Raw genomic sequence first — 112,294 nt, 5'->3', positions numbered from 1 at the left:
GGAACCGATTTTCGGAAAGCGTCATGCGCAGTTTCAACGTTTCTGAGCGCTCGCCGGGCATCTTTCCCCGGTGCGTGACGCTCTCCTCAAAAAGCCTAATCTGATTTGGCGGATGCGACCAACACATATTCTCGTTATCGCCGGTGCATGGCGCGTCTCAGACACGGTGATAGGGATGTCCGGAAAGGATGGTCACGGCGCGATAGAGCTGTTCGGCGATCAGAATGCGCACCAGCTGATGCGGCCAGGTCATCTTGCCGAGATTGAGCACGGCGTCGGCGCGCGAATGAAGGCCAGGGTCGAGCCCGTCGGCGCCGCCGATCGCGATCATCAGGTCGCGTTTGCCGCTATCGCGAAAACTGCCGAGCAGCGATGCGAAGCCTTCGGAATCGAGCGCCTTGCCGCGTTCGTCAAGCAGCACCAGCAGACTGCCGTCAGTGAGCGCTTTTTCAAGCTGGGCTGCCTCCTCCCGCTTGCGCGTATCGGAGTTGGAGGCGCGGCTTTCGTTGACTTCGACCACGCGGGAAAGCTCGAGACCGATCGCCGGACCGGCCTTGGCAAAACGATCGAGATAGCGGGCCGCAAGATCCTTTTCCGGCCCCGCCTTGAGGCGGCCGACTGCGAAAAGTCCGATACGCATGACCCAATCCGTCTCCGCCTGCGCTGGACCGCACTGCTGCACACCTCCTGAAACCGGGGTCGATTCAAGGAGAAGGTCATGCAGCGCACTAAAGCGTTACAGCGGCATTTGCACGTCATGCCAGACGCGGCGCTGCAAGCTACGATCAGTCGCAACAATTATCCTGGCTGCGAACGCCGCTTCGGCGATGACAGCCACATTCCCAATATGTATGATCGCAATACGGTGCGTGCGGCGGCTCAGACGCCCGACGAACCGTGCGATCTCAATGCAGCGTGCCGTCCTCGATCTCCGGTGTCGCCCACATCTTCTCGATGTTGTAGAACTCCCGGATTTCCGGCCTGAAGATGTGAATGATCACATCGCCGGTATCGATCAGCACCCAGTCACCCGTTTCCAGACCTTCGACGCGGGCGTTGCCGAAGCCCTCGTCCTTCAGGTCCGTGGTCAGATGGTCGGCAATCGCCGCCACATGCCTGCTCGATCGCCCGGAGACAACGACCATGAAGTCCCCCAGCGCCGACTTGCCGGCAATGTTGATGGTAACGATATCTTCTGCCTTCGAGTCCTCTAGGCTTTCGAGGACCAGTTGAAGCGCACGGACAGCGGCTTCGTCGCTAGATCCCGTGCTGCGTGGGAACGCGGAGGCCGCATATCCCTTGGCGTGTGCTGTTGTCAGGGTTTTTCCTTTCCAGGTGAACAGAACAGGCACTTCCGATTCGACTGTTTCGCTCGAACCGTCAGTAAATGTAGGCATCAAACCAGAACGGTTTCAAGACACGAGAAATGAATCATTCGATTTCACGCCGTTCTGGCGGATCGAAGTGCCGTCGAACTCATCGAGGAGCGCGGCCCGTGTATGAAGGTCCAGGCGGGTGCCGGGTGAAAAGCAAGGCGCCGGGCATCGTCTTCGTCGATGCGGGCATAGTCGAAAGTCTTGGCCATGCGCGAGGAGAGATAGGCAAGCGTCGAGCCCGGCCGATCGATGACGGCGATCGGAAACGTGCGGGCGATTTTCTGCCAATTCTGCCAGCGGTGAAAGCTGCGCAGGTTGTCGGCCCCCATGATCCAGACGAAGCGGATATCGCGGTTGCGGGCCTTTACCATCTCGAGCGTGCGAGCGGTATAGCTCTGCCCCAGCGCCTTTTCGAAGGCGGTCACCTTGATGCGCGGATTCGGGGCGATCTTCTCGCTGAGCGCGATGCGATCGGCAAGCGGCGCCAGATTATTGTGGTTCTTCAGCGGGTTTCCGGGGGTGACCATCCACCAGAGTTGGTTGAGGCCGAGGCGCTGGATCGCCGTTTCGGCGACCAGCACATGCCCCTGATGCGGCGGATTGAACGAGCCGCCGAACAGGCCGACCACCATGCCGCTTTCGACATGGGGCATGCGCAGATAGCGGCCGTTCACTTCGCTGGACGTCACGTCAGGGCCTGACCTGTCCGGCGCCGCGCACGCGATACTTGAACGATGTCAGCTGCTCGACGCCAACGGGGCCGCGGGCGTGCATCTTGCCGGTGGCAATGCCGATCTCGCCGCCCATGCCGAATTCGCCGCCATCGGCAAACTGGGTGGAGGCATTGTGCAGCAGGATGGCGGAATCGATTTCGGCGAAGAAGCGCTCGACGACATCGGCATCCTCGGCGATTACCGCCTCGGTATGCGCCGAGGACCAGGTGTTGATATGTTCGATCGCGCCGGAAATCCCGTCCACCAGTCGGACAGAGATGATCGCGTCGAGATATTCCGTCGACCAATCCGCGTCCGTCGCCGGCCGCAAGCCATCGATGGTTCCGGCAAGCTCTTCGGACACCCGCACTTCGCAGCCGGCTGCGAGCAGCGCCTGAAGTAGCGGCCTTGCCAGCTTGTCCGCAGCATTGCTGTCGATCAGCAGTGTCTCGGCGGCACCGCAGATACCAGTGCGGCGCATCTTGGCATTGACGACGATCTTTTCGGCCATGGCGAGATCAGCGGATGCGTCGACATAGATGTGGCAGAGGCCTTCGAGGTGGGCGAACACCGGCACGCGCGCCTCGTTCTGGACCCGTGCGACGAGGCTTTTTCCGCCGCGCGGAACGATGACGTCGATCGTGCCACCGAGGCCCGAGAGCATGGCGCCGACGGCAGCGCGATCGGCAACCGGCACCATCTGGATCGCATGCTCGGGCAGGCCAGCAGCCTTCAGGCCTTCGACGAGGCAGGCATGGATGGCGCGCGAGGAATGGAAGCTGTCGGAGCCGCCCCGCAGGATGACGGCATTGCCCGCCTTCAGGCACAGTGCACCGGCATCTGCCGTCACGTTCGGGCGGCTTTCGTAGATCACGCCGATGACGCCGAGCGGCGTACGCACGCGCTCGATGTGCAGGCCATTGGGGCGATCCCACTCGGCAATGACGTCGCCAACCGGATCCTTGAGGTCGGCAATCGCGCGAATGCCGTTGGCCATGTCGCGGATCCGGCTCTCCGTCAGCGTCAGGCGGTCGATGAAGGACGCGGCGATGCCGGACTGGCGGGCGTTTTCAAGATCGATCGCGTTGGCGGCAAGAATCTCGTCGCGGCGATTGACGATGATCTCGGCCATGGCAACGAGGGCCGCATGCTTGCGTTCGGCGGTGGCGACGGCAAGCGGCCGGCTTGCCGCCTTCGCCTGGCGGCCGATCTCCAGCATGACGCCTTCGACGTCATCCTTATTCCTGACTTCATCAAGCATGGACTTCATCCCTCCGGCCGTCCTTCTCGTCGGCGCGCTTGCCGGTCATCACCAGATCGTCGCGATGCACCATGGCGGCGCGGCCGGCATAGCCGAGGATCGCCGCGATCTCTGCGGATTTCTTGCCGGCGATCTGGCGAGCCTCGTCGGCGTCATAGCCGGCAAGACCACGGGCGATTTCGCGGCCCGCTGCGCCGAGAATGGCAATGGTGTCGCCGCGGCTGAAGGTGCCCTTCACTTCGCGCACGCCGGCAGGCAGCAGGCTCTTGCCGGAGCGCAGCGCCTCCTCGGCGCCGGCATCGATGGCGAGCGTGCCGGCCGGCAGCAGCTGCCCGGCAATCCAGGTCTTGCGTGCGGTCACCGGTGAGCCCGATGGTGCAAACCAGGACGAGCGAGCGCCTTCCTCGATGGCCGCCAGCGGATGGTTGGGTTTGCCCGAGGCGATGATCATGGAGCAGCCGGCGGTGGTTGCGATCTTGCCGGCATCAATCTTGGTGCGCATGCCGCCGCGCGACAGCTCGGAGGCAGCCCCCCCTGCCATCGCCTCGATCTCGGGCGTGATCTCCGCGATCGTGTCGAGGAAACGGGCATCGGGGTCGAGATGCGGCGGCGCCGTATAGAGGCCGTCGATGTCGGAAAGCAGCACCAGGAGGTCAGCGCCGACCATGGTGGCGACGCGGGCGGCCAGGCGGTCGTTGTCGCCATAGCGGATTTCGGTGGTCGCCACCGTATCGTTCTCGTTGATGATCGGCACGGCGCCGAGCTTCAGCAGCTGGTTGATCGTGGCGCGGGCATTCAAATAGCGTCGACGCTCCTCGGTGTCGCCGAGCGTCAGTAGCACCTGGCCGGCGACGATCGCGTCTGTCGAAAGACTTTCCGACCAGGCGCGGGCAAGCGCGATCTGGCCGACGGCCGCGGCCGCCTGGCTTTCCTCGAGTTTTAGCGCGCCAGAAGGGAGTTTCAGTACGGTGCGGCCGAGCGCGATGGCGCCGGAGGAGACGACGAGCACGTCGACGCCCTTGGCCCTGAGGGCGGCGATGTCGGCACACATGGCGTCGAGCCAGGCCTTTTTCAGCCCGGTCGCGCGATCGACCAACAGGGCCGACCCGATCTTGATGACGACCCGGCGATACTTCTGAAGCGGCTTGCGGGTCTTCGTCATGTCAGGCGGTCTCTTCTCCGGACTTTGCCGCGACAATGACGGTGCGTAGCGCCCGCAATGCCTCGGTCATGCCCTTGCTGGTGGCGGCCGAAAGCAGGAGAGGCTGCTCGCCGCAGGCCTTTGCCAGCGCCTTGGCCTTCACCTTCAATTCGTCCTCGTCGAGCACGTCGATCTGCGACAGCGCGACGATCTCGGGTTTGTCTTCGAGCCCGCCGCCATAGGCTACGAGTTCGTGTTTCACGGTCTTGTAGGCCTTGGCGACGTCTTCTTCCTGGGCCGAGACGAGGTGAAGCAGCACGCGCGTGCGCTCGACATGGCCGAGGAAACGGTCCCCGATACCAACGCCTTCATGCGCGCCTTCGATCAGGCCGGGAATGTCGGCGATGATGAACTCGTTGCCGTCGATGGTGGCGACGCCGAGGTTCGGGTGCAGCGTGGTGAAGGGGTAATTGGCGATCTTCGGCCGCGCCCGGGTGCAGGCGGCAAGGAAGGTCGATTTGCCGGCATTGGGCAGGCCGACGAGGCCGGCATCGGCGATCAGCTTCAGCCGCAGCCAGATGGTTTTTTCTTCGCCTTCGAGGCCGGGGTTGGCCCAGCTTGGCGCCTGGTTGGTGGCGGACTTGAAATGGGCATTGCCGAAGCCGCCATTGCCGCCGGCGGCAAGCCGGTAGCGCTGGCCTTCGGCGACCATGTCGACGATCAGCGTCTCGCTGTCTTCCTCGAAGATCTGGGTGCCGACCGGAACCTTCAGCGTCACGTCGGCGCCGCCGGCGCCCGTGCGGTTGCGGCCCATGCCGTGCGTGCCGGTCTTGGCCTTGAAGTGCTGCTGGTAGCGGAAGTCGATCAGGGTATTGAGGCCGTTGACCGCCTCGACCCAGACGTCGCCGCCGCGGCCGCCGTCGCCGCCATCAGGTCCACCGAATTCGATGAATTTTTCACGACGGAACGACACGGCGCCTGCGCCGCCGTCGCCGGAGCGTATGTAGACTTTCGTTTCGTCTAGAAATTTCATTGGACTGCCATCTGTTCGGTGTATTTGCGCGGTCGTATTTTGCCGCCATCGATATAGGCGGTTCATCCGGAGGTCAAAGAATATCGTGCGTTTTGCCAGCTACAACATCCAATACGGCATCGGTCTTGACGGCCAGTTTGAACCCGAGCGCATTGCTGCGTCGCTTGGCGGCGCCGACATCATCGCGCTGCAGGAAGTGACACGCGGTTTTCACCGCAACGGCCACGTCGATCTGGTTGCCCGTTTCGAAGCGCTCTTCCCCGGTCATTTCTCAGCCTTTCATGCCCCTTGCGACATCGATATCGGCTCTTCGATCGAGGGCGGCCGCGCCGTCAACCGGCGCTTCCAGTTCGGCAACATGATCCTGTCGCGCTGGCCGATCCTGTCGACCCGGTTGATATCGCTGCCGCGCACCCGGACCATCAGCCCGATGAACCTGCAGCGCGGCGCCACCGAAGCGCTGGTCGCCACGCCGGGCGGGCCGCTGCGCGTCTATTCCGTGCATCTCGACCATGTGCTTCCCGCCGAGCGCATCGCCCAGATCCGCTTCCTCAAGGAGCGGCTGCTCGGCTATCCGCTTGAGGGCGGCGGCATTACCGGGGCTGCCGATTTCGGTCTTGCTGAGCCGCCGCATCCGGAGGATTTCGTCGTCATGGGCGACTTCAACATGGAGCCGGAGACGCCGGAATATTGCGCGATGGCCGGCTCGCGCGACGCTTATTACGGACGCTCGCTTCGGCTCGAAAATCCGGTCGACGTGCTCGCCCATCTCAACCGGCTGACGCCGGAAAGCTATAGCTGGGTTCATCCCGACAATCCTCAAAAGCGCATGCATCTCGACTATGGCTTCATCAGCACCGGCCTGGTGCCGCAGCTGAAGGACGCCTGGACCGATTACGACGCCAAGGGGTCCGATCATCTTCCTGTTGGTTTTGAACTCGCTTGACGAATATCCCCGCAAAGGCATGGCTTCGCGGGGATTGTTTCTTCAGTGTGGCCGGCGCAGATCTGCCGCGCTCAGCCGGGTCTCGATATGGGCGACCATGGCATTGCGGGCGAGCGCATAGATCTGGCTGCAGCCGGTGATCTGGAAGCCGAGCTTTTCCTGGACCTTGAGCGACCCCGGATTGTCGGCGAAGACGCCGGAATGCAGGGTCGTTTCCGGCATGCGCCGGAAGAAGCGCTCGATCGCCGCATAGGCTGCTTCGCTCGCCAGGCCCTTGCCCCAGTAGAACCGGTTCAGCCAGTAGCCGACATGCCATTGGCCGTGCCTGAGCTCGATGCCGATGCAACCGATATGCACGTCGTCGCCGGTGGTGATCGCCAGCGTCCAGTCGGGGGTGAGTCCCGAGGTCTGGCTTGCCAGCCAATCGAGCGCATCCTGCTGGTCGTAAGGTGCAGGCACACGCGAGAGCATGCGCGCCACCTGGAAATCGCCCAGCGACTGAGCGATCGCCTCGGCATCGCTTCGGCTGTGGGGCCTCAGCACCAGCCGCCTGGTTTCGATGACCGGGCAGGGCCCGGGGCCGGGACGGATCGCGGTGCGCGAGCGTTCGGAGGTGAGCGCGTTCATCGCATGCCTCCCCAGCTTCTGAGCGAAACCCAGGTCTTGCGGTCGAGCCGATACCATTCGACAGAGATCGAGCCGCCGAGCGCCAGGCTGCCGACCATGCCGCTGCCCTGGAACTGGAAGCCGCACTTCTGGATGACCCGGCGCGAGGCGAGGTTCATGACCCGGCAGCGCGCATCGATCTGGTCGATGTCACGGGTGCGAAAGGCCATGTCGGTGAGCGCCTGGGCAGCCTCTGTGGCATAGCCTTGGTTCCAATAGGGTTCGCCCAGCCAGTAGCCGAGTTCCGCCGTCTTGCCATCGGGGTGCGGCTCGATACCGCAACAACCGAGGAATGCGCCATTATCCGCTTTGGTAATCGCGTAGACGCACTTGCCAATCGTGCCGGCTTTGGCGCGTCGCACGAAATCGGCGGCATCGGCCGTCGTATACGGGTGCGGCATGCGCGAGACCATGGTGGCGACATTGGCATTGTTGGCAAGATGGGCAAGGGCGTCGATATCGTCTTCATGGGGCGCGCGCAGAACGAGCCGGGGTGACAACAATATCGGGCAATCGGTCCTTGACCGTTGGGGCCTCAGCCTTTGTTCGGGAGACCGTGATTGGTCTTCCCTCAGTAGCTCGGTTTGCATGGTTCGTCCTCCAGAAACGAAAAAAAGGGGAGTTGGGTATTGCCCCATCTCCCCTTTTTAGGTCTGGCTTGGAACCGTTAGGTGCGTCAGCCGGGTCGATGAGACGCCGGCTGTTTTAGAGCGCTACCGGCTTATTCCGCTGCTTCCGCTTTCGGCATTACAGACACGTACACGCGGCCATTGGCCTTCGTACGGAAGTCCACGTTACCTGCCGTAAGCGCAAAAATCGTATGGTCCTTGCCGAGGCCGACATTGGCGCCCGGATGCCACTTGGTGCCGCGCTGACGCAGAATAATGTTGCCGGCGATGACCTTCTCGCCGCCGAACTTCTTCACGCCAAGGCGCTTGGACTCGGAATCGCGACCGTTGCGCGACGAACCGCCAGCTTTTTTGTGTGCCATTGGTGTTCTCCTTTAAACCTTCGATCCCAAAACTCAGTTTGCAGCTTCAGCGGCGGCTTCAGACTTCTTGGAAGCCTTCTTTGCCTTGCCACCGGCAGCAGCGATGTCCAGGATGCGGACGGTCGTCTGGTGCTGGCGGTGACCGCGCGAGCGCTTGGAGTTCTGGCGGCGACGCTTCTTGAAGGCGATGACCTTCTTGGCGCGGCCCTGTTCAACGACTTCGGCGCTGACAACGGCACCTTCGACAAACGGAGCGCCGATGGTTGCATCGGCGCCGACGCCGACCATCAGGATCTCGGTGAATTCAATCTTGTCGCCTGCTACGCCTTCCAGCTTTTCGATGGTTACGACGTCGTTGGCTGCCACGCGGTACTGCTTACCGCCGGTCTTGATGACTGCGAACATTCTTTATCCTTTCATGTTCGGGCCGGCTCTTTACCCCAGGGGCAAGGCCGTCTTTTTGTCAGTCGACATTTTTAGCAGAACTCCGGGATCATTCCCGAAGCCCTGCCGGTGAATGGGCGCAAATCACACCCGCTGCGGTGAGGGCAAGCCACACCACTTCATTGCGCGAATTACGGGAAACGCGCTCCTCTGTCAAGAAGAAGGCACTCGCCGCATTGGATAATCTTCACCGAGGCCCTTGCCAGCACCCGAATCTGCCGCTATGAACCCGACCGCGCCGAACAAGCGCCGACCGACTATGCGGAGAGGTGGCAGAGTGGTCGAATGCACCGCACTCGAAATGCGGCATACCTGCAAGGGTATCGTGGGTTCAAATCCCACCCTCTCCGCCATCGGGACTTCAATCCTGCTTTAGCCCGAATTCCTCCCAGCTCGCCAGAGTAGCTTCAGGCGACGAAGCGGGCATTGCCGGCGCAGCGTCAGGCGATTTTCAGCGCGGCCGATATTTCCGATAGGGTCGCTTTCTCCGCTTCGCTGACGGCGACACCGCCGAAACCCAGGAATCCACCTTCCTTGGCGGCTTCCGCTACGCGCTGGCTGATCTGATACAGCCATGCGGCGAAGGCGCTGGCATCATCCGGAGCCTTGGTTTCGACGACCGTTCGCGCCTGCTGCAACGTTTCGATGCATCTGGCCTTCATGTCCTCAGGCTTGGAGCCTTTCAGTTTCGCCTGCAGGCCGTCGCGTGCCGTCGTTCGTCCTACCGAGGTTTCGAAGTCGGCGACGAGCGCTTTGACGAGCGGATTGGCCGCGGCATCGTTTTTGCCTGCAGCAGGGCGCGGCTGTTGGCGAGGCCCTCCTTGAGCATGCCCCACAGGCCGCTCGGCTCCGCCGCGGTCACGGCTATGCCCGCCATCATCACGCTCTCCAGAAGCAACGTCCATTCCTCCGGGGTGAATGCCGATTTGTCAGCCATGGCTGACCCTCCTTCGTTCGATTTCGTGTTCATGACAGTCGTTGCCGATCCACGCGGCGCGCCGAGTGCCGACGGTTTCTCGAAACATCAGGTCGACAGGGCCGTCAGCTTCGTCTTCAATGCATCGATAGTGGGTTTCAGAATGTCCGAAACGCCGGGGATGGCCAAAACCTTGTCGAACAGCCCATTGAGCGTGGGCATCATCGGCGTGATCAGGGCCGTGAGGGCTGCCTTCTGCCCGGCTGAGAGTTGCCCGGCCACACCGCTGACCTTGTCGAGCTGGCTCGAGACATCCTCCAGCTTCGGCAAGGCCGCCGTGGCGGAGGCCGCATCGGTAACGCCCGTCAGCGCTGTCTGCAGGCTGGCCATGCCGTCCTTGACCTGCTGGCCGACATCGACCCCGCCGACCGTCAAGCTCTGCTCAGGCGTGCCGGCCTGGGGTGCGACCGGTTCCTTTGGCCTGCCGAACAGGTAGAAAAGCACGCCGGCAATCACCAGGGCGGCAATCACCCAATAAAGCCAGTTGCGCGACGAGGCTGGCGCGGCGGCCGCTGCTGCCGCTGCGCGTTGGCCGGCACCACCGACTGCGGAGGCCGAAGCGGCAGCGCTGCGGGTCGCTTGGCTGGCAGAGGCTGCAGCGGTTTGTGCCGGAGCGCCGAGCGAGCCGAGCAGGCCGGTGCCGCCGAGCAGGTCTCTGACGCCGGATGGCAATGCGGCGGCGATATTGTCCTTCTGGCTGGCGAGCAGACCGGCGATGCCGTTGGCGCTCAGGTCGCCTCCGCTCTGCTGGGCGAGGCCGCCCATGACCAGCGGAGCAAGCGTTGCCAGCAGCGAGCCGCTCGCCCTTTGATCCATGCCGGAAACCCCGCCTATGGCCGTTGCCAGCGCACTGCCGTCCTTGGCGCCAAACAGCGATGAGATGATCTGTGAGCCGTTTTGGGCAAGCGAAACCTGGTCGCCACCCGCCAGCATTCCCATGAGATTGTCGAGCGAGCCGCTCTGTTGTTTGGCGCTGTCGGCGATCTTTTGCGCGCCGCCCGGCTGCGCGGCGACGCCGGTCAGGCCCGCCAGAATTGCCGGTACGGCAGCGGCGACGGCGCTCTGCACCTTGCTGCTATCCAGGCCAAGCACTGAAGCGATGCGCGCGATCATGTCAGGGGTAAGCATCTGCGCGATGTAGGAAACAAGATTGCTGGCCATTGGCTTTTCCTCCACGTTGATGTCGTCGAACAACGACTCTGGTCATCGAGCGGGGCTCGACGGCGCGGCAATTGGCTGCAAGCAATTCGCGTTTAACTGATTATCGACTGCGAGATTTGTTCGCCAGGAACTCTACAGCGCCGCGCGTCTTGTTAGATGCGCAAAGGTCGCTGCAACACTTTGAATTGCTGCATGTTTTTAACCTTAAATCGAATTCGATTTAAGGAAACATGCAGTAGGCGCAGAAATACTAGCACCTGTAGGTGTATTGCGCCAGTTCGCAACAACCTTCGGAAATAAGCGTGTTGTGTCGCTTGTCGCCCACCCGGGCCTTGCCTCGCCTCTCCCGTTTGTCCGTCTTCTCCTTCTCTTAGAGGGCGGCCCGGACGATGCGCCGGAACATTTCTGTGCCGGATTCAGGCGTGATGACCGCCGCCTATGGACGGCATGTGCGAACGTTCCGGGAACTGAAACGCGCTGCTCAAGCGAGCCTCGACGGCCGGGAGTGATCTCGTGTCTACTGCATGTTTCCTTAAATCGAATTCGATTTAAGGAAACATGCAGTAATTCAGAGTGCTACAGCGACATTTGCGCGTGTAATAAAGACGCGCGGCGCTGTAGTCCAGGGATACCGCTGCGATGACGATGTCACTCTTCATGCGTGCGCAGCCACGCCTCCAGCCCGGCAATCACCGCGAGCCTCAGGCTTGCGTTCTTGGCAAGCGCTCGGGCAAGGGACTGTCCATCGGACAAAAAACCCATCTCGTGCATGACGTCGTCGGGCTTCAGGCGTTGCTTTGCCATGATCGCCTTGATCCGGGTGATCGTGGAGGGAAGCAGGTAACGTCCGCTGGCGATGGGGGCACCTGCGGGTATGGGAGAAGGCACGGCGGCCGTGGGCGGAACTGGAGTGGCAACAGGCAACACGCCTGATATCGCCAGCCAGGTCAGGAAGCCGTCGCGCTCGCCAGGGGTGGCCTTTGCCCACGAATTCTTGAGTTTCTCAAGGCGGGTCCGCTGCGGCTTCAGGCCGGCGATGACGAGAGCCTTGCGAAGCGAGGAGATCCTGCCGGTGAGCACATCACTGTGGATGTCCGGGAACTCGGCCTTCAACCGCTGCTCATAATGGGCGTTATCGCGCTTCGGCTTTTTCGACATTTTCAGTTCCGACGTTCATCTCCTGCGTCCTCTAGCGCGCCGCGCGGGCGAGGGCGAGTAAAAAGGCGATGCCGCCAAGCCGCGTATATCGGGCCACTTGTTTCGAGAGGCCGAGCCCGATGCCAAGCCGCGACCAGAGCGTCATGCAAAGCTCTGCCCGTCAAGCTTTGCACAAGTCGGGCTTTATACCATCGCGCCAAGAGCCGGGATGTGACACGGCGAACAAAGGACGATGATATGTCAAGCGATATCGAGCATTATACCGATCCGCAGGATTCGGCCGTTGCCCTCTACCTCACGAACAATGACGGCGAAGAGCTAACCAATGTGCTGGTCGCAGCACTCGAGGATGCGTTCCGCATCCTTCGCGACGAGGTTTCCGGCGAAACGATGCACTGAGGCGAGACGGCGAGGCCCAGTTCGCTATGCAAGCACAGGCGTGGGCTTTGCAACTGGCCGCCAACTGCAAAGCCGTTCGGTTCGCTGGCCAGGCTTCATATATACGATACGGGCGCCCTCGCGTGAGCGCCCTCAACTGATTATGTGCCGGGGTTTGGTTCGGGTCGAACCGGACGCATCACCTTTCCCGTAACAGCGCCTCGACCGAGGCCGCTACCGCCAGCAGCGTCCCGTCCGTTCCGTTCCTGCCCACCAACATCAGGCCAGCCGGGCGGGTCGGCCCCGGCATCGGCAAGGTTATGGCCGTGAGATCGAACTGGTTTGCGACCTGGCAGTTGCGCAAGAGCAAGCCCTCGACGCGATCATATTCTGCCTCATTCGCCTCCACGGAGGCGATCGGCACTGCGGCGATCGGCGTCGTCGGCAAGACGATGAGATCGTAGGCGGAGAGCCGATCGTCCATGGCACTTGCTAGGCCTGCTCTCGTTTCCAACAGCGCATCTAGTGCTGCCTGCGGCGTCAGCAAACGACGTCGAAGCGTCGATGAAACCCTGATGTCGACCGGTGCGTCGTGATCCGAAAGCCAGTCGGCATGCAGACGGCTCGCCTCGAGGCCGGCGATCGAGCCGATTGCGGTCGCCTTCTTCAACCGGTCGATAAGGTCGTCGATACCGCAATCGACAAGGTCGGCGCCCGCAGCAGTGAGGCGGTCGAGACATGCCGTAAAGTGTGTGGCTATTTCGGTTGAGAGCGCGGCCAGGAGCTGGCCGCGTGGCACGCCGATCCGCAGGCCGGCAATCGGCTGGGGAACAAGCGCTGTTACCGGCTCGCCGGCCATGACGGCATCGACAGCTGCGCAGTCGCTGACCGTGTGGGCGAGCGGCCCGATAGAATCGAGACTCGGGGCAAGCGGGAAGGCGCCGTCGAGGGACACGCGGCTGGCGGTCGGTTTGAAACCGACGAGGCCGTTCAGCGCCGCCGGGATGCGCACGGAACCGCCGGTGTCGGAGCCGATGGCGATATCGCAGGTGCCTTCCGCCGCCGACACGGCCGCGCCCGAGGACGAGCCGCCGGGGATCAGGCTTTCATCGGTCGCGTTGCCGGGAACCGGATAATGGGGATTGAGGCCGACCGCGGTGAAGGCGAATTCGGTCATATGGGTCTTGCCGACGATCACGGCGCCGGCGGCGCGCAATCTCCTGACCACGACGGCGTCCTGTTGCGGCACGGCTGCCGTGCGCTTGATGATCGAGCCGGCGAGCGTCGGTTCTCCGGCAACGTCGAAAAGATCCTTGATCGAAACGATCTTGCCGTCGAGCGGTCCGAGCGTGGCGCCGGCCTGAAGGCGGCGGTCGGCGGCATCGGCCTCGATGCGGGCGCTGTCGGCATAGAGCTTGACATAGGTCTTCTCGTTCTCCCGACGGGCATCGAGCCGGCTCAGGATCTGTTCGAGGTGATCACGCACGGGAGTGTTCGAATGGGACACGATAAGGAACCTGCCGATATCTGACGTCGCCGGGCGGCGAGCTGAAGCGTTTCGTCCGTAGCGCAGCAAGGGGGGCCGCGGCCGCGGACGAGATTCTTCATAGCAGGGCTTGCGGCAAATGCCATGAGGTTGCACCCGCCGCACCGCCTCCATGCAAGTGGATATTCAGCAGGGTTTATGCGCGCAGAGAATGAACCGACGATAGACGAAAGTGCGCAGGCAGTTTCGCAGGTTTGCAGATTTGCGCTGTGCGGCGGCGATCGATTGGTGCGAGGCGCGTTCGATGGTCTCGAAGCCGGCAGCCTTCGATCCCTGGCGGATCGCCCAGGTCGAGAAACGTCCGACTGCCTTCGGCCCGGCCCAGTCGCCGTCGAAGACGAGCCACCTTCGAAGGCCCTGTATTCACCGAATTGTCGCGAAACCGTTCAAATAGTTTCACGCCACTGTTAAGTCGCTGACATACGAACAGCTAAAGGTCCGGCACGCGAAATCCGCTTTCGCAGGGCTCGAACCGGAGGCTTGTTTGGCCGAAATCCTCACCACGCTGTCCCGCCGTTCCTTCCTTCTGTCTGCCGGTGCTGCCGGCCTCGTTGCGTCCTCCGGTCTTGCAACACCGTTCTATGCCCGCGGCTACGGCCGTCCGGAATTCATCCACGGGGTGCAGTCGGGCGATGTCGACACGAGTTCCGGCATGGTGTGGACGCGGGTCGACAGGCCGTCGCGGGTGACGCTCGACTATTCGACGACCGAAAGCTTTTCCAATCCGGTTCGTCTCGCCGAACTCACCGCAACACCGCAGACGGATTGTGCGGTCAAATGCGCGCTGGAGGATCTGCTTCCGGACCAGGACATCTTCTATCGGTTCACCGCGACCGATCTTTACGACATCAACCGGGTGTCCGAGCCGGTCGTCGGGCGGTTTCGCACCGCGCCGTTGCGCAAGCGCTCGGTCCGCTTCGTCTGGTCCGGCGACACGGCCGGCCAGGGTTGGGGCATCGACGATGTCGGCATGAAGACCTATTCGACCATGCGCCTGCACGAGCCGGACTTCTTCATCCATTCCGGCGACACGATCTACGCCGACAATCCCATTCCCGACGAGATAGCCTTGCGCGACGGCGGCATCTGGAAGAACCGGGTGGTGACGCATGAGAAGCGCGATGTGGCGCGCACGCTCGAGGAATATCGCGGCCAGTGGAAGTATAATCTGCTCGACAACCATGTGCGTGAACTCAACGCCGTCTGCCCGACCTTCTATCAGTGGGACGATCACGAGGTCCTGAACAACTGGTCGGCCTCGACAGACCTCAGCGACGATCCGCGCTATCCGGAAAAGGACGTTGCGGTCTACGCCGCGCGCGCGGGGCGCGCTTTTAACGAGATGACGCCGGTCCGCACGCCGCCGACGCAGCCCGGCCGCATCTTCCGCAAGATTGCCTACGGTCCGCTGCTCGATGTCTTCTTCGTCGACCTTCGGTCCTATCGCGGCCCCAACCAGGGGGAGGGTGATGGTGGCCTGTTCGGCTGGCGCCAGGCGGACTGGCTGAAGCGGGAGCTTGCCGCGTCGCGCGCCGTCTGGAAGGTGATCGCCTGCGATATGCCTGTTGGTCTCGTCGTCTGGGACGATTATGCCAACCGGCGTGGTTCCGATGCAATCGCCAATGGCGACAATGGTCCACCGACGGGTCGCGAAACCGAGTTTGCCGAGCTGCTCCGCTTCATCAGGGACAATGCCATCGACAACCTCGTGTGGCTGACGGCGGATGTGCATTATACGGCCGCGCATCACTACGATCCGTCGCGGGCGGCCTTCAAGGATTTCCTGCCATTCTGGGAGTTCGTTTCCGGTCCCTTGCATTCCGGTACCTATGGTCCGAAGGAGCTGGACATGACGTTCGGCCCGGACGTGCGCTTCATCAAGGCGTCCGGTGGAGGTGTGGACAGCAACCTGCCTCCATCAGCCGGGCTGCAGTTCTTCGGCATCGTCGATATCAACGGCCAGACCAAGCAGATGACCGTGCGGCTGATGGATCGGCAGGACCAGGAATTGTGGCGCGTGACGCTCGACCCGGCCGCCGTCGCATGAGCGTTTTGGCTTTGGTTGAACCCTTTCCAAACCCGGTTGGCGCGACCCTTTCCGGTTGCAAACCCATGGCCTGTCGGGACTTCGGAGCCGGGCTCTTGCGCGCGCCCCCCTTTCGCAATCGCAAAAAAACCTGTATGAGCCCGACCATTGAAAAAGCGGCGTGGCCCATTGGGGCGTGCCCTAAACCTTCCGAGACGAAAAATGAGCATTCGTAACATCGCGATTATCGCGCACGTCGACCATGGGAAAACGACCCTTGTCGACGAGCTTCTGAAGCAGTCGGGCTCGTTCCGCGAAAACCAGCGCGTTGCCGAACGCGTCATGGACTCCAACGACATCGAAAAAGAGCGCGGCATCACCATTCTTGCCAAGGCGACGTCGGTCGAGTGGAAGGGTGTGCGCATCAACATCGTCGACACCCCCGGCCACGCCGACTTCGGCGGTGAAGTCGAACGCATCCTGTCGATGGTGGACGGCGCCATCGTTCTCGTCGACGCCTCCGAAGGCCCGATGCCGCAGACGAAGTTCGTCGTCGGCAAGGCGCTGAAGGTCGGCCTGAAGCCGATCGTCGCGATCAACAAGATCGACCGTCCTGATGGACGCCACGAAGAAGTCATCAACGAAGTCTTCGACCTCTTTGCGAACCTCGACGCCACCGACGAGCAGCTCGACTTCCCGATCCTCTACGGTTCGGGTCGTGAAGGCTGGATGAACGTCGCGCCTGAAGGCCCGAAGGACCAGGGCATGGCACCGCTTCTCGACCTCGTGCTCAAGCACGTTCCCGAGCCGACGGTCGGCGAGGGCCCGTTCCGCATGATCGGCACGATCCTGGAAGCAAACCCCTTCCTCGGCCGTATCATCACCGGCCGCATCCATTCGGGTTCGCTGAAGCCGAACCAGCCGGTCAAGGTTCTCGGCCAGGACGGCAAGCTGCTTGAAAACGGCCGTATCTCGAAGATCCTCGCATTCCGCGGCATCGAGCGTCAGCCGATCGAAGAAGCCCATGCAGGCGACATCGTCGCGATCGCCGGCCTGACCAAGGGCACCGTCGCCGACACCTTCTGCGACCCGTCGGTCTCCGAAGCGCTGACCGCACAGCCGATCGACCCGCCAACCGTCACCATGTCCTTCATCGTCAACGACAGCCCGCTTGCCGGCACCGAAGGCGACAAGGTGACGAGCCGCGTCATCCGCGACCGTCTGTTCAAGGAAGCCGAAGGCAACGTCGCGCTGAAGATCGAGGAATCCTCCGAGAAGGATTCGTTCTTCGTCTCCGGTCGTGGCGAATTGCAGCTCGCGGTTCTGATCGAAACCATGCGCCGCGAAGGTTTCGAACTCGCCGTCTCGCGTCCGCGCGTCGTCATGCACAAGGATGAGAACGGCCAGCTGCTCGAGCCGATCGAAGAAGTGGTCATCGACGTCGACGAAGAGCATTCCGGCGTCGTCGTTCAGAAGATGTCCGAACGCAAGGCCGAGATGGTCGAGCTTCGTCCGTCCGGCGGCAATCGCGTCCGGCTGGTGTTCTTCGCACCGACCCGTGGCCTGATCGGCTACCAGTCGGAACTGCTGACGGATACGCGCGGCACAGCGGTCATGAACCGTCTGTTCCACGCCTACCAGCAGTACAAGGGTGAGATCGGCGGCCGCGTCAACGGCGTGCTGCTCTCCAACGACGCCGGCGAATCGGTCGCCTACGCCATGTTCAACCTGGAAGACCGCGGCCCGATGATCATCGAAGCCGGCGAGAAGGTCTATGCCGGCATGATCATCGGCATCCACACGCGCGACAACGACCTCGAAGTCAACGTGTTGAAGGGCAAGAAGCTCACCAACATGCGTGCATCCGGCAAGGACGAAGCCGTCAAGCTGACGCCGCCGATCCGCATGACGCTCGAGCGCGCGCTGTCCTGGATCCAGGACGACGAGCTGGTCGAAGTCACGCCGAAGTCGATCCGTCTGCGCAAGATGTACCTCGACTCGAACGACCGTAAGCGCTTCGAGAAGTCGCGTACGGCTGGCGCCGCTTAAGCGCCCACCGACAAAAGCGAGCGATTAGCGAAACCCCGGAGCAATCCGGGGTTTTTTGCTGTGTGTGCCAGCGGGGGGCGGCTTGCGGATAAAGTTAAAAAGGCGTTAACCTTCCATGGGATGCCGTTAAAGTTGCCTGTGGGTTAACGCGACGCGGCCCCCGGGTGGGATTCCTGTTCGCCCTGTGTGCGTTTAGAGTCGTGAGTCATGAAGACTGTTTCGATCGAGGTCAGGCCTGGAGAACCGCAAGAGGCGTCGGCGATTGCCGACGTGCATCGCGTTTCGTGGCTACAAGCCTATGGCGGCATCATTCCGCACCGCCCCCTGGTCCAGATGGTCAATCGTCGAGACGAGGTCTGGTGGCGCAAGGCGACGCGGGGTCCGGCGACCTTGCTGGTCGTCGACGTGGCCGGAACGATTGCCGGCTATGCGACCCTCGGCCTCAGCCGCGCCAAGGCGCTGCCGCAGGAAGGCGAAATCTACGAGATCTACCTGCGGCCGGAATATCAGGGCATCGGCCTTGGACGGGTTCTCTTCGGCGAAGCCAAGAGCCTGCTGCGGTCGCTCGGCTGCAGGGGACTGGTCGTCTGGTGCCTCGAAGACAGCGATAACGCCTATCAGTTCTTCCAGGGGGCTGGCGGCAGCGATATCGCCGAGGGCATGGAAGATTTCGGCGACAAGCACCTCAAGAAGATCGGCTTTGCCTGGAACTGACGCCTGCTTGCGTCTGACCTCGATGTCACCTCCTGCATAATTCCTTAAATCGGATCCGATTTAAGGACAAAATTATGCAGCAAATTTAAAGCGCTACAGCGTCCTTTGCGCCTCCTATTTGACGCGCGGCGCGGTAGGCAATTGGTGACGCGACCCGCTCGCCTTCTCACCGCGCTTGCCATGGTAGGCTGCTTCGTCGATACCGCACCGGAACCCCGGGGCAATGTCGTCGGCGATCTTGCGGGCGAGCGTGTTCGGATCCGGATTGGCGAGTGCATCGACATAGCCGGCGACGCAGCCGATCCCGTCTTCCTTCTGCGCAACCTTTGAGATCACCAGGACCTGGCCGTCATAGGCCGAGTTGCCTTCGCCGGTTTTCGGATCGCCGTTCTCGATCACCCAGCGCAGGATGGCCGATACCGGCACCTTGTCCTTGTTCAGGCGCCACTCCACCATCGTGCCGGCGTGGTTGAAGGGGCCGAAGGTTTCGAAACCTTCCTTCAGGTATCGCGCATTCAGATGCCCGAAGAAGAAGCTTTGCCGGATATTGGATTCCTTGAAGTGGGCGGGGTAGCCGTCAGGGCCAGGACAGGTCATCGACATGAAGATGCCTTCGACTTCCTCCACAATAGTGCACTTGTCGCGGCTGACATCCGAATAGACGCTGTCGTTGGCCAGAACCGGCGTGGCGGCAAGTGCTGCAGCAAGGAAACATGCGGCCTTTGCGGTCATCCAAAATCCCTCCTTACGAGAAATCCTCTGATGCAATCAACTTCAGGTCACGGCGGGTTGGCAAGGTGAATCTGCACTCCGGACGAAAGTTATGTTGCATCGCGGCATGTTTCCCTTTATCCGACGGGCAAATTTCTCAACCGACCCTGGGAGTATTCCATGCGTATCGATGCGATTTCCATCGGAAAGAATCCACCGGAAGATGTCAACGTCATCGTTGAAGTTCCTGTTGGCGGCCATCCGATCAAGTACGAGATGGACAAGGAAGCCGGCACGCTCGTCGTCGACCGTTTCCTCTACACGCCGATGACCTATCCGGGGAACTACGGCTTCGTGCCGCACACGCTTTCCGATGATGGCGATCCGATCGACGTTCTGATCTGCAACACCCGTCCGCTCGTTCCGGGCTGCGTCATCAACGTCCGCCCGATCGGCGTGATGATGATGGAAGACAATTCCGGCCAGGACGAAAAGATCATCGCGGTTCCGTCGGGTCACCTGACGCAGCGCTACGACAAGGTGCATGAATACACCGACCTGCCGGAAATCACGCTCAAGCAGATCGAGCACTTCTTCGAGCACTACAAAGATCTGGAGCCCGGCAAGTGGGTCAAGATTTTCGGCTGGAAGGATGCCTCCGTCGCCAAGCAGCTGATCAAGGAAGCGGTCGAGCGCGCCAAGGGCGAAAAGAAGTAAGCATCTGGCTATTTGCCGACCAGTTCGGCAAGCCGTTTCAAAACATCCTCCGGGTCGGCGTCGATCCGGAGGATTTTTTTGCGCTGCGTTTCGCCTGAGATGAAGGAAATGCGGTTCTTGGCGACGCCGATCTCTTTGGCGAGGACGGCGATCAGGGCCTGGTTGGCCTTGCCCTTTTCCGGAATGGCGCGCACGCGGACCTTGAGATGGTCCTGCCCGTCGGCGCCGCTCTCCACCCCATCGATCCCGTCGCGTCCGCCGTTCGGTGTCAGTCGAACGGTGACGCGCACGTGATCTCCGTGGGCGGTGAACGCTTGCTGCGTCAATGGATCAGCGCAGGAGCGCCGGCGCGATCGTCGTGTTCAGGAAAAGCTGGATGAAATAGAGGATCACCAGCACGACCAGCGGCGAAAGGTCGACGCCGCCCATATTGGGCAGGACCCGGCGGATCGGACGATAGAGCGGCTCGGTCAGCTGGTAGAGCGAGCGGCCGATCATGTTGATCGCCTGGTTGTTCACGTTGATGACGTTGAACGCATAGAGCCACGAAAAGATGGCTGACGCGATGATCAGAAACCACGCGATGTTGATAATAAAGTTCAAGGTGCCGATGACAGCAATCATGCCGGTCTCCAAATCGTTATTGACAGACATGTAGACATTGAGACCTAAACGAGCAAGTACGCCGATTTACCGTGCGCGATCATGTTTAATGCGGATCGGACAAAGATCGGTACCATCGAGGAGCGTTTCCCCTATGTCTGCCGTTCATACCACCCACCGTTTTGCCGCCTTCCGGCATGTCGGTTATCGCCGCTATTTCTTCTCGCGCTTCCTTGCCTACTTTGCCATTCAGATCATTTCAGTCGCGGTCGGTTGGCAGATCTACGACCTGACGCGCGATCCGTTCGACCTCGGGCTTATCGGGCTCTTCCAGTTCCTGCCGTCGCTGGTGCTGATTCTGGTCACGGGGTCAGTTGCCGATCGCTATAACCGGCGCATGATCATGGGCATCTGCATGGCCGTCAGCACGCTGTGTGCCGTGGCGCTGCTCACGTTGACGGTCACGGGGCTTTTCTCGCCCTGGCCTGTTTATGCGATCCTGGTCGTCTTCGGCATCGAGCGGGCGTTTCTCGCCCCCGCCTCGCAGTCGCTGGCACCCAATCTCGTCCCGCCCGAAGATCTACCCAATGCGATCGCCTGGAATTCGACCTCGTGGCAGACGGCGATGATCGTCGGTCCGGTTGCAGGCGGCCTGATCTATGGCTTCGGCTCCGTTGCGCCCTATGCCGTCGGCGTCTGCTTCTTCGCCGCCGCGGCGCTGATGGTGTTTGCCATCCCCAAGCCGGCGGCGCGCTCCAAGGCACCGGTGCAGAGCTGGGAAACGATCACAGCCGGTTTCCGCTATATCAAGGCGGAGAAGGTGGTGCTCGGTGCGATCTCGCTCGATCTGTTCGCGGTGCTGCTCGGCGGCGCTGTCGCGCTGATGCCGGTCTTTGCCCGCGATATCCTTGATCTTGGCCCATGGGGCCTAGGCTTGCTGCGCGCCGCCCCCGGCGTTGGCGCCGTCGGCATGGCGGTGTGGCTTGCCGCCCACCCCATTCGCCACCGCGCCGGCTTTTACATGTTCACCGGCGTCGCGCTCTTCGGCCTCGGCACCGTCGTCTTCGGCCTGTCGGCAACGCCATGGATATCGATCGCTGCACTGGTGGTCATGGGCGCTGCCGACATGATTTCGGTCTATGTACGCGAGATCCTGATCACGCTGTGGACGCCGGACGAGCTGCGCGGCCGCGTCAATGCCGTCAACATGGTGTTCGTCGGCGCCTCCAACGAGCTCGGCGAGTTCCGGGCCGGCATGATGGCATCCGGCTTTGGCGCAATCTTTGCCGTCGCTTTCGGCGGCGCAGGCACGTTGCTGGTGTCAGCGCTCTGGGCGCTCGGCTTCCCGCAGTTGCGCAAGATCGACACGCTCGACGTGCCGGAGCATCATCGTTAGAGCCTTTCCAGGAAATGCGCGGGTTCGAGCTGCAAAGCTTGGCGTCAGGCCGCCTGCCTGGAGCCCGCCTGCACGAAAATGAGATCGAGGAAATTTTCCATCCAGGTGCGCAACGGCGCATCGTGCTGCATGCGCCCGTCGAGATGGGCCTTGCCCATCTGGGCGCCGGGCAGTTCGAAGCGGTGCGCGCCGTGCACCACCCATCGATGCATCATCGCGCGTGTCAGCTCGCCATGGAACTGGATGCCCCAGGCGTTTTCGCCATAGCGGAAGGCCTGGTTCGGATAGGTTTCGCCGGTTGCCAGCAACTCGGCACCTGCAGGCAGATCGAACCCCTCGCGATGGAAGTGATAGACCATGTCAGGCCAGTCCATCAGTGCCCGCCCGGCGTCGGTGGCGACCAGCGGGTACCAGCCGATTTCCGTCATGCCTTCATGATGCGGCGCGACCTTGCCGCCAAGGTTGCGCGCCAGCATCTGCGCGCCCAGGCAGATGCCGAGATAGGGCTTGTTTTCCTTGAGCGGCACCGATAGCCAGTCGATCTCGCGGCGGACGAAATCCTCCTCGTCATTGGCGCTCATCGGCCCGCCGAAGATGATCGTGCCGCCGTGGTGCTCGAGCGTCGGTGGCAGCTCGTCGCCAAGCGCCGGACGACGGATGTCGAGGGAAAAACCCTTCTGCGCGAGGATCTGGCCAACACGGCCGGCGCTCGATCGCTCCTGGTGCAGGACGATGAGGATGGGCTTCCTGTCGGTCTCGGCGGCTATCGGCATTTCAGCTTTCCTGTTGCGGTTCGCCTTCTTCCGCCGCATCGATCCTGGCCGCGACCTCCCGTCGCTTCAAAACCCGGTCCCGCCCGGAGACGCCGAGAAGATCGGCGATCCGCCAGATCACGTGATCTTCCATCTCGCTGCGCTCGCCATCGGCGTAGACGACCTCCCAGAGCATGCCGATCAATTCGATGCGCTGCTCCTCGGAGAGGTGGCGTTTCACTTCGGCGGTGAACTGATAGAAGTCGATCGCCTCGCTTTCGGCGGACTTGCCGGCCTCGACCAGCGCGTCGAGTGCTGCATCGTCGAGTTCATAGTGCTGCTTGATGATGGCGCGCATCTTGCGCTGCTCGGAGGCGAGGATCTTGCCGTCCGCCTCCATCACCTGAATGCAGAGCGCGATGACCGCCACGCGCGGATCACCCCTCTCGATCCGCGTCGTCGGGCCGGTCAGGCCCTCAAGAAACGTCCGGAAGCGTTCAAACATGTTTTCGCCCACAGCCCCTCAAAACTCAGAACAATCGGAAAGTGGTCTTTTCCGACACTTTTTTGCCGACAGCCGGTTCCCGCACGCCGGGATCATCCGGAGGACGGCCGAAGAACGGGTCGGCAACCGGCTCGCCATTGGAGGCGCCGTCCTTCTCGCGTGTCTTCTCGACGATCGGGGCAGGTCTTTTCGCTTCCGCCACCTTGATCGGCTCCGTGCGCTCGCGCGGCGTCTCGGCTGCGGCTTCGATGATCACGGGCGTATCGACGACCGGTTTGGCCGGAGCCGTGCCGTGGGCTACGGGATGGTGCTCGGCCATGACAGGAGGCAGGCTGCGGATCGCTTCATCGGCGCTCAGGTGGCCATCCTCGACCTGTGTGGCCAGTTGCAGGGCCGGTGCCTTCCATTCGAAGGCGTCGAGCCGGCCGCTCACCGGCGAGACCGGCAGCCAGGTCGGCGAAGTGACGCCGTCGGCCGTCCAGGCCGGATCGCGCGGGCTCTTCAGGGCCTGGGCCATCCAGTGGCGGATGCGGCCCTCGTCCCCGGTGTCGGCCTCCTCGATATCTGCAAGCAGCAGGAAGATGCTTTCGGTCGGCTCCAGCCGGGCCGCGGCCTCCGCCTTGGTGCGGGCAAGCAGAAGCTCTCGCGCCTCGAGTGCTGCCTCGGCGACGGCTGCCATGGCCACCGCGTTGTTCGGGCGCAGCGATTCGAGTTTTCTCGCCCGCTTCAGCCGGTCGACCGCCGTGTCGCCGCCGCGTGCCCGCACGTAAAGTCGGGCGACATCGGGATGCGGCTCATGTTTCCAGGCCTTTTCGAGGATCGATGCTCCTTTGCGCAGGTTGTCCTCGCGAAACAGCGCCTTTGCCGCCACCTGCGCGGCGGGCACCAGATTTTCGTCGAGCTTGAGCGCGGCAAGCGCGTCGTCGCGGGCCGCCTTGGCATCGCCGTCGAGGCGCGTCATGGCGCGGGCGGTCAGAAGCACGGCCTTCTTGCGGTCGGCCTCCTTGCGCTCAAGCACATGGGCTGTCCTGCTCTGGTCGAGCAAGCGCAGTGCCTCATCCCATTGTCCGGCCTGGCTCTGGCTGTCGAGCGTTGCCAGTGTCGCCCAGGGCAGGTGCGGCGCTTTTTCGGCTGCCCGCTCGGCATATTGACGCGCCGCCTCGTGTGCGCCGAGGCGCTTGGCTTCGAGATAGAGACCGCGCAGGCCGAGTTCGCGCGTTTCCGGATCGTCGGCCATCAGTTCGAACTTCTTGCGCGCGTCGTCGTATTTGCCTTCGATCAGAAACGTCTGGGCTTCGAGCAGGTGGATCAGCGGTTCCTGGTCGGCGCTGATCAGGCCGCGGGTGCGGGCGGTCATCTTGCGCGCCTGGTTGGCGTCGCCGGCGCCGGCGGCGATCAGGCCAGTCGACAGTGCCTGGTAGCCCCTGTCGCGCTTTCGGGCGCGGAAATAGCGGGTGACGGTGTGTGGTGACAGCCAGATGGTGCGCACCAGCCAGATGGCGATCAGCACGGCGGCGACCAGCGAGATCAGCAGCGATGCCGCGCGCATCAGGCTCATTTCGATGAGCTGGCCCTGCCAGACGAGCGACAGTTCGCCCGGCCGATCCGCGAGCCACGCGAAGCCGAGGCCGAGACCCAGAACGATCAGGATGAAGATCAAAATGCGGATCATGTCTGTCTTCCTCAGCCCTGGGTGGTGGACTTGTTCATCGTTGCCGCGACCGCCGCATCGATGATGCCTTCGACCCGGAGACGCTGGTCAAGCTTGACCTTGAACGGTTCACCGGCGGTCTTGGCCGCAGCCGGAAGACCGTCCCATTCCAATGCCGCGCCCTTAAGATCGCCGTTGTTCAGCTTGTCCTCGATGCGGGCGACGACGGCCTCCGGCGTGTCGCCTTCGACGCTGCCGACGGGACGCACGCGAATGCCCGACATGGCGCTGGAGACGAGGCGATCGAAGATGCCCTCGTTCGGGTCCGGCTGATTAAGCGCGTCGAGCATGGTATTGGATGTGGTTGCAAAATCCCGGCGAAGGTCGGCGCGCGTTGCCACGCCCGTCGTCGCATCCTGAGCGAGGGCGGTGACGGCCGTTTCATCAGGGGCGATGCTGCGAAGCGCATCGAGTTCAGCCAGGAACGGCCCGCCACGATCGATCGCGGTCTTAAGCGCGGTGACGGCGACGGCCTTGGCAACCTGGATATCGTTGGCGGGTTCGTTGAGTTTCTGTTCGGCGGAATCGATGCGGCTTGCCAGTTCGGCTCTGGCCGTCGTTGCCGATTGCTGCGCTTCGGCAAGGCCTGATTTCAGCGCGGCGATCTCCTTGGTGAGGTTCGTCACTTCGGCCTTGAGTGCCGTCATCTCGCCGGTCGCCACTCCGCCGGCGCCCGGTTGTGCTGCCGTCTGTTCCAATGCGGCGAGGCGGTTCTCGAGCGGTGCAATGTCGACGGTTGTGGTTGGCGCCTGTATGCCGGCCACCTGATCGCGCAGGGCCTGGATCTCGCTCGAAAGCGTCAGCTCTGTGGAAGACGTGCCGCGGTCGGGGCCGAGCCCCGGCACATAGCCGGCATATTGCAGTACGCCGAAGCCGAGCAGCGTCACCAGGCCGCCGAGGATCCCGGCTGCCAGTGAACCGGAATTGGACGGCGGTTTTTGCACGGGGCTTGCTTCAGGCTCACGGCTTAAATGCGGCGGCTCCTCGTTGAAGGCGGCGGCTGCCGCATCGGCGCGCTGTTCCTCGATTTCCTCTTCGACGCGGGCTTCCGCTGCGCCATCGGCTTCGGGGATTTCGGTCGGTTCATCGGCGGTTGCCGCGGGGTTTGCCGTCGTTTCGGCATTTTCCGTCACGGTCTTTTCCGCTTCAAGGTCGATCGTCAGCGGCTCTTTCTCGGCTTTCGAGCGGCGCGGCGGGTTTTCCGATACCATGGTGACCTCTTACCGTTGTTGCCTGTCGGTTCTTGCAACAAACCTAGTCAGGCTGGCCGGTGAGGGAAAGCCCCTTTGGTTCCGTTTTTGATCGAAATTGCATTAGAGAAGGCTGAAAAGGCTTTCTTCGTCGGGTCTTGCTGCGACCTCGACCGGTGCGCCATCCGGCAGCGCTCCGGCAACGGCGGCGCTGAGGCAGAGATAGCGCGGAGAGAAAGCGGCGGTCTTGAGGCCGGCTTCGACAAGCAGCGCGGCGAAGCGTCGCGCGGTGTCGTGGGAATAGAGCAGCACCGCGTCCGGCCGGCCGGCCGATATCAGGCGCGCCAATATGTTGGGCGGATGGGCGATCGGCTGCATCCGGTAGCATTCGACCGTGACATGCTCGATGCGAAGCTGCCGTAGCGTGGCTTCAAGTCCGTCGGAGCGGGGGGAGCCTGCGAGATAGAGGAGGGGCGCCCGCGATGCAGTAAGCGTGGCGGCGATCATTTCGGCAAGGCTCCTGCCGGTTCCCTCTCCCGTGTGGAGCGAGGTAAAGCCGAGATCGCGCGCCGCCCGGGCCGTCGCTTCGCCGACGCAGAAGCAGGGTTCCGCTTTATAGGGCTCCAGATCGGCGCCAAGTTCGGCCAACGCCCGTACGGCTTCGGCACTGGTCAGCGCGACTGCGGCATGTGGTAGTTCGAGTGCTTTCCGTGCCGCCTCTGGCAAATGTTCCGCCCGCGCCAGCGGCAACAGCAGCGGCTGATGACCCATGACTTCCAACCGGCGGGCCGTAGCCTCGGCGGCGGGCTGCGGCCGGGTCACGAGCAGCCGCATGGCTCAGGTCCAGCTCGAGAAGAAGCCCGGTCCCGCCAACGCGCGGATATCTTCGCCGGCCTTTTGCCCGAGGGCTTCGGCATCGGCAGCCTTGCCTTCGACCGTGATGCGGTGATGGGTGCTGCCATCCGGCGTCAGGATCATGCCGGAGAAACGCAGATGCGTGCCATCCGAGACCGCCAGGCCGGCGATAGGCGTTCGACAGGAGCCGTCGAGCGTCGCAAGGAAGCCGCGTTCGCAGGCGACCGCCTCATGGGTTCTGCTATCGTCGATGGCGGCGAGCAGGTCGTTGACGCGTTTGTCGCCGATCCTGCTCTCGATACAGATCGCGCCCTGCGCCGGTGCCGGCGGAAACTCTTCCGGGTCGAGCAGTTCTGTCGGCACGTCGGCCATGCCGAGCCGCTTCAGGCCGGCATAGGCAAGCAGCGTCGCATCGACCTGGCCTTCGGCGAGCTTGCGCAGCCGCGTCTCGACCTGGCCGCGATAGGTGATGACGTTGATGTCGGGCCTGAGCCTCCGGATCAGCGCCTGCCGGCGCAGCGACGACGAGCCGACAGTCGCGCCTTCGGGCAATTCCAGGAGCCTGGGTGCGGTGCGGCCGATGAAGGCGTCGCGAATGTCCTCGCGCGGCAGGAAGGCGGAAAGAAACAGGCCATCTGGAAGCTTGGTCGGCATGTCCTTCGAGGAATGCACGGCGAAATCGAGTTCGCCCGACAGGAGCTGCTGCTCGATTTCCTCGGTGAACAGGCCCTTGCCGCCGATCTCGGCCAGCGACCGATCGGTGATGCGGTCGCCCTTGGTGGAAAGGATGACAACCTCGAACATTTCCGGCGACAGACCATGCACGGCCGCGAGGCGATCGCGCGTTTCATGGGCTTGAGCGAGCGCCAGCGGGCTGCCACGCGTGCCGATCCGGAAAGGTTTTGTTTGCATCAAAGGCTATCCATTGTTACCGGAGTTCCGTGTACCCACCTTTCGGTGCGACCGCAATCTTTGAGTAGTTCCTGATGTCTCCGCCCATGCGCATCCTCGGCATAGAAACAAGCTGCGACGAAACCGCGGCTTCCGTCGTGCTACGCGACGAAAACGGCAGGGGAAGCATCCTCGGCGACGTCGTCTTGAGCCAGCTGGAAGAGCATAGCGCCTATGGCGGCGTGGTTCCGGAGATTGCCGCGCGCGCCCATGTCGAAGCGCTCGACACCCTGATCGAGGAGGCGCTGCTGCGCGCCGGAGTGACGCTCAACGACATCGATGCGATTGCTGCGACAAGTGGTCCCGGTCTTATTGGCGGCCTCATCGTCGGACTGATGACGGGCAAGGCGATCGCGCGGGCGACCGGCAAGCCGCTCTATGCCGTCAATCACCTGGAAGGTCACGCGCTGACCGCGCGGCTCACCGATGGTCTGAGTTTTCCCTATCTGATGTTGCTGGTCTCGGGCGGTCACACGCAACTGATCCTGGTCAAGGGTGTCGGCGACTACGCGCGCTGGGGCACGACGATCGACGATGCGCTCGGCGAGGCCTTCGACAAGACGGCCAAGCTGCTCGGTCTTCCCTATCCCGGCGGCCCGGCCGTCGAGCGCGCCGCGCGGAGCGGCAATGCCGAGCGCTTCGAGTTTCCCCGCCCGCTGGTCGGCGATGCCAGGCTCGATTTCTCGTTTTCGGGGCTGAAGACGGCGGTGCGCCAGGCGGCGCAATCGCTGGAGCCGGTGACGGACCAGGATATTGCCGACATCTGCGCCTCCTTCCAGCGCGCGATCTCGCGCACGCTCAAGGATCGGATCGGGCGCGGGTTGAAGCGGTTCAAGACGGATCACGCGTCCGTCGAAAAGCCGGCGCTGGTCGTTGCCGGCGGGGTTGCCGCCAACCAGGTGCTCAGGGCAACGCTCCAGGAGCTCTGCGACAAGAACGGCTTCGATTTCATCGCGCCGCCGCTTGAGCTTTGCACCGACAATGCCGCAATGATCGCCTGGGCGGGGGCCGAACGGTTTGCCGCCGGTTTGCCGGCGGATGGTCTCGATGTCGCGCCGCGCTCGCGCTGGCCGCTCGACCAACAGGCGCAGACCTTGCTTGGTTCGGGCAAGCGCGGCGCCAAGGCATGACGGAAAGCAGCCAGGGCATGATGGACAGGATATGAACACCAACCCGAAGATCGTGGTGGTCGGAGCGGGTGCCTTCGGCACGGCGCTTGCCGCTGTCGCCGCATCCGCCAACGGCAGCGATGTGACCCTTCTCGCCCGGCGCGAGGAAACCGCGGATGAATGCCGGCGGACCGGCCGTAACGAACGGGCCCTTCCGGGCATCGACCTGCCGGCAGGGCTCAAGCACAGCGCCGATGCTGCGGTGCTTGGCGACGCTGAGATCGTGCTGTTCGTCATGCCATCGCAGGCACACCGCGAAGCGGCGCGGCAATACGGTCCGTCGATCAATGCCGCGGCGACGATCGTCACCTGCGCCAAGGGCATGGAGCAGGCAACGGGGCGTCTTTTGACCGATGTGCTGGCGGAAGAATTGCCGGGCCACGGCATCGGCGTGCTCTCCGGCCCCGGCTTTGCAGCTGACATTGCCAAGGGGCTGCCGACGGCGATGGTGGTCGCTGCCGCCGACAACGACACGGCGACGCTACTTGCGGAGGCTCTGTCAGGCCCGACCTTCCGTCTCTACCCTTCAGAAGACCGCATCGGCGTGCAGCTTGGCGGCGCGCTGAAGAACGTGCTTGCCATCGCCTGCGGCATCGTCGAAGGCGCAGGTTTGGGCGATAGCGCCCGGGCGGCACTGATATCCCGCGGCCTTGCGGAGATGTCCCGCTTCGTCGTCGCCGAAGGCGGGGATGCCGATACCGTTCGCGGCCTCTCGGGGCTCGGCGATCTCGTGCTGACGGCAACCAGCCACCAGTCGCGCAACCTGCGCTTCGGTATTGCGCGCGGCAAGGATGGCCGCGGTAGCGGACGCCAGGGCGAACTCGTCGAGGGGGCCTTTGCAGCCTCGGTCGCCGCCCGCGTCGCCCGCGATCTTGGCGTCGAGATGCCGATTACCGAGGCGGTCGCCGCCATCATCGACGGCAAGCTCGATGTGCGCACCGCCCTTGAACAATTGATGTCCCGTCCGATCACCCAGGAATGAACTGGTCGTCGGGATGAGGAAAAGTGCTAAGCGGTTTTCCGCCCGCATCCCGCGCCAAACGAAAACTCAGGAGGAAGCATGCTCTTCGCACTTCAATGCACCGACAAATCAGGCGCGCTGCAGCTTCGGCTGGACACGCGTCCGGATCACGTCGCCTATCTCAACGACCTCAATGCCAAGGGCATTCTGAAGATGGCCGGCCCCTTCCTCGGCGACGACGGCAAGCCGACCGGAAGCCTGGTGATCGTCAAGACCGAGACGATCGACGATGCGCGCGCCATCGCCGAAGCCGATCCCTACGCCAAGGCCGGCCTGTTCTCCAACGTCGAAATCAAGGCCTTCAACTGGGTCTTCAACAACCCGGAGGCTTGAGGCGCGATGGCATTCTGGCTTTACAAATCCGAGCCCTTCAAGTGGTCCTGGCAGATGCAGAAGGATGCCGGCGCGAAGGGCACCGAATGGACCGGCGTGCGCAACTACCTCGCACGCAACAACATGCGGGCGATGCAGATCGGCGACAAGGGCTTCTTCTACCACTCGAACGAAGGGCTTGAAATCGTCGGCATCACCGAGGTCTGCGCGCTTTCGCATCCGGATTCGACCGCCGAGGGCGATGCCCGCTGGGACTGCGTCGACATTCGCGCTGTTCGCGACGTGCCGCGCCCGGTGACGCTGAAGGAGATCAAGGATAACCCCAAGCTCGCCAACATGGCGCTGGTCACCAGCATGCGCCTTTCAGTCCAGCCGGTCACCGAGGACGAATGGATCGAGGTCTGCCGCATGGCCGGGTTCGACAGTCCGCCACGGTAGCTTTGTTTTTCCGCGTGATTTATCCGAAAACCGGCTCCCGCATTTCGGATCACGCTCGGAGTGTTTCTTGAAGACCGATCCCGAAAGCTTCATCCGCGCCAACACCGACGTTCTGTCGCCGCCGCATGTGCCGGAAATCCGGCTGCATCTGGCGACGGAAGCGCATGAGCTCTGGCTGAAAACCGAGGAGGAGCTGGAGGAAATCGGTCTGCCGCCGCCGTTCTGGGCCTTTGCCTGGGCCGGCGGGCAGGGGCTCGCGCGTTATATCATCGATCATCCGGAGGTCGTTCGCGGCCGACGCGTCGTCGACTTTGCCTCGGGCTCCGGGCTGGTCGCCATCGCCGCGATGAAGGCGGGGGCGGCTTCTGTTCTTGCGGCCGATATCGATCCCTGGGCCGAGACGGCGGTGCGGCTCAATGCCGAACTGAACGGCGTCGATATTGCCTACACCGCAGAGGAAATTACCGGCCGCGATCTGGCCGCCGACCTCTGCCTTGCCGGCGACGTCTTCTACGACAAGTCCTTTGCCGAGCGCCTGCTGCCCTGGTTTACGGCGCTCAGCTCCGGCGGCGCGACCGTCATCGTCGGCGATCCCGGCCGCTCCTATTGTCCGCGCGACAGGATGACGGCGCTGGCGACCTACGAAGTGCCGGTCACAAGGGCGCTTGAAGACAGCGAGGTCAAGCGCACGACGGTCTGGCAGTTCGGCGCATCAACGGCTCCTTCCGTGCCCGATTGACAGCGGCAACGCATTCGCTTCCAACTTCCTAAAAACGATAAGGGGATGAGGGGAACGAAGATGGCTTTTGCGGGCATGAACTATCTGGCGGTGCTGATTGCCGCCATTGCGGCCTTCGTCATTGGCGCCGGCTATTACGGCGTTCTCGGCAAACCCTGGATGAAGGCGGCGCGCATCGACCCCGCGACGGCGCAGATGTCGCCGGTTCTTTTCGCGATTTCCTTTGTCTCGGAACTAGTGATGGCGACGATGGTCGCCGGTGTCGTCGGCCATCTCGGCCCGGGCCAGGTCACCGCTTTTAACGGCATTGTCTCCGCGTTCTTCCTGTGGCTCGGTTTCGTCGCAACCAGCATGGTCGTCAATCACCGCTACCAGGGATTCGGCTGGAGCCTGTCGCTGATCGACGGCGTGCACTGGCTGCTGGTGCTGTCGGCGATGGGCGCCATCATCGGCGCCATGGGCGTGTGACCGCGCGCAGGCCCGGTGGCTCCTCGGTGGGAGCCGTCACCGCTATCGCCGGATCACGCAGACGCCGTGCTCCCAGGCGCAGGCGCGATTGAACGTTTTCGGCGACATCACGATGATCTTTGCGCGCTTCACCTGCGGCGGCGGCGTAAACTGGCCGTCGTCATAGTAGCTGTAGTTGCCCTCCTGGCTGAAGTAGATGCCGTTGCCGGGATCCCTATAGGCCGAAATGCCGCCGGCATAGGTGCCGATGCTACCGATCGTGTCCGGGAAGCCATCGCCGCCGTAGATATCAAGCCGTTCACCGCCGTAGCTATCCGGGCGATGATCATAGCGGTCGCCTGATGTCCAGATGTTACGCACTGCCTGGTCCCGCCCCCAGCCGTCGCGATAGCGCAGGCGTTCGCTATATTGCCTGTCGTAAGGACGATACCGGGGAAAGCGGATATGCCGGGTCCGGGTCTCGACTTCTGGCGGTCCGTTCTCGGCGGCCCACTGGTTGCGTGGCAGGCGATTGCGGCTGTACGTTGTGCCGTAGCCCATGCGGTCGAACTCGTGGCGACTGAAGGAACGATGCGAATACAGCCTGATGTGTCGGGTGCGCGTCTGCACTTCCCGTGGCCCGCCCCAGTCTCCCGCCCGCACCGGCAGGCAGGCAGTCGCGACAAGCAGGCCCGCAAGTGCTAGAACTTTGGTCGCATGGAATGCCCGCAACAGAGTCATTCTGTCCGTCCTCCGCAAAACGCTTAACAAATCGTTAACCGCACTCTGGGGCAATTCCGCTGGAAAGTCACGGATTTGGTTATGGTTTTCGCCCGTATCGTTAACTGGGCGCCACGTCTCGGTCGGACCTGAAAATGCCGCTTTTCGTCTAATCGATTAAATTGATTTTGCACTGCAAACACACTTGTCGTTAAGCAATATGGTGATTAAAGGTCCGAAGGACTGAATTGCGCACAATCAGGTGCGATACCGGACTAAAATCGTCCACTTTTTGGGCGTGAATCCGGGCATTTCCGTGAGGTTCCGATGACGGATGTCACAAGAAGCCGGCCGCTGTCGCCGCATCTTCAAATCTATAAGCCTATCCCGACAATGGTGATGTCCATTGTGCACCGCATTACCGGCGGCGCGCTCTACTTCGGCACCATCCTCGTTGCCTGGTGGCTGATCGCCGCCGCGTCCGGCGAAGCGTACTACGACTGGGTCAGCTGGCTGTTCGGCACGCTTCTCGGCAAGCTGGTGCTCTTCGGCTACACTTGGGCGCTGGTGCACCATATGCTCGGCGGCCTGCGCCACTTCATGTGGGACCTCGGCTACGGCTACGAGAAGCACTTCGCCACCAAGCTGGCCAAGGCAACGATCGTCGGGTCGGTAGCGCTTACCGTGCTGATCTGGGTGGTCGGCTATCTCGTGCGGTACTGAGGGGACAGGACCATGAACATGCGCACACCTCTCAGCAAGGTCCGCGGCTACGGCTCCGCCAAGGAAGGCACTGACCACTTCTGGCGCCAGCGCGTCACGGCAGTCGCCAACGTTCCGCTCTTGATCTTCTTCGTCATCTTCCTCGTTCGTTATGCCGGCGCTCCCCATGCGGAGGTCGTTTCGGCCCTTTCGAACCCCTTCGTCGCCGTGGTCATGGGCCTGGTCCTGCTTTCGGGACTGATCCACATGAAGCTCGGCATGCAGGTGATCATCGAGGATTACGTGCACGGTGAAGGCGCGAAGATCGCCCTTCTCATGCTCAACACATTTTTCGCGATCGTGGTTGGCGGGCTCTGTCTTTTCGCCATCCTGAAGATCGCTTTTGCAGGGTAATTTCGTCATGGCATCGAACAGTTCACCCGCTGCAAACGGCAAGGCCTACCAGTATGTCGACCACGCCTTCGACGTCGTCGTCGTTGGCGCCGGCGGCGCCGGCCTGCGCGCCACGCTGGGCATGGCGGAGCAGGGCCTGAAGACGGCCTGCATCACCAAGGTCTTCCCGACACGCTCGCACACGGTTGCCGCCCAGGGCGGCATCGCCGCCTCGCTGCAGAACATGACGCCGGACAGCTGGCAGTGGCACCTCTACGACACCGTCAAGGGCTCCGACTGGCTCGGCGACGTCGACGCCATGCAGTATCTCGCCATGGAAGCGCCGAAGGCGGTCTATGAGCTCGAGCACTACGGTGTGCCCTTCTCGCGCAACGAGGAAGGCAAGATCTACCAGCGGCCGTTCGGCGGCCACATGCAGAACTATGGCGAAGGCCCGCCGGTGCAGCGCACCTGCGCTGCCGCCGACCGCACCGGTCACGCCATCCTGCACACGCTCTATGGCCAGGCGCTGCGCAACAACGCCGAGTTCTTCATCGAGTATTTTGCGCTCGACCTGATCATGTCGGACGACGGCCGCTGCACCGGCGTCGTCGCCTGGAACCTCGACGACGGCACCATCCACCGCTTCTCCGCCAAGATGGTGGTGCTTGCGACCGGTGGTTACGGCCGCGCCTACTTCTCGGCAACCTCCGCTCATACCTGCACCGGTGACGGCGGCGGCATGATCGCACGCGCCGGCCTGCCGCTGCAGGACATGGAATTCGTCCAGTTCCACCCGACCGGCATCTACGGCGCAGGCTGCCTGATCACCGAGGGTGCGCGCGGCGAAGGCGGCTATCTCGTCAACTCCGAAGGCGAGCGCTTCATGGAGCGCTATGCGCCGTCGGCCAAGGACCTTGCTTCGCGCGACGTCGTTTCGCGCTGCATGACGATGGAAATCCGTGAAGGCCGCGGCGTCGGCAAGAACAAGGATCACATCTTCCTGCATCTCGACCATCTCGATCCGGCCGTGCTGCACGAACGCCTTCCGGGCATCTCGGAATCGGCAAAGATCTTCGCCGGCGTCGATGTGACCCGCGAGCCGATCCCGGTCCTGCCGACCGTGCATTACAACATGGGCGGCGTGCCGACCAACTACTGGGGCGAAGTCTTGAACGCCGACAGCCAGAACCCGGAGCGCATCGCGCCCGGCCTGATGGCCGTGGGCGAGGCCGGCTGCGCCTCGGTGCACGGTGCCAACCGTCTCGGCTCCAACTCGCTGATCGACCTGGTGGTCTTCGGCCGCGCCGCCGCCATCCGCGCCGGCCAGGTCATCGACCGCAACGAAGCGATCCCGGCGATCAACGTTGCCGCCTGCGACAAGATCATGGCCCGCTTCGACGCCCAGCGTTTCGCCAACGGCTCGACGCCGACGGCGGTGCTGCGCGAAAAGATGCAGCGCGCCATGCAGGAAGATGCGGCCGTGTTCCGCACGCAGGAATCGCTGGAATCGGGCTGCAAGCGCATCTCGGCGATCTGGAAGGAACTGCCCGACGTCAAGGTCACGGACCGGTCGATGATCTGGAACTCCGATCTCGTCGAGACGCTGGAACTGCAGAACCTGATGGCCAACGCCATCGCCACGATCTACGGCGCCGAAGCGCGCAAGGAGAGCCGTGGCTCGCACGCCCGCGAAGACTATACCGGCGGGGCGCTTGGCGGCCGTGACGACGTCAACTGGCGCAAGCACACGCTCGCTTGGGTCAACGAGGCCGGCGACGTCAAGCTCGACTATCGCCCTGTTCATACCGACCTGATCGCCGAAGGCATCGATCCGAAAAAGATCGAGCCCAAGGCTCGCGTCTACTGATCTTGAGGAATTAGGCACATGGTTGAACTCGCTCTCCCCAAGAACTCGCAGATGACCGAAGGCAAGGTCTGGCCGAAGCCGGAAGGCGCGACCAATGTTCGCGAATACCGCATCTACCGCTGGAACCCGGATGACGGCGCCAATCCGCGCATCGATACCTTCTATATCGATATCGACGATTGCGGCCCGATGGTGCTCGACGGTCTGCTCTACATCAAGAACAAGATCGATCCGACACTGACGCTGCGCCGCTCCTGCCGCGAAGGCATCTGCGGCTCCTGCGCGATGAACATCGACGGCACCAACACGCTTGCCTGCACCAAGGGCATGGATGAGGTCAACGGCACGGTGAAGGTCTATCCGCTGCCGCATATGCCCGTGGTCAAGGACCTGGTGCCGGATCTCACCCACTTCTATGCCCAGCACCGCTCGATCGAGCCCTGGCTGAAGACGGTCACGCCGACGCCGGCCAAGGAATGGAAGCAGAGCCATGAGGACCGTCTGAAGCTCGACGGCCTCTACGAATGTATCCTGTGCGCCTGCTGCTCGACCTCCTGTCCGAGCTATTGGTGGAACGGCGACCGTTACCTCGGTCCGGCTGTTCTGCTGCAGGCCTATCGCTGGCTGATCGACAGCCGCGATGAAGCGACCGGCGAGCGCCTCGACAATCTCGAGGATCCGTTCCGCCTCTATCGCTGCCACACGATCATGAACTGCGCGCAGGCCTGTCCGAAGGGTCTCAACCCGGCCAAGGCGATCGGCGAGATCAAGAAGATGCTGGTCGAGCGTCGGGTCTGATCCGAGGTAATCGACGCGCTATCGCATATTGCGGCGGGCCCTGTGCCCGCCGTTTGCGTTTTCTCTTCGCCGGGTGAAGGAGCTTCCTCGAACGGCCTTGTTTGTCCGTCCGGCAATCGTTGATTGTGCCGGCGCAAGACAGTCATTTCGGTCACCTGAAGCAACATGCTGCCGGGCCAGAAGTCGTCATTGTCCCGTTCGCGCAGACGTTTCAATCCTGCAACAGGTAGACATGAATCGTCGTCCCTTGATTTGACAGGTGGATTTGCTGTATTTCGGCCTATATTATCGCGTTGCATCATGGTTCGCGGAACACATCGGGAGTAAAGATATGCGGGTTATTCATGCGGCGGCGGGGCTGGCGGTTGTGCTTGCGCTGACCGGATGCCAGCGGACATCCATGGGTGGCTTCAGCTCCCAGGATTCTTCACCTGCTCCCCTCCAGGCCCAGCCCGTACCGTCGGTCTCGTCGAACCAACTCCCTGATCCCACCGGCAACACGTCACAATTCCCGGCTGCACCGACGGCGGGAACGGCAATGGCCGGTGCCGCTCAACCTGGTACCCAGGTAGCAGCAGCCACCAACGCGCTCGATGTGACCAAGGAATCGATGGTCGGCAACTGGCGCGTTTCGAGCGCCGGCAGCTCCTGCGACATGTTCCTGACGCTGACCAACCTCGGCAGCGGTTCGCGCGGCGGCACGCGTGGTTGCGCCGGCGAGCTGACGGCTATGGGTTCCTGGGAAGTGGCCGGCAAGCAGGTCGTCCTCAAGGACCGCACCGGCAACGCCATCGCTCGCCTTTACAAGACGGCCGATGCGCGCTTCGACGGCTCCACCAATGGCGGCCAGCCGGTCAGCCTCAGCCGCTAATGACCTGGTCCAGCCCGGCTAATCGCCGGGCTTCTTGTTTTCCGGTCCACCTCGGGTGAGACGTGCTCAATCCTGACGACAGCATCTACCGCAAGCTCGAAACACTCGTTCAGAGCGGCGAGCGAAAACGCGATCCGGCCCAGTTCGCGATCGCCCGGCGATTCGATCATCTTTCGGCCGAGCTCCTGGCAAGCAGGCCGTCGCGCAAGACCAATGCGCTCGGCTGGCTCTTTGCCTCGCGCAAGAAGGATCATCCCCCGGTCAAGGGGCTCTACATCCATGGCGGTGTCGGTCGCGGCAAGACCATGCTGATGGACATGTTCTTCCAGGCGGTGCCGATCCAGCGCAAGCGCCGGGCGCATTTTCACGAGTTCATGGCCGACGTGCATGAGCGGATCTACAGGCACCGCCAGAAGCTGAAGAACGGCGAGACGAAGCAGGCCGATCCCATTCCGCCGGTTGCCTCCGACCTCTTCGGCGAGGCGCGGCTCCTCTGCTTCGACGAATTCACGGTGACAGACATTGCCGATGCGATGATCCTCGCCCGGCTTTTCAGCGAACTCTTCGCCAAGGGCTGCGTGTTGATCGCAACCTCCAATGTGGCGCCTGACAATCTCTACCGCGACGGTCTCAATCGCGGGCTCTTCCTGCCGTTCATCGATCTCCTGAAGGCGAATGCCGAGATCATCTCGCTCGACACCGATACCGACTACCGCCTGATGAAGACGGACGGCAGCCCGGTGTGGATCTCACCGCTCGGACCCGAGGCCGACGCGGCGATGGCGCAGGCCTGGAACAGGCAAACGGCAGGGGCCGCCGTCGCGCCCGCCGAGGTGCCGCGCAAGGGCCGCAAGATTCCGGTGCCGGCAGCAGCCGGAAAGGCGGCCCGTTTCAGCTTCACCGACCTTTGCCAGCAGCCGCTCGGTGCTGCCGACTATCTTGCGATCCTCGAGCGCTATTCCACCCTCTTCGTCGATCACGTGCCGCATCTCGGGCCGCATGTGCGCAACGAAACCAAGCGCTTCATCCTGCTGGTCGACACGCTCTACGACAACGGCGCCCGCCTCTTTGCCTCGGCCGCTGCCGAACCGCAGAACCTTTTGACGCTGAAGAAGGGCACGGAAGGCTTCGAGTTCGACCGGACCGTTTCGCGGCTGATCGAGATGCAGAGCGCGGAATATGCGGCAGAACATCCTGAAAATATTGCGGTTTCGTGACGCGCGAATGACGATAATTCTTACGTTTACGTAAGAATTTTATGATCTAACCGATTGAAATTGTTCCATCCAAAAGTATCGATTGATATTTCAACGATTGCCGTTTAATGGCTTCCGGCGAAGGTTTGGCGTTTGCGGCGTTTCAGGCCTCGATCAGTTTGGGATCACAAAGGAAGCACTTTCATGGCGCGCAACAAGATCGCACTTATCGGTTCAGGGATGATTGGTGGCACGCTGGCGCATCTCGCCGGCCTGAAGGAACTGGGCGACATCGTCCTCTTCGACATTGCCGACGGCATCCCCCAGGGCAAGGGCCTCGACATCGGCCAGTCCTCCCCGGTCGAAGGCTTCGACGTGAACCTGACGGGTGCCAGCGACTATTCCGCCATCGAAGGCGCCGATGTCTGCATCGTCACCGCCGGTGTCGCCCGCAAGCCGGGCATGAGCCGCGACGATCTGATCGGCATCAACCTCAAGGTCATGGAACAGGTTGGCGCGGGCATCAAGAAGTACGCCCCGAACGCCTTCGTGATCTGCATCACCAACCCGCTCGACGCCATGGTCTGGGCGCTGCAGAAGTTCTCCGGCCTGCCGAAGAACAAGGTCGTCGGCATGGCCGGCGTTCTCGATAGCGCCCGCTTCCGCCTGTTCCTCGCCCAGGAATTCAACGTTTCGGTTCAGGACGTCACCGCCTTCGTTCTCGGCGGCCACGGCGACACCATGGTGCCGCTCGCCCGCTATTCGACCGTTGCCGGCATTCCCTTGACCGACCTCATCCAGATGGGCTGGGTCACCAAGGAACGCCTCGAAGAAATCATCCAGCGCACCCGTGACGGCGGCGCCGAAATCGTCGGCCTGCTCAAGACCGGCTCTGCCTACTACGCACCGGCCGCCTCCGCGATCGAAATGGCTGAAGCCTACCTCAAGGACAAGAAGCGCGTTCTGCCTTGCGCGGCACACCTGACCGGTCAGTACGGCGTCAAGGACATGTATGTCGGCGTTCCCACCGTCATCGGTGCCGGCGGCGTCGAGCGCATCATCGAGATCGACCTCAACAAGGCCGAGAAGGAAGCTTTCGACAAGTCGGTCGCTTCGGTCGCCGGCCTTTGCGAAGCCTGCATCGGCATTGCGCCGAGCCTGAAGCAGTAATCGCGTCCCGTTGAGCGGATGCCTGCATTCGCTCGACCTTTTGTTTTTGCCGCATTTTCGCGGGCGGGTATTTCCCCCGCCTGCAAAATGCTCCAGACAGGAAAAACACCATGAACATTCATGAATATCAGGCCAAGGCTCTCCTGAAGAGCTACGGCGCGCCGGTCGCGGAAGGTGTCGCGATCTTCTCCGCCGACGAAGCAGAAGCGGCTGCCAAGAAGCTCCCGGGCCCGCTCTACGTCGTCAAGAGCCAGATCCATGCCGGCGGTCGCGGCAAAGGCAAGTTCAAGGAACTCTCCGCCGACGCCAAGGGCGGCGTTCGTCTTGCTTTCTCGATCGATGAAGCCAAGGCTCATGCCAAGGACATGCTCGGCAATACGCTCGTCACGGCGCAGACCGGCCCTGCCGGCAAGCAGGTGAACCGCCTCTACATCGAGGACGGCGCCGACATCGATCGCGAACTCTATCTTTCGCTGCTCGTTGACCGCTCGGTCGGCCAGGTTGCCTTCGTCGTTTCGACGGAAGGCGGCATGGACATCGAGGCTGTTGCGCACGACACGCCGGAAAAGATCGTCAACGTCGCGATCAATCCGGAAGCTGGCGTCACCGCCGCTGATCTCGCCAAGCTCACCTCGGCCCTGAAGCTCGAAGGCGAAGCCAAGGCCGACGCCGAAAAGCTCTTCCCGATCCTCTACAAGGCCTTTGTCGAGAAGGACATGAGCCTGCTTGAGATCAACCCGCTGATCGTCATGAAGAACGGCCGCGTGCGCGTTCTCGATGCCAAGGTCTCGTTCGACGGCAACGCCCTGTTCCGCCACGACGACATCAAGGCGCTGCGCGACGAAACCGAAGAAGACGCCAAGGAAATCGAGGCCTCCAAGTGGGACCTCGCCTATGTGGCGCTCGACGGCAACATCGGCTGCATGGTCAACGGCGCGGGTCTTGCCATGGCGACGATGGACATCATCAAGCTCTACGGCAAGGAGCCGGCGAACTTCTGCGACGTCGGCGGCGGCGCCGGCAAGGAGAAGGTCGCGGCAGCCTTCAAGATCATCACGGCCGACCCGAAGGTCGAGGGTATCCTCGTCAACATCTTCGGCGGCATCATGAAGTGCGATGTCATCGCTGAAGGTGTCGTTGCGGCCGTGCAGGAAGTCGGCCTCAAGGTTCCGCTGGTCGTGCGTCTCGAAGGCACCAATGTCGAGCTTGGCAAGAAGATCCTGAACGAATCCGGCCTGGCGATCACCGCCGCCGACGATCTGGACGACGCTGCCAAGAAGATCGTTGCCGCGATCAACGGCTAACTGAAGGACCAGACCTCATGTCGATTCTCGTTAACAAGAACACCAAGGTCCTCGTTCAGGGCCTGACCGGCAAGACCGGCACCTTCCATACCGAACAGGCGCTTGCCTACTATGGCACGCAGATGGTCGGCGGCATTCACCCGAAGAAGGGTGGCGAAACCTGGACCGGTTCCAAGGGCGAAACCCTGCCGATCTTCGCGTCGGTTGCCGAAGGCCGTGAGAAGACCGGTGCGGACGCATCCGTGATCTATGTTCCGCCGGCAGGCGCCGCGGACGCGATCATCGAGGCGATCGATGCGGAAATCCCGTTCATCACCTGCATTACCGAAGGCATCCCGGTTGCCGACATGGTGCGCGTCAAGGCTCGTCTCGACCGCTCCAAGTCGCGCCTGCTCGGCCCGAACTGCCCCGGTATCCTGACGCCGGAAGAATGCAAGATCGGCATCATGCCGGGCTCGATCTTCCGCAAGGGTTCGGTTGGCATCGTCTCGCGCTCCGGTACGCTGACCTATGAAGCCGTGTTCCAGACCTCCAACGAAGGCCTCGGCCAGACGACGGCCGTCGGCATCGGCGGCGACCCGGTCAAGGGCACCGAGTTCATCGACGTGCTCGAGATGTTCCTCGCCGACGAGGCCACGACCTCGATCATCATGATCGGCGAAATCGGCGGCTCGGCCGAAGAGGATGCGGCGCAGTTCCTCATCGACGAGGCCAAGAAGGGTCGCAAGAAGCCGATGGCCGGCTTCATCGCGGGCCGTACCGCGCCGAAGGGCCGCACCATGGGTCACGCCGGTGCCGTCGTTTCCGGCGGCAAGGGCGATGCGGAATCCAAGATCGCTGCGATGGAATCGGCAGGCATCCGCGTGTCGCCATCGCCGGCTCGCCTCGGCAAGACGCTGGTCGAAGTCCTCAAGGGCTGACCTCAGAATTGCGTCATCGGGGCCGGCCATCAAAGCCGGCCCCGATGACCGCACTGCCTGCACAAGTCCTTCGGTCGGCATCGATTTAAGGACAAGATCATGCAGCAGGTTGAAAGTGTTACAGCGCCCTTCGCGCGTCCTGATCGACGCACGGCGCTGCAAGGACCCAAAAGCAGGGCGCACTGGATGCGTCTGACAATGATGAACGACCGGGAAAACCCGGCATCCCAACTTAAGTCAGGAGGCGGACCAAAACGTCCGCGAGAACCCATGGCAAGGCAAGAGGCCAACGAGCAATTCCAGCTCACATCGTTTCTGGACGGCGCGAACGCCGCCTATATCGAGCAGCTCTATGCACGCTACGAAACGGATCCGTCGTCCGTCTCGGCTGAATGGCAGGCCTTCTTCAAGGCGCTGGCCGACAAGCCGGAAGACGTGGTGAAGGCCGCCAAGGGCGCCTCCTGGAAGAAGCCCAACTGGCCGATCGTCGCTAATGGCGAACTCGTCTCGGCGCTCGATGGCGACTGGGGTAGGGTCGAAAAGGTCATCGAGAAGAAGGTCAAGGCGAAGGCGGAAGAAGCCGCTGCCGTCACCGGCACCGCCGTGAGCGCGGCAGATATCCATCAGGCGACGCGCGATTCCGTTCGCGCCATCATGATGATCCGCGCCTATCGTGCGCGTGGCCACCTGCATGCCAAGCTCGATCCGCTCGGCCTTGCTGCCCCGGTCGATGACTACAACGAGCTTTCGCCCTCGAACTACGGGTTTGAGGAGAAGGATCTCGACCGCAAGATCTTCATCGACAACGTGCTCGGCCTCGAATACGCGAGCATTCGCGAAATGGTCGAAATCCTCGAGCGCACTTATTGCTCGACGATCGGCGTCGAATTCATGCACATGTCAAACCCGGAAGAGAAAGCCTGGATCCAGGAACGCATCGAAGGTCCGGACAAGGGCGTCGAGTTCACGCCCGAGGGCAAGAAGGCGATCCTGCAGAAGCTGATCGAGTCGGAAGGCTTCGAGCAGTTCATCGACGTCAAGTACAAGGGCACCAAGCGCTTCGGTCTCGACGGCGGCGAATCGCTCATTCCGGCGCTCGAGCAGATCATCAAGCGCGGCGGCCAGGAAGGCCTGAAGGAAATCGTTCTCGGCATGGCCCACCGCGGCCGCCTGAACGTGCTTTCCCAGGTGATGGCAAAGCCGCACCGCGCCATTTTCCACGAATTCAAGGGCGGCTCCTACGCTCCTGATGACGTCGAAGGTTCGGGCGACGTGAAGTACCACCTCGGCGCTTCCTCCGACCGCGAATTCGACGGCAACAAGGTTCACCTGTCGCTGACGGCGAACCCGTCGCACCTGGAAATCGTCAACCCTGTCGTCATGGGCAAGGCCCGCGCCAAGCAGGACCAGATGGCGACAGTGTTCGAAGGCGACATCATCCCGTTGCGCGAACGCTCAAAGGTCATGCCGCTCTTGCTGCACGGCGATGCGGCGTTTGCCGGCCAAGGCGTCATTGCCGAAATCCTCGGCCTGTCCGGCCTGCGCGGTCACCGCGTTGCCGGCACGGTCCACTTCATCATCAACAACCAGATCGGCTTCACCACGAACCCGGCCTTCTCGCGTTCGTCGCCCTATCCGTCGGATGTGGCCAAGATGATCGAGGCGCCGATCTTCCACGTCAACGGCGACGATCCGGAAGCGGTCGTCTACGCTGCCAAGATCGCCACCGAATTCCGGATGAAGTTCCACAAGCCTGTCGTCATCGACATGTTCTGCTACCGCCGCTTCGGTCACAACGAAGGCGACGAGCCTGCGTTCACGCAGCCGAAGATGTACAAGGTCATCCGCGCCCACAAGACCGTCGTCCAGCTCTACTCCGACCGCCTGGTCGCCGAAGGCCTGATGAGCGAAGGCGAAGTCGAGAAGATGAAGGCCGATTGGCGCGCCCATCTCGAGCAGGAGTTCGAGGCTGGCCAGTCCTACAAGCCCAACAAGGCCGACTGGCTGGATGGTGTCTGGTCGGGCCTGCGTTCGGCCGACAACCAGGACGAACAGCGTCGCGGCAAGACCTCCGTGCCGATGAAGCAGCTCAAGGAAATCGGCCGCAAGATCGCCGAGATCCCGGCCGGCTTCAATGCGCACCGCACGATCCAGCGCTTCATGGAAAACCGCGCCAACATGGTTTCGACCGGCGAGGGGATCGACTGGGCGATGGCTGAAGCGCTTGCGTTCGGCACGCTCGTCACGGAAGGCACGAAGATCCGCCTTTCGGGCCAGGACTGCGAACGCGGCACCTTCTCGCAGCGCCACTCGGTTCTCTACGATCAGCAGACCGAAGACCGTTACATCCCGCTTGCCAACCTCGCGCCGACCCAGGCCCGCTACGAAGTCATCAACTCGATGCTTTCGGAAGAGGCCGTGCTCGGTTTCGAATACGGCTACTCGCTGGCCCGTCCGAATGCGCTGACGCTCTGGGAAGCCCAGTTCGGCGACTTCGCCAACGGTGCACAGGTCGTGTTCGACCAGTTCGTCTCGTCGGGCGAACGCAAGTGGCTGCGCATGTCTGGCCTCGTCTGCCTGCTGCCGCACGGCTATGAAGGTCAGGGTCCGGAGCACTCCTCCGCCCGCCTCGAACGCTTCCTGCAGCTCTGCGCGGAAGACAACATGCAGGTCGCCAACGTCACGACGCCGGCGAACTACTTCCACATCCTGCGCCGCCAGGTGAAGCGCGACTTCCGCAAGCCGCTGATCCTGATGACGCCGAAGTCGCTGCTGCGCCACAAGCGTGCGGTTTCGAGCCTGTCGGAAATGGCCGGCGAAAGCTCGTTCCACCGTCTGCTGTGGGATGACGCCGAGGTCATCAAGGACGGCCCGATCAAGCTGCAGAAGGATTCGAAGATCCGCCGCGTCGTGCTCTGCTCCGGCAAGGTCTACTACGATCTGCTCGAAGAGCGCGAGAAGCGCGGCATCGACGATGTCTACCTGCTGCGCGTCGAACAGCTCTATCCGTTCCCGGCCAAGGCGCTGATCAACGAGCTCAGCCGTTTCCGCAACGCGGAGATGGTCTGGTGCCAGGAAGAGCCGAAGAACATGGGCGCCTGGTCGTTCATCGACCCGTACCTGGAATGGGTGCTGGCTCATATCGACGCCAAGTATCAGCGCGTGCGCTACACCGGCCGTCCGGCTGCGGCATCGCCGGCAACGGGCCTGATGTCGAAGCACATGGCGCAGCTGGCCGCCTTCCTCGAGGACGCGCTGGGGGGCTGATCCTGCCCCCTTGGCGCCGAGCCAATCGATAGAAACAGATATCTGATCAACGGAACAAAAATCATGGCAACAGAAATCCGCGTTCCCACCCTTGGCGAATCCGTCAGTGAAGCGACCGTCGGCACCTGGTTCAAGAAGGTCGGCGATGCCATCAAGGCAGACGAGCCGCTGCTCGAACTCGAAACCGACAAGGTGACGATCGAAGTTCCGGCTCCCTCGGCCGGCGTTCTCTCCGAAATCGTTGCCCTGGCCGGCGAAACCGTCGGTCTCGGCGCGCTGCTCGGCCAGATCGCCGCCGGCGCTGGCGCCGCTGCTGCCGCTCCGGCTGCTGCCGAGAAGAAGGCCGAGCCGGCTGCTGCCGCTCCGGCTGCCCAGCCCGCAGTTGCCGCTGCCGCACCGACCGCATCGTCGATGCCGCCGGCTCCGTCCGCCGGCAAGCTGCTTGCCGAAAACAACCTCTCGGCCGACCAGGTCGATGGTTCGGGCAAGCGCGGCCAGGTCCTGAAGGGGGATGTGCTCGCCGCGGTCGCCAAGGGCATTTCGGCACCGGCCGCTTCCGAGCCGGTCAAGGTCCAGGCCCGCGCGCCGTCGACTACCGAGGACGTCGTTCGTGAAGAGCGTGTCAAGATGACCCGCCTGCGCCAGACGATCGCCCGTCGCCTCAAGGACGCGCAGAACACCGCCGCCATGCTCACCACCTACAACGAAGTGGACATGAGCGCGGTCATGAGCCTGCGCAACAAGTACAAGGACATCTTCGAGAAGAAGCATGGCGTGAAGCTCGGCTTCATGGGCTTCTTCACCAAGGCCGTCACCCATGCGCTGAAGGAAATCCCGGCCGTCAACGCCGAAATCGACGGCACCGACGTCATCTACAAGAACTTCTGCCACATCGGCGTCGCCGTCGGCACGGACAAGGGTCTTGTCGTTCCGGTCGTTCGCGATGCCGACCAGATGTCGATCGCCGAGATCGAGAAGGACATCGGCCGCCTGGGCAAGCTTGCTCGCGATGGCCAGCTCTCCATGGCCGACATGCAGGGCGGCACCTTCACCATCTCCAATGGCGGCGTCTACGGTTCGCTGATGTCGTCGCCGATCCTGAATGCGCCGCAGTCGGGCATCCTCGGCATGCACAAGATCCAGGACCGTCCGGTCGTGGTCGGCGGTCAGATCGTCATCCGTCCGATGATGTACCTGGCGCTGTCCTATGACCACCGCATGGTCGACGGCAAGGAAGCGGTTACCTTCCTCGTGCGCGTCAAGGACAGCCTCGAGGATCCGGAACGTCTGGTTCTCGATCTCTAAGGCAATGACGGGGGCGCAATCGCAGCCCCCTTTTGCTTCTCCGGCCCGTTCTTTCCGGATCCCCTGATGTCGCTGGAACTGACCTACCTGCTCTGGAGTGCCGTGCTCGCCTTCGTCTATGTAATGGCGCAGGCGGGAACCTATAGGCTGCAGAACGGCATCATCGAAGCCGACACCAATCGCGATGTGGCGCCCGAGCCGAACGTCTTGACGGGACGAGCCACCCGGGCGCTGCGCAACTTCCATGAAACCTATCCGGTCTTCATTGCGCTTGCCGTCGTGATCGAGTTTTCGGGTCGAAGCGACGCGCTCAGCCAATGGGGCGCGATGATCTGGTTCTGGGCAAGGGTCGCCTATCTGCCGATCTATATCGGCGGTCTCGGGCTTGTCCGCTCGGCTGTGTGGACGGTGTCTGCCGCCGGGCTCATACTGATGCTGGCAGGTATTCTCGTCTAGAGCGTTTCCGGTTTTAAGCGGAGTCTTGGAAACGCTCGATCTATTTGTTTTTACGCATTTCCTGACGGGAAACCGCTTCGTACTTTTCCTGGAAATGCTCTAGACGGAGGAGCACGACATGGCATTCGGATCCGACGTACCGCCTATCCAGGCACACATCTGCGTCAAGGACGGGTTGGCGGCAATCGCCTTCTACGAGAAGGCATTCGGTGCGGTGAACACGTTCCATCAGATGGCCGAAGACGGCAAGCGCGTGATGCACGCCAACCTGGCGCTGTTCGGCGGCGAGGTCATGATGCACGACGAGTTCCCCGAATTCGGCGGCAGCGTGCTGTCGCCGCTGACCGTCGGCGGCACCGGCGTGGCGATCAGCATCAACCTGCCTCAAGCGGGCGATGTCGATGCGGCCTATGTCCGGGCCATGGCGGCCGGGGCATCGACAGTTCTGGAGCCGCAGGATACGTTCTGGCAGGCGCGTTATGCGCGCATCAGGGATCCCTTCGGCCACGTCTGGGCCTTCAACGCACCGGTCGCACAATCATGAGCCAATATCTTTTCGAACTCGCATCGCTGATGGCGATCTTCACCTTCGCCATCGTCTCGCCCGGCGCCGATCTGGCGATGGTCATGCGCCAGTCGATCGTCCATGGCCGCCGTCAAGCGATCATCACATCCTTCGGTATCGGCAGCTCGCTGATGTTCCACGTGACCTATACGATCCTCGGTCTCGGGCTGATCATTTCGCAGTCGATCTATCTGTTCAACATCGTCAAATGGTGCGGTGTGGCTTACCTGATCTATATCGGGATCAAGGCGCTGCGGGCCGGCCAGACGGAGATTTCGGTCGACGCCGCACCATCAGGCGAACCGGCAAGGAGCCAGTCCGCGATCAAGGCGTTCGGCCTCGGCTTTGCGGCAAATGCGCTCAATCCGAAAGCGGTGTTCTTCTTCCTGTCGATCTTCTCGACGGTCGTTGGCGCCCACACGCCGATCATGATCAAGTTTGGCTACGGGCTGGTGATGGCAACCTGCCTCATCCTGTGGTTCGTTGGCGTCAGCCTGTTCATGACCACGCCGCGCATGCGCGCCGCCTTCACCCGCGCCAGCAAGTGGATCGACCGCACCAGCGGCCTGGTGTTCATCGCGCTCGGCCTGAAGCTCGCGACCGAGAAGGCCGTTTGATCATGGTCATTGTCCGTTCTCTGCTCGTCGCTGCACTCGGCGCCGTGGTCGCCACGCCGGCGCTTGGCCAGGAATGCAGCCAGGCGCGCGCCATCTATGGCGACCGCGACGGCGCCTATGAGCTGCGCTTCGAGCCGGTGGGATCGGAAAGTGCGGTGACAAGCAATCTTTTCAAGATCGCGGTTCTGAAACCGGGCCTGTTGCTCGACGGTGTCGTCATGCCTTCCGGCGAGCCGGAACGCGCGACCGGCATCGTCATGCACAAGTGCCCCACCGGTGACGTCACCGGCGAAGAGCTTCGCAAATGCACCGTCTGGCAGGGGCCTGTCTATTCCGTCGGCAAGACGGGTGCGATCGACGCGATTCCGGCCGAAACCGCGCCGGCTGCACACCAGATCCTGCTGCCGGATTTCGGCCCCGCCCTTCGCGCGTCGAGCGCCTGGGGCAAGGGCAAGGCCGAAACAGACAGCTGGGACGCCTTCACTCTCAAGGGGTGCGCCGAATGAGTGCTGCGCCCGTTGTTCTCGTCACCGGCGGCAGCCGTGGCATCGGGGCAGCTGTCTGCCTCGGCGCCGCCAGAGCCGACTGGTCCGTCGTCGTGAACTACGCATCGAACGCCGAGGCGGCAGATGCGGTCGTGGCCACGATCCGGAAGGGCGGCGGCTCGGCGATCGCGGTCAGGGGCGACGTCGGGTCCGATGCGGACATCAAATCGATGTTCGCCGCCGTCGACAAGGCTTTCGGCCGGCTCGACGGGCTGGTCAACAATGCCGGAATCGTCGGCCCGACCCAGCGCATCGACGAAATGTCGGTTGAGCGGCTCGAGCGGATGTTCCGCATCAACGTGACCGGTTCGATCCTGTGCGCGGCAGAAGCCGTTCGCCGCATGTCGACGCGTCACGGCGGCAAGGGCGGCGTGATCGTCAATATCTCGTCGGTTGCGGCCGAACTCGGCTCCCCGGCGCAATATGTCGACTATGCCGCCTCGAAGGGCGCGATCGACACGTTCACGATCGGTCTTGCGCGCGAAGTCGCCACCGAGAGCGTGCGCGTCAACGCGGTTCGCCCCGGCATCATCGACACCGAAATCCACGCGTCCGGCGGCCTGCCGGACCGGGCACGCGATCTCGCGTCAACCATCCCCGTCCAGCGACCCGGCACGGCCGAGGAAGTGGCGGATGCGGTTCTTTACCTCCTGTCCGATAAGGCGACTTACGTGACGGGAGCCATTCTCAATGTCAGCGGCGGACGGTAACCGTCCCTGAAGGAAGGATAATCCAATGGCTTATGATCTCATCGTTATCGGCAGCGGCCCAGGCGGCTATGTCTGCGCTATCAAGGCGGCACAGCTCGGCCTGAAGGTTGGCGTCGTCGAAAAGCGCGCCACCTATGGCGGCACCTGCCTCAACATCGGCTGCATTCCGTCGAAGGCCCTGCTGCACGCTTCGGAAATTTTCCACCAGGCCGGCCACGGCCTGGATACGCTCGGCGTCGAAGTCGACGCGCCGAAGCTCAACCTCGAAAAGATGATGGCGCACAAGGACGCGACGGTTAAGTCCAACGTCGAGGGCGTTTCCTTCCTGTTCAAGAAGAACAAGATCGACGGCATCCAGGGCACCGGCAAGGTGCTCGGCCAGGGTAAGGTCTCGGTGACCAACGACAAGGGCGAAGAGCAGGTTCTGGAGACGAAGAACATCGTCATCGCCACCGGTTCCGACGTTGCCGGCATTCCGGGCGTGTCGGTCGAGATCGACGAGAAGGTGATCATCTCGTCCACCGGCGGCATCGCGCTCGAAAAGGTGCCGGCGAACATGATCGTCGTCGGCGGCGGCGTCATCGGCCTCGAGCTAGGCTCGGTCTGGGCCCGTCTCGGCGCCAAGGTGACCGTGGTCGAATATCTTGACGCGATCCTCGGCGGCATGGACGGCGAAGTCTCCAAGCAGTTTCAGCGCATGCTCGCAAAGCAGGGCATGGAGTTCAAGCTCGGTGCCAAGGTGACCGGCGTCGTCAAGGACGGCAAGGGCGCCAAGGTGACGTACGAGCCGGTCAAGGGCGGTGACGCCGTGACGCTCGATGCCGACGTCGTTCTGATCGCCACCGGCCGCAAGCCCTACACTGACGGTCTTAGCCTCGCCAAAGCCGGTGTCGTCATGGACAAGCACGGCCGCGTCGAGATCGACAACCATTTCCAGACGAGCGTTGTCGGCGTCTACGCCATCGGCGACGTCGTGCGCGGCCCGATGCTGGCGCACAAGGCCGAAGACGAAGGCGTTGCTGTTGCCGAGATCCTCGCAGGTCAGGCCGGCCACGTGAACTACGACGTCATCCCCAGCGTCGTCTACACCCAGCCGGAAGTCGCTTCCGTGGGCAAGACCGAGGAAGAACTGAAGGCTGCAGGCGTCGCCTACAAGGTTGGCAAGTTCCCGTTCACGGCCAACGGTCGTGCGCGGGCGATGCAGGCGACCGACGGTTTCGTCAAGATCCTCGCCGACAAGGAAACCGACCGCGTTCTCGGCGGCCACATCGTCGGCTTCGGCGCCGGCGAGATGATCCACGAGATTGCCGTTCTGATGGAATTCGGTGGCTCGTCGGAAGATCTCGGCCGCTCCTGCCATGCACATCCGACCATGTCGGAAGCGGTCAAGGAAGCGGCGCTGTCGACCTTCTTCAAGCCGATCCATATGTGACGATTTGGCAGGGGGCTGCGACAAGCGGCCCCCTGTCTTGCGCCGACATTAGGCGCGATCATCGACCCCATGCGCTTGCGACGGAAAGCCGTCGCTCTTGGCAATTGCGCAATTCCCGGGAAAACCGTTTCACCAGTTTCCTGGAATTGCTCTCGCTGCCGCCACGAGGGATCATGAAACCTAGACCCGCCACCGTTCTTTTGCCGAGCCCGCATCTGCCGGATGCCGATTGGGCTGATCGTTTCGAGCTTGCCCTGAACGGAAAGGGGCTGACGGCGATCGAGGTGGCCGAGCGCTCGCTCGGCAATTCTCCCGCCTGGGTTCGCACCCTGCTTAAGCTTCGCAACCGGGTGGTATCGGTGGCCGGCCTCAAGTCGGAGGCGCCTTCACCGGGCAAGCTTGGCCTTATCGGCCCGTTTCCGGTGCTGTCTCGAAGCGACGACGAGGTCGTGCTCGGCTTCAACGATGCCCATCTCGATTTTCGCATCGTCGTTGACGTCAGGGCGGGATCGGCCGTCAACCAGATCATCGGCATGACGACACTGATCCGGCGTCACAACACGCTCGGGCGCGTCTACCTGGCGGCAGTCATGCCGTTTCACAAGGTCATCGTGCCGACGCTGCTGGCGGGCGCAGCGAGCCCACGTGGCTGAGCGGCATCACCGCCCTCTGTCGAGGATAGAGACCGATCATGCCGCGCGGCAGACTTCGGGACCGGCTCTTGTGTCAATACTACGGCGCCGCGCGTCTTGTTAGACGCGTAAAGGTCGCTTTAGCACTTTGAATTGCTGCATGTTTTTATCCTTAGACCGGATACGATTTCAGGAAGCATGCAGTCGCTTGAAGACGGAAGGCGCCCGTGGCCGGCATCCCTGCCGGCCGGTTCCGTCAGTTGGCGCGGGTGACCGAGAAGCCCTGGCGCTTGAGCAGTTCGACCAGGCCCACGTCGCCGGCAAGATGCAGGGCACCGACCGCCATGAAGACGTTGCCGTTGCCGAGGATCGGCTCGGCGCGTGTCGCCATCGTCTTGTTGCGGTCGATAATGATGCGCTGTTCGAAGTCGGCGTAGCCGGCGTCTTCGCTTGCCACATCTTCGGAAACGGCCTTCATCATCGGCATGATCATGCCGGTGTCGCCGGAGAGGTAGAGGTCGGTGGTGGTGGCGAGCACGTCGTCGATCGTCTTGCCGAGGGCGAGCGTCTCGATGAGGGCGCGCAGGTGCAGTTCGGTCGGCAGCGAATCCATCGCGGCCAGCTGCTCGATGAGGGTTTCAAGCCCCTTCAGCGTCTTGCCCTGGCTGACGGCGTCTTCAGCGAGCTTCATGTCGAGGAACGATGCGCCGGCCGCCTTGCGCGTCATCTCGCAGGCCGGCAGCGCGACGAAGCTCGCAATCATCCAGGGCTTCATCTTGGCAACCAGCGTCAGCGGTATGCCGCGCTCCTTGAGGCCGCGTTCGAGCCGCTCGCGGTCTTCAGGGTTGAGAAAATCGTTGATGGTCTTGTTGTCGGCAAACATGGTGAGGTCGGGCCGCATCAGGATGGCGGCGGCCGACTTCTTCTCGTCGATGATCTCGTCCGATTCGACGATGACGGTCGATGCCGTGGCGAAGGCATCGGCGGCACCCGTTGGCATCGCCAGTACGCGCGGATCGGTGACATGCATGGTGCCGAGTAGCCAGGAGGGGGCGATGCCATCCTTCTCGATCTTCCAGAATATGCCCTTGCCGTTCGGGATGGCGTCGGCTTCGGCTTTCAGCCTGGCGAGTTTTGCGGGGTCGGCTTTTTCGAGACCGGTGATGATGTTCGTACCGCCGCAGACGGCTTCGGCCGCGGCGTGCGCCTGCGAGATCGAGGCGACCATCGCAATGAGGCTGGCCGCGAGCAGCAGATGGATAAGCGCGATCAGCCAGAGGGCCATATCGGCGGCCCTGGCCGCGAGGTTACGGGCGGGCTTGGCGATCGAATACATGATCACTTCCTAATGTTCTGCCGAGTCTAGCGGACCCTACGCTTCGTCGGTCACGGCTTCCTTAATAGGTATGGTTAACCTGCCCCTCCGCCCAAATTCAGGCGCGCGGATGAGCCCGGTCGTAGATCTCCAGCAGCCGCGTCGAGTCGACGCCGGTATAGACCTGTGTCGTTGACAGGCTGGCGTGGCCCAGCAGCTCCTGGATAGTTCTGAGATCGCCGCCGCCAGCCAGCAGATGCGTGGCGAAGGAGTGGCGCAGCGCATGCGGTGTGGCCGTGTCGGGTAGGCCGAGCGCGCCGCGCAGCTTCTGCATCTCGCGCTGGATGATGGCCGGCTGAAGTTTCGCCCCGCGCGTACCGCGGAACATCGGCTCGTCGGCGCCGGCATGGTAGGGGCAGAGCTTGAGATAGGTCGCGACCGCGTCGCGCGCCACAGCCATGAGCGGCACGATGCGGGTCTTGCCGCCCTTGCCGGTGATGCGCAGCGAGGATGGCGTGCCGGCGAAATCGCCCGGCGTCAGATCGAGCGCCTCGGAAATGCGCAAGCCGCAGCCGTAGAGCAGCGTCAGCACGGCGGCGTTGCGCGCGGCCACCCACGGCTCTTCGGCAAGCTGCGCATCCGTCGTGACGACATTGAGCGCCTCGCGGTCCGTCAGCGGCTTAGGCAGCGATTTCGGCTGCTTCGGCGAACGGACGGCCGCGGCACCGGCGGCATTGGCAAGTCCGCTGCGTTCGAGATAGCGCAGAAAGGAGCGCAGGCCGGCTAGGCCCCGGCCGAGCGTGCGCGCGCCCGCACCGCCCTTGCGACGCTGGGCGAGAAAGCCGCGGAGGTCGGCCGGCCGCAATGTGCTGATGTCTGAAAGACGGGGCGGGCCGGCGAGATGGCCGGTGAGGAATGTGAGGAATTGTCGCGTGTCGCGCTCATAGGCGTCGACGGTATTGTCGGACAGGCGGCGCTCCTGCAAGAGCCCTTGCAGCCATCTCTGGCGCTCTGCAAGCAGGTCTGGATGGCCGATGACGAGCAGCTCGTTCATTGTCGCTTTCCAAGGTGGTCGGTCATCGACAATGCCCTGATGCCTCTTATGTTTTTGCTAACGTAGCCTTGGATTTTGTCATCCTTCGATCATATTGAGTTGCGATGTTCAGCCGCAAAGAATCGGATGAAACCATGGCGGGACGGGATTCGGTGAACGGATTCGCGCATTTTGCTGAAGTGATCGCCCTGGTCTCGCAAGGGCAGCCCGGCCACATCGTCGATACACTCATTGCCGAACGCGGCCAGAGGATCGTCAGGAGCCCGATGTGGCCCGTTCTCCGGCCCTTTCTCCACACGCTTCTGAACTACCGAAAGGCGCTGGAATTCGCTGACGCCGTGGCCAACGTGCCGGGCTTCCATGCCTTCGAGCATCTGAGTTCGCTTCTCTCACTCGACGTGCGTGTCGATAGGGCTGAGCGCATTCCTGATAAGGGCGGGTTCCTGCTGGTCAGCAATCATCCGACCGGGATTGCCGACGGCATCGCCGTCTTCGATCTCCTGAAGACGCGGCGGCCGGACATGATGTTCTTCGCCAACCGCGACGCGATCCGCGTCAACCCACGTTTCGTCGAGATGGTCATTCCGGTCGAATGGCGAGAGGAGCACAAGAGCAAGCTCAAGGCCCGTGAAACGCTGCAGGTGACCAACCGAGCGATCGGCGAGGGCAAGGCGACGGTGCTGTTTCCCTCCGGCCGCATCGCCTACTGGGCCGATGGCCGTCTCAACGAGCGGCCGTGGAAGACGTCGGCCGTCGGCTTTGCGCGCAAATACGGCCTGCCGATCCTGCCGGTTCATATGAGCGCGCGCAATTCCGGCCTGTTCTACTGGTTTGCCAAGTGGTCGACCGAACTGCGCGACATGACGGTGTTCCACGAGTTGCTCAACAAGAAGGGCGACCTCTTCGATTTCCGCATCGGCAATCTCATTGCGCCGGAGGCTCTGGACGGTGACGCTGTCGACGTGACGAAGGCATTGGAACGGCACACGGTGTCCGAACTGGCGCGCGACGCCGATGCGGTGTTTCGGCCGGCTTTGCGCGCTGCCGTTGCCTGTTGATCCCTTCATGTGATGGCGGGAATGCGCTAAGCAGAACCATGCTGCTTCGTTCGATGTTCGCCGAAAATTACCGTTCCCTGAAGTCGATCCGCATGGATCTGACCGGTGTCAATTTGTTTATCGGCGAGAACGGGGTGGGCAAATCCAACCTCTACCGCGCGCTGCAACTGGTGCAGGCGGCTGTGCGCGGCAACCTTGCCCATGAGATCGCCAAGGAGGGCGGCATGTCGTCCGCACTCTGGAGCGGTCGGCGACGGGCCGACAAACCGGCGCGCATCCGGCTCGAGACGGAGTTGATGGACGAGGAGCGGGCCATCACCTTCCGCTACCGGATAGAAGCGGGACTGCGCCCGCCAAAGGCGGCCGCAGGCTTTGCCTATGAACCGCAGGTCAAGGAAGAAGAGCTGAGCGTCGAGACCGGACGACGTCCGGTGACGATGATGAAGCGCGCCGGTCCCGGCATCTTCGTGCGCGGCGACCGCGGGCGGATGGAGGACTATCCCGAGCAGGCGCTACAATCGGAGACGGCGATCGCGCTGTTGGGCGATGCCGGGCACTATCCTGAGATTGGCAGCTTCCGCCGGGCCGTCGATCAATGGCGCTTCTTTCACGGCTTCCGCACCGATCGCGATTCACCCCTGCGCCTGCCGTGCCTTGCAGTCACGGCACCGATGTTGGACGAAGACGGCACCAACATGGCGGCGGTCTTCGCGACGCTGCGCCATACCCGCGAAGACACCGTCGATCTCGACCGCGCCATCGCCGATGCATTTGGCGGCGCCTATCTGGAGGTGCCGCATCCCGGACAGTTCGCCGAATTCTCGCTCGTCTTTCCCGATTTCCCGCAACGGCCGTTTTCGACGCGCGAACTGTCCGACGGGCAAATGCGGTTCCTGGCGCTTGCGGCAGCGCTGCTTTCCTATCGCCGCCCGCCCTTCATCGCGCTCAACGAGCCGGAAACCAGCCTGCATCCGGATATGCTGCCCGCGCTCGCCGACATGATCGCCAGCGCCTCGCGCGACAGCCAGATCTGGATCGTTACCCATTCGGAGCGGCTGGCCGGTGCCATCCGCGAGCGCTGCGGCGTTCGCGCCCGCCGGGTGATCCGCAAGGACAGCGCCACCTGGATCGACGGTATGCGGCTCACTGGCCTGATGGACGACGATGACGCATAAAATAGGCCCCGCATCGCTGCGGAGCCTTCGAATCTTTATCGCGAAAAGATCAGGCGATCTTCTGGCCGGTCTTCGCCCAATCGGCGAGGAAGGTTTCGAGGCCCTTGTCGGTCAGCGGGTGCTTGACCAGCGCCTTCAGCGTTGCCGGCGGTGCGGTGACGACGTCGGCGCCGATGAGCGCGGCTTCCTTGACGTGGTTCACGGTGCGGATCGAGGCGGCGAGAATTTCGGTCTCGTAGCCGTAGTTGTCGAAGATGTGGCGGATTTCGCGGATCAGGTCCATGCCGTCGAACGCGATGTCGTCGAGGCGGCCGACGAAGGGCGAAACGAAGGTCGCGCCGGCCTTGGCGGCAAGCAGCGCCTGGTTGGCCGAGAAGCACAGCGTCACGTTGGTCTGATGACCGTCAGACGTCAGGGCTTTGCAGGCCTTGAGGCCGTCAAGCGTCAGCGGCAGCTTGATGCAGATGTTGTCGGCGATCTTCGAAAGAACGGCCGCTTCCTTCATCATCTCGGCGTATTCGGTCGCGGTCACTTCGGCCGAAACCGGGCCTTCGACGATGCCGCAGATTTCCTTGGTGACTTCGGTGATGTCACGGCCCGACTTGAGGATCAGCGAAGGGTTGGTGGTCACGCCATCAAGGAGGCCGAGATCGTTCAGCTCACGGATTTCCTTGACGTCGGCGGTATCAACGAAAAATTTCATGGGGTCACTCCCTTGGGGCACGATTGCCGTTCGGGCGCATATCTACCGGGAGGAATTCCTTTGGCAGAGAACGCGCGCGTTGAAACTCTGGTGGAACCGTGAGAAACCCTGCGCCGGCAAGGCTGCGGTTCGCAGCGCAGTTTTCTTTAACCGAAACACGTGGCAAGGTCACGGCAAAATGACTCGCGATTCAACCGATTTATTCGGGCCTGTTTCCGGCCGTCGTGTCGTGCCAGTTCTGGTGCCGATGCCGGCCTCGAAGGCCTATTCCTACGCGGTGCCTGATGGCATGGCGGTCGAGCCCGGCTCGATCGTCCAGGTGCCGCTCGGCCCCCGTCTGGTCGTGGGCGTCGTCTGGGATGGCGACGACGATGGCAGCGTCGATCCGAAGAAGCTGAAGGCGATCGAAAAGGTCTTCGACTGCCCGCCGTTGACGCCTGACATGCGCAGTTTTCTCGATTGGGTGGCGACCTATACGGTGACACCGCCGGGTCTGGTGGCGCGCATGGCGTTGCGTGCGCCAGCGGCCTTCGATCCGGAACCGATGGTGGAGGCCCTGCGGCTGACCGACATGCGCCCCGAGCGCATGACGACGGCCCGCGAGCGCGTCATCGCTGCTGCCGGCGATGGTTTTGCCTGGACGCGCTCAGGCCTTGCTCACGCGGCCGGCGCGTCGTCGAGCGTCATCGACGGCCTTGCCCAGCAGGGCGTCTTCGAGACGGTCTTCATGGCGCCGCCGCCTGTAGTGGCGGCTCCCGACCCGGAATTCGCCGCCCACCGGCTCGAAGGACCGCAGAAGGATGCGGCTGCCGACCTTTTGGCCGCTGTCGAGCAGGGCGGGTTTTCGGTGTCGCTGATCGACGGCATCACCGGCTCGGGCAAGACCGAGGTTTATTTCGAAGCGATCGCCGCGACGCTCAGGGCCGGCAAGCAGGTGCTGATCCTGCTGCCCGAAATCGCCCTGACTGCGAGCTTCCTCGAACGCTTCCAGGATCGCTTCGGCAGCAAGCCGGCCGAGTGGCACTCGGATCTCGCGCCGCGGACGCGCGAAAAAGTCTGGCGGCAGGTGACGACCGGCACGGTGCGCGTGGTCGCGGGTGCCCGCTCGGCGCTGTTCCTGCCGTTCGAGGAACTGGGCCTCATCATCGTCGATGAAGAACACGACCCCGCCTACAAGCAGGAGGATCGGGTGTTCTACAATGCCCGGGACATGGCCGTCGTGCGCGGGCGCATCACCGGCTTTCCCGTGGTGCTGGTTTCGGCAACGCCATCGGTCGAAAGCCGGGTCAATGGCGAGGTTGGTCGCTATAAACCGATCCATCTGCCGACCCGCTTCGGCGATGCGGCGCTGCCGCGGCTCGGCGTCGTCGACATGCGCCAGCATCCGCCGGCGCGCGGCGGGTTCCTGTCGCCGGTTCTCATCAACCAGATCGGCAAGGCCGTCGAGCGTGGCGAGCAGGCGCTGCTGTTTCTCAATCGGCGCGGTTATGCGCCGCTGACCCTTTGCCGCGTCTGCGGCCATCGCTTCCAGTGCCCGGACTGTTCGAGCTGGCTCGTGGAGCATCGCTTCCGTGGCCAGATCCAGTGCCACCATTGCGGCTATGCGGAAAAGACGCCTGAGGCCTGCCCGGAATGCGGCACCTTCGATCACCTCGTTGCCTGCGGTCCGGGTGTGGAGCGCATCGCCGAAGAGGTCGAGCGCCATTTTCCAGAGGCGCGCACGATCGTGCTCTCCTCCGATCTGATGGGCGTGAAGCGCCTACGGCTGGAGCTGGAGGCGATTGCGCGTGGCGAAGCGGATATCGTCATCGGCACGCAGCTTGTCGCTAAGGGCCACAATTTTCCGCTGATGACGCTGGTCGGCATCATCGATGCCGATCTCGGGCTTGCCAATGGCGATCCGCGAGCGGCGGAGCGCACGTTCCAGCTCTTGTCGCAGGTGACCGGGCGCGCCGGCCGAACCGGTTTGAAGAGCCTCGGCTTGCTCCAGACCTACCAGCCGCAGCACCCGGTGATGCAGGCGATCGTCTCGGGCGATGCGGATGCCTTTTACGACCGCGAGATCGCCGAGCGCGAAAAGGCGCTGCTGCCGCCGTTCGGCCGGCTGGCGTCGCTGATCGTATCGGCCGATACGCGACAGGATGCCGAGACCCATGCCCGCGGACTTCGAAGTGCAGCGCCGCGCACCGATGGCATTTCGATCCTCGGTCCGGCCGAGGCGCCGCTGGCGCTGATCCGTGGCCGCCATCGATTTCGGCTGCTGGTGCACGGGCGCCGCAACAGCGACATGCAGGCCTTCGTCAAGGCGATGATTGCCGCCGGCCCGAAGGAGCGCGGCTCGATCAGCGTCCAGCTCGACATCGATCCCCAGAGCTTCCTGTGATCGAAAGTTTCCTGTGATCGTGGCTGCGATCGGATCGTGGGCGATTCACAACCGCTGCGACATGCGCTAGAGGTCAAGAAACGCATCGTCCCAAGGCATGGCCTGAAGGCGAGGCGATCGAGATCGGCGCTCATCTGCGGGAACGGGCATGGAGTTCTACATTCCGACGGAAACCGGCGAATTCCTCGCCTTCTGTGCGGCAGCGGTCGCGGCGCTGATCGGTGTCGTCATGCTGTTTGCGCCGCGGCTTACCTTTCGCGCCGCCGGCATCGGCATTGCCGAAGGCCGCCGTGGCGGTCTCGCCGAAGCGCGCTCGACCATGGGGGGCATGCATGCCGGCCTTGGCCTTGCCGCCATCCTCCTGGCGCAGCCGATGGTCTATCTCGCCGTCGGCGCCGCTTTTGCGCTCGCCGCCTTCGGCCGCATTCTCTCCATGATGAGCGACAACGGCGGCACGCTCTACAACTGGGTGGCGCTCCTAGTGCAGGGCGCACTTGCCATTCTTCCGCTCGCTTATGTCTTCGGAATGATCTGACCGCCGCCCTCGCGTTTTCGCGATTCACATCCTCAGAAACCAATTTACGGCAAAATTCGGCCAATCCGGGTCGACTTATGCCGCATTCCTGCCGTTCGCGTGTTGCGAGTCCAAACATCCTATGCTAGACGAACCGCGAATTGCGGGGGAAGTGGGTCGCCAGGCCTCGATATCCTGCAAATTATTGCAGCAAATTCAAAACGTTAAGTTGACGGCTCGCCGCGACCACCGTTCTTGGATGAAATTGAGAGAAGCTTGTGCCCGTGGCAGACACATCCCAGCTTATTTCCGGTGTTGCAGAAAGGTATGCGTCCTCGCTTTTTGACCTCGCTCTCGAAGCGGGTTCCGTCGAGGCGGTCGGTGCGGATCTTACCCGCGTCCAGGCCCTGATCGACGGCAGCGATGACCTGAAGCGGCTGATCGTAAGCCCCGTCTTTTCTGCCGACGACCAGTTCAAGGCCATTTCGGCGATCTCCGCCAAGGCCGGTATTTCTGGTCTCGTCGGTAACTTCCTCAAGGTTGTTGCACGCAATCGCCGCCTCTTCACGCTGCCGGGCATGATCAAGGCGTTTCGCCTGATCGCCGCGCGCCACCGGGGTGAAATCTCCGCCGACGTAATGTCGGCCCATGCGCTCACTGCAGCGCAGGAAACTGAATTGAAGGCGACGCTCAAGAGCGTCACCGGCAAAGACGTGACTGTTAACGTCACCGTCGACCCGTCTATTCTTGGAGGTCTGATCGTCAAGGTCGGGTCCCGCCAGATTGACACCTCCCTTCGCACCAAACTCTCTACCCTTAAGCTTGCACTGAAAGAGGTCGGCTGATGGATATCCGCGCCGCGGAAATTTCCGCAATTCTTAAAGATCAGATCAAAAATTTCGGCCAGGAAGCAGAAGTCTCCGAAGTCGGCCAGGTGCTTTCCGTCGGTGACGGTATCGCCCGCGTCTACGGCCTCGACAATGTTCAGGCAGGCGAGATGGTCGAATTCCCGGGTGGAATTCGCGGCATGGCGCTGAACCTCGAAGCCGACAACGTCGGCGTCGTTATTTTCGGTTCGGACCGTGACATCAAGGAAGGCGACACCGTTAAGCGGACCGGCGCCATCGTGGACGTTCCGGTTGGTCCGGAACTGCTCGGCCGCGTCGTCGACGCGCTCGGCAACCCGATCGACGGCAAGGGCCCGATCAACGCCAAGCAGCGCTCGCGCGTTGACGTCAAGGCTCCTGGTATCATTCCGCGCAAGTCGGTGCATGAGCCGATGTCGACCGGCCTCAAGGCCATCGACGCCCTCATCCCGGTTGGCCGTGGCCAGCGCGAGCTCGTCATCGGCGACCGCCAGACCGGCAAGACCGCGATCATCCTCGACACGATCCTCAACCAGAAGGCCATTCACGACAATGGTCCGGAAGGCGACAAGCTGTATTGCGTCTACGTCGCAATCGGCCAGAAGCGTTCGACGGTTGCCCAGTTCGTGAAGGTTCTGGAAGAGCGTGGCGCTCTTCAGTACTCGATCATCGTTGCTGCGACCGCATCCGACCCGGCTCCGATGCAGTACCTCGCACCGTTCGCCGGTTGCGCGATGGGCGAATACTTCCGCGACAACGGCAAGCATGCCCTGATCGGCTACGACGACCTGTCGAAGCAGGCCGTTTCCTACCGTCAGATGTCGCTCCTGCTGCGCCGCCCGCCGGGCCGCGAAGCTTACCCGGGCGACGTTTTCTACCTACACTCCCGCCTGCTCGAGCGCGCTGCAAAGCTCTCGGACGACAATGGTGGCGGTTCGCTGACGGCTCTGCCGGTCATCGAAACGCAGGGCAACGACGTTTCCGCGTTCATTCCGACCAACGTGATCTCGATCACCGACGGCCAGATCTTCCTTGAAACCGACCTGTTCTACCAGGGCATCCGTCCGGCCGTTAACGTCGGTCTGTCGGTTTCGCGCGTCGGTTCCGCCGCGCAGATCAAGGCGATGAAGCAGGTTGCCGGCTCGATCAAGGGCGAACTCGCTCAGTACCGCGAAATGGCGGCCTTTGCGCAGTTCGGCTCCGACCTCGATGCTGCTACGCAGCGTCTGTTGAACCGCGGTGCACGCCTGACCGAACTCCTGAAGCAGCCGCAGTTCTCGCCGCTGAAGACGGAAGAGCAGGTTGCTGTCATCTTCGCAGGCGTCAACGGTTACCTCGACAAGCTGCCGGTCAATCAGGTCGGCAAGTTCGAGCAGGGCCTGCTTTCGTACATGCGTTCGGAAGGCAAGGACATCCTGGAAACCATCCGCAAGGACAAGGCGATCTCCGACGACGTCAAGGGCAAGCTGAAGGCTGCAATCGACAGCTTCGCCAAGTCTTTCGCCTGAGCGGATTTCATTTAGGACGGATAACGGATGCCTTCACTTAAGGATCTGAAGAACCGGATCGCCTCCGTCAAGGCGACGCAGAAGATCACCAAGGCGATGAAAATGGTCGCCGCGGCGAAGCTTCGGCGTGCGCAGGAGGCGGCCGAGGCCGCCCGGCCTTACTCGCAGCGCATGGCTGCCGTTCTCGCCAACATCGCCCAGGCGGTTGGCGCGGACGACGATGCGCCGCAGCTGATGACCGGCACCGGCAAGGACGATACGCATCTTCTGGTCGTCTGCACGGCGGAACGCGGTCTTTGCGGCGGCTTCAACTCGCAGATCGCCCGCCACGCTCGCGACCACCTTCGCAAGCTGCTTGCCGCCGGCAAGACGGTGAAGATCATCTGCGTCGGCAAGAAGGGCTTCGATATTCTGCGTCGCGAATACGCGTCGCTGATCATCGATCGTATCGACCTGCGTGAGGTCAAGAAGATCGGCTTCCAGAATGCCGACCAGATCGGCCACAAGGTCATCGCGCTCTTTGAAAAGGGCGAGTTCGATGTCTGCACGCTGTTCTATTCTGAGTTCAAGTCCGTTATCGCCCAGATTCCGACGGCACAGCAACTGATCCCCGCTTCGGCCGGCCCGGTCGCAGTGGAAGCATCGGATGCTTCGGCCGTCTACGAATATGAGCCGGACGCGGGCGCGATCCTGAGCGACCTCATTCCGCGCAACATTTCGGTGCAGATCTTCCGGGCCCTGCTCGAGAACGTCGCCGGCGAAATGGGCGCAAAGATGAGCGCGATGGACAATGCGACGCGCAATGCTGGTGACATGATCAATAAGCTGACGCTGAACTACAACCGTCAGCGCCAGGCTCAGATCACCAAGGAACTCATTGAAATCATCTCGGGCGCGGAAGCGCTCTAAGGTTACGAGAAGAGGGTAAGGATTATGGCTAAGGCAGCTACCCCGAAAGAAACCGCAGCGGCGAAGAAGCCGGCTGCACCGAGGAAGGCAGCTTCCGCCAAGACCGCAGTTGCGGCAGCCGGCGCTGTCGGTCGCGTAACGCAGGTCATCGGCGCCGTCGTCGACGTTGTGTTCGACGAAGGCCAGCTTCCGCAGATCCTGAACGCACTGGAAACCGAGAACCACGGTAACCGCCTCGTTCTCGAAGTCGCGCAGCACCTCGGCGAAAACGCCGTCCGCACGATCGCCATGGACTCGACCGAAGGTCTCGTCCGCGGTCAGCCGGTCACCGACACCGGGGCACCGATCACGGTTCCGGTTGGCGATGAAACGCTCGGCCGCATCATGAACGTCATCGGCGAGCCGGTCGACGAAGCTGGTCCGCTGATCACGTCGGGCAAGCGCGCCATCCACCAGGACGCGCCGTCCTACGTCGAGCAGTCGACGGAAGCGCAGATCCTCGTCACCGGCATCAAGGTCGTCGACCTTCTCGCTCCTTACGCAAAGGGCGGCAAGATCGGCCTCTTCGGTGGCGCAGGCGTCGGCAAGACCGTTCTCATCATGGAACTGATCAACAACGTCGCCAAGGCGCACGGTGGTTACTCGGTATTTGCTGGCGTGGGTGAACGTACCCGCGAAGGCAACGACCTCTACCACGAAATGATCGAGTCCGGCGTTAACAAGCTCGGCGGCGGCGAAGGCTCGAAGGCAGCCCTCGTTTACGGCCAGATGAACGAACCGCCGGGCGCCCGCGCTCGCGTCGCTCTGACCGGTCTGACGATCGCTGAAGACTTCCGCGACAAGGGCCAGGACGTTCTGTTCTTCGTCGACAACATCTTCCGCTTCACCCAGGCAGGCTCCGAAGTTTCGGCTCTGCTCGGCCGTATTCCATCGGCCGTGGGTTACCAGCCGACGCTGGCGACCGACATGGGTCAGATGCAGGAACGCATCACCACGACGACCAAGGGTTCGATCACCTCGGTTCAGGCCATTTACGTTCCGGCCGACGACTTGACCGACCCGGCGCCGGCAACCTCGTTCGCCCACCTGGACGCAACGACGGTTCTGTCGCGCTCGATCGCTGAAAAGGGCATCTACCCGGCCGTTGACCCGCTCGACTCCACGTCGCGCATGCTGGACCCGATGATCGTCGGCGAAGAGCACTACGAGATTTCGCGTAAGGTCCAGACGACCCTGCAGCGTTACAAGTCTCTCCAGGACATCATCGCCATCCTGGGCATGGACGAACTGTCGGAAGAGGACAAGCTGGCCGTCGCCCGCGCTCGTAAGATCGAACGCTTCCTGTCGCAGCCGTTCTTCGTGGCCGAAGTCTTCACCGGTTCTCCGGGCAAGCTCGTCGCTCTCGAAGACACGATCAAGGGCTTCAAGGGCCTCGTCAACGGCGACTACGACCATCTTCCGGAAGCCGCGTTCTACATGGTCGGCTCGATCGAAGAAGCGGTCGAAAAGGCCAAGAAGCTGGCTGCAGAAGCCGCTTGATAGCATCGTGAGCCTCGGCGCAGCGATGCGCCGAGGCTTTCATCCTGCGTTCCGCCATATTGCGGAGCAGGGAAGACATGCACAGCCTGCCACCTCAGGTGGCGCGCCCACGAGAAGTGAATGGTCATGGCCGACAGTTTCAATTTTGAGCTTGTTTCCCCCGAGCGCCTGCTCCTCTCCGAGAAGGTGACGGAAGTCGTCATTCCGGCGACCGAGGGCGAGATGACCGTGATGGCCAATCATGCCCCGACAATGACGACGGTGAAGCCCGGCGTCGTTACCGTGAAAACGGCTGACGGCAAGACCGAGCGGTTCGCCGTCTTCGGCGGCTTTGCCGATATCCTGCCGACCGGCTGCACTCTGCTTGCCGAATCCGCCGTGCACGTCGACGAACTCGACCGCACCGCGCTTGAAAAGCGCATCGAGGCGGTCCGTGCCGAGCTGGACGGTGCCGGCGACGAGAAGAAGACGCGCGCCGAGCAGTTCATCGCCGAACTGACGAAGCTCGGGGAAATCGTGATCCCGGCCTGAAAGGGACATCCCGACGGGATAAACCAATGAAAAAGCCCCGCCTTCGAGCGGGGTTTTTTGTTGCCCGCGATGGCCGCGACAGAGCCGCCTCATCGTTGTGCCGATGCGAATTGGTACGGCGTAAGACGATGGGCAAGCTGGCGTCCTATCCGAAGTGAGGGGCATGCCTCACCTTTGGTGCGGTTTGTTTGCACGGCCGGCTTCAGGCATTCTTTAGCATCGGTCCTGTATGGATGGACTCTCGTTCGATGCGCGCAGAGGCTTGGCATGACGTCTAAGATCGTTCCCGTGATCATGGCGGGTGGAAAAGGTACGCGCCTGTGGCCGCTGTCGCGCTCGGGCGCGCCGAAACAGTTTCTGCAGATCCTGTCCGATCGATCGCTGTTCCAGCAGACGCTGGAACGGGTGAGCGATAGCAGGCTGTATGAGCCGGCGATCATCGTCACCAACAGCGATTTCCGCTTCATCGTCGCCGAACAGGCGCGCGCCGTCGATGCGCCGCTCAGCGATATTCTGCTCGAGCCGGTGGCACGCAACACGGCGCCGGCACTGGCGGCGGCCGCCTTCGTCGTGCTCGCCAAGTTCGGGGAGGCGGCGATCATGCAGGTGCTCGCCTCCGATCACGAGATCGATGCCGGAGCGGTCTACATCGATTGCATGCTGCGGGCGCAGCTGGCAGCCGAGGCCGGTGAACTGGTGACGTTCGGCATCACTCCGACGGAGCCCGCGACCGGCTACGGCTATATCGAACTTGGGGAAGCGTTGCCGGCCGGCGCCAACAGGGTTGCCCGTTTCGTCGAGAAGCCGGATCGCGCCAAGGCAGAGGCGATGCTGGCGACCGAGCGCTATCTCTGGAACTCCGGCATGTTCATGCTGCCGGTTAAGGTGTTCCTCGACGAGATGCAGCTCTATGCGCCTGACGTCTATGCCTCGACAAAGGCGGCCGTCGAGGGCGCCAGCAAGGATCTCGATTTCAGCCGGCTGGAAGCGAAGGCCTTCTCCAAGGCGCCGGATATTTCCGTCGACTACGCGGTCTTCGAAAAGACCGTTCGCGCTGCCGTCGTTCCATCCTCATTCGCCTGGTCGGATCTGGGCAGCTGGGATGCCGTGTGGAAGATCGGTCGCAAGGACGGTGACGGCAATGTCGTTACCGACAAGGCGACGGTAGCGAACACGCGCAACTCATTAGTGCTCTCCCGCGACATCCACCTTGCTGTGCAGGGGCTTGACGATATCGCCGTGATCGCCAGCGAAGACGCCGTCTATGTCGGGCGCCTGGAAGACAGCCAGAGCGTTGGAAACATCGTCAAGGTGCTCGCACGGTCGCAGGCAACCTTAGGGCTTACACAGGAGCACCCGACGTCCTACAGGCCCTGGGGCGCGGTCTCTTCGGTCTCCAGCGGCGAGCGCTACGAGGTCAAGCGACTGAAGGTCAGCCCCGGCAAGAAGATCTCGCTGCAGAAGCATCATCATCGGGCCGAGCACTGGATTGTCGTGCGTGGCACGGCGGAGATCACCATGGCCGGCGAAACCCGTCTGCTGCATGAAAACGAGTCCGTCTATATCCCGCAGGGGACCGTCCACCGACTGCACAATCCAGGCAAGATCCCGCTGGAGCTGATCGAGGTTCAGACCGGGTCCTATCTCGGCGAGGACGACATCATCCGCATCGAGGATGAGTTCGGCCGGACATAATACGGCCATCCAACACGTTTCGGGTCGAAACCGCGGTAATCGAAGCGGCGACGTTCAGTTCGACACATAAAAAATGCCCGGGCAGGACCCGGGCATTATAGTCAGCGCAGACGAGCCGAGTGGCCTCAGCCGGCGACGCGTTCTGTCTCGCCCTTCTGGGCGTAGTAGTGACCGAAGCGGTTTGCGAGGAAGGTATCGAGAGCGATGTCTTCCTGGCGAACGAAGCCCTTGGATGCGATCTTGCCGTTGGCGAGCAGATCGAGCACGGCGCAGATGCTGCCGGCGGTGGTGATCTGGATGCCGCTCTGCATGCGGCCGGCGACGACGCCGCTATAGACCTTGTTGGCGTAGGTTTCCTGGATCAGGCGACCTTCGCGGAAGCCCGAAACCGTCACGAAGATCACGACGACGTCCTGGGTGGTGGTCGGCAGCGCGTTTTCGAAGATGTCCTTGAGGACTTCGCGGCGATGACGCAGACCAAGGTCGTTCAGCAGCGCCTTCATGATGGCGGCATGGCCGGGATAGCGGATCGTCTTGTAGTTCAGGGTGCGGACCTTGCCCTTCAGCGATTCGCAGAGCGTGCCGAGGCCGCCCGAGGTGTTGAAGGCTTCGTAGGTCACGCCGTCGAGCGAGAATTCTTCGCGCTCTTCCATGGCGGGAACTTCGATCAGGCTGCCTTCGACGATCGCTTCGCAGGGCTCGATATACTCGTTGATGACGCCGTCGGTGCTCCAGGTCAGGTTGTAGTTGAGCGCATTCGACGGGTACTGCGGCAGCGCGCCGACGCGCATGCGCACGCTTTCGAGCGTCTCGAAGCGGCTGGCAAGGTCATTGGCGACGATGGAGATGAAGCCCGGTGCGAGGCCGCACTGCGGAATGAAGGCGGTGCTGGCCTTGGCGGCGATCGCCTTGACCTGGCGGGTGGATTCGACGTCTTCGGTCAGGTCGAGGTAGTGGATGCCGGCTTCGGCAGCGGCTTCCGCAATGGCAACCGTCAGGTGGAACGGGGCGGCGCTGAGAACGGCGAACTTGCCGGAGAGAAGGGCAACGAGCGCCTTCTTGTCGCCGATATCGACGGCTGCCGTCGTGATGGCGGCATGCTTCTCGATCTGGCCCAGCTGCTCGGCGCTACGGTCGGCAACGCAGACGCTGTAATCGCCGGTGTGCGCGAGCATGCGAGCAATGGTGGAGCCGATCTTGCCTGCTCCGATGACGACGATGTCCTTCATGACTTTCCCCCAGGGTATGAAATGCGTTTCAGACCCTATTGTCCGACCGAGAGTTGTTGATTTGAAGCTGTAATATGACTAAATCGCCTATAGATATTCGGCAGAATGCCTATATGGACCGACGAAATGCAGATTACCGACAAGGATCGCGAGCTCCTCGCCGTGCTCAGCGAAAACGCCCGCATGCCGACAGCAACGATTGCCCGCAGGCTCGGCCTGTCGCGGACGACCGTGCAGGCCCGGATCGAGCGGCTGGAGCGCGAGGGCGTGATCGCCGGTTATGGCGTCCGCTTGTCGGAGAGCTATGAGAAGGGTCTGGTCAAGGCGCATGTGCTGATCACCATCGCGCCAAGGGCGCTCAGCCGCGTCACCCCGGAACTTGCTGCCATCCGCGAGATCCGCACCCTTCATTCCGTCAGCGGTAGCTTCGACCTTATCGCCGTCGTTGCGGCAGCATCGATCAGCGAACTCGACCTGCTGATCGATCGTATCGGTGAAATCGACGGTGTCGACCGCACGCTGTCGTCGATCATCCTTTCGACCCGGATCGATCGCTGACCTCAAGCATGTCGCGCAAAAGTGCGTAGCGGCTTTGCGATAACGACATGCGCGAAACACGAGCTTAAAGCGCAGCGTCCAATAAGACGCGCGCCGCTGTAGAGACCGCGACGCGCTTCAAGTCAGGGTCTTGCGTCAGTGTTTGCCTTCGCAGTGCCGGCACCCTCTGGTGATGCCGGGTCTGCTACGGCGTCGCCGCCTTCGGGTATCTTCGCCGGGCCATTCCACGCCGTCGGGCCGAGAACGAAGCTACGCGCATCGGCGTTGCCATAGGCGAGCCATTTTTCACGGTCGAAATAGAGTTCGGCAATGCTCTTCGGGCGGGCGCGGGCCGGTTGGTTGGCGAGGAAATTGTAGCGTGCCGTGGTCTCGTCCGTTTCGCGCTTGAACTGCACGCGGCTGCCGAAGCGCTTTACGTCAAATTCCTTCAACGCCTGGATCTGCAGCGCAATGCTGCCGCCATCGGCCCAGCGGACATGGTCGAGGAAGACCGACGCGGCGCGCGCGGCGCTTGTTGTCACCACCTGCGCGTCCTCCGGGCGCTCGATGTTGAGCTTGACGCGAAACGAGGTGATCTCTTCTTCGCCGTTGCCCTTGATGAAAATGAAGATCGACGAGATCTTGTCGACCCCAGGGCGCGGAAAGGATACGAGTGAGGAGCATTCCCACTGGCCACGCTCGCCGGCGCTCGATTTCCATTCGAGTTCGCGGAATCCGGCCTCGCGCAGCTCATCGCAGAGAGCGCGGGGATCGCTGCGGAGCACCCGCAGGAACTGCTGTTCCGGCGTCTGCAGATCCTGAAACGTCCAGACCGGCAGGGCGATGCGCGGCGGCTGTCGCTTGACGTGGACCTCCGGGGCCTGCGCCACCGGCTTCTCCGGATCGAGAAACGTCGTCGGAAGATCGAGTGCCTTCAGCAACTGTCTCAGGTTCCTCTGTCCGTTGGCGAGCAGAGCGGTCGCCAGGATCACTGTTGCGATCAATGCAAAGGCAACGAGAAAGAAGGCGATGCCGGTGCGGCTCGGCTGTTTTGGCGGTGTCGTCGCCTTTCCGCGTCCGCCGCTCATGTCGATCTTCCGAGTGCGGCGTGCAGGCGCAGCGCCTCGTCCCTCGATGGCCGGTTGCGGGTCAGGCCGAGAGAGGCCAGCCTTTCCGCGTCGAGGGCGCGCGAAGCGAGATAGTCTGATGATGTGACCGACGAGAGCTCCTCTGCCATCAGCGGCGACAGGTGCCAGCGGGGATGATCGCCCGTACGTGCTGAAACAGCCGCTCGCCCAGCAGCGTCAATTCCAGGTCCTTGCCGCGGCAGCTGACGGCGGCATGAGTGATGTTGATCTCGCGACCGGCGCCGGAAAAATTCATATGCCGGCTGGCCGCGTCGAAAACGCGAAAAGCCTCCAGCGATATGCGGTCGAGCAGCCGGTGTTCCATGATCTCAGGTTATCAAAAAGGCCGAAAATTCGGTGGAGTTGAAAATATCAGATTGTGATGCGGGGTAAAGCGATCATCCCACGGCGACCGGAAGACGGCCTGTCCTTTTCCACTTCCATCATTCCCGGAATCCGCCTGGCAGACAATATCCATGCGACCATCGGGACGGTGACGCGTCCGGCCCGGTGTGGTGCTCGACGAAGGCAGGTTGAAGGCGACGCGTTTCGGCTGGATCGGGTTGTCCGTTCGCCATCCCCGAGCGGAAAAGTTGCGAACAGGCGACGATCGGCTAAAACAGGCGTCCGAGTTTCTGGCGTGAGGCATTTGTCCCGTTATGTCCGATCAATCGACGATCACTCCCACCATCGACGCGCTGCTCGTCCGGCGCCTGATCGCTGCACAGTTTCCGCAGTGGGCCGCACTCGACATCAGGCCGGTGCTGCCCGGCGGGTGGGACAACAGGACCTTCCATCTCGGGCGAGACATGACCGTGCGTCTGCCGAGTGCTGAGTCCTATGCGCTGCAGGTGGAAAAGGAGCAGTTCTGGCTGCCGAAGCTGGCGCCGCACCTGCCGCTGCCTATCCCGGTGCCCTTGGCAAGGGGCGTGCCAGGCGAGGGCTATCCATGGCCGTGGTCGGTCTATCGCTGGCGGCCGGGTGAGACGGCGACGGATGATCGGATCGGCGACCTCAAGGTCTTTGCGCAGGATCTGGCGCGCTTTCTTGTCGCCTTGCGGCAGGTCGATGCGCGCGGCGGGCCGTTGCCTGGCCCGCACAATTTCCTTCGCGGCGGGCCACCTGCCCATTATGACGAGGAAACCCGCCGCGCGCTCGTCGCGCTCGAGGGACGCATCGACACGGAAGCGGCGCGCGATGTCTGGGAGGCCGCATTGGCGGCAAGCTGGCAGAGCGCGCCGGTCTGGTTCCACGGCGATATCAGTTGGGGCAATCTGCTGGTCGAAGACGGTCGCCTGAGCGCAGTCATCGATTTCGGCACCTCGGGTATCGGTGATCCCGCCTGCGACCTTGCCATTGCCTGGACGCTGTTCCACGGGCAAAGCCGGGAGGCGTTTCGCGCCGGCGTGGCGCTCGACGCCGGCACCTGGGCGCGCGGTCGCGGCTGGACCCTGTGGAAGGCGCTGATCGTCTATGCTGGTCTTCCCGGTACCAACTCCGCCGAAGCGGAAAAGAGCTTGGCGGTGATCGAGCAGGTGCTTGCCGACCATCGGCAATTTGGCTGAGCCTCGGCGGGCAGATTGATGCCGGCCCCGATGCCGCAGGCCTATCGGCAGGTATCGTCTCGGCTTGACCTCATCAAAAATTGTCTCTAGGTCAGGCGCACGCGGGACGACCCGCGTCGATGCTTCGCCTGGGGACGGCCCCACTATCTCGACCGCTTGAGATAATGGAGTCGATCGCATCATGCAGCATCCTGGCCTGCGGCACGCCCGCGTGAGCTTTTCCTTCCTGACAGAGCTGAACGTTTGCTTCGGGCGCCATCGCGCCCCGTCTCGCGATCGGCTTTCACCCGCTTCCCACACACATTGATGCGCCCGCGGCCGCCGCGCCGTGGTTGCTCCGTTGCCAACGCACGAGGTTCATGATGGCCGGACCCATCGAACAATTCGAGATCAAGTCGCTCTTCCACATCGCCGAGGTCGGCGGACACGACATCAGCTTTACCAATTCGGCCGTCTACATGGCCGTGACCGTGGCGATCGCCAGCCTTTTCCTGATCCTTTCGACGCGCAGGCGCGGCCTGGTGCCGAACCTTGCCCAGTCGGCGGCCGAGATCCTCTACGAGTTCGTATCGAAGACGTTGCGCGAGAATGCCGGAGAGCACGGCATGCGTTTCTTCCCGCTGGTGTTCTCGCTGTTCATGTTCATCCTGGTCGCCAACCTAATCGGCATGTTTCCCTATGCCTTCACCGTGACGAGCCACATTGCGGTGACCTTTGCGCTGGCGCTGCTCGTGTTCCTGACCGTGACGCTCTACGGCTTGATTAAACACGGTTTCGGCTTTCTCAGGCTGTTCATGCCGTCGGGCGTGCCTTTGGTGCTGGCGCCGATCATCATCCCGATCGAGGTCGTTTCCTGTCGCGCCCGGTCAGCCATTCGGTTCGTCTTTTCGCCGTCATGCTCGCCGGTCACATCACGCTCAAGGTGTTCGCCGGCTTCGTCGTCAGCCTCAGTGGCTTCGGCGCGCTCGGTACGCTCGGCGCGGTCATGCCGCTGATGATGACCGTGGCGCTGACGGGTCTGGAACTGCTGATGTCGGTCATCCAGGCCTATATCTTCACCATGCTGACCTGCATGTATCTCAACGACGCGCTGCATCCGAGCCATTGAGGTTGCAGTGGAGAGGCTCCCTTCCCGGGGGGAGGGGAGCCCCGCCCTCATTCGACCGTCGTTCGCTGGGCCTCGATGCGGGCCGTCCGCCAGGACGACCAGAGGAAAGCTGCGAGGAAGATCACGGTCATCAACAACACGATGGTCGGTGCCGGGGCGCTGTCGATGAAGAACGAGAGATAGACGCCTGAGAACGAGGCGACGGTTGCCACCAGCACCGCAACGATGAGCATGCTGCCCATGGTGCGGGTGATCAGAAACGCGATGGCGCCGGGCGCGATCAGCATGGCGATGGCAAGGATCAGGCCGACGGCCTTCAGCGCGCCGACGATCGTGAGCGACAGGATCGCCAAGAGCCCGTAATGCAGCCAGTTGACGCGCAGGCCGACGGCCTTGGCCTGTGCGGGGTCGAAGGCGTGCAGCAGAAAGTCGCGCCATTTTACCGCCAGGATCCCGGTTGCCACCAGGGCGATCAGACCGGTTTCGATGATGTCGGGCCAGCCGATGCCGAGCATGTCGCCGAAGAGGATATGGTCGAGATGCACGTCGCTCTGGATCTTGGTGTAGAGCACCAGGCCGAAGCCGAACATGCCGGAGAACACCACGCCCATGACAGTGTCCTGCTTGATGCGGCTGTTTTCCTTGAGGTAGCCGGTCAAAAGCGCGCAGGACATGCCGGCGGCAAAGGCGCCGACGGCGAGCGGCAGGCCGACGATGTAGGAGATGACGACGCCGGGAAAGACCGCATGCGAGATGGCGTCGCCCATCAGCGACCAGCCCTTGAGCACGAGGAAGCAGGAGAGCAGGGCCGTCGGGATCGCCACCAGGACCGAGATCAGCAGCGCATTGCGCATGAACTCGAATTCGAAGACGGCAAGCAAAAGGTCGAGCGAGATCATTGCGTGACCTCCAGGGCTTCGGCGCTGCGCCTGCGGGCAGCCAGCAATCCGTGCTTGGGCGCGAAGACGAAGGCAAAGAGGAAGATCAGCGTCTGCAGCACAATGATGATGCCGCCGGTAGCGCCATCGAGGAAGTAGCTGAAATAGGCGCCGAAGAAGCTGGTGAGCGCGCCGATCGCGACGCTGATGACGATCAGCCGCGGAAAGCGGTCGGTGAGCAGATAGGCGGTGGCGCCCGGTGTCACCACCATGGCGATGACGAGAAAGGCGCCGACCGTCTGCAGCGCGGCGACCGTACAGGCGGACAGCAGCGTGAAGAACAGCACCTTCAGGAAGGTCGTCGGGATACCGATCGAGCGTGCGTGGCTCTCATCGAAGAAGGTGACCATCAGATCCTTCCACTTGGCCGTCAGGATGATCAGCGAGATGACGCCGATCAGCGCAAGCTGCAACGTGTCGGCAGGCGTGATGGCGAGGATGTTGCCGAGAACGATCGTCTGGATGTTTACTGAGGTTGGCGACAGCGACACCATGAACAGGCCGAGGCCGAAGAACGAGGTGAAGATCAGCCCGATGATGGTGTCTTCCTTCAACCGGGTGCGCTGGTTGAGAAACAGCATCGCGCCGGCCGCAAGCCCGCCGGAGAAGAAGGCGCCGAGCGAGAAGGGCAGGCCGAGCATATAGGCGCCGGCAACGCCCGGAACGATCGAGTGCGAGAGCGCGTCGCCGATCAGCGACCAGCCTTTCAGCATCAGATAGGACGACAGGAAGGCGCAGACGGCGCCAACCAGCGCGCTGACCCACATGGCGTTGACCATATAGTTGTAGGTGAAGGGCTCGAAGAGCGTGGCGATCATTTGCCTGCTGCCTCCGGGTCGCTCTCAGGCTTGGCCGGTTGCGACACCATCTGCCCCTTGGCGCCATACATCACCAGCGGACGCTCGTCGTCGGTGATGACGGACAGTTGCCGCGGATCCGCGTCGTCATGCAGGCTGTCGCCACCGAGCACGAAATGCCTGAGGACGCCGCCGAAGGCGAGTTCGAGGTTTTCGCGGGTGAAGGTGGTTTCCGTCGGGCCATAGGCCAGCACCGTGTTCTTCAGGAGAACGGTCCGGTCGCAGAATTCCGGCACGCTGCCGAGGTTGTGGGTCGAGACCAGCATGACGCGGCCCTCGTCGCGCAGGCCGATCAACAGGCGGATGATGGCATCTTCGGTCTTGACGTCGACCCCGGTGAAGGGCTCGTCGAGCAGGATCACGCGGCCGTCCTGGGCAAGGGCGCGCGCCAGGAACACGCGCTTCTTCTGGCCGCCGGAGAGCTCACCGATCTGGCGCTTGCGGAAGTCGCTCATGCCGACACGGGCAAGCGCGGCCCCCACCGCCTCATGGTCGGCCTTCTTCGGGATGCGCAGCATGTTCATATGGCCGTAGCGGCCCATCATCACCACGTCCTCGACCAGAACCGGAAAATTCCAGTCGACCTCTTCGGCTTGCGGAACATAGGCGACAAGGTTCTTCTTCAGCGCCTCCTGGACCGAAAGGCCGAGAATGGAGATTTCTCCGCGCGCCAGCCGGGCAAAGCCCATGATCGCCTTGAAGAGGGTCGACTTGCCGCTGCCGTTGACGCCGACCAGTGCTGTGATCGTGCCGGTCGGGATCTCGAAGGAGGCATCGAGAAGCGCGCGGTGGCCGTTGCGATAGGTCACGGTCGCGCCGGAGACGCGGATGCCACCGCCTGCATCCCCGGAGGCGGCTTCCGGGCCGGAGCGAGGTTTTACCTGAAGGTTCATTGCGAAAGGCCTTTCGCGATGGTTTCGGACGTGACGCGCAAGAGGTCGATATAGGTCGGTACCGGACCGTCCGCTTCGCTCAGGGAATCAACATAGAGCACGCCGCCGTATTTTGCGCCGGTTTCCCGCGCCACCTGCTGTGCCGGGTCGGGCGAAATCGTGCTTTCGGAGAAGACGACCGGTATATTGTTGGCGCGCACCGCGTCGATGACTTTGCGAACCTGCTGCGGCGTGCCCTGCTGATCGGCATTGATCGGCCAGAGATAGAGTTCCTTCATGCCGAAGTCGCGGGTGAGGTAGCTGAAGGCGCCCTCGCTCGACACCAGCCAGCGCTTGTCTTCCGGGATCTTGCCGATCTCGGCGCGGATAGGGGCGATCGCCGCCTCGATCTTCTGCTTGTAGGCTTCGGCATTGGCCTTGTAGGTCTCGGCGTTGCCGGGATCGTATTTGACGAAAGCGTCGCGGATGTTGTCGACATAGATCAGCGCCGCCGAAGGCGACATCCAGGCATGTGGGTTCGGCTTGCCGCTATAGGGGCCTTCCGCGATGCCCATTGGCTCGATCCCTTGAGAAACCACGACGCCGGGCACCTCGTCGAAGTTCTGGAAGAACTTTTCGAACCAGAGTTCGAGATTGAGGCCGTTCCAGAGGATCAGCTTTGCATCGTGCGCCTTCAGGATGTCGCGCGGCGTCGGCTGATAGTTGTGGATCTCGGCGCCGGGCTTGGTGATCGATTCGACGATTGCCGCGTCGCCGGCGACGTTCTTGGCCATGTCGGCGATCACCGTGAAGGTGGTGACGGCCTTGAACTTTTCCTGCGCGCAAGCGGCACCCGGAACGAGCGCGAAACCTGCCAATGCCGTGGCGGCAACCAGGATCGCGCGTCTCGTGTGATCGATCATTCCATACTCCCCGATGTTGTCGTTCACAGGACTAGGCGAATGATTTGCATAAGTCAATGCACATGAGAAGCATTCGCAACTAGCTATTTTCAAACTTATCGGCCTTGGCTAGTGTACGACCATGAAACAGAACAAAAATCGCATCGAAGAGCTGGAAGGCGTCCTGAGAGATGGTGGTGTGCGCGTGACGCGGCAGCGTGCGGCAATCCTGAAGATTCTCGCGACCGCCGAAGACCACCCGGATGCGAGCGAATTGCACCGCCGCGCCAAGGAAATCGATGCCACCGTTTCGCTGTCGACGGTTTACAGGACACTGTCGGCGCTGGAGCACCAGGGCGTCGTCCATCGCCACGCCTTTGAAAGTGCCACCGCCCGTTTCGAGACGGCCGACGCTCCGCACCATGACCACCTGATCGACATCGACACCGGCGCTGTGATCGAGTTTCGCTCCGACAAGATCGAGCAGCTGCAGGCGGAGATCGCCGCCGAACTCGGTTACGACCTGGTTCGTCACCGGCTCGAGCTCTATTGCCGCAAGCGCAAGGACTGATCGACATAGCGCCGTGACTGACGAAAGGCGCAGCGGGGCAATCGCTGCGCCTTTTCCGTTTTGGCCTTGAGACTAGCCGCGATCGGCAAGGGCCGGCCCGGCCCGGCGCGCCGGGATGGTCATGGCTGCGACGCCGATGACGACGCAGGCAAGGCCGATCCAGATCGTGTCCGACAATCTTTCTCCGAGAAAGAGAACGCCGATGGTGACCCCGACGGGAACGCGCAGGTAGGCTTGCGCGGTAGCGCCGACCGAACCGAGCGTCTGGATCAGCCGGAAATAGATGGCGAAGGCCAGCGCCGTCGAGAACACCGCCAAGCAGACGAGCGCGATCACCGACTGAGCGGAAGGGGCAAGCGTCCATGGCTGGTCGATGACAAGGCTTGCGGGGATGAGAAGCACGGCACCTGCAAGGAGCGAGCCTGCGGCCGGAACCATCGGGTCGAGGCCCCTGAAGCTCTTTCCGAAGATGGCGGCGCCGGCGTAGCAGACGGTTGCGAAGACCACGGCAAGCTGGGCCAGCAGCTGGTCACCCAGGCCGCCGAAGGCTTCAACGCCGATGATCAGGCTGATGCCGGCCATGCCGGCCACGACGCCGATCAGCTTTCTTGTCGATGCCGGCTCGTGGCGGGTGATCAGCGCCGTCAGCAGGAAGGCGAAGATGGGGGTGGCGGCGTTGAGGATCGAGGCGACGCCGGCGTCGATCGTCTGCTCTGCCCAGGCGATCAGGGTAAACGGGAAGACGCTGTTGAGGCAGGCCTGGAACAGGAAGCGCTTCCATGTGGCTGCGTCGCGCGGCAGCTTGATGCCGCGAAAGCGGAGGACGGCGAGCAGGATGGTGCCGGCGATCAGCGTGCGGGCGGCAATCAGCGTCACCGGGGGAATGGTTTCGACGCCGATCTTGATGAAGGTATAGGATGCGCCCCAAAGCGTTGCGAGAAGAGCGAGCAGCAGAAGCTCGAGGGTGAGGTTGGTCTTGGCCATCGTCGTCGAATCCTTCGGGGCGTTTTCGTTGTCCTCTTTCTACCGTGCCGACACCTGTCGATGCTTCGTTGGCGATCGAAGTGTCGGGGCTTTTTGGAACGGCCTGATGACAAAGCCCCGGCCTCCTCGCGGGGGCCGGGCAGAGCGTTCGACGCTCAATCCGTTGAAGAAGGCGTTGAGCACCACTGCCGAGATCGAGGCGAGCACGATGCCCGATTCGATGATCGGGTGGATCGCATGCGGCATCCACATCAGGAAGTTCGGCGCGATCAGCGGGATCAGGCCGAAACCGACCGAGACGGCAACGACGAACAGGTTGTTGCGCGATGACTTGAAGTCGACGGTCGACAGGATGCGCACGCCGGTGGCTGCCACCATGCCGAACATCACCAGGCCGGCGCCGCCGAGCACGAAGGTTGGAACCGCCTCGACCAGCGCGCCCATCTTCGGGATCAGGCCGAGCACGATCATGATCACGCCGCCCATGACGCAGACATAACGGCTCTTCACGCCGGTGACGCCGACGAGACCGACATTCTGCGAGAAGCTGGTGTAGGGGAAGGTATTGAACAGGCCGCCGATCATCGTGCCGATGCCGTCGACGCGAAGGCCGGCCGTCAGCTGCTGCTGCGAGACTTCCTTGTTGGTTATTTCGCCCAGCGCCAGGAACATGCCTGTCGATTCGATCATGACGACGATCATCACCAGCGACATGGTGGCGATCAGCACCGGATCGAAAATCGGCATGCCGAAACGCAACGGCGTGACGACCGCGAACCAGCCGGCATCCGCAACCCGGTCGAAATGCATCATGCCAAGGCTCGCTGCAAAGACGCAGCCGATGACGATGCCGGTCAGAACCGCAATGTTGCTGATCAGCCCGCGGCCGTAGCGCGCGACCACGAGGATGGAGATGAGCACGAAGGCGGCAAGTACCACATGGCTCAGTTCGGCATAAGCAGGGTTCGGCACCGTTGCGCCAAGCACGACGCCGTCGGGAACGGCCGGGCCGCCTGTCGTGGCGAGCTTCTTCAGCTCGGCCAGCCATTCGGCGTGGGTCGGATCGACCAGCTTCGGTGCCGTCGGTCCGAAGGGATTGCCGAAGATCCAGTTGACGCCGACGCGCATCAAGGTCACGCCGATCACCAGAATGATGGTGCCGGTGACGATCGGCGGGAAGAAACGCAACAGCCGCCCCATGATCGGGGCGAGCAGCAGCGCGACCAACCCGGCGCCGATAATGGCGCCGAAGATCAGTCGGGCGCCCTCCTGTCCGGGCGTCATCGTTGCCATCGACACCATCGGGCCGACGGAAGCGAAGGTCACGCCCATCATCACGGGAAGACGGATGCCGACGCTCCGGGTAATGCCGAGAGACTGGATGATGGTGACGAGGCCACAGACGAAAAGATCGGCGGAAATCAGGAAAGCGACGTCCTGAGGGCTGAGCTGCAGGGCCCGGCCAACAATCAGCGGAACCGCGACGGCGCCACCGTACATGACAAGGACATGCTGAATCCCGAGGGTCGCGAGCTTGCCGATTGGCTCTCGTCCACCGGGTGTATGCTGGATGCGTCGCTCATGGTTACTCCTCCCATCACGTCGACCAGTCCGCTTCCCCCGTCCTCCAACAGGGGGCCCCATCCTCCAACAGGGTAAAGGGTATCTTTGGTGCCGAGACAGAGTGCCGCAAGTGCAACCGTGGAGTAAACACTTTCGGGAATCCGGGGGGAGTGGGCAAAGGGAATGCTGCACCGAAGGCACCGCGGAAAAAGACGTCAACGGATGCAACGTTGCCGCAATGCAGCGCAGGCAGTGTGCACTGGCGTCGAGGCGAAGGCTCGCCTCCGCCGGTGTCCATGGGATTGCAGCATATGAGATTTTCGTCGCCTGCTGGCACGTTTCGCCGTTTGGTCGGCGCATTGATTGCCGTCGCCATTGTTCTGTGGCCGTTTGCCGCCAACGCCGAAACCGAAGATTTTCCGGGGCAGTGGCGACAGATGGTGTCGAACGCCGGCACCTGCGGAACCTGCTGGCTGGCGATCAAGCAGCACGGGCCTATCCTGAAGGTGTCTTCCAACAACGGCTGGTTTGCCTTTGCCCATGCGGACCTGAAGACGGGCTCCACGACTGCGGCCGGCATCGGCCGATGGAGCGAGAACGTCAGCGGCCACTATGGTGGCAAGCCGTTCGATGTCCGCTTCGTCATCGTCGACAAGCAGCTCTACCTCGACATGATCGTGCTGATGGACGATGGCACGAAACAGGCAATCAGAGCGATTTTCGACAAGGATCGGCCGGGCAAAACCGCGCGCCGCGTGATGGCGAAATCGTAGTGCGGCCGCTATCGGTCAAGCCGAGCCCGATGACGCACCACTGGTCGGGAAGAGATTGGCAGCCATGAAGTCGACGAAGACGCGCAGTTTCGGCGCGAGATGCCGGCTGGACGGCCACAGGATCCGGTAGGTGCCGTAGCGGCGCAGCTGGTTATCGAGAACCGATACGAGTGTTCCCTCGCGCATCTGCCGTCTGATCGTGAAGTTGGGAAGGCAGGCGATACCGAGCCCTTCCTCGGCCATATGGATCAGCGGCTCCAGGGCATTGGAGACGGCCGTTACCGGCACATCGACGTTGGCTTCGGCGCCGTCCTGCACCAGCGGCCAGGGCTCGAGCTTGCCCGTCGAGGGAAAGCGATGGTGCAGGCAGTGGTGTTGTTCGAGATCCGCAGGCGCCTCCGGCTTCCCATGTCTTTCGAAGTAGTCGGGTGATGCGACGAGATAGGGGTGAAACGTGCCAAGCTGACGCGTCATCAGCCTGGAGTCGCCGATTTCCCCGCTGCGCACGACCGCGTCGAACCCCTCCTCGATAACGTCGACCATGCGGTCGGAGAAATCGAGATCGATCTCGACCTCCGGATAGGCGCGCATGAAGGCCGTCAGCGTCGGCATCAGCAGCATGCCGGCCATGGGCAGGCTGACGCGCAGCTTGCCGCGCGGAGCCTCCTGGCTCTGAACCAGTTCGGCCTCGGCCGCTTCGATTTCGCAAAAAATCCGCCGGCAGCGTTCGAGAAACAGCGTGCCTTCCGGGGTCAACGTGACGCTGCGGGTGCTGCGATGAAAGAGGCGAACGCTCAACCGCTCCTCCAGCCGGGCAATCGCCTTGCCGACGGCGGAGGGTGAAACGCCGAGCTGGGTTGCGGCCTCCGTAAAGCTGCGGAAGTCCGCCGCCTGCACGAAAGCATTGAGTGCACCAAGGCTGTCCATCCGCCGTCCTCATCCGTTTCGGGAATTGTGGATATTTTTGTCCGATATCTTCGGAGCTGTAGCGTATTTTTCTCTGATTGGAAGCTCGTCATAGTCCGCCCGTCCGACAAACGCGCGTTCGTGACGTGCGAAAACATCGTCGGCGACAGAAGGAGAAAACATGCAGCAGGCACTTGTGGCGGGTTTCCATAGGGATCCGGAACCGACCGTCTTCATCGTCAATGTCATCCACGCCCACCCGGGCAAGCAGGAGGAAGCGTTCCGGCTGATCCAGGACGTCGTGAACTATGTGGCCGAGCGCAAGGAGGGCTTTCTCTGGAGCAACCTCTCCAAGAGCACCGACGGCCAGACGGTGGTCAATATCGAAGCGATAGCCGGCGAAGGAAACGTCGAGGAGTTCTTCACCGACGCGGTCTTCCTGGAAAAGTTCAGGGCGCTGAATTCGGTCTCAACCTGCGAGTTTCACACCTATCGCGTCGATGACATCGTGCTGCCCAAGCGCGCCGTAACCGCAGCTTAGGCACAAACGAGATCGCCGCCCGCTTCGGCCGGCGGCGAACACCTGGCACGCGCTTCCATTCCGCTATTGCCGTCAAGAGAGACGTCACTGGCGATCATCCTGAAAGACACTATCCATGCAATCCACCGACTGCGCGCTTCCGGCTCCGCAGGAAGCAGCATCCACGCCCGTCGTTGTCGCCGGGGCCGGGCTGCCGCTTGCGGCGCTGCTTGCGCTTGCGACCGCCGGCTTCATCACCATCCTCACGGAGGCGTCGCCGGCCGGCCTGTTGCTGCAGATCAGCGCCGATCTCGACGTCTCTCAGTCCCTGGCCGGGCAGATGGTGACGATCTATGCGATCGGCTCGCTGGTCGCGGCCATCCCGCTCGTGGCGCTGACGAAGACCTGGCGTCGGCGGCCGCTGCTGATCACGGCGATCTCGGGATTTGCCGTCGTCAACACGGTCACAGCGCTCTCGACCGACTATGTCGTGACGATGGCGGCGCGTTTCCTTGCCGGCGTCTTTGCCGGGCTGTTGTGGGCACTGGCCGCCGGCTACGCCAGCCGCATGGTACCGCCGCAGCAGCAGGGGCGGGCGATCACCGTTGCCATGCTCGGTGCTCCGGTGGCGCTTTCGATAGGCATTCCCGCCGGCACCCTGCTTGGCGCTATGGCCGGCTGGCGCCTGACCTTCGGCCTCCTGAGCATCATGGCGGCCCTGCTCGTCGGCTGGGTTTTATGGTCGCTTCCCAACTCTCCGGGGCAGCGCGCCGAACGACGCCTGGCGCTTTCGTCGGTGTTCCGGCTGCCCGGGATCCGACCCATTCTGTTCGTGATGTTTGCCGTCGTTTTCGCCCATAACATCCTCTACACCTACATCGTGCCGTTCCTGGAACCGTCAGGGCTTGATGCGCGGGCTGACACGGTACTTCTTGTCTTTGGCATCGCCTCGCTCGTTGTCATTCCGATCATCGGCGCCCTTGTCGATAGGCATCTGCGTTTGCTGGTGCTGGCGAGCATGATGCTCTTTGCGGCAGCGTCACTGCTGCTTGCCGTCTGGGGCGAGCAGTCGGCCGCGATCTATATCGGCGTTGTCGCCTGGGGTCTCGCCTTCGGCGGTGCAGCGACGCTGTTTCAGACCGCCTCCGCAAAGGCGGCCGGGACGGAAGCGGATGCGGCGCAGTCGATGATCGTCACGGCCTGGAACGCGGCGATGGCCGGCGGCGGCTTGGCCGGCGGCGTGCTGCTCGACAGTGTCGGCGCAGCGATCTTTCCAGCGGTCCTGCTGGCGATCCTGCTGCAGGCCCCGGCCGTGGCATGGGCTAGCCGGCATGGATTTCCGTCCCGCTCCGGCTGACAGGCATGAAAAAACCGGGGCCGTTGCCGACCCCGGTGCCGCATCTCCTGATCTTCGGCCGCCCGTTTGCACGGGCGGCCGTCGTCTTGGGCTTGTTACTGCTGCCAGCTTTTGACCAGTTCGTCGTAATTGACGGTCATCGGCTTTTCTTTTTCGTTCTCGATCTTCAGCTGCGGAGCGAGGTTGCCGGCCTTGACGGCTTCAGCGTTCCAGTATTCGAGGTCGTGTTCCTCGGCGAGCTTCGGACCGATCTCGCCCTGGATACCGGCGCGTTCGAGGCGCTGAAGCACCTTCTCCTGCTCGGCGCACAGCGAGTCCATCGCTTCCTGCGGTGTCTTGGCGCCAGAGGAGGCGTCACCGATGGCCTGCCACCAGAGCTGAGCCAGCTTCGGATAATCAGGAACGTTGGTGCCCGTCGGCGACCACTGCACGCGGGCCGGCGAACGATAGAACTCGATCAGACCGCCGAGTTCCGGCGCACGTTTGGTGAAGCTCTCGTGCTGGATCGAGGATTCGCGGGTGAGCGTCAGGCCGACATGGCTCTTCTTCACGTCCACGGTCTTCGACGTCACGAACTGCGCATAGAGCCATGCGGCCTTGGCGCGGTCTTCCGGGGTCGACTTCATCAGCGTCCAGGAACCCACGTCCTGGTAGCCGAGCTTCATGCCGTCCTTCCAGTAGACGCCATGCGGCGAGGGGGCCATGCGCCACTTCGGCGTGCCATCCTCGTTGACAACAGGCAGGCCCTTCTTGACGGCATCGGCGGTGAACGCCGTGTACCAGAAGATCTGCTGAGCGACGGCACCCTGGGCGGGGACCGGGCCCGATTCGGAGAAGGTCATGCCCTGGGCTTCCGGCGGCGCATAGGCCTTCAGCCAATCGAGGTATTTGGCGATCGAGTAGACCGCGGCCGGGCCGTTGGTGTCGCCGCCACGGGCGACGCACGAGCCGACCGGCTGGGATTTCTCGTTGACTTTGATGCCCCATTCGTCGACCGGCAGGCCGTTCGGGATGCCCTTGTCGCCGTTGCCGGCCATCGACAGCCACGCGTCGGTGAAGCGCCAGCCGAGCGACGGGTCCTTCTTGCCGTAGTCCATGTGGCCATAGACTTTCTTGCCGTCGATCTCACGGCCGGTGAAGAATTCGGCGATGTCCTCATAGGCAGACCAGTTGACGGGAACGCCGAGGTCGTAGCCGTACTTCGCCTTGAAGTCCGCCTTGTTCTTCTCGTCGTTGAACCAGTCGTAGCGGAACCAGTAGAGGTTGGCGAACTGCTGGTCGGGAAGCTGGTAGAGCTTCTTGTCCGGAGCGGTGGTGAACGACGTGCCGATGAAGTCGGCGATGTCGAGGCCGGGATTGGTGACGTCCTTGCCTTCGTTGGCCATCCAGTCGGTGAGGTTGCGCACCTGCTGGTAGCGCCAATGGGTGCCGATCAGGTCGCTGTCGTTGACATAGGCGTCGTAGATGTTCTCGCCGGACTGCATCTGCGTCTGCAGCTTTTCGACGACGTCGCCTTCACCGATCAGGTCGTGGGTGATCTTGATGCCGGTGATCGCGGTGAAGGCGGAAGCCAGCACCTTGGATTCGTATTCATGCGTGGTCAGCGTTTCGGAAACGACCTTGATGTCCATGCCGGCAAACGGCTTGGCGGCATCGATGAACCATTGCATTTCCGCTTCCTGGCCGGCGCGGTCGAGCGTGGAGAGATCGCCGACTTCCTTGTCGAGGAACTGTTTTGCCTCGTCCATGCCGGCGAATGCCGTGCCGGTAAGAGCCAGCAGCACTGCCGCTGTCGTCGTGAAAAGGTGCCGTCGCATAATTTCCTCCCTTTGGGTTTTGCGATTGCGTTCATTGCAGTGTCGGAAGGCCCTCCCGGACCTGCCATTTCGATCGCCTCAGACGTAGCGAAAGACGCCGACGGCATAGACGACGGAGAGCGCCAGCGCCCACCAGAGGTCCTGTCCGCCGCCGAAGCCGAGCCATGCGAGGTGAATGAAGGCGCTGCCGAGCAGCGAGACGAAGAGCCGGTCACCTCGGGTCGTTTCGAAGCGCAGGATGCCGACGCGCGGGTTGCCGCCCGGCGAGACATATTCCCACACGCCCATGCCGATGAGCAGCAGCGCGATGGTGATGAAGAACAACGCCGTCGGCAGCGTCCATGCCATCCATGAGAAATTCATCACGAAGCTCCTTTAGACGCGGCCCAGGGCAAAGCCCTTGGCGATGTAGTTGCGCACGAAATAGATGACGAGCGCGCCGGGGATGATGGTCAGCACGCCGGCCGCGGCCAGAACGCCCCAGTCGAGGCCGGAGGCGGACACGGTCCGGGTCATGATGGCGGCGATCGGCTTTGCCGCGGTTGTCGTCAGCGTGCGGGCCAGCAGCAGCTCGACCCAGGAGAACATGAAGCAGAAGAAGGCCGCGACACCGATGCCGGAGGCAATCAGCGGCGTGAAGATCTTCACGAAGAAGCGCGGGAACGAATAGCCGTCGATATAGGCGGTTTCGTCGATCTCCTTCGGCACGCCCGACATGAAGCCTTCCAGGATCCAGACCGCCAGCGGCACGTTGAACAGGCAGTGGGCAAGCGCCACGGCAATGTGCGTATCGATCAGGCCGAAGGCCGAATAGAGCTGGAAGAACGGCAGGGCGAAAACGGCCGGCGGCGCCATGCGGTTGGTCAAGAGCCAGAAGAACAGGTGCTTGTCGCCAAGGAAGCGATAACGAGAGAAGGCGTAGGCTGCAGGCAGGGCGGCTGCCACCGAGATCACCGTGTTCATGACGACATAGATGATCGAGTTGATATAGCCCTTGTACCAGGACGGATCGGTGAAGATCACCGTATAGTTCCGCAGGGTCGGGTTCTGCGGCCACAGCGAAAACGTGCTGAGGATCTCGCTCGTCTCCTTGAAGCTCATGTTGACGAGCCAGTAGATCGGCAGCAGCAGAAACAGGATATAGACCGTCGGGATCAGCCAGGAGAGGCGTTGCGACAGGGGTTGTGTTGTAGCGGTCATGGTTTTTCCTCCCTTCCGGCTCAGCTCTGCGCGTCGCTTGTGGTCATCACGGTGTAGAAGATCCACGAGAGCAGCAGGACGATGAGGAAGTAGATGATCGACAGGGCTGCCGCCGGACCGAGGTCGAACTGGCCGATGGCCATCTTGACGAGGTCGATCGACAGGAAGGTGGTCGAGTTGCCGGGGCCGCCGCCGGTGACGACGAAGGGCTCGGTATAGATCATGAATGAGTCCATGAAACGCAGCAGGAAGGCGATCAGGAGCACGCGCTTCATCTTCGGCAACTGGATGTAGCGGAAGACGGACCAGCGCGATGCGCCGTCGATCTTGGCGGCCTGGTAGTAGGCGTCGGGGATCGAGACGAGACCGGCATAGCACAGAAGTACGACGAGGCTCGTCCAGTGCCAGACGTCCATGACGATCAGCGTCACCCAGGCGTCCATGGGGTTTTGTACATAGTTGTAGTTGATGCCCAACGCTTCCAGCGTGTGGCCGAGCAGGCCGATGTCGACGCGGCCGAAGACCTGCCAGATGGTGCCGACGACGTTCCACGGGATCAAAAGCGGCAGTGCCATCAGGACGAGGCAGACCGGAACGCCGAGGCCCTTCTTGGGCATGTTGAGCGCAATGATGATGCCGAGCGGAATTTCGATGGCGAGGATGATCGCCGAGAAGATCAGGTTGCGGGTGAGCGCGTCCCAGAACCGGTCTGAGGTCAGCACGTCGACATACCAGTCGGTGCCGGCCCAGAAGAACTCGTTGTTGCCGAAGGTGTCCTGAACCGAGTAGTTGACCACGGTCATCAGCGGGATCACCGCCGAGAAGGCGACGAGCACCAGCACCGGCAGAACCATGAACCAGGCTTTGTTGTTCCAGGTCTTTTCCATGATCAGGCCTCCCCGCCGACGCGCCAGGAATCGGCGTAGATGTTGATGGCCTTCTGGTCGAAGGCGATGCGCGGCTCGGCCGGAATGGCGCCGTCCTCGTCGAGGATGATCGAGATCGGCTGGTCGGCGAAGCGGGCGCGCACGATCTTGTGGCGGCCGATATCCTCGACCTTGGTGATCGCAACCGGCATGCCCTCGCGACCGATCGACACGAATTCCGGGCGAATGCCGAGTTCGGTCTTGGCGCCGGCCTTGATCTCGGGCCGGAAGTTGAGAGCGATGGTCTCGCTGCCGATCGTCGCGGTGCTGCCGTCGATCCTGGCCGGCAGCACGTTCATGCCCGGCGAACCGATGAAGTAGCCGACGAAGGTATGGCGCGGCCGCTCGAAAAGCTCGGCCGGCGTGCCGATCTGCACGATCTGGCCGTCATACATGACGACGACCTTGTCGGCGAAGGTGAGCGCCTCGGTCTGGTCGTGGGTGACATAGACCATGGTGAAGCCGAACTGCTTGTGCAGGCGCTTGATCTGCGAGCGCAGCACCCATTTCATTTCCGGGTCGATGACGGTCAGCGGCTCGTCGAACAGGATGGCGCTGACGTCGGAGCGCACCAGGCCGCGGCCAAGCGAGATCTTCTGCTTCTGGTCGGCCGTCAGCCCTTGCGCCTTTTTGCCCGCCCAGCCGCCAAGGCCGATCATCTCGATGATCTCCTTGACGCGGCGATCGACCTCGGTCTCCGGCACATGCCGGTTGCGCAGGGGAAAGGCGAGATTGTCGTAGACGGTCATCGTGTCGTAGATGACCGGGAACTGGAACACCTGGGCGATGTTGCGGTCCTGCGTGGACAGGTGCGTCACGTCCTTGCCGTCGAAGAGGATGCGTCCCTCGGACGGATTGATCAGGCCCGAGATGATGTTGAGCAGCGTGGTCTTGCCGCAACCGGACGGACCGAGCAGCGCGTAGGCGCCGCCATCGTTCCATTTGTGGTGCACTTCCTTGAGCGCGTAGTCGTTTTCCGACTTCGGCTTGGCGCCATAGGCGTGGCGGATATGTTCGAGATCGATGCGTGCCATTTTCGTTTCCTCCCAGCGCCTCCTCAGGCGGTTCCGCCGATCGCGCGCCCATCCGGCCCGAAGACCATCAGGTGGCGGATATCGACGAAAACCTCGAGGGTTGCGTCCGGTTCGATGTCGTGAATGCCCGGCGCCAGCATGACCCAGCGCGCGCCGGAAAATCCGACGTGGATGAAGCTTTCGGAACCTGCGATTTCCGAGATTGCCGTCTTTACCGTCAGCGGCGTCGCGCCGTCGAAGGGACGGTCGAACGACAGATGGTGCGGCTGGAAGGCGACCGTGCAGGGGCCGTCCGGCAACGCCGACAGATGGGCGGGAACCGACAGCACGTGTTTGCCGTCAAAGGTGAAGATCGAGCCTGATTTGATGAGCTCGATCGTGTTCAGCGGCGGATCGGCGAAGGTGCGTGCCGTCACCAGGTCCACCGGGCGACGGAAGACGTCGATGGTCTTGCCGAACTGGGTGATCCGGCCCTGGCTAAGCGTAGCGGTGTTGCCGCCGAGAAGCAGAGCTTCGGAAGGTTCGGTGGTCGCATAGACGAAGATCGCGCCGGAGGCTGCGAAGAGCTTCGGCAGTTCCTCGCGCAGTTCTTCGCGCAGCTTGTAGTCGAGGTTGGCGAGCGGTTCGTCGAGCAGCACGAGATCGGCATTCTTGACGATGGCGCGCGCCAGCGCCGTCCGCTGCTGCTGGCCGCCGGAAAGGCTGAGCGGCGTCCGGTCGAGATAGGGCGTGAGCTTGAGCAGTTCGGCGGCCTTGCGCACTTCGCGGTCGATCGTGGCTGCGTCCGAACCCTTGATGCGCATCGGCGAGGCGATGTTGTCATAGACGGTCATCGACGGGTAGTTGATGAACTGCTGGTAGACCATCGCTACGGAGCGCTTCTGCACCGGCAGGCCGGTGACGTCGGTGCCGTCGAAGATCAGCGAGCCGGAGGCAGGCTTGTCGAGGCCGGCCATCAGCCGCATCAGCGACGTCTTGCCGGAAAGGGTCGGGCCGAGCAGCACATTGAGCGACCCCCTTTCCAGCACAAGATCGGTCGGGAGGATATGCGTCTCCCCACCCACGACCTTGGATATCTTCTTCATTTCAAGCATTGAATTCTCCGGTGTTCCACCCAGCCATCGGCAGTCTTGAATGCGGGGCCCTCAGGCGGCGGCGTGCGCCGCGCCCCGCATGTATTCCTCCAGCGCCGTCGCCTCGCCGGACGTCAGCTTCAATCCCAGTTTGGTGCGCCGCCACAGCACGTCCTCGGCGTGCCGGGCCCATTCCTGCTCGATCAGCCACTTCACTTCCGCCTCATAGAGGTCGGCGCCGAAATGATGGCCAAGGGCTGCTTCATTCGCTGCCGCTCCAATGAGCGCGGACGCGCGCGTGCCGTAGAGGCGTACCAGCCGACGCACATGGCCGGCGGCAAGGAAGGGATACTTCTTGTGAAGTTTTGCGACTTCGTCGGCGTAGCCCTTGGCCGGGAAGTCCCCGCCCGGCAGGCTTGAGCCGGCGGTCCACTTGGCACCCTTGACGCCGATGGCATCGCCGATCTTCTCGAGCGCGGATTCGCTCAGGCGGCGATAGGTCGTCAGCTTGCCGCCGAAAACGTTGAGGAGCGGGGCCGCGGCCCTGTCGCCTTCGACGCGAAGAACGTAGTCGCGGGTTGCTTCCTGCGCCTTGCTGGCGCCGTCGTCGAACAGCGGGCGAACGGCGGAATAGGTCCAGACGATGTCGTCCTTTTCTATCGGCTCGAGGAAATACTCGCTCGCGGCCTTGCAGAGGTAGTCGACCTCGGCGTCGCTGATGCGGACGTCGGCCGGGTTGCCGGTATAGTCGCGATCGGTGGTGCCGATCAGCGTGAAATCGTCCTCATAGGGGATGGCGAACATGATCCGGCCATCCGGATTCTGGAAGAAATAGGCGCGGGGGTCGTTGAACTTCTTGCGGACGACGATGTGGCTGCCCTGGACCAGGCGCACATTGTGAACGTCGTTCTTGCCGAGCGCGCCTGATAGTACCGCATCGACCCAAGGGCCTGCGGCATTGACCAGCATGCGCGCTCGGATCTGCCGACGTTCGCCGGTCGCGGCATTTTCCGTGTCGACCACCCAGTTGCCGTTGTCGCGCTTTGCCGAGATCACCCGGGTGCGCGCCATGATCCGGGCGCCGCGGTCGGCGGCATCGCGGGCATTGAGCACGACCAGTCGGGCATCGTTGACCCAACCGTCGGAATATTCGAAAGCCTTGGTAAAGAGCCGCTTCAGCGGCTTTCCGGCCGGATCGCGCGTCATGTCGAGCGTGGCCGTTGCCGGCAGCAGCTTGCGGCCGCCAATATGGTCGTAAAGAAACAGGCCGAGGCGGATGAGCCAGGCCGGGCGCGGGCCGCCCTTATGATAGGGAAGGACGAAGCGCATCGGCCAGATGACGTGCGGTGCCATTGCCCAGAGCACTTCGCGCTCCATCAGCGCCTCGCGCACCAGGCGGAACTCATAATGTTCGAGATAGCGCAGGCCGCCGTGGATGAGCTTGGTCGAGCCGGACGACGTGCCGGAGGCAAAGTCGTTCATTTCAGCGAGCGCGACGGAGTATCCCCGACCGACCGCATCACGCGCAATGCCGCATCCGTTGATGCCGCCGCCGATAATGAAGACGTCGAAGATTGCCTGCTCTGCCACTGCTTTTCCCCTCCCACGTTTCGCAATGCACAAATTGATGCAGTCGCGAAAGCGAAATCAGTTAAAGCGAAAAGATATCGAATGTCAAACGAATGTTGTTCGAATCTCAGGACAGTCTAAAAAACGATCTTCAAGCCTCGGTTTCGATCAGGCGAACGTCCTGCTCTGCGCAGATTTTCCGCACGTTATCAATGAGACAGCGATCGGTGATGAAGGTCTGAACCTGGGAGATATGGCCGATGCGGACCGGGGCCGTTCTTTCGAATTTTGTCGAGTCGGAAACGAGGATGACATGGCGGGCATTGGCGATGATCGCCTGGGCGACTTTCACTTCGCGAAAATCGAAATCGAGCAGCGCGCCGTCATGGTCGATGGCCGAGGCGCCGATGACGGCGAAGTCGACCTTGAACTGCTTGATGAAATCGACCGCAGCCTCGCCGACGATACCGCCGTCGGAGCCGCGAACGACGCCGCCGGTGATAACCACCTCGATCGAGGGAAAGACGCGCAAGTGGTTGGCGACGTTGATATTGTTGGTGATGACCATCAATTCCTTGTGGTCGAGAAGTGCTTCGCCGACCGCTTCCGTCGTCGTGCCGATGTTGATGAACAGCGAGGCGTTGTCGGGGATGAGGGCGGCGGCCGCCCTGCCGATCGCCTGCTTCTCCGGTGCGGCGATCTGGCGGCGGGCATCGTATTTGACGTTTTCCTTGCCGCTCGGGAAGATCGCGCCGCCGTGAATCCGGTTCAGGATCTTGGCGTCGCAGAGGTCGTTCAGGTCCTTGCGGATGGTTTGCGGCGTCACCGAAAAGCGCTGCGCCAGCTCCTCGACGAGCACGCGTCCTTCGTTCTTCGCCAGTTCCAGGATTTCCGCCTGCCGCCCCGTCAGATACATTCCGAAACCTCCCGTTTTCGTTTTTTTTCATAATATGCAAAAACGAAAGCTGTGCAATTTCAGAAATCGGCGTTTGTCGCGAATCTGCTTTCGTCGTCGGCTATGTCGATTGCGCGCGTTGCAATCGCCTCGGCGATAGGCGACTTTGGCAATGACGGGAAGAGGGAAAAGACATGTTTCATCCGGCCTTGTTCAAGGGCATGAATGTGGTGGTGACCGGTGGCGGACGCGGCATCGGCCTTGAGGTGGCGCGCCAGTTCCTCGATTGCGGCGCGCGTGTCTTCGTGCATGCCGGGCGATCGGTCGGGGAACTGCCGGATTTTCTGGAGACGGCAGCGACCGAGGGCCGGGCGCATGTGGCTGCAGCCGACTTCCTGGCGGATGGCGGCGTCGAGGCTTTGGCGGAGGCGATCCGCAGCCGATTCGACAGCGTCGATATCCTTGTCAACAATGCCGGCACGATGGTTGGCCGCTTTCCGGCGGCGGAACTGACGGACGAACAGTATCGCACCGTCGTTCAGCTCAACCAGACCTCGGTGGTCGAGATGACACGCGCCATGTTGCCGCTTCTTCGCAAAGGCACGCATCCGGCGATCGTCAACACCGTGTCGATTTCGGCGCTGACCGGCGGCAGCGCCGGCTCCTCGATCTATTCGGCAACCAAGGCGTTCGTCTCCACCTATTCCAAGGCGCTGGCGCGCGAACTGGCCCCGGAAGGCATAAGGGTCAATTGCGTTTCGCCCGGCACCATCACGACAGAGTTTCACGAGCGTTACTCGTCGCCGGAGAAACTGGAGGCAACGCGCAAGACAATCCCGATCGGCAGGCTCGGAACCGCCGAAGACTGCGCGCCGGCCTATCTCTTCCTCGCCTCCCATGCGCTTGCCGGCTACATCACGGGCCAAGTGCTGGAGGTCAACGGCGGCCAGTTGATCGCTTGAGACACGTGTGATGATCGACAAGCTGGAAATGTTCCTGGTGCTCGCTCGCGAAAGGCACTTCGGCCGGGCGGCGCTTGAATGCGGCGTGACGCAACCGACGTTGTCGGCGGCAATCCGCCAGCTGGAAGAACAGCTCGGCGTCATGCTCGTCAGCCGCGGTTCGCGTTTTCAGGGGCTGACCCCGGAGGGGCAGCGGGTGCTGGAATGGGCGCGGCGCATCGTCGGCGATGCCCGCACGATGCGCGAGGAAATGCGCGCGGCGCGCAAGGGGCTCTCCGGGCATATCAGGCTGGCGGCGATCCCGACGACGCTTGCCATGGTGCCGATGATCACCGCGCCGTTTCAGGAGAAGCATCCGGATGTGACGTTCTCGGTGCTGTCGACCACCTCGTTGCAGATCCTGGCGCTGCTCGAAAACCTCGAGATCGATGCCGGACTGACCTATCTGGAGAACGAGCCGCTCGGGCGCGTGACCAGCGTTCCGCTGCAGATCGAGCGATATCACCTCGTGACGGCCACCGGAACGCCGCTTTCCGATCGCGAAACCGTGACGTGGAAGGAGGTTAGCAACGTTCGGCTTTGTCTATTGACCGCCGATATGCAGAACCGCCGCATCGTCAACCAGCATCTTTCCGAGGCCGGCGTCGTCGCTGAGCCGACGCTCGAATCAAACTCGATGATCGTGCTTTTCTCCCATGTGCGCACCGGTCGCTGGGCGAGCATCATGCCGTTTAACGTCGCGAAATCATTCGGCTTTCACGATGATATCAAGATGATTCCGATCGTCGAACCGGATGCCCGCCACACCGTTGGCCTGGTTGCGACCCATCGTGAACCATTCACGCCGCTGGTATCGGCGCTTTTGCACGAAGCGCGCATTCTCGGCGAACGAAATCAGGTTCAATAGATTTTTTCTATCAATCAACGAAACAGCCTTATTGACCCTTCCGGCCAGAAGGGCGAAGCTTTTCACTCTTGGGCAAGGGCGTGGAGGAAACGGCCTTCCCAGAAGATGCCAATTCGAGCTGGGCGAGGTCCGTACAAGGGGCGCTGCAGCCGCGAGCCGGGAGGGCTCCTGAGTGAATATTCACCAGCCGCGTGGCGATGTGCCCGGACGCACGCTTGCGATCGTCGAGGAACTGAAGGGGCTCGAAGGGCCGCTGCTGCCGATCCTGCATGAGATCCAGCACGAGTTCGGATATGTGCCGCAGGACTGTCTGCCTGTCATCGCGCGGGAGCTCAACCTGTCGCGCGCCGAAGTCTACGGCGTCTTTTCCTTCTATCACGATTTTCGCGAGCACCCGGCCGGTCGTCATGTGTTGAAGCTCTGTCGCGCCGAAGCCTGCCAGTCGATGGGCGGCGATGCGCTTGCGGAACGCGCCAAGCACCTGCTCGGCATCGACTTCCACGAGACGACACCCGACGGCGCGGTGACGCTCGAGCCGGTCTACTGTCTCGGGCTCTGTTCCTGCGCACCCTCCGCGATGCTCGACGGAGAGGTGCATGCCCGGGTCGATGCCGACGATCTCGAAGCTCTCGTCGCGGAGGCGCGCCGATGACAACAAAGATCTACATTCCCCGTGATGCCGCAGCATTGGCGCTGGGCGCCGACAAGGTTGCAAAGGCGATGGAGGACGCGGTCGCCGCGCGCGGCCTCGACGTTGCCATTGTGCGCAACGGTTCGCGCGGACTGCACTGGCTGGAGCCGCTGGTCGAGGTGGAAACCTCGGAGGGGCGCGTCGCCTATGGGCCGGTGAAGGCCCGTGATGTTGTCTCTCTGCTTGATGCCGGGCTTGTTGCCGGCGGCGATCACGCGCTCTGTCTCGGGAAGACCGAGGATATTCCGTTCCTGAAGCAGCAGACACGGCTGACGTTTGCGCGCTGTGGCGTCATCGATCCGCTGTCGCTCGACGATTACCGCTCGCATGGCGGTCTTCGCGGACTTGAGAACGCCATCGCCATGGAGCCGATGGCAATCGTTGCCCAGGTGACCGACAGTGGTCTTCGCGGTCGCGGCGGCGCCGGCTTTCCGACCGGGATCAAGTGGAAGACCGTGCTCGAAGCCGCTGGCGCACGCAAATACATCGTCTGCAACGCCGACGAGGGCGACAGCGGCACCTTTGCCGACCGGATGATCATGGAGGGCGATCCCTTCGTGCTGATCGAAGGCATGGCGATATCAGGGCTCGCGACCGGTGCGACCAAGGGCTTCATCTACACGAGGTCCGAATATCCGCATGCGATCGCGACGATGGCTAAGGCGATCGAGATCGCGCGTGCCGCTGGCGTGCTCGGGCCATCGGTGCTCGGCTCCGGCCGGGCGTTCGACATGGAGGTGCGCACCGGCGCCGGCGCCTATGTCTGCGGCGAGGAAACGGCGCTCCTGAACAGCCTCGAGGGCAAGCGCGGCATCGTGCGCGCCAAGCCGCCGTTGCCGGCACACAAGGGCCTGTTCGACTGTCCGACCGTCATCAACAACGTCATCTCGCTCGCCTCCGTTCCTGTCATCATGGACAAGGGTGCTGTCTTCTACCGCGACTTCGGCATGGGCCGTTCGCGCGGCACGATCCCGATCCAGATCGCTGGCAACGTCAAGCATCCCGGCCTATTCGAAACCGCCTTCGGCCTGGCGCTCGGCGAGATCATCGATCATATCGGCGGCGGCACGGCGAGCGGCCGTCCGGTCAAGGCGGTGCAGGTGGGCGGCCCGCTCGGCGCCTATTTCCCGCGCGCGCTGTTCGACACGCCGTTCGACTATGAAGCCTTTGCCGCAAGGGACGGTTTGATCGGCCATGCCGGCATCGTCGTCTTCGACGATACCGCCGACATGCTGAAACAGGCGCGTTTCGCCATGGAATTCTGCGCCATCGAGAGCTGCGGGAAGTGCACGCCCTGTCGCATCGGCTCGACCCGCGGCGTCGAGGTGGCCGACAAGATCGCCGCCGGCATCGAGCCGGAGAAGAACCGCGAATTGCTCTCCGATCTCTGCAACACCATGAAGTTCGGCTCGCTCTGCGCGCTCGGCGGGTTCACGCCCTATCCCGTCGTCAGCGCCATGACGCATTTTCCGGATGATTTTAAACCGGCTCCGCTTGTCGAAGCGGCGGAGTGAGGAGGAAGACCATGTCTCTCATTCATGAAATCGACTATGGAACGCCGGCCTCCCGCTCCGAAACCATGGTGACGCTGACTATCGACGGCCGTGAGGTGACGGTGCCCGAGGGCACGTCGATCATGCGGGCGGCGATGGATGCCGGCATCGAGGTGCCGAAGCTCTGCGCCTCCGACATGATGGACGCCTTCGGGTCGTGCCGGCTCTGTCTCGTCGAGATCAAGGGCCGGGCCGGCATGCCCGCCTCCTGCACCACGCCAGTGGCGCCGGGGCTCGAAGTGTCGACCCAGACGCCGCGGCTGAAGGACGTTCGCCGCGGGGTGATGGAACTCTATATTTCCGACCATCCGCTCGACTGTCTGACCTGTGCCGCCAATGGCGACTGCGAGCTGCAGGACATGGCCGGCGCAGTCGGCCTTCGCGATGTTCGCTATGGCTATGAGGGTGACAATCACGTCAAGGCGCGCAACAACGGCGGCATCAACGCCAAATGGCAGCCGAAGGACGAATCCAACCCCTACTTCACCTTTGATCCGGCGAAATGCATCGTCTGCTCGCGCTGCGTGCGCGCCTGCGAGGAAGTGCAGGGCACGTTCGCGCTGACGATCGGCGGCCGTGGTTTCGACAGCCGCGTTTCCGCAGGCATGGCCGAAGACTTCATGTCGTCGGAATGCGTCTCCTGCGGCGCCTGCGTCCAGGCCTGCCCGACGGCGACGCTGACGGAAAAGTCGGTGATTGAGATCGGCCAGCCGGAGCATTCCGTCGTCACCACCTGCGCCTATTGCGGCGTCGGCTGCTCGTTCAAGGCGGAGATGCGCGGCGAGGAACTGGTGCGCATGGTGCCGTGGAAGGACGGCCAGGCGAACCGCGGCCATTCCTGCGTCAAGGGCCGGTTTGCCTATGGCTACTCGAACCATGGGGATCGCATCCTCAACCCGATGATCCGCGAAAAGATCTCCGATCCCTGGCGCGAAGTGACCTGGGAGCAGGCCTATGCGCATGTGGCCGCGGAGTTCCGGCGCATCCAGTATCAGTATGGCCGCGATTCGGTCGGCGGCATCACCTCGTCGCGCTGCACCAACGAAGAGACCTATCTGGTGCAGAAGCTGGTGCGCGCCGGTTTCGGCAACAACAATGTCGACACCTGCGCCCGCGTCTGCCACTCGCCGACCGGCTACGGCCTCGGCCAGGCCTTCGGCACCTCGGCCGGCACGCAGAACTTCGATTCGGTCGAGTTCACCGACGTTGCGGTGATCATCGGCGCCAACCCGACGGACGGCCATCCAGTCTTTGCTTCGCGGCTGAAGAAGCGTTTGCGTGAGGGCGCAAAGCTGATCGTCATCGATCCGCGCCGCACCGATATCGTGCGCTCGCCGCATATCGAAGCATCCTATCACCTGCCTCTGCAGCCCGGCACCAACGTTGCCATTCTGACGTCGCTGGCGCATGTCATCGTTACGGAGGGCCTCGCCAACGAGGCCTTCATCCGCGAACGCTGCGACTGGTCGGAATATGAGGACTGGGCAGCCTTCGTCGCTGAGCCCTATCACAGCCCGGAAGCGACCGAGGCCTATACCGGCGTCCCTGCCGAACTGGTGCGTGGGGCGGCACGGCTCTATGCCACCGGCGGCAACGGCGCGATCTATTACGGCCTCGGCGTCACCGAACACAGCCAGGGCTCGACCACCGTCATGGCGATCGCCAACCTCGCGATGGTCACCGGCAATATCGGCCGGCCGGGCGTCGGCGTTAACCCGCTGCGCGGCCAGAACAATGTACAGGGCTCCTGCGACATGGGCTCGTTCCCGCACGAGCTGCCGGGTTACCGCCACGTCTCCGACGATGCAACGCGCGAGACCTTCGAGAAGCTCTGGGGTGTCGAGATTTCCAACGAGCCGGGTCTGCGCATCCCGAACATGCTCGACGCCGCGGTCGACGGCACCTTCAAGGGCATCTACATCCAGGGCGAGGACATCCTGCAGTCCGACCCGGATACCAAGCATGTGGCCGCCGGCCTTGCGGCGATGGAGTGCGTCGTCGTGCACGACCTCTTCCTCAACGAGACGGCCAACTACGCTCATGTGTTCCTGCCGGGCTCGACCTTCCTCGAGAAGGACGGCACCTTCACCAATGCCGAGCGCCGCATCAACCGCGTGCGCAAGGTGATGACGCCGAAGAACGGCTATGCCGACTGGGAAGTGACGCAGAAGCTGGCGCAGGCCATGGGTCTCAACTGGAGCTATCGCCACCCCTCCGAAATCATGGACGAGATCGCCGCGACGACGCCGAGCTTTGCGCTCGTCTCCTACGACTATCTGGACAAGATGGGTTCCGTGCAGTGGCCCTGCAATGAGAAACACCCGGAGGGCTCGCCGATCATGCATGTCGACGGCTTCGTACGCGGCAAGGGCAAATTCATCCGCACCGAATATGTCGCGACGGACGAGCGCACCGGTCCGCGCTTCCCGCTGCTTCTGACCACCGGCCGCATTCTCAGCCAGTATAATGTCGGCGCCCAGACGCGGCGCACCGACAATGTCGTCTGGCATGCGGAGGACCGGCTGGAAATCCACCCGCACGACGCCGAGCAACGGGGCATCCGCGATGGCGACTGGATCAGGCTTGCCAGCCGCGCCGGCGAGACGACCTTGCGCTCGCAGATCACCGATCGGGTGGCACCCGGTGTCGTCTACACCACCTTCCACCACCCGACGACGCAGGCAAACGTCATCACCACCGACTTCTCCGACTGGGCGACCAATTGCCCGGAATACAAGGTGACGGCGGTTCAGGTGATGCCGTCCAACGGGCCGTCGGACTGGCAGCAGGATTATGACGAGCAGGCGCGGCAGTCACGCCGGATCGCCGGCAAGCTGGAGGCTGCGGAGTAGCCTCCATGTCCGGGCCATCAATGCCGAAATTCCAGATGTCGAAGACCGTGCCGGAAGCCGCCCGTCGCAATGGGGCCTTGCGGGACGGGTCCCGTGTGGTCCCGGAGGAGACGCCGGTGGCCTTCACCTTTGGCGGTTCGACCCATGCGGTGATGATGGCCACCCCCGGGAACCTCGAGGACTTCGCCGTCGGCTTCAGCCTGACCGAGGGTATCATCACCGAGCCCGGCCAGATCGAAGCGGTCGAGGCGATGGCCGACGAGGTTGCCGGCAACCTCGGCATCGACCTGCAGATCACGCTCAAGGACAAGCAGAACGACATGCTGCGCCTGCGCCGCCGCCATATGGCCGGCCCTGTCGGCTGCGGTCTCTGCGGCATCGAATCGATCGAGCAGGCGGTGCGGCCGACGCCCGACGTTTCGGCATCGACGCTTCGTCTGTCGCAGGAAGACGTGGTCAAGGCGGTCGCGCTGCTCAACGGTCAGCAGCCGCTGCATTTCGAAACGCGCGCCGTGCACGGCGCCGCATTCTATGTGCCGGGCAAGGGATTGATCGCGGTGCGCGAGGACGTCGGCCGTCACAATGCGCTGGACAAGCTCGTCGGCGCGGCAGCGCGTGCCGGCTTCCGCGGCTGCGACGGCGCCGTCATCGTTACCAGCCGCGTTTCTGTCGAGATGGTGCAGAAGACCGCTGTCGTCGGCAGCCCAGTCATCATCGCGATCTCGGCGCCGACGGCGCTGGCGATCCGCACGGCGCAAGCGGCGGGCATGACGTTGATCGCGCTGGTGCGCGGCGACGAATTCGAAATCTTCACCCATGCCGAACGCATCAAGTCCGGAGCCGTCGCCGATGTCGCATGACACCAATGCCAAGCTGATCTACATGGCGAACCAGATCGCCACCTTCTTCAAGAGCCAGCCGCAGGACGAAGCCGCTGAGGGCGTTGCGACGCATATCAACAAGTTCTGGGAGCCGCGCATGCGGCGACAGCTGTTCCGGCATATCGATGGCGGCGGCGAGGGTCTGAGCCCGTTGGTGCTTGAAGCGGCGTCGAAGATCAAGCGCCCGGAAGCGGCCTGAGGATCTTGATTGTCAGCTTGTTTGCGGAACCGCCTGACGATGTCGAACACTGGAGAGCGGCTGTCGATCGGTACTCGCCATGCGGCGATGGCGCGATCCCATAGAGTTTTTAGGGAAGGCGGCGACCGGTCGCCACCTTCCCTCATTCCTGAGCGCGGGGTGCAGGGATTGCGCTCAGAAATTCTGCCATCCGTCGTTCAATGGTGCGCCGGCGAGCGCTTGTCTTTGTCCGCCGCGCATGGCGCGGGCGGTGGCGTTCAGTCGTGTTGCCTGCTGTCGTTCCTCGGCGTGACGCTGCATCTCGAACGGCGCCGTGTCCTGGCCGATGCGGAACTGGCGTAGCAGGGCGTGGAGGGCTTCGGCTTCCCGCGACATGTTGTGGCTTGCGGCCGTGCTTTCCTCGACCATCGCTGCATTCTGCTGGGTTGCCTGATCCATCGAATTGACCGCCTGGTTGATCTCCTTCAACCCCGTCGACTGCTCGCGTGCGGCCTCGACAATGGCCGAAACGTTGAGATTGATCTCCTGGACCTGGACCAGAATTTCCTCGAGCGCCGCCCCCGTCTGTCCGACAAGCGATACGCCGTTCTTGACGTGGTCGCTGGAGGCGGTGATCAGCGCCTTGATCTCCTTGGCGGCCTGGGCCGAGCGCTGGGCGAGTTCGCGCACTTCCTGGGCGACGACAGCAAAGCCCTTGCCGGCTTCACCGGCACGTGCCGCCTCGACGCCGGCATTGAGCGCCAGGAGGTTGGTCTGGAAGGCGATGTCGTCGATGACGCCGATGATGTTGGAGATCTCGCGTGACGATTGCTCGATCTGATCCATCGCTCCGATCGCGTTCTTGACGACGTTGCCGGAGCGTTCGGCGCCCGCCTTGGTCTTGGCGACCAGTCCGCCCGCTTCTTCGGCGCGACGGCTGGAATCGACGACTGTCGTGGTGATCTCGTCGAGGGCGGCTGCGGTTTCCTCCACAGAGGCCGCCTGCTGCTCCGTGCGTTTGGAAAGATCGTCGGCGGCCGAGCGGATCTCGCGGGCGCCGGAAGCGATGGCGTTGGCATTGTCGCCAACAGTCTGCATCGCCCGACAAAGCCGATCGATCGCGCCATTGAAATCGGTACGCACCGTTTCCATGCTGGGAACGAAGGGTGTCGGCAGGCTGTGAGTGAGGTCGCCCTCGGCAAGCGCCTGCAGGCCGAGGCCGAGCGCCTTGATTGCGCCCATGCGCTCGCTGACGTCGGTCGCGAACTTGACGACCTTGTAGACCTTGCCGCTCGGATCGCGGATCGGATTATAGGCCGCCTGGATCCAGATCTCCTTGCCGGCCTTGCCGTAACGGACAAACTCGTTGGAGATGAACTCGCCGGCGGCCAGCTTCTTCCAGAATTCGGCATACTCAGTGCCGCGCACATAGCTGGGTTCGCAGAACATGCTGTGATGCCTGCCCTGAATTTCCTGAAGGCTGTAACCGAGTGCGTTGCAGAAGTTCTCGTTGGCCATGAGGATTTCGCCCCCGGGGGTGAATTCGATCACCGCCTGCGATCTCGATATGGCATCGAGTTTGCCGCCATCCTCGTTGGCCTTGATCTTGGCCGCTGTGATGTCGCTTGCGAATTTTACGACCTTGTAGGGCTTGCCGTTGTGAAACACCGGATTGTAGGTCGCCTGGATCCAGATTTCGCGGCCGCCCTTGGCAACGCGCTTGTAGGCATTGGCGTCAAACTCGCCGCGTCCGAGCCGCGCCCAGAAGTCGCGATATTCCTGGGTCTGGACATAATCCGGCGCGCAGAACATGCGGTGGTGCTGGCCGACGATCTCCTGCAGGTTGTAGCCAAGTGCCTGGCAGAAGTTTTCGTTGGCCGTCAAAATTTTTCCCGTGAGATCGAACTGGATCATGGCCTGCGACTTTGAAAGCGCGGCGACGATCTGGCGTGAATCCAGACTCTGCCCGAAAGAGAACATGATTACCCTCTGGTTTGGTTCTTGTTGTTTCAAACCGGAAAGCCGGATCATTGTTGCTTGTGCTGTCGACAGGGCGTGCGGGGCCAAGAGCGGCGCAGACTCCGGGGCAAGGACAAATGCCGGCTTGCCGAAAATTGTCTGGTCCGTCGTCGCCGGCCCAAACGGGGTCAGCGTTTTCGTGCTTCGAGGAGGGAGTTCGAACTCGTGGGCGTTCATGCCCATGACGTCTTGCTTATACAATCTAGATTAGTGGCAGGCTTATTAAGCAGCTGTTAAAATAGCAAACATCAAATTTTAGTTGTTAAAACTCGTATGCTGTTTCTAGGTTGAATTAGCAACTCATCGTTTACGAATCATGGGTGGCGCCACGGGGCCACGCCGCCCGAACGCAAAAAGGCCGCCTTGCCCAGGGCAAAGCGGGCCTTGATGCGACGCAGAATCTGTTGTTTAGGCGGCCATTTCCTCGACTTCGCGTTCCTTGAACATGCGAGCGAGGTTGAGGAAGCAGATCATGCCGTTCTCGTTGGCGATGATGCCTTCGGCAAAGCTCTTGTCGAAGGATGCGGTGACTTCGGGAACCGGTTGCACCTGGTTGCCCTGGACCGTGAGGATGTCGGAGACACGGTCGACGACGAGACCGATCACCATGTTGTGCACTTCGGCGACGACGATGGCGCTGCGCTCATTGGCCGTGGTCGATTTCATGCCGAGCTTGTGGGCAAGGTCGATGATCGGGATCACGGTGCCGCGCAGGTTCATCACGCCGATGACCTCGGATGGCGAATGCGGAATGGGGGTCGAGGGGGCCCAGCCGCGGATCTCGCGGATCGTGGTGGTCTTGACGCAGAATTCCTGATCGTGGAGGCGGAACGCGATGATTTCCAGCGTCTCGCCGTCGAAACCAGCCGTCCTGAGTGTGCTTGTCATCGAAGGTCCTTCCAGCTTTCCGGTCGACGCCTTAAGGCGCGCGACACCGCCAAACTCGTTACATCTCCGTGCGGTGCGGTCGCGGCTGGCGCGGCCATTGAGCCGATGGGGAGAGTTTTCAAAAGTCCGCCGACGACATCCGGCGGGGCGCAGCTGCATCATGCGCGGAGGAACCGCTTTGCGCTTTGGGAAGGGACTATAGGCCGGGATTCGTTAAGACTTGCTTTTGCAAGTGCTAATACCAACCTGTGCCGATATTGGCCTCCAGCCTGCGTCGATCCTGACCGGACGCTGGGTCCGGTTCCGGTTTTCTCCTTGCCGGAAACCAAAATCGCTCCGGCGCAATAGGCCAGTATCGGCGCAGGTTGGTAGTAAGACATTGCGCCCCGGTCGAAGCCGGGGCGCAATGGAACACAAAGAATGTCAGGGGATCAAGCGGAAGCGAGAACCTTGGCGAACTGTTCCACCGCCCAATCGACCTGTTCGGCGGTGATCACCAGCGGCGGCGCGATGCGGATCGTGTCGCCATGGGTGTCCTTGGCAAGGATCCCGAGCTGCTTCAGCGCTTCGCAATATTTGCGGGCGCCACCGGCTTCCGGCACCAGCTCGACCGCCAGCATCAGTCCGCGGCCGCGAACTTCCTTGATGATGTTCGAACGGATGTCGGTCAGGCCCTTCTGGAAGCGGTCGCCCATGCGCGCCGAGTTCTCGATCATGCCTTCCTCGGTCAGGGCCCTCAGCGCCGCGCGGGCGATGGCACAGGCAAGCGGATTGCCGCCGAAGGTCGAGCCGTGCTGGCCGGGCTTAAGCACGCCGAGCACTTCCGAGTTCGAAAGCACGGCCGAGACCGGGTAGAAACCACCCGAAAGCGCCTTGCCGATCAGCGTCACATCGGCTTCGATGCCCTCGTGTTCTTCAGCCAGCAGCTTGCCGGTGCGGCCGAGGCCGGTCTGAATCTCGTCCAGGATCAGCGTGATGCCGTGTTTGGTGCAAAGCTCGCGCACTGCCGGGAAATAGCCGGAGGTGGGAACCAGAACACCTGCTTCGCCCTGGATCGGTTCGACTAGGAAGGCGACGGTGTTCTCGTTGATCGCGGCGCGGAAGGCGTCGATGTCGCCGAAGGGGACGACCTTGAAGCCCGGCGCAAACGGGCCGAAGCCGGTGCGGGCGTCCGGATCGGTCGAGAAGCCGACGATGCCCATCGTGCGGCCATGGAAATTGTTGGAGCAGACGATGATCTCCGCTTTGTTTTCCGCGACACCCTTGACCTCGTAGCCCCACTTGCGCACCGCCTTGACGGCGGTCTCGACGGCTTCTGCGCCCGAGTTCATCGGCAGCACCTTGTGCGAACCGGTGAGTGCTGCGATCTCTTCATAGAAATGCGCCAGCTGGTCGTTGCGGAAGGCGCGGGAGGTGAGCGTCAGCTTCTGCGCCTGCTCCATCATCGCCTGGAAGATCTTCGGGTGGCAGTGGCCCTGGTTGACGGCGGAATAGGCCGACAGGCAGTCGAGGTAGCGGTTGCCTTCCATGTCCCAGACATAGACGCCTTCGCCGCGTGAAAGCACAACGTCGAGCGGTTTATAGTTGTGTGCGCCGAGCCGGTATTCGGTTTCGATCAGGTCTGCCGTGGTGTTCATCCGTCGTCCTCCGTTGTTTCTATTTCAGGCGCTGCGGGTCGGGCGGTCAAGGACACGGCGGCCGAAAAGGCTCGCGGTCAGCTCGACCAGGACACGCGCGCTCTTGCCGCGATCGTCGAGGAACGGATTAAGTTCTACGACGTCGAGCGAGGACACGAGATCGCTCTCCCAGAGCATTTCCATGATCAGGTGGGCTTCGCGGAAGGTGGCGCCGCCCGGAACGGTGGTGCCGACGCCCGGTGCCAGCTCGGGATCCATGAAGTCGACGTCGAGGCTGACATGCAGGAGGCCGTTGGCCGAGCGCACTTCATCGAGGATATGACGCATGATGTGCGCCATGCCGAGCTCGTCGACCGCACGCATGTCGTAGACACGCACGCCATGTTCGGCGATCTCTTCGCGTTCGCGGTCGTCGACCGAGCGGATGCCGACCTGGAAGACCTTGGTCGGATCGACCATAGGCCGGTCCGCAGGCAGGATCGGGGCAAACTCGGCCTTGCCGCAGTAGAAGGCGACCGGCATGCCATGCATGTTGCCCGACGGCGAGGTTGCCGGGGAGTTGAAGTCGGCATGGGCGTCGAGCCAGAGCACGAACAGCGGTCGGCCGACTTCGGCGGCGTAACGCGCCATGCCGGAAACGCTGCCCATCGAAAGCGCGTGGTCGCCGCCCAGAATGATCGGGAAATGGCCCTTGCGAACGGTGTCATGGACCGAATCGTGCAGCGCGCGGGCGAAGGCGGCGACGATCTGCAGGTTGTTGGCGCCGGGGTGGTTGGCGAGGTCGCGTGCCGGCAGCGGCTTGACGTCGCCTTCATCGTAAACCGTGTGGCCGAGTTCGCGCAGAACGGTGTCGATACCGGCGATACGAAGTGCCGTGGGGCCCATGGCCGCGCCGCGTCGTCCAGAACCTTCCTCGATGGGTGCGCCGATCAGCGTGATGGTCGTCATATCCGCCCTGTTCCTTCTGTCATGATTCCCGTGGATGGCGCGGATTATCCTCAAAACGCGTGACAGCAAAAAGATGGAAAACTGTCGATTGGAAAGGTAAGATCGACAGATTGCTAAGTCCGATTTTGCAAAGTGAGAGATATGGACGACCTTGATCAGGCGCTGATCAGTGCCCTGCGCCAAAATGCCCGTCTGCCTGTTTCGACCCTTTCGGCGCGGACCGGCGTATCGCGCGCAACCGTTGCAGCACGCATCGACCGGCTGGTCGCCAACGGGACGATCGCCGCCTTTACCATTCGCACGGGACAGGAAATCCCGGCCTCCGGCGTGCGGGCCGTGGTGATGATCGAGGTCCACGGCAAGATGGCCGACCGGGTCGCCGGGCAGTTGCGCGGTCTGCCACAGGTGAGGGCGCTGCACAGCACCAACGGCCGCTGGGACTTCATCGCCGAGCTTGAGGACAGGGACCTGGTGTCGTTCGACGAGACGCTGAGGCGGATCCGGCTGATCGACGGCATTACCGTGACGGAGACGAACATCCTGTTGAAGACCAGCAAGCTGACGGGCGCATTTTAGTGCCTTCTTTCCGCGTGGAGGGCGAGGGTCGAAAATTGCGTTTTTGCGCCAGTCGTTCTTGATTTGTTCTCGTTTTTGTATATGATGTGCGCCTCACCCGAGATTGGAGGATGTCATGGTCATCAATGGCGGCAGGCTGGCCGATCGGCAGATCTGTGTGAAGCTATTTGTCCGGCATGGCGACGAGGATCGCGCCATTGCCTTTTATCGTGATGTGCTGGGTGCCGAACTGGTGCAACGGCATGAATGGCCGAGCGGGATTTTAACCAGCGCCGATCTCAGGATCGGCGAATCCGTCTTCCGGATCGCCGGTGCCAATCCGCGGCGGGACGCGGAGCCGAAACTAGGCGGGCCGAGATCGCCGCATGCGCTCGGCACGACGGCGGTCATTCTCGAACTGCATGTGAAGGATGTCGACCGGGTCATCGGCCGGGCGATCGGGGCGGGTGCCGCCCTCAGAAACCCGGCGGAGACGCTGTCGACCGGAGACCGCGTCGGTGCCTTCATCGACCCGTTCGGCCATATCTGGGCGTTGTTCAACGCCCTGGAAGACATCGACCTCGGCGATGCCGATATCGTCGATCTCAATATCGAGGCCCGCGACGCCGCATAAGGCGGCGCGGGCCATCCTGCGCTTGCTTTCCCCGAGGTCAGAAGAACTCGTCGAGAAGGCAATAGAAGCCGAGTTTTTCGGGATCGGCACGACGGATGCCGTAGAGATCGAGAAACGGCTGAACCCATTCCTCCCCGAGATTGTAGGCAATGCTGCGGCAGGTCAGCGCCAGATCCTGATAGGGGTCGGCGACGCCCAGACGGCTGCAATCGATGAAACCGGCGAAGCGGCCATCCCTGACGATGATGTTTGGAAGGCAGGCGTCGCCATGGGTGACGACCGGCTCTCCCTCCTGAGGGATGCGCGCCTGAAGCTCGACGAAGAGTTCGTCGGCGGTCTTGCCGAGGCGCTCGTCGTCGAAGTCGGTCTCATCGACCAGGTCCGCTTCTGCACGCAGCCTGGCGATCGCGACACGCGCACCAATCCGGTGATCGAACGGGCAGGCATCGACATCGAGCGCATGCATGCGGCGTAGCGCTTCGGCGAGCAGAACAACCTGCTCCGAGGCGGCAAGGGTGCTTGAGGCGAGGTCGATGCCTTCGACCGCCTCCATCAGCAGCCAGTTCTTTTGCGCGTACACGTCGCGGGCGACGACGCGCGGACAGGGCATTCCCTGCTTGCCCAGCCATTCGAGCCGCTCGGCCTCATCGACGAGCTCGTCAAAGGGACCGGCCTCTTCGACCTTGAGAACGAGGGGCGGGCGGTCTTTTGCGTCGAACAGGAAGACGCTGGAGTCTGACTGGCCGAGGCTATCCTTTCGGCAGTCATAACCTGCGAGCAGCGGTGCCAGGGTGGGCGGAAGATCGATATCGAGAAGCTGGAGAGACAAAAAACCACCTGAAAATACGGGTTGTTCCGAAATTGCGGCCTACAGCGCCGCGCGTCTTTTTCGACGTACAAAGGTCGCTGTGGCACTATGAACCGTTGCATGTTTTTAGCCTTAAATCGGATACGATTTAGGGAAACATGCAATTTGCGCGAGAGGGCAGGTAGGGACGGAATTGTGCAAAATCCATGGCGACCCGACCCAAGCGCGAGCATCCTCCGCGAAATCTTGATTCTACCCACACCAAATATCGCTTGAGCCGAACCTAAGGTCATACCTTAGAAGATAGTTCCAGGAGGCTCCCATGAGCGACAAGCGAAACCATGATCCCCTTTTGTCCGCCGCCGAATGTGCCGATCGTCTCGGCCTGACCGTGCGGGCGCTGCGTGTCTACGAGGATCGTGGGCTGATCGCACCGCGCCGGACGGAAAAGAACTGGCGGCTCTATGGCGCTGCGGAAATCGCCCGGCTGACCGAGATCCTCGCATTGAAGCGTCTCGGCCTGAGCCTGACCCGGATCACCGTGTTGCTGGCGGGCGCCGCGCCGGATCTCGGCCAGACACTGACGATCCAGCAATCCGCGCTCGTCGATCTGCGTGATCGGGTCGAGCACAGCCTGTCGCTGATCGGCGCGGCGCTGCAGAAAATATCGAGCGGTCGGGCCGTCTCTATCAGCGAACTCATCACTCTTGCCAAGGAGACCAGGATGACCGACCTATCGCCGGATACCGTCGCGTGGCGACGTTATGAGCAGGCACGGCCTCGAACCGAGGTTCGTTTCGATCCCGAAAAACACGGCTCTGTTGTGGGCGACTTCCAGTTCGAGGCCGGCGATGTGCTCAGCGTCACCCGCCGCGAGGGCGGACTGATGGCGCAGTTGACCGGGCAGAATGCGCTCGAAATCTATCCCGAAGCGGATGACCTGTTCTTCTATCGCATCGTCCAGGCGCAACTCTCTTTCACCCGCAACGAGCAAGGTGAGGTGGAAGGCGTAGTGCTGCATCAGGGCGGCTACGAACAGGCGGCGAAACGCATCGACGAGACGAAGGCGCGTGCCGTTGCCGACGACCTGGAGAAGCGCGTGAAGGATAAGATCCCGTTTCCCGACAGTGAGGCATTGCTTCGCCGCGTCATCGCCGAGCACCAGCGCGGCGAGCCCGACTACGAAGGCATGACGCCGCCGCTCGCAGCGGTGGCGCGCGAGCAGGCGCCCCTCGCCAAAGCCGAACTCGACCGCCTGGGGTCACTGCAGAGCGTGGCGTTCAAGGGCGTGCTGCAAGAAGGTTGGGATGTCTATGACGTGCGCTTCGAAAAGGGAACGCTGGAATGCGGGCTGATGCTTGCCCCCGGCGGCAAGCTCAGTGGCATCTATTTTCGCCCGGGGCTGTGACGGACGACTGATCCGTCCCGGCCGTCCGAAGACGGAAGACGACAAAGAATACGCCCGCGGATCGTTAGCGACCCGCGGGCGTATTCTTTGTGGCGAAGGTAGGCACGCCGTCAGTCAAAACGGTATTGATGACGCGCCGCCTCAATATTCCTTTTCGAAGAAGATGCCGCCCGATGCGGAGCCGTCACCGCCGGCCGCACCCTTCAGCTTGACGCCCTTGCCGACATCGAGATTGATCACGGCCTTGCTGGAGCCTGAATCCGAGCCTTGCTGCAGCTCGATATAGGTGCGGTCGTTAAGATACTTGCCGGCGCGCACCGAGGCGCCGCCGTTCTCGTCGGTGGTGACGTCGAGATCGTCGACGCCGAGCTTGTTGCGCAGACCGTCGAGCAGCGAGGTCGAGCCACCGCCCGCCAGCTGGCTGACGGCAGAGGCAAGCTGAGCAATCTGGAAGGCCGAGAGGTTGGACAGCGAGCGGTTGAAGATCAGCTGCGCCAAAATTTCGTCCTGGGGCAGGGCTGGCGACGACGAGAAGGTGATCTGCGGATTGTTGGCAAGGCCTGTGACGCTGACGGTGATGGTCGTCGCGCCGGCGGTCGATGTCGCCTTGAGATTGAGTGTCGGGATCAGGTCGCCACCGAAGCCGATGGTGCCATCGGTAAAGGTCAGGCGTTTGCCGAGGATTTCCAAACGGCCGCGGCGCATCTCGAAACCGCCCGAAATGGTCGGCTGCACGGCCGTGCCGCGGATCGTCAGGTCGCCGCCGAGTTCGGCATCGATGCCGCGGCCGCGCACGAAGACCTGATTGGCCGTGACGCCAAGGTTGAAGGCGATGACGCCGCTGGCATTGGCGCCTGCCGGCTTCTCGTCCTTGCGGATGTCCCTGGCCATCCGCTTGACCTTGGCCGGCGCATTCTTGTGCTTGATGTCGATAGCCGAGAGCGAGGTCGGCAGTTTCTCGGGAATGGTAATTGCTGCCTTGCGGATCGTCACCTTGCCGCCGAGTGTCGGGGTGGCGACCAGCGGACCTGTCAAGGTCATCTCGCCGGCAAGCTGCGCAGTGAACAGCGTGCCGTCGACATAGGTGGCGTTGTTGAGCCTGATGATCAGGTTGGCCGGAAAGCCGGAGCTGGGTACGGTGCCGACCGTGCCGGTGACCTCGACCGAGCCGCCGGTCGCGAGGTTGGCGGAAAGCTTGGAGATCGTCGCCTGCTTGCCGTCGAGCGCCACGTTGGCCGTCAGGTTGTTGAGCGCGAGGTTGCGCCGGACGTCGACAAGGCGTCCGCCTGAGGTGGTGATCGTGCCGGCAATCTGCGGTGCCTTGGCCGAGCCGGAAATCGAAAGGTCGACGGAGGCCTGGCCCGTGAGCGTGAAGCCCTGCTGGGCCATCAGGTTGGCAACGAGCGCGAAGGGCACATTGCCGTTGAACTTCATGGCGATCGGCATGTTGCCGCCGATATCGACATTGCCGCCGCCCTTGAATGCGAGGCCGCCGGCGCCGGAGAGCGTGGTGTCGAGCGTCACGCGGTTGTTGGCAAACTTGCCATTGGCCGAGATGTCGAAGGCACCGACGCCGGCGGTGCGCGCGGCTGCCAGCGAGGCGCCGGACCATTTGAGGTTATAGGCGACGACCGGCGCTGCCGCCGTTCCGCCGACATCGACGGTGCCGCCGATTGCCCCTTCCGCGCCGAGGCCCGGTGCGAAGGCATTGACCAGGGCTGCCGGCAGGGCGTTCAGCTTTGCGGTAATATCGAGCTTTTGGCCGGCGGTGCCGCTGACCGCGATCGTGCCTTTCGATGCCTGGATCGTGAGCGCATTCAGGCGCACGGTGCCCTTCTCGATCGCGATCACGGTCGGCGCCGCGAGCTTTAGTGCAATCTGTTTCGGCGTCGCGCCGAAGGAGGAAAGACGGATTTCCGTGCGCCCGTTCGAACTCGTCAGGTCGCCCCTCGCCGTCAAAGGCCCGCCGTCATACTTGCCGTCGATGGCAAAGCCTGTCTTGCCGGCCTGCTGGGTGAAGTCGAGGCTCAATCCGGAAACCCGGTTGGCCCCCTGGGCAATTGTCTCTGCCCGGACGCTGCCCTTGATCGCCAGTGCCGAAAGGTCGGCAATGGTGATGTCGGCCGTCGGCTTGGCGATCGTCAGGTCATCGCGCTTGATGCCGCTGCCGCCGGCCTTGAGCACGATGGAGGTGATGCCGTTGGCCGTCCGGATCGCCGCCGATCCAGAGAGATCTCCGGACGCCTTCTGGCCGGCCATGGCGGCAAGCAGCCCAAGGTCCGGAAGATTGAAATCGACAGTGCCGTCGGGTTTGAAGTCGGGGGTGAAGTTGATGGCGCCGTTGAGCGTGTTCTCGCCGATCTTGGCTTCGAGCACCGGGATCGATGTGCGACCGTCCTTCGAGACGACGTCGGCACGCACGTCGATCGGTTGACCGTCGAGCGCACCGGTTGCCGTCAGCTTGGCCTGCGGGCTGCTCTGGTTTGCGGTGGCGTCGGCCTTGATGGTCAGGTCGCTGAGCGTGCGACCGGCGAGCGTCGCGCCGCTCGAGGACAGTTCCGCCTTGATGCCGAGTTCGGCGAGCGGTCCGGTCACAGCGGCGGTGAAGTCGGCCTTGCCCTTGGCGTCGGCGAGCAGCTTGCCGAGATCCGGCAGGACACCTTTAAGATCCGCCGTCAGATTGCCTTCAGCGAGCGCCACGGAGCCGGCAGCCTCGATCGTCCCGGATTTGAGATCGATGTTTTCGACGGTGACGCTGCCGTTGGCGCCGGTCTTGATGCTCCCGGCAAGCGCAATCGTGCCGTCGAATTTTGCAGCGGCAGCGGGCGGCAGGGCGCCTGGGACCGTGAAGAGCTTGAAGGTCGCGGCAACCGTATTGGTTTCGCGCGAGAAGGCGCCTTCGACGGTGCCGCCAACGCCGGGGCTTTCCAGCGTCACCGGCGCAAAGGTGATGCTGTCCTTGGCAACAGTGATGTCGCCGACGATCTTCATCGGCGCCTGGACCAGCCGGACGAGATCGGCATTGTCGAAGCCGACCTGGCCGACCTCGACCGTCGTCTTGATCGGACCCGACTGTGTCGCCAGGTTGAAGCCATCGCTCGCAGCCGACAGCTTGATGGCGCCGAGGGCCACGTCCGGCAGTGCGACAGAGGCGACGTCGGCGGCCGCGTCAAGGATTGCCGATTGGGCATCGCCGATCAGCGACAGATTAACGGTATTGATCAGGACGCGGGCCTCGCCCTTTTCCAGTGGCCAGCGGAAATCGATGGCGCCATTGGTACCGGCGAGCCTTGCCTGCAGATTGTTCTCGCCCTTGCTGTCGAAGGTGCCGAAGGCGGCGAAGGCAAGCGCGCCGGTCGCCACGTGCCCCTTGTCGACGCGCACCATGCCCTTGCCGTCGAAGGCAGCAGCAAGATCGATGCTGGTCTGGCCCTCGAACATCGGGCGCAAGGCCGGCGGCATCAGCGAGCCGAAGCCGCCGCCGCCGGAAAGCGTCAGCCGATGCATGCCATCGGTAGACTGGACGTGACGGCCGTCTAGCTTGAGGATCTCGGTGCCGTCAAGCGCAGCCGTCCCGGCGCCGGCCCAGTCCGAAAGCGGTCCTTCGCCGGTTACCTTGATGTTGACGGCGGGTTCGTTCGGCAGGCGCAGGAGCTTCGCCAGAACGCCGTTGGCGGGCTCATTGACGGTCGCTTCAAGTTTCAGTTCGTTGCCGGCCGGATTGAAGACGATGTCGGCAACGGCACGGGCCTCGGGCCGGTCGCGCTGGGCCGCCGTTATGGCGAGCGCGATGCTCTCGTTGGTGGCGTTTACCTTGCCGCTCGCCGTCAGGAACTGGTCCTCGCCGGCGATTGCCTTGCCGATGACGATTTCCTTGAGGTCGATCGCATCGATCTTGACGTCGACCGGAAGCGCGAAGGTCGAGCGCACTTCCTTGGTTTCGGTCGAAGGCACCGGCAGGCGCTCGACGCGGATGGAGCCTGCCGAAATCGCCGCGGCGTCGAAGCGGAAGGACAAGAGGGCCGCGGGCGACCAGTTGAGCGAGAGATCGCGAACCTCCGCATAGATGCCCTCGCCATCGAACAGCGTCACGCTGCCGGCGGTGAACTGGCCGGTCAGAAGCGGGCTCGGGTCGGCAATCCGCACGATCTGGTCCGGGGTCGCCGCATATTTCTCGATCGCCCAGGCGACAAGGCGGGCGCCGGGAGTC

General features: G+C 62.7%; 108 protein-coding genes, 1 tRNA gene and 2 pseudogenes (1 of these 111 only partly in view). 59 read left to right on the top strand and 52 right to left on the bottom strand.

The annotated features are described in order from the left end of the window. Nucleotides 1–157: 157 nt before the first annotated feature. The 6 genes from rlmH to obgE form a co-directional block, all read right to left on the bottom strand. Entirely contained in the window at nt 158–640 is a 483-nt protein-coding gene (rlmH, locus tag ASD52_RS31270) for a 23S rRNA (pseudouridine(1915)-N(3))-methyltransferase RlmH (RefSeq protein WP_025425128.1), read from the bottom strand. A gap of 265 nt (nt 641–905) precedes the next feature. Beyond that, nucleotides 906–1,397: a ribosome silencing factor gene (rsfS, locus tag ASD52_RS31265; protein WP_025425127.1), complete on the bottom strand. Its 492-nt coding sequence runs from the start codon at nt 1,395–1,397 to the stop codon at nt 906–908. A 44-nt stretch (nt 1,398–1,441) separates the two neighbouring features. After that, the gene (locus ASD52_RS31260; RefSeq protein WP_113567003.1) at nt 1,442–2,050 is read right to left on the bottom strand and encodes a nicotinate-nucleotide adenylyltransferase; all 609 of its coding nucleotides are present in this window, start codon (nt 2,048–2,050) and stop codon (nt 1,442–1,444) included. 16 nt (nt 2,051–2,066) lie between these two features. Next, nucleotides 2,067–3,350, bottom strand: a complete 1,284-nt coding sequence (locus ASD52_RS31255) for a glutamate-5-semialdehyde dehydrogenase (RefSeq protein WP_025425125.1) — start codon at nt 3,348–3,350, stop codon at nt 2,067–2,069. After that, nucleotides 3,343–4,512: a glutamate 5-kinase gene (gene proB, locus ASD52_RS31250; protein WP_025425124.1), complete on the bottom strand. Its 1,170-nt coding sequence runs from the start codon at nt 4,510–4,512 to the stop codon at nt 3,343–3,345. Before proB ends, ASD52_RS31255 begins: the two co-directional genes overlap by 8 nt. A 1-nt stretch (nt 4,513) precedes the next feature. Further along, nucleotides 4,514–5,524, bottom strand: coding sequence for a GTPase ObgE (gene obgE / locus ASD52_RS31245; protein WP_057210849.1), 1,011 nt, complete (start codon nt 5,522–5,524; stop codon nt 4,514–4,516). A gap of 85 nt (nt 5,525–5,609) precedes the next feature. On the opposite strand from obgE, the gene ASD52_RS31240 reads away from it, so the two are divergent. Continuing rightward, nucleotides 5,610–6,470 (top strand): endonuclease/exonuclease/phosphatase family protein, encoded by an 861-nt coding sequence (locus tag ASD52_RS31240; protein WP_025425122.1) that lies wholly within the window; start codon nt 5,610–5,612, stop codon nt 6,468–6,470. Between the two features lie 42 nt (nt 6,471–6,512). On the opposite strand, the gene ASD52_RS31235 is transcribed toward ASD52_RS31240, so the two are convergent. From ASD52_RS31235 to rplU, 4 genes are all read right to left on the bottom strand, one after another. After that, nucleotides 6,513–7,097: a GNAT family N-acetyltransferase gene (locus tag ASD52_RS31235; protein WP_025425121.1), complete on the bottom strand. Its 585-nt coding sequence runs from the start codon at nt 7,095–7,097 to the stop codon at nt 6,513–6,515. Continuing rightward, nucleotides 7,094–7,726 carry a GNAT family protein gene (locus ASD52_RS31230; protein WP_025425120.1) on the bottom strand — a complete coding sequence of 211 codons (633 nt, stop codon included), beginning with the start codon at nt 7,724–7,726 and terminating at the stop codon, nt 7,094–7,096. Before ASD52_RS31230 ends, ASD52_RS31235 begins: the two co-directional genes overlap by 4 nt. A 131-nt stretch (nt 7,727–7,857) precedes the next feature. Continuing rightward, nucleotides 7,858–8,127, bottom strand: coding sequence for a 50S ribosomal protein L27 (gene rpmA / locus ASD52_RS31225; protein WP_025425119.1), 270 nt, complete (start codon nt 8,125–8,127; stop codon nt 7,858–7,860). A gap of 33 nt (nt 8,128–8,160) precedes the next feature. Beyond that, nucleotides 8,161–8,532: a 50S ribosomal protein L21 gene (rplU, locus tag ASD52_RS31220; protein WP_025425118.1), complete on the bottom strand. Its 372-nt coding sequence runs from the start codon at nt 8,530–8,532 to the stop codon at nt 8,161–8,163. Between the two features lie 302 nt (nt 8,533–8,834). Here rplU and ASD52_RS31215 point away from each other — a divergent pair. After that, nucleotides 8,835–8,924 (top strand) — tRNA-Ser (locus ASD52_RS31215). An 87-nt stretch (nt 8,925–9,011) separates the two neighbouring features. On the opposite strand, the gene ASD52_RS40480 is transcribed toward ASD52_RS31215, so the two are convergent. From ASD52_RS40480 to ASD52_RS31200, 4 genes are all read right to left on the bottom strand, one after another. Next, nucleotides 9,012–9,233 (bottom strand): hypothetical protein, encoded by a 222-nt coding sequence (locus tag ASD52_RS40480; protein ID WP_225906505.1) that lies wholly within the window; start codon nt 9,231–9,233, stop codon nt 9,012–9,014. 59 nt (nt 9,234–9,292) lie between these two features. Next, nucleotides 9,293–9,508, bottom strand: coding sequence for a hypothetical protein (locus ASD52_RS40475; protein ID WP_225906506.1), 216 nt, complete (start codon nt 9,506–9,508; stop codon nt 9,293–9,295). Between the two features lie 87 nt (nt 9,509–9,595). Beyond that, nucleotides 9,596–10,708, bottom strand: coding sequence for a DUF937 domain-containing protein (locus ASD52_RS31205; protein ID WP_025425117.1), 1,113 nt, complete (start codon nt 10,706–10,708; stop codon nt 9,596–9,598). 648 nt (nt 10,709–11,356) lie between these two features. Beyond that, on the bottom strand, nt 11,357–11,866 hold the full coding sequence (locus ASD52_RS31200) for a hypothetical protein (RefSeq protein WP_025425116.1): 510 nt from the start codon (nt 11,864–11,866) through the stop codon (nt 11,357–11,359). Between the two features lie 237 nt (nt 11,867–12,103). Between ASD52_RS31200 and ASD52_RS39500 the strand changes: the two genes are divergently transcribed. After that, nucleotides 12,104–12,265, top strand: a complete 162-nt coding sequence (locus tag ASD52_RS39500) for a hypothetical protein (protein WP_164474930.1) — start codon at nt 12,104–12,106, stop codon at nt 12,263–12,265. Between the two features lie 178 nt (nt 12,266–12,443). On the opposite strand, the gene ASD52_RS31195 is transcribed toward ASD52_RS39500, so the two are convergent. Beyond that, nucleotides 12,444–13,751 (bottom strand): amidase, encoded by a 1,308-nt coding sequence (locus tag ASD52_RS31195; RefSeq protein WP_025425115.1) that lies wholly within the window; start codon nt 13,749–13,751, stop codon nt 12,444–12,446. 523 nt (nt 13,752–14,274) lie between these two features. On the opposite strand from ASD52_RS31195, the gene ASD52_RS31185 reads away from it, so the two are divergent. The 3 genes from ASD52_RS31185 (at nt 14,275) to ASD52_RS31175 (ending at nt 18,579) form a co-directional block, all read left to right on the top strand. After that, nucleotides 14,275–15,837 carry an alkaline phosphatase gene (locus tag ASD52_RS31185; RefSeq protein WP_025425113.1) on the top strand — a complete coding sequence of 521 codons (1,563 nt, stop codon included), beginning with the start codon at nt 14,275–14,277 and terminating at the stop codon, nt 15,835–15,837. Between the two features lie 201 nt (nt 15,838–16,038). After that, nucleotides 16,039–17,865: a translational GTPase TypA gene (gene typA, locus ASD52_RS31180; RefSeq protein ID WP_025425112.1), complete on the top strand. Its 1,827-nt coding sequence runs from the start codon at nt 16,039–16,041 to the stop codon at nt 17,863–17,865. A gap of 207 nt (nt 17,866–18,072) precedes the next feature. After that, a complete protein-coding gene (locus tag ASD52_RS31175) occupies nt 18,073–18,579 on the top strand; it encodes a GNAT family N-acetyltransferase (RefSeq protein ID WP_025425111.1) in 507 nt (168 codons plus the stop codon). Between the two features lie 114 nt (nt 18,580–18,693). On the opposite strand, the gene ASD52_RS31170 is transcribed toward ASD52_RS31175, so the two are convergent. Next, entirely contained in the window at nt 18,694–19,311 is a 618-nt protein-coding gene (locus ASD52_RS31170; RefSeq protein WP_057226446.1) for a hypothetical protein, read from the bottom strand. A 159-nt stretch (nt 19,312–19,470) separates the two neighbouring features. Here ASD52_RS31170 and ppa point away from each other — a divergent pair, with 159 nt between their 5' ends. Then, on the top strand, nt 19,471–20,007 hold the full coding sequence (ppa, locus tag ASD52_RS31165; protein ID WP_025425109.1) for an inorganic diphosphatase: 537 nt from the start codon (nt 19,471–19,473) through the stop codon (nt 20,005–20,007). Between the two features lie 8 nt (nt 20,008–20,015). Here ppa and ASD52_RS31160 read toward each other — a convergent pair whose 3' ends face one another. Both ASD52_RS31160 and ASD52_RS31155 read right to left on the bottom strand, forming a co-directional pair. Continuing rightward, nucleotides 20,016–20,333, bottom strand: coding sequence for a DUF167 domain-containing protein (locus tag ASD52_RS31160; RefSeq protein WP_025425108.1), 318 nt, complete (start codon nt 20,331–20,333; stop codon nt 20,016–20,018). 4 nt (nt 20,334–20,337) lie between these two features. Further along, entirely contained in the window at nt 20,338–20,631 is a 294-nt protein-coding gene (locus tag ASD52_RS31155; RefSeq protein WP_025425107.1) for a YggT family protein, read from the bottom strand. A 133-nt stretch (nt 20,632–20,764) separates the two neighbouring features. Here ASD52_RS31155 and ASD52_RS31150 point away from each other — a divergent pair, with 133 nt between their 5' ends. After that, on the top strand, nt 20,765–22,006 hold the full coding sequence (locus tag ASD52_RS31150; protein ID WP_057226444.1) for an MFS transporter: 1,242 nt from the start codon (nt 20,765–20,767) through the stop codon (nt 22,004–22,006). Nucleotides 22,007–22,050: 44 nt separating this feature from the next. On the opposite strand, the gene ASD52_RS31145 is transcribed toward ASD52_RS31150, so the two are convergent. The 6 genes from ASD52_RS31145 to hemC all read right to left on the bottom strand — a co-directional run bounded on the left by ASD52_RS31145 (nt 22,051) and on the right by hemC (nt 27,931). Continuing rightward, entirely contained in the window at nt 22,051–22,779 is a 729-nt protein-coding gene (locus ASD52_RS31145; RefSeq protein ID WP_025425105.1) for a glutamine amidotransferase, read from the bottom strand. 1 nt (nt 22,780) lies between these two features. Then, nucleotides 22,781–23,263: a TerB family tellurite resistance protein gene (locus tag ASD52_RS31140; protein WP_025425104.1), complete on the bottom strand. Its 483-nt coding sequence runs from the start codon at nt 23,261–23,263 to the stop codon at nt 22,781–22,783. Between the two features lie 25 nt (nt 23,264–23,288). Then, a complete protein-coding gene (locus ASD52_RS31135) occupies nt 23,289–24,935 on the bottom strand; it encodes a heme biosynthesis protein HemY (RefSeq protein ID WP_057226442.1) in 1,647 nt (548 codons plus the stop codon). A gap of 11 nt (nt 24,936–24,946) precedes the next feature. Next, the gene (locus ASD52_RS31130; protein WP_025425102.1) at nt 24,947–26,185 is read right to left on the bottom strand and encodes a COG4223 family protein; all 1,239 of its coding nucleotides are present in this window, start codon (nt 26,183–26,185) and stop codon (nt 24,947–24,949) included. Between the two features lie 102 nt (nt 26,186–26,287). Next, complete coding sequence (locus ASD52_RS31125; protein WP_057221800.1) at nt 26,288–26,998, bottom strand: uroporphyrinogen-III synthase; 711 nt, start codon at nt 26,996–26,998, stop codon at nt 26,288–26,290. Between the two features lie 3 nt (nt 26,999–27,001). Beyond that, a complete protein-coding gene (gene hemC / locus ASD52_RS31120; protein ID WP_057221799.1) occupies nt 27,002–27,931 on the bottom strand; it encodes a hydroxymethylbilane synthase in 930 nt (309 codons plus the stop codon). Between the two features lie 74 nt (nt 27,932–28,005). On the opposite strand from hemC, the gene tsaD reads away from it, so the two are divergent. From tsaD to ASD52_RS31090, 6 genes are all read left to right on the top strand, one after another. Continuing rightward, on the top strand, nt 28,006–29,100 hold the full coding sequence (gene tsaD / locus ASD52_RS31115) for a tRNA (adenosine(37)-N6)-threonylcarbamoyltransferase complex transferase subunit TsaD (RefSeq protein WP_057221798.1): 1,095 nt from the start codon (nt 28,006–28,008) through the stop codon (nt 29,098–29,100). A 31-nt stretch (nt 29,101–29,131) separates the two neighbouring features. Next, the gene (locus tag ASD52_RS31110) at nt 29,132–30,121 is read left to right on the top strand and encodes an NAD(P)H-dependent glycerol-3-phosphate dehydrogenase (RefSeq protein ID WP_057221797.1); all 990 of its coding nucleotides are present in this window, start codon (nt 29,132–29,134) and stop codon (nt 30,119–30,121) included. Between the two features lie 78 nt (nt 30,122–30,199). Then, nucleotides 30,200–30,493, top strand: coding sequence for a YciI-like protein (locus ASD52_RS31105; RefSeq protein WP_025425097.1), 294 nt, complete (start codon nt 30,200–30,202; stop codon nt 30,491–30,493). 6 nt (nt 30,494–30,499) lie between these two features. Then, a complete protein-coding gene (locus tag ASD52_RS31100; protein WP_025425096.1) occupies nt 30,500–30,931 on the top strand; it encodes an EVE domain-containing protein in 432 nt (143 codons plus the stop codon). Nucleotides 30,932–30,998: 67 nt separating this feature from the next. Next, a complete protein-coding gene (locus ASD52_RS31095) occupies nt 30,999–31,670 on the top strand; it encodes a methyltransferase (RefSeq protein WP_057221796.1) in 672 nt (223 codons plus the stop codon). Nucleotides 31,671–31,730: 60 nt separating this feature from the next. Continuing rightward, nucleotides 31,731–32,138 (top strand): DUF1761 domain-containing protein, encoded by a 408-nt coding sequence (locus ASD52_RS31090; RefSeq protein WP_057221795.1) that lies wholly within the window; start codon nt 31,731–31,733, stop codon nt 32,136–32,138. A gap of 42 nt (nt 32,139–32,180) precedes the next feature. Here the strand turns inward: ASD52_RS31090 and ASD52_RS31085 are convergent, their stop codons facing one another. Beyond that, complete coding sequence (locus tag ASD52_RS31085) at nt 32,181–32,858, bottom strand: hypothetical protein (protein ID WP_025425093.1); 678 nt, start codon at nt 32,856–32,858, stop codon at nt 32,181–32,183. A gap of 306 nt (nt 32,859–33,164) precedes the next feature. Between ASD52_RS31085 and sdhC the strand changes: the two genes are divergently transcribed. The 18 genes from sdhC (at nt 33,165) to ASD52_RS30995 (ending at nt 51,611) form a co-directional block, all read left to right on the top strand. Further along, complete coding sequence (gene sdhC, locus ASD52_RS31080; RefSeq protein ID WP_025425092.1) at nt 33,165–33,560, top strand: succinate dehydrogenase, cytochrome b556 subunit; 396 nt, start codon at nt 33,165–33,167, stop codon at nt 33,558–33,560. Between the two features lie 12 nt (nt 33,561–33,572). Continuing rightward, nucleotides 33,573–33,953, top strand: a complete 381-nt coding sequence (sdhD, locus tag ASD52_RS31075) for a succinate dehydrogenase, hydrophobic membrane anchor protein (RefSeq protein ID WP_025425091.1) — start codon at nt 33,573–33,575, stop codon at nt 33,951–33,953. A gap of 7 nt (nt 33,954–33,960) precedes the next feature. Continuing rightward, nucleotides 33,961–35,802 carry a succinate dehydrogenase flavoprotein subunit gene (sdhA, locus tag ASD52_RS31070; protein WP_057226440.1) on the top strand — a complete coding sequence of 614 codons (1,842 nt, stop codon included), beginning with the start codon at nt 33,961–33,963 and terminating at the stop codon, nt 35,800–35,802. Nucleotides 35,803–35,820: 18 nt separating this feature from the next. After that, entirely contained in the window at nt 35,821–36,600 is a 780-nt protein-coding gene (locus ASD52_RS31065; RefSeq protein WP_025425089.1) for a succinate dehydrogenase iron-sulfur subunit, read from the top strand. Between the two features lie 331 nt (nt 36,601–36,931). Next, complete coding sequence (locus tag ASD52_RS31060; protein WP_025425088.1) at nt 36,932–37,471, top strand: protease inhibitor Inh/omp19 family protein; 540 nt, start codon at nt 36,932–36,934, stop codon at nt 37,469–37,471. 62 nt (nt 37,472–37,533) lie between these two features. Next, the gene (gene zapE / locus ASD52_RS31055) at nt 37,534–38,688 is read left to right on the top strand and encodes a cell division protein ZapE (RefSeq protein WP_057221792.1); all 1,155 of its coding nucleotides are present in this window, start codon (nt 37,534–37,536) and stop codon (nt 38,686–38,688) included. Nucleotides 38,689–38,871: 183 nt separating this feature from the next. After that, a complete protein-coding gene (gene mdh, locus ASD52_RS31050; protein ID WP_025425086.1) occupies nt 38,872–39,837 on the top strand; it encodes a malate dehydrogenase in 966 nt (321 codons plus the stop codon). Nucleotides 39,838–39,947: 110 nt separating this feature from the next. After that, nucleotides 39,948–41,141, top strand: coding sequence for an ADP-forming succinate--CoA ligase subunit beta (gene sucC / locus ASD52_RS31045; RefSeq protein ID WP_025425085.1), 1,194 nt, complete (start codon nt 39,948–39,950; stop codon nt 41,139–41,141). A gap of 17 nt (nt 41,142–41,158) precedes the next feature. Continuing rightward, nucleotides 41,159–42,061: a succinate--CoA ligase subunit alpha gene (gene sucD / locus ASD52_RS31040; RefSeq protein ID WP_057210840.1), complete on the top strand. Its 903-nt coding sequence runs from the start codon at nt 41,159–41,161 to the stop codon at nt 42,059–42,061. 270 nt (nt 42,062–42,331) lie between these two features. Next, nucleotides 42,332–45,328 carry a 2-oxoglutarate dehydrogenase E1 component gene (locus ASD52_RS31035; RefSeq protein ID WP_057221791.1) on the top strand — a complete coding sequence of 999 codons (2,997 nt, stop codon included), beginning with the start codon at nt 42,332–42,334 and terminating at the stop codon, nt 45,326–45,328. A gap of 63 nt (nt 45,329–45,391) precedes the next feature. Continuing rightward, nucleotides 45,392–46,633, top strand: coding sequence for a 2-oxoglutarate dehydrogenase complex dihydrolipoyllysine-residue succinyltransferase (gene odhB, locus ASD52_RS31030; RefSeq protein WP_057221790.1), 1,242 nt, complete (start codon nt 45,392–45,394; stop codon nt 46,631–46,633). A 66-nt stretch (nt 46,634–46,699) separates the two neighbouring features. Next, entirely contained in the window at nt 46,700–47,089 is a 390-nt protein-coding gene (locus tag ASD52_RS31025; RefSeq protein ID WP_057221789.1) for an MAPEG family protein, read from the top strand. 118 nt (nt 47,090–47,207) lie between these two features. Beyond that, entirely contained in the window at nt 47,208–47,633 is a 426-nt protein-coding gene (locus ASD52_RS31020) for a VOC family protein (RefSeq protein WP_057221788.1), read from the top strand. After that, nucleotides 47,630–48,271 (top strand): LysE family translocator, encoded by a 642-nt coding sequence (locus ASD52_RS31015; RefSeq protein WP_057221787.1) that lies wholly within the window; start codon nt 47,630–47,632, stop codon nt 48,269–48,271. Before ASD52_RS31020 ends, ASD52_RS31015 begins: the two co-directional genes overlap by 4 nt. A 2-nt stretch (nt 48,272–48,273) precedes the next feature. Further along, the gene (locus tag ASD52_RS31010) at nt 48,274–48,777 is read left to right on the top strand and encodes a hypothetical protein (RefSeq protein WP_057221786.1); all 504 of its coding nucleotides are present in this window, start codon (nt 48,274–48,276) and stop codon (nt 48,775–48,777) included. After that, a complete protein-coding gene (locus tag ASD52_RS31005) occupies nt 48,774–49,526 on the top strand; it encodes an SDR family oxidoreductase (RefSeq protein WP_057221785.1) in 753 nt (250 codons plus the stop codon). The genes ASD52_RS31010 and ASD52_RS31005 overlap by 4 nt, the downstream gene beginning before the upstream one ends. Before the next feature lie 25 nt (nt 49,527–49,551). Beyond that, nucleotides 49,552–50,958 carry a dihydrolipoyl dehydrogenase gene (lpdA, locus tag ASD52_RS31000; RefSeq protein WP_057226438.1) on the top strand — a complete coding sequence of 469 codons (1,407 nt, stop codon included), beginning with the start codon at nt 49,552–49,554 and terminating at the stop codon, nt 50,956–50,958. Nucleotides 50,959–51,131: 173 nt separating this feature from the next. Continuing rightward, nucleotides 51,132–51,611 carry a DUF2867 domain-containing protein gene (locus tag ASD52_RS30995; RefSeq protein WP_057221814.1) on the top strand — a complete coding sequence of 160 codons (480 nt, stop codon included), beginning with the start codon at nt 51,132–51,134 and terminating at the stop codon, nt 51,609–51,611. A 235-nt stretch (nt 51,612–51,846) separates the two neighbouring features. Here ASD52_RS30995 and ASD52_RS30990 read toward each other — a convergent pair whose 3' ends face one another. Next, nucleotides 51,847–52,926 carry a TraB/GumN family protein gene (locus ASD52_RS30990; protein WP_057221783.1) on the bottom strand — a complete coding sequence of 360 codons (1,080 nt, stop codon included), beginning with the start codon at nt 52,924–52,926 and terminating at the stop codon, nt 51,847–51,849. A 97-nt stretch (nt 52,927–53,023) separates the two neighbouring features. After that, on the bottom strand, nt 53,024–53,959 hold the full coding sequence (locus tag ASD52_RS30985; protein ID WP_057221782.1) for a tyrosine recombinase XerC: 936 nt from the start codon (nt 53,957–53,959) through the stop codon (nt 53,024–53,026). Nucleotides 53,960–54,093: 134 nt separating this feature from the next. On the opposite strand from ASD52_RS30985, the gene ASD52_RS30980 reads away from it, so the two are divergent. Both ASD52_RS30980 and ASD52_RS30975 read left to right on the top strand, forming a co-directional pair. After that, nucleotides 54,094–55,017 (top strand): GNAT family N-acetyltransferase, encoded by a 924-nt coding sequence (locus ASD52_RS30980; RefSeq protein ID WP_057221813.1) that lies wholly within the window; start codon nt 54,094–54,096, stop codon nt 55,015–55,017. A 38-nt stretch (nt 55,018–55,055) separates the two neighbouring features. Next, complete coding sequence (locus ASD52_RS30975; protein WP_057221781.1) at nt 55,056–56,192, top strand: AAA family ATPase; 1,137 nt, start codon at nt 55,056–55,058, stop codon at nt 56,190–56,192. A gap of 49 nt (nt 56,193–56,241) precedes the next feature. Here ASD52_RS30975 and fsa read toward each other — a convergent pair whose 3' ends face one another. Next, complete coding sequence (gene fsa / locus ASD52_RS30970) at nt 56,242–56,895, bottom strand: fructose-6-phosphate aldolase (protein ID WP_025425070.1); 654 nt, start codon at nt 56,893–56,895, stop codon at nt 56,242–56,244. A gap of 178 nt (nt 56,896–57,073) precedes the next feature. Between fsa and ASD52_RS30965 the strand changes: the two genes are divergently transcribed. From ASD52_RS30965 to ASD52_RS30930, 8 genes are all read left to right on the top strand, one after another. Beyond that, nucleotides 57,074–59,278 (top strand): primosomal protein N', encoded by a 2,205-nt coding sequence (locus ASD52_RS30965; RefSeq protein WP_057221812.1) that lies wholly within the window; start codon nt 57,074–57,076, stop codon nt 59,276–59,278. 148 nt (nt 59,279–59,426) lie between these two features. Then, a complete protein-coding gene (locus ASD52_RS30960) occupies nt 59,427–59,813 on the top strand; it encodes a hypothetical protein (protein WP_057221780.1) in 387 nt (128 codons plus the stop codon). 257 nt (nt 59,814–60,070) lie between these two features. Further along, nucleotides 60,071–60,637, top strand: coding sequence for a F0F1 ATP synthase subunit delta (locus tag ASD52_RS30955; protein WP_025425067.1), 567 nt, complete (start codon nt 60,071–60,073; stop codon nt 60,635–60,637). Continuing rightward, nucleotides 60,637–62,166: a F0F1 ATP synthase subunit alpha gene (atpA, locus tag ASD52_RS30950; protein WP_025425066.1), complete on the top strand. Its 1,530-nt coding sequence runs from the start codon at nt 60,637–60,639 to the stop codon at nt 62,164–62,166. The genes ASD52_RS30955 and atpA overlap by 1 nt, the downstream gene beginning before the upstream one ends. 27 nt (nt 62,167–62,193) lie before the next feature. Next, nucleotides 62,194–63,075 (top strand): F0F1 ATP synthase subunit gamma, encoded by an 882-nt coding sequence (locus ASD52_RS30945; RefSeq protein WP_025425065.1) that lies wholly within the window; start codon nt 62,194–62,196, stop codon nt 63,073–63,075. Nucleotides 63,076–63,099: 24 nt separating this feature from the next. Further along, the gene (gene atpD / locus ASD52_RS30940; protein WP_025425064.1) at nt 63,100–64,614 is read left to right on the top strand and encodes a F0F1 ATP synthase subunit beta; all 1,515 of its coding nucleotides are present in this window, start codon (nt 63,100–63,102) and stop codon (nt 64,612–64,614) included. Between the two features lie 126 nt (nt 64,615–64,740). Further along, entirely contained in the window at nt 64,741–65,145 is a 405-nt protein-coding gene (locus ASD52_RS30935) for a F0F1 ATP synthase subunit epsilon (protein WP_025425063.1), read from the top strand. Between the two features lie 267 nt (nt 65,146–65,412). Then, entirely contained in the window at nt 65,413–66,840 is a 1,428-nt protein-coding gene (locus ASD52_RS30930; RefSeq protein ID WP_025425062.1) for a mannose-1-phosphate guanylyltransferase/mannose-6-phosphate isomerase, read from the top strand. Between the two features lie 125 nt (nt 66,841–66,965). On the opposite strand, the gene ASD52_RS30925 is transcribed toward ASD52_RS30930, so the two are convergent. Further along, nucleotides 66,966–68,069, bottom strand: coding sequence for a saccharopine dehydrogenase family protein (locus ASD52_RS30925; protein ID WP_025425061.1), 1,104 nt, complete (start codon nt 68,067–68,069; stop codon nt 66,966–66,968). Between the two features lie 105 nt (nt 68,070–68,174). Here ASD52_RS30925 and ASD52_RS30920 point away from each other — a divergent pair, with 105 nt between their 5' ends. Continuing rightward, nucleotides 68,175–68,627, top strand: coding sequence for an Lrp/AsnC family transcriptional regulator (locus ASD52_RS30920; protein ID WP_025425060.1), 453 nt, complete (start codon nt 68,175–68,177; stop codon nt 68,625–68,627). 122 nt (nt 68,628–68,749) lie between these two features. Here ASD52_RS30920 and ASD52_RS30915 read toward each other — a convergent pair whose 3' ends face one another. Further along, entirely contained in the window at nt 68,750–69,694 is a 945-nt protein-coding gene (locus ASD52_RS30915; protein WP_025425059.1) for a DUF6030 family protein, read from the bottom strand. Between the two features lie 148 nt (nt 69,695–69,842). Continuing rightward, the gene (locus ASD52_RS40470) at nt 69,843–70,058 is read right to left on the bottom strand and encodes a LysR family transcriptional regulator (RefSeq protein WP_025425058.1); all 216 of its coding nucleotides are present in this window, start codon (nt 70,056–70,058) and stop codon (nt 69,843–69,845) included. A 334-nt stretch (nt 70,059–70,392) separates the two neighbouring features. Between ASD52_RS40470 and ASD52_RS30905 the strand changes: the two genes are divergently transcribed. Together ASD52_RS30905 and ASD52_RS30900 are read left to right on the top strand one after the other, a co-directional pair. Continuing rightward, nucleotides 70,393–71,298, top strand: a complete 906-nt coding sequence (locus ASD52_RS30905; RefSeq protein ID WP_025425057.1) for an aminoglycoside phosphotransferase family protein — start codon at nt 70,393–70,395, stop codon at nt 71,296–71,298. Between the two features lie 362 nt (nt 71,299–71,660). Further along, nucleotides 71,661–72,406: pseudogene (locus tag ASD52_RS30900) on the top strand (F0F1 ATP synthase subunit A). A 47-nt stretch (nt 72,407–72,453) separates the two neighbouring features. On the opposite strand, the gene ASD52_RS30895 reads toward ASD52_RS30900, so the two are convergent. From ASD52_RS30895 to ASD52_RS30880, 4 genes are read right to left on the bottom strand one after another with little or no spacing between them, the layout of a single operon-like run. Further along, on the bottom strand, nt 72,454–73,305 hold the full coding sequence (locus ASD52_RS30895) for a metal ABC transporter permease (protein ID WP_025425056.1): 852 nt from the start codon (nt 73,303–73,305) through the stop codon (nt 72,454–72,456). Next, nucleotides 73,302–74,162: a metal ABC transporter permease gene (locus ASD52_RS30890; RefSeq protein ID WP_025425055.1), complete on the bottom strand. Its 861-nt coding sequence runs from the start codon at nt 74,160–74,162 to the stop codon at nt 73,302–73,304. Before ASD52_RS30890 ends, ASD52_RS30895 begins: the two co-directional genes overlap by 4 nt. After that, a complete protein-coding gene (locus ASD52_RS30885; RefSeq protein WP_025425054.1) occupies nt 74,159–75,094 on the bottom strand; it encodes a manganese/iron ABC transporter ATP-binding protein in 936 nt (311 codons plus the stop codon). Before ASD52_RS30885 ends, ASD52_RS30890 begins: the two co-directional genes overlap by 4 nt. Continuing rightward, nucleotides 75,091–75,996, bottom strand: coding sequence for a metal ABC transporter substrate-binding protein (locus ASD52_RS30880; protein ID WP_057210835.1), 906 nt, complete (start codon nt 75,994–75,996; stop codon nt 75,091–75,093). The genes ASD52_RS30885 and ASD52_RS30880 overlap by 4 nt, the downstream gene beginning before the upstream one ends. A gap of 121 nt (nt 75,997–76,117) precedes the next feature. Between ASD52_RS30880 and ASD52_RS30875 the strand changes: the two genes are divergently transcribed. Then, nucleotides 76,118–76,546, top strand: a complete 429-nt coding sequence (locus tag ASD52_RS30875; protein WP_025425052.1) for a Fur family transcriptional regulator — start codon at nt 76,118–76,120, stop codon at nt 76,544–76,546. Between the two features lie 72 nt (nt 76,547–76,618). Here ASD52_RS30875 and ASD52_RS30870 read toward each other — a convergent pair whose 3' ends face one another. Continuing rightward, nucleotides 76,619–77,530, bottom strand: a complete 912-nt coding sequence (locus tag ASD52_RS30870) for an EamA family transporter (protein ID WP_025425051.1) — start codon at nt 77,528–77,530, stop codon at nt 76,619–76,621. Nucleotides 77,531–77,569: 39 nt separating this feature from the next. After that, nucleotides 77,570–79,113, bottom strand: a pseudogene (locus ASD52_RS30865) (nucleobase:cation symporter-2 family protein). Nucleotides 79,114–79,404: 291 nt separating this feature from the next. Here ASD52_RS30865 and ASD52_RS30860 point away from each other — a divergent pair. After that, nucleotides 79,405–79,866, top strand: a complete 462-nt coding sequence (locus tag ASD52_RS30860) for a hypothetical protein (protein WP_128090430.1) — start codon at nt 79,405–79,407, stop codon at nt 79,864–79,866. A 15-nt stretch (nt 79,867–79,881) separates the two neighbouring features. Here ASD52_RS30860 and ASD52_RS30855 read toward each other — a convergent pair whose 3' ends face one another. After that, nucleotides 79,882–80,793, bottom strand: a complete 912-nt coding sequence (locus ASD52_RS30855) for a LysR family transcriptional regulator (RefSeq protein WP_025425049.1) — start codon at nt 80,791–80,793, stop codon at nt 79,882–79,884. Nucleotides 80,794–80,953: 160 nt separating this feature from the next. On the opposite strand from ASD52_RS30855, the gene ASD52_RS30850 reads away from it, so the two are divergent. Then, complete coding sequence (locus ASD52_RS30850; protein ID WP_025425048.1) at nt 80,954–81,313, top strand: antibiotic biosynthesis monooxygenase; 360 nt, start codon at nt 80,954–80,956, stop codon at nt 81,311–81,313. A gap of 115 nt (nt 81,314–81,428) precedes the next feature. Further along, nucleotides 81,429–82,649 carry an MFS transporter gene (locus ASD52_RS30845; RefSeq protein WP_025425047.1) on the top strand — a complete coding sequence of 407 codons (1,221 nt, stop codon included), beginning with the start codon at nt 81,429–81,431 and terminating at the stop codon, nt 82,647–82,649. Between the two features lie 95 nt (nt 82,650–82,744). On the opposite strand, the gene ASD52_RS30840 is transcribed toward ASD52_RS30845, so the two are convergent. The 8 genes from ASD52_RS30840 to ASD52_RS30805 all read right to left on the bottom strand — a co-directional run bounded on the left by ASD52_RS30840 (nt 82,745) and on the right by ASD52_RS30805 (nt 91,184). Further along, the gene (locus ASD52_RS30840; RefSeq protein WP_025425046.1) at nt 82,745–84,466 is read right to left on the bottom strand and encodes an ABC transporter substrate-binding protein; all 1,722 of its coding nucleotides are present in this window, start codon (nt 84,464–84,466) and stop codon (nt 82,745–82,747) included. Nucleotides 84,467–84,544: 78 nt separating this feature from the next. After that, nucleotides 84,545–84,829: a DUF2160 domain-containing protein gene (locus tag ASD52_RS30835; RefSeq protein WP_025425045.1), complete on the bottom strand. Its 285-nt coding sequence runs from the start codon at nt 84,827–84,829 to the stop codon at nt 84,545–84,547. 12 nt (nt 84,830–84,841) lie between these two features. Beyond that, nucleotides 84,842–85,666, bottom strand: coding sequence for a carbohydrate ABC transporter permease (locus tag ASD52_RS30830; protein ID WP_057210833.1), 825 nt, complete (start codon nt 85,664–85,666; stop codon nt 84,842–84,844). A 20-nt stretch (nt 85,667–85,686) separates the two neighbouring features. Next, nucleotides 85,687–86,553, bottom strand: a complete 867-nt coding sequence (locus ASD52_RS30825) for a sugar ABC transporter permease (RefSeq protein ID WP_025425043.1) — start codon at nt 86,551–86,553, stop codon at nt 85,687–85,689. A gap of 2 nt (nt 86,554–86,555) precedes the next feature. After that, complete coding sequence (locus ASD52_RS30820; RefSeq protein ID WP_025425042.1) at nt 86,556–87,626, bottom strand: ABC transporter ATP-binding protein; 1,071 nt, start codon at nt 87,624–87,626, stop codon at nt 86,556–86,558. A 23-nt stretch (nt 87,627–87,649) separates the two neighbouring features. After that, nucleotides 87,650–88,720, bottom strand: a complete 1,071-nt coding sequence (locus ASD52_RS30815) for an ABC transporter ATP-binding protein (RefSeq protein WP_057221779.1) — start codon at nt 88,718–88,720, stop codon at nt 87,650–87,652. A 51-nt stretch (nt 88,721–88,771) separates the two neighbouring features. Continuing rightward, nucleotides 88,772–90,289, bottom strand: a complete 1,518-nt coding sequence (gene glpD, locus ASD52_RS30810; RefSeq protein ID WP_025425040.1) for a glycerol-3-phosphate dehydrogenase — start codon at nt 90,287–90,289, stop codon at nt 88,772–88,774. 130 nt (nt 90,290–90,419) lie between these two features. Continuing rightward, the gene (locus tag ASD52_RS30805) at nt 90,420–91,184 is read right to left on the bottom strand and encodes a DeoR/GlpR family DNA-binding transcription regulator (protein WP_025425039.1); all 765 of its coding nucleotides are present in this window, start codon (nt 91,182–91,184) and stop codon (nt 90,420–90,422) included. A 173-nt stretch (nt 91,185–91,357) separates the two neighbouring features. On the opposite strand from ASD52_RS30805, the gene ASD52_RS30800 reads away from it, so the two are divergent. The 7 genes from ASD52_RS30800 (at nt 91,358) to ASD52_RS30770 (ending at nt 99,208) form a co-directional block, all read left to right on the top strand. Next, nucleotides 91,358–92,125, top strand: a complete 768-nt coding sequence (locus ASD52_RS30800) for an SDR family oxidoreductase (RefSeq protein WP_025425038.1) — start codon at nt 91,358–91,360, stop codon at nt 92,123–92,125. A 10-nt stretch (nt 92,126–92,135) separates the two neighbouring features. After that, on the top strand, nt 92,136–93,032 hold the full coding sequence (locus ASD52_RS30795) for a LysR family transcriptional regulator (protein ID WP_025425037.1): 897 nt from the start codon (nt 92,136–92,138) through the stop codon (nt 93,030–93,032). 172 nt (nt 93,033–93,204) lie between these two features. Continuing rightward, entirely contained in the window at nt 93,205–93,684 is a 480-nt protein-coding gene (locus ASD52_RS30790) for a formate dehydrogenase subunit gamma (RefSeq protein WP_025425036.1), read from the top strand. Then, nucleotides 93,681–95,237, top strand: a complete 1,557-nt coding sequence (locus tag ASD52_RS30785) for an NADH-quinone oxidoreductase subunit NuoF (RefSeq protein WP_057221777.1) — start codon at nt 93,681–93,683, stop codon at nt 95,235–95,237. The genes ASD52_RS30790 and ASD52_RS30785 overlap by 4 nt, the downstream gene beginning before the upstream one ends. Nucleotides 95,238–95,248: 11 nt before the next feature. Continuing rightward, a complete protein-coding gene (gene fdhF / locus ASD52_RS30780) occupies nt 95,249–98,128 on the top strand; it encodes a formate dehydrogenase subunit alpha (protein ID WP_057210827.1) in 2,880 nt (959 codons plus the stop codon). A 35-nt stretch (nt 98,129–98,163) separates the two neighbouring features. Continuing rightward, a complete protein-coding gene (fdhD, locus tag ASD52_RS30775) occupies nt 98,164–98,988 on the top strand; it encodes a formate dehydrogenase accessory sulfurtransferase FdhD (protein ID WP_225906371.1) in 825 nt (274 codons plus the stop codon). After that, on the top strand, nt 98,978–99,208 hold the full coding sequence (locus ASD52_RS30770; RefSeq protein ID WP_025425032.1) for a formate dehydrogenase subunit delta: 231 nt from the start codon (nt 98,978–98,980) through the stop codon (nt 99,206–99,208). The genes fdhD and ASD52_RS30770 overlap by 11 nt, the downstream gene beginning before the upstream one ends. A gap of 174 nt (nt 99,209–99,382) precedes the next feature. Here the strand turns inward: ASD52_RS30770 and ASD52_RS30765 are convergent, their stop codons facing one another. From ASD52_RS30765 to rocF, 4 genes are all read right to left on the bottom strand, one after another. Beyond that, complete coding sequence (locus tag ASD52_RS30765) at nt 99,383–101,167, bottom strand: PAS domain-containing methyl-accepting chemotaxis protein (protein WP_025425031.1); 1,785 nt, start codon at nt 101,165–101,167, stop codon at nt 99,383–99,385. A gap of 447 nt (nt 101,168–101,614) precedes the next feature. Next, nucleotides 101,615–102,094 (bottom strand): chemotaxis protein CheW, encoded by a 480-nt coding sequence (locus ASD52_RS30760; RefSeq protein ID WP_057226435.1) that lies wholly within the window; start codon nt 102,092–102,094, stop codon nt 101,615–101,617. A 431-nt stretch (nt 102,095–102,525) separates the two neighbouring features. Further along, on the bottom strand, nt 102,526–103,731 hold the full coding sequence (gene rocD / locus ASD52_RS30755) for an ornithine--oxo-acid transaminase (protein ID WP_025425029.1): 1,206 nt from the start codon (nt 103,729–103,731) through the stop codon (nt 102,526–102,528). A gap of 24 nt (nt 103,732–103,755) precedes the next feature. Beyond that, nucleotides 103,756–104,679, bottom strand: coding sequence for an arginase (rocF, locus tag ASD52_RS30750; protein ID WP_025425028.1), 924 nt, complete (start codon nt 104,677–104,679; stop codon nt 103,756–103,758). 141 nt (nt 104,680–104,820) lie between these two features. On the opposite strand from rocF, the gene ASD52_RS30745 reads away from it, so the two are divergent. Continuing rightward, nucleotides 104,821–105,255: an Lrp/AsnC family transcriptional regulator gene (locus ASD52_RS30745; protein WP_025425027.1), complete on the top strand. Its 435-nt coding sequence runs from the start codon at nt 104,821–104,823 to the stop codon at nt 105,253–105,255. A gap of 115 nt (nt 105,256–105,370) precedes the next feature. After that, nucleotides 105,371–105,868, top strand: coding sequence for a VOC family protein (locus tag ASD52_RS30740; protein WP_025425026.1), 498 nt, complete (start codon nt 105,371–105,373; stop codon nt 105,866–105,868). A 37-nt stretch (nt 105,869–105,905) separates the two neighbouring features. Here the strand turns inward: ASD52_RS30740 and ASD52_RS30735 are convergent, their stop codons facing one another. Next, entirely contained in the window at nt 105,906–106,697 is a 792-nt protein-coding gene (locus tag ASD52_RS30735; protein ID WP_025425025.1) for an APH(3') family aminoglycoside O-phosphotransferase, read from the bottom strand. 301 nt (nt 106,698–106,998) lie between these two features. Between ASD52_RS30735 and ASD52_RS30730 the strand changes: the two genes are divergently transcribed. After that, nucleotides 106,999–108,084, top strand: coding sequence for a MerR family transcriptional regulator (locus ASD52_RS30730; protein WP_025425024.1), 1,086 nt, complete (start codon nt 106,999–107,001; stop codon nt 108,082–108,084). A gap of 141 nt (nt 108,085–108,225) precedes the next feature. Here the strand turns inward: ASD52_RS30730 and ASD52_RS30725 are convergent, their stop codons facing one another. Then, nucleotides 108,226–112,294, bottom strand: the 3' portion of a protein-coding gene (locus ASD52_RS30725; protein ID WP_057210825.1) for a translocation/assembly module TamB domain-containing protein. The gene runs 107 nt beyond the window's last position; 4,069 of the gene's 4,176 nt are visible here — the last part of the coding sequence; its start codon lies beyond the right edge, outside the window — the gene reads right to left on this strand; it ends in the stop codon at nt 108,226–108,228.

It is taken from the genome of Ensifer sp. Root142 (assembly GCF_001426785.1).
GTDB classification, from domain to species: Bacteria; Pseudomonadota; Alphaproteobacteria; order Rhizobiales; family Rhizobiaceae; genus Ensifer; species Ensifer canadensis.
This window is presented reverse-complemented; position numbering and strand designations above follow the sequence as displayed.

What these genes read in the sequence shown, in the direction of transcription:
- rlmH (WP_025425128.1), bottom strand. Translation starts at nt 640, where the DNA reads ATGCGTATCGGACTTTTCGCAGTCGGCCGCCTCAAGGCGGGGCCGGAA.
- rsfS (WP_025425127.1), bottom strand. Translation starts at nt 1,397, where the DNA reads ATGCCTACATTTACTGACGGTTCGAGCGAAACAGTCGAATCGGAAGTG.
- ASD52_RS31255 (WP_025425125.1), bottom strand. Translation starts at nt 3,350, where the DNA reads ATGCTTGATGAAGTCAGGAATAAGGATGACGTCGAAGGCGTCATGCTG.
- proB (WP_025425124.1), bottom strand. Translation starts at nt 4,512, where the DNA reads ATGACGAAGACCCGCAAGCCGCTTCAGAAGTATCGCCGGGTCGTCATC.
- obgE (WP_057210849.1), bottom strand. Translation starts at nt 5,524, where the DNA reads ATGAAATTTCTAGACGAAACGAAAGTCTACATACGCTCCGGCGACGGC.
- ASD52_RS31235 (WP_025425121.1), bottom strand. Translation starts at nt 7,097, where the DNA reads ATGAACGCGCTCACCTCCGAACGCTCGCGCACCGCGATCCGTCCCGGC.
- ASD52_RS31230 (WP_025425120.1), bottom strand. Translation starts at nt 7,726, where the DNA reads ATGCAAACCGAGCTACTGAGGGAAGACCAATCACGGTCTCCCGAACAA.
- rpmA (WP_025425119.1), bottom strand. Translation starts at nt 8,127, where the DNA reads ATGGCACACAAAAAAGCTGGCGGTTCGTCGCGCAACGGTCGCGATTCC.
- rplU (WP_025425118.1), bottom strand. Translation starts at nt 8,532, where the DNA reads ATGTTCGCAGTCATCAAGACCGGCGGTAAGCAGTACCGCGTGGCAGCC.
- ASD52_RS40480 (WP_225906505.1), bottom strand. Translation starts at nt 9,233, where the DNA reads ATGAAGGCCAGATGCATCGAAACGTTGCAGCAGGCGCGAACGGTCGTC.
- ASD52_RS40475 (WP_225906506.1), bottom strand. Translation starts at nt 9,508, where the DNA reads ATGGCTGACAAATCGGCATTCACCCCGGAGGAATGGACGTTGCTTCTG.
- ASD52_RS31205 (WP_025425117.1), bottom strand. Translation starts at nt 10,708, where the DNA reads ATGGCCAGCAATCTTGTTTCCTACATCGCGCAGATGCTTACCCCTGAC.
- ASD52_RS31200 (WP_025425116.1), bottom strand. Translation starts at nt 11,866, where the DNA reads ATGTCGAAAAAGCCGAAGCGCGATAACGCCCATTATGAGCAGCGGTTG.
- ASD52_RS39500 (WP_164474930.1), top strand. Translation starts at nt 12,104, where the DNA reads ATGTCAAGCGATATCGAGCATTATACCGATCCGCAGGATTCGGCCGTT.
- typA (WP_025425112.1), top strand. Translation starts at nt 16,039, where the DNA reads ATGAGCATTCGTAACATCGCGATTATCGCGCACGTCGACCATGGGAAA.
- ASD52_RS31175 (WP_025425111.1), top strand. Translation starts at nt 18,073, where the DNA reads ATGAAGACTGTTTCGATCGAGGTCAGGCCTGGAGAACCGCAAGAGGCG.
- ASD52_RS31170 (WP_057226446.1), bottom strand. Translation starts at nt 19,311, where the DNA reads ATGACCGCAAAGGCCGCATGTTTCCTTGCTGCAGCACTTGCCGCCACG.
- ppa (WP_025425109.1), top strand. Translation starts at nt 19,471, where the DNA reads ATGCGTATCGATGCGATTTCCATCGGAAAGAATCCACCGGAAGATGTC.
- ASD52_RS31155 (WP_025425107.1), bottom strand. Translation starts at nt 20,631, where the DNA reads ATGATTGCTGTCATCGGCACCTTGAACTTTATTATCAACATCGCGTGG.
- ASD52_RS31150 (WP_057226444.1), top strand. Translation starts at nt 20,765, where the DNA reads ATGTCTGCCGTTCATACCACCCACCGTTTTGCCGCCTTCCGGCATGTC.
- ASD52_RS31145 (WP_025425105.1), bottom strand. Translation starts at nt 22,779, where the DNA reads ATGCCGATAGCCGCCGAGACCGACAGGAAGCCCATCCTCATCGTCCTG.
- ASD52_RS31140 (WP_025425104.1), bottom strand. Translation starts at nt 23,263, where the DNA reads ATGTTTGAACGCTTCCGGACGTTTCTTGAGGGCCTGACCGGCCCGACG.
- ASD52_RS31135 (WP_057226442.1), bottom strand. Translation starts at nt 24,935, where the DNA reads ATGATCCGCATTTTGATCTTCATCCTGATCGTTCTGGGTCTCGGCCTC.
- ASD52_RS31130 (WP_025425102.1), bottom strand. Translation starts at nt 26,185, where the DNA reads ATGGTATCGGAAAACCCGCCGCGCCGCTCGAAAGCCGAGAAAGAGCCG.
- ASD52_RS31125 (WP_057221800.1), bottom strand. Translation starts at nt 26,998, where the DNA reads ATGCGGCTGCTCGTGACCCGGCCGCAGCCCGCCGCCGAGGCTACGGCC.
- hemC (WP_057221799.1), bottom strand. Translation starts at nt 27,931, where the DNA reads ATGCAAACAAAACCTTTCCGGATCGGCACGCGTGGCAGCCCGCTGGCG.
- tsaD (WP_057221798.1), top strand. Translation starts at nt 28,006, where the DNA reads ATGTCTCCGCCCATGCGCATCCTCGGCATAGAAACAAGCTGCGACGAA.
- ASD52_RS31110 (WP_057221797.1), top strand. Translation starts at nt 29,132, where the DNA reads ATGAACACCAACCCGAAGATCGTGGTGGTCGGAGCGGGTGCCTTCGGC.
- ASD52_RS31105 (WP_025425097.1), top strand. Translation starts at nt 30,200, where the DNA reads ATGCTCTTCGCACTTCAATGCACCGACAAATCAGGCGCGCTGCAGCTT.
- ASD52_RS31100 (WP_025425096.1), top strand. Translation starts at nt 30,500, where the DNA reads ATGGCATTCTGGCTTTACAAATCCGAGCCCTTCAAGTGGTCCTGGCAG.
- ASD52_RS31090 (WP_057221795.1), top strand. Translation starts at nt 31,731, where the DNA reads ATGGCTTTTGCGGGCATGAACTATCTGGCGGTGCTGATTGCCGCCATT.
- ASD52_RS31085 (WP_025425093.1), bottom strand. Translation starts at nt 32,858, where the DNA reads ATGACTCTGTTGCGGGCATTCCATGCGACCAAAGTTCTAGCACTTGCG.
- sdhC (WP_025425092.1), top strand. Translation starts at nt 33,165, where the DNA reads ATGACGGATGTCACAAGAAGCCGGCCGCTGTCGCCGCATCTTCAAATC.
- sdhD (WP_025425091.1), top strand. Translation starts at nt 33,573, where the DNA reads ATGAACATGCGCACACCTCTCAGCAAGGTCCGCGGCTACGGCTCCGCC.
- sdhA (WP_057226440.1), top strand. Translation starts at nt 33,961, where the DNA reads ATGGCATCGAACAGTTCACCCGCTGCAAACGGCAAGGCCTACCAGTAT.
- ASD52_RS31065 (WP_025425089.1), top strand. Translation starts at nt 35,821, where the DNA reads ATGGTTGAACTCGCTCTCCCCAAGAACTCGCAGATGACCGAAGGCAAG.
- ASD52_RS31060 (WP_025425088.1), top strand. Translation starts at nt 36,932, where the DNA reads ATGCGGGTTATTCATGCGGCGGCGGGGCTGGCGGTTGTGCTTGCGCTG.
- mdh (WP_025425086.1), top strand. Translation starts at nt 38,872, where the DNA reads ATGGCGCGCAACAAGATCGCACTTATCGGTTCAGGGATGATTGGTGGC.
- sucC (WP_025425085.1), top strand. Translation starts at nt 39,948, where the DNA reads ATGAACATTCATGAATATCAGGCCAAGGCTCTCCTGAAGAGCTACGGC.
- sucD (WP_057210840.1), top strand. Translation starts at nt 41,159, where the DNA reads ATGTCGATTCTCGTTAACAAGAACACCAAGGTCCTCGTTCAGGGCCTG.
- ASD52_RS31035 (WP_057221791.1), top strand. Translation starts at nt 42,332, where the DNA reads ATGGCAAGGCAAGAGGCCAACGAGCAATTCCAGCTCACATCGTTTCTG.
- odhB (WP_057221790.1), top strand. Translation starts at nt 45,392, where the DNA reads ATGGCAACAGAAATCCGCGTTCCCACCCTTGGCGAATCCGTCAGTGAA.
- ASD52_RS31025 (WP_057221789.1), top strand. Translation starts at nt 46,700, where the DNA reads ATGTCGCTGGAACTGACCTACCTGCTCTGGAGTGCCGTGCTCGCCTTC.
- ASD52_RS31020 (WP_057221788.1), top strand. Translation starts at nt 47,208, where the DNA reads ATGGCATTCGGATCCGACGTACCGCCTATCCAGGCACACATCTGCGTC.
- ASD52_RS31015 (WP_057221787.1), top strand. Translation starts at nt 47,630, where the DNA reads ATGAGCCAATATCTTTTCGAACTCGCATCGCTGATGGCGATCTTCACC.
- ASD52_RS31010 (WP_057221786.1), top strand. Translation starts at nt 48,274, where the DNA reads ATGGTCATTGTCCGTTCTCTGCTCGTCGCTGCACTCGGCGCCGTGGTC.
- ASD52_RS31005 (WP_057221785.1), top strand. Translation starts at nt 48,774, where the DNA reads ATGAGTGCTGCGCCCGTTGTTCTCGTCACCGGCGGCAGCCGTGGCATC.
- lpdA (WP_057226438.1), top strand. Translation starts at nt 49,552, where the DNA reads ATGGCTTATGATCTCATCGTTATCGGCAGCGGCCCAGGCGGCTATGTC.
- ASD52_RS30995 (WP_057221814.1), top strand. Translation starts at nt 51,132, where the DNA reads ATGAAACCTAGACCCGCCACCGTTCTTTTGCCGAGCCCGCATCTGCCG.
- ASD52_RS30990 (WP_057221783.1), bottom strand. Translation starts at nt 52,926, where the DNA reads ATGTATTCGATCGCCAAGCCCGCCCGTAACCTCGCGGCCAGGGCCGCC.
- ASD52_RS30985 (WP_057221782.1), bottom strand. Translation starts at nt 53,959, where the DNA reads ATGAACGAGCTGCTCGTCATCGGCCATCCAGACCTGCTTGCAGAGCGC.
- ASD52_RS30980 (WP_057221813.1), top strand. Translation starts at nt 54,094, where the DNA reads ATGGCGGGACGGGATTCGGTGAACGGATTCGCGCATTTTGCTGAAGTG.
- ASD52_RS30975 (WP_057221781.1), top strand. Translation starts at nt 55,056, where the DNA reads ATGCTGCTTCGTTCGATGTTCGCCGAAAATTACCGTTCCCTGAAGTCG.
- fsa (WP_025425070.1), bottom strand. Translation starts at nt 56,895, where the DNA reads ATGAAATTTTTCGTTGATACCGCCGACGTCAAGGAAATCCGTGAGCTG.
- ASD52_RS30965 (WP_057221812.1), top strand. Translation starts at nt 57,074, where the DNA reads ATGACTCGCGATTCAACCGATTTATTCGGGCCTGTTTCCGGCCGTCGT.
- ASD52_RS30960 (WP_057221780.1), top strand. Translation starts at nt 59,427, where the DNA reads ATGGAGTTCTACATTCCGACGGAAACCGGCGAATTCCTCGCCTTCTGT.
- atpA (WP_025425066.1), top strand. Translation starts at nt 60,637, where the DNA reads ATGGATATCCGCGCCGCGGAAATTTCCGCAATTCTTAAAGATCAGATC.
- ASD52_RS30945 (WP_025425065.1), top strand. Translation starts at nt 62,194, where the DNA reads ATGCCTTCACTTAAGGATCTGAAGAACCGGATCGCCTCCGTCAAGGCG.
- atpD (WP_025425064.1), top strand. Translation starts at nt 63,100, where the DNA reads ATGGCTAAGGCAGCTACCCCGAAAGAAACCGCAGCGGCGAAGAAGCCG.
- ASD52_RS30935 (WP_025425063.1), top strand. Translation starts at nt 64,741, where the DNA reads ATGGCCGACAGTTTCAATTTTGAGCTTGTTTCCCCCGAGCGCCTGCTC.
- ASD52_RS30930 (WP_025425062.1), top strand. Translation starts at nt 65,413, where the DNA reads ATGACGTCTAAGATCGTTCCCGTGATCATGGCGGGTGGAAAAGGTACG.
- ASD52_RS30925 (WP_025425061.1), bottom strand. Translation starts at nt 68,069, where the DNA reads ATGAAGGACATCGTCGTCATCGGAGCAGGCAAGATCGGCTCCACCATT.
- ASD52_RS30920 (WP_025425060.1), top strand. Translation starts at nt 68,175, where the DNA reads ATGCCTATATGGACCGACGAAATGCAGATTACCGACAAGGATCGCGAG.
- ASD52_RS30915 (WP_025425059.1), bottom strand. Translation starts at nt 69,694, where the DNA reads ATGAGCGGCGGACGCGGAAAGGCGACGACACCGCCAAAACAGCCGAGC.
- ASD52_RS40470 (WP_025425058.1), bottom strand. Translation starts at nt 70,058, where the DNA reads ATGGAACACCGGCTGCTCGACCGCATATCGCTGGAGGCTTTTCGCGTT.
- ASD52_RS30905 (WP_025425057.1), top strand. Translation starts at nt 70,393, where the DNA reads ATGTCCGATCAATCGACGATCACTCCCACCATCGACGCGCTGCTCGTC.
- ASD52_RS30895 (WP_025425056.1), bottom strand. Translation starts at nt 73,305, where the DNA reads ATGATCTCGCTCGACCTTTTGCTTGCCGTCTTCGAATTCGAGTTCATG.
- ASD52_RS30890 (WP_025425055.1), bottom strand. Translation starts at nt 74,162, where the DNA reads ATGATCGCCACGCTCTTCGAGCCCTTCACCTACAACTATATGGTCAAC.
- ASD52_RS30885 (WP_025425054.1), bottom strand. Translation starts at nt 75,094, where the DNA reads ATGAACCTTCAGGTAAAACCTCGCTCCGGCCCGGAAGCCGCCTCCGGG.
- ASD52_RS30880 (WP_057210835.1), bottom strand. Translation starts at nt 75,996, where the DNA reads ATGATCGATCACACGAGACGCGCGATCCTGGTTGCCGCCACGGCATTG.
- ASD52_RS30875 (WP_025425052.1), top strand. Translation starts at nt 76,118, where the DNA reads ATGAAACAGAACAAAAATCGCATCGAAGAGCTGGAAGGCGTCCTGAGA.
- ASD52_RS30870 (WP_025425051.1), bottom strand. Translation starts at nt 77,530, where the DNA reads ATGGCCAAGACCAACCTCACCCTCGAGCTTCTGCTGCTCGCTCTTCTC.
- ASD52_RS30860 (WP_128090430.1), top strand. Translation starts at nt 79,405, where the DNA reads ATGAGATTTTCGTCGCCTGCTGGCACGTTTCGCCGTTTGGTCGGCGCA.
- ASD52_RS30855 (WP_025425049.1), bottom strand. Translation starts at nt 80,793, where the DNA reads ATGGACAGCCTTGGTGCACTCAATGCTTTCGTGCAGGCGGCGGACTTC.
- ASD52_RS30850 (WP_025425048.1), top strand. Translation starts at nt 80,954, where the DNA reads ATGCAGCAGGCACTTGTGGCGGGTTTCCATAGGGATCCGGAACCGACC.
- ASD52_RS30845 (WP_025425047.1), top strand. Translation starts at nt 81,429, where the DNA reads ATGCAATCCACCGACTGCGCGCTTCCGGCTCCGCAGGAAGCAGCATCC.
- ASD52_RS30840 (WP_025425046.1), bottom strand. Translation starts at nt 84,466, where the DNA reads ATGCGACGGCACCTTTTCACGACGACAGCGGCAGTGCTGCTGGCTCTT.
- ASD52_RS30835 (WP_025425045.1), bottom strand. Translation starts at nt 84,829, where the DNA reads ATGAATTTCTCATGGATGGCATGGACGCTGCCGACGGCGTTGTTCTTC.
- ASD52_RS30830 (WP_057210833.1), bottom strand. Translation starts at nt 85,666, where the DNA reads ATGACCGCTACAACACAACCCCTGTCGCAACGCCTCTCCTGGCTGATC.
- ASD52_RS30825 (WP_025425043.1), bottom strand. Translation starts at nt 86,553, where the DNA reads ATGGAAAAGACCTGGAACAACAAAGCCTGGTTCATGGTTCTGCCGGTG.
- ASD52_RS30820 (WP_025425042.1), bottom strand. Translation starts at nt 87,626, where the DNA reads ATGGCACGCATCGATCTCGAACATATCCGCCACGCCTATGGCGCCAAG.
- ASD52_RS30815 (WP_057221779.1), bottom strand. Translation starts at nt 88,720, where the DNA reads ATGCTTGAAATGAAGAAGATATCCAAGGTCGTGGGTGGGGAGACGCAT.
- ASD52_RS30805 (WP_025425039.1), bottom strand. Translation starts at nt 91,184, where the DNA reads ATGTATCTGACGGGGCGGCAGGCGGAAATCCTGGAACTGGCGAAGAAC.
- ASD52_RS30800 (WP_025425038.1), top strand. Translation starts at nt 91,358, where the DNA reads ATGTTTCATCCGGCCTTGTTCAAGGGCATGAATGTGGTGGTGACCGGT.
- ASD52_RS30795 (WP_025425037.1), top strand. Translation starts at nt 92,136, where the DNA reads ATGATCGACAAGCTGGAAATGTTCCTGGTGCTCGCTCGCGAAAGGCAC.
- ASD52_RS30785 (WP_057221777.1), top strand. Translation starts at nt 93,681, where the DNA reads ATGACAACAAAGATCTACATTCCCCGTGATGCCGCAGCATTGGCGCTG.
- fdhF (WP_057210827.1), top strand. Translation starts at nt 95,249, where the DNA reads ATGTCTCTCATTCATGAAATCGACTATGGAACGCCGGCCTCCCGCTCC.
- fdhD (WP_225906371.1), top strand. Translation starts at nt 98,164, where the DNA reads ATGTCGAAGACCGTGCCGGAAGCCGCCCGTCGCAATGGGGCCTTGCGG.
- ASD52_RS30770 (WP_025425032.1), top strand. Translation starts at nt 98,978, where the DNA reads ATGTCGCATGACACCAATGCCAAGCTGATCTACATGGCGAACCAGATC.
- ASD52_RS30765 (WP_025425031.1), bottom strand. Translation starts at nt 101,167, where the DNA reads ATGTTCTCTTTCGGGCAGAGTCTGGATTCACGCCAGATCGTCGCCGCG.
- ASD52_RS30760 (WP_057226435.1), bottom strand. Translation starts at nt 102,094, where the DNA reads ATGACAAGCACACTCAGGACGGCTGGTTTCGACGGCGAGACGCTGGAA.
- rocD (WP_025425029.1), bottom strand. Translation starts at nt 103,731, where the DNA reads ATGAACACCACGGCAGACCTGATCGAAACCGAATACCGGCTCGGCGCA.
- rocF (WP_025425028.1), bottom strand. Translation starts at nt 104,679, where the DNA reads ATGACGACCATCACGCTGATCGGCGCACCCATCGAGGAAGGTTCTGGA.
- ASD52_RS30745 (WP_025425027.1), top strand. Translation starts at nt 104,821, where the DNA reads ATGGACGACCTTGATCAGGCGCTGATCAGTGCCCTGCGCCAAAATGCC.
- ASD52_RS30740 (WP_025425026.1), top strand. Translation starts at nt 105,371, where the DNA reads ATGGTCATCAATGGCGGCAGGCTGGCCGATCGGCAGATCTGTGTGAAG.
- ASD52_RS30730 (WP_025425024.1), top strand. Translation starts at nt 106,999, where the DNA reads ATGAGCGACAAGCGAAACCATGATCCCCTTTTGTCCGCCGCCGAATGT.